This window comes from Pseudomonas sp. EU05-FHT14B02 (assembly GCF_058791055.1).
This window is the reverse complement of sequence record NZ_JBYTDD010000009.1, coordinates 1-115,343: the sequence shown is the minus strand read 5'-3', so window position 1 is coordinate 115,343 and position 115,343 is coordinate 1. Positions and strand designations below refer to the sequence as shown.

Genomic DNA, 115,343 nt, shown 5'->3' with positions numbered 1-115,343 from the left:
ACATTCATGGCCTCTTCTACAGCTTCCACGTAGGTCGAGAGCCCCCATTCGCGGTGACGCACATCCGGGTTGCGCCAGCTGATCATGAAGGTTTGCAGGCCGTTTTTCAGCGCGTACTGGACGAAGCTGTTGTGGGGGCTAAGGTCGAAAATGTAGTACTTGTTGATTTGTGGCGGCACCACCAGCAGGGGCTTGGAATACTGCTTTTCGCTCATCGGTTTGTACTGGATCAACTCCAGCAGTTCGTTGCGAAATACCACGGCTCCGGTGGAGGTGGCGACAGTCTTGCCAACCTCGAATGCTTGCTTGGTGACTTGCCGGGGCAGGCCGTCGTTGTGCAGCAGATCGTCCACCAAATGGCTGATGCCACGCACCAGGCTGTTACCGCCGGAATTGAAGAGCTCCTTGACCGCCAGTGGATTGAGCAGGGTGTTGGAGGGTGATACGGCGTCGTTGAGCAAGGTGAACGCAAAGTGGGCACGGGCGCGGTCGTCCGGGCTCATGTCGCTCTCGTCGATCCAGCTCTTGACCTGTTTCTGCCAGCTAAGGTAGGCCTGCAAGCTGCGCCGATAAAACGGGTTGAGGCTCCATGCCGGATCGGTGAAGCGAGCGTCCTGCGGGTTGGTCGGGTGCAGGGTTTCGCCCAGCAGCACACGACCAAGCTGGCCGCCGAGTTTGAGGGCATGTCGGGCACTGTGCACCGGATTGCGCAAGCCATGGGCGGCCACACTACGCAGGGTCGATAACAGATCCCGACCGCGCAGGCCGGTAATCGCACTCTGTGCATTGATGAACGCGGCGGGAGTCGGTAAGGAATCCCTCGCTGGTTTCTCGCGCATGAGTCAACACTCCTTCGTCTTCAGGCTAAAAACAAACACACCGAACCAGAACACCATAGACGCTGTAACGGGTTGTTGCGCGGCGTGGCGTCCTGCCGGCCGCTGACGCAGCGGTTTAGCTGCCCAATGGCGCCGGACGCGGATGCATCACCGCGCGCTGGCGCTCCTCCTCCAGAAATTTCATGATGATCGGGGCCACCGCTTCGGCCCGGGTAATCAGGAACAAATGCCCGTCATCGATGATGTGCAACTGGGCGTTGGGGATCCGCCAGGCCAGCAAGCGCATGTTGACCAACGGGATCAGCGGGTCATCGTCGCCGGCCAGTACCAGGGTCGGCTGGCGGATCTTGTGCAACCAGTGGATGCTGGTCCAGCCGAGGCCGGCGAACAGCTGCCAGTAGTATCCGAGCTTGCCCGCTGAACGCACCTTGGCCGCATGGCTCGCGGCCAGCGTCGGGTCGCGACGGAAAGCGCCGCCGTAGATCATCGGCGCAATGCGGATCACGTGGGACGGTTGGATGTAGCGTCGCGGGCTGGCCATCATCCACAGCACTTTCGGCTTGCCCGGTACCATCACCGCACCCGCTGCCGTTGCCGCCAGCACGAGTTTCTTGCAGCGCTCCGGATAGTCGTAGGCGAACTGTTGAGCCAGGGCGCCCCCCCAGGACACGCCGATGACGTTGACCTGTCCGTAGTCGAGATAGTCGAGCATCCGCGCTGTGAGCTTCGCAAGGCTCGGAAAACGATACGGCCGGTTTGGTGTCGACGAACCGCCGACGCCGGGTACGTCGAAGGCGATGACTTCCAGGTCCGGGTCCAGTGCCGCGATGAACGGGAACACCAGCTCCAGGTTGGCGCCGATGCCGTTGAAAATCAGCAGGGGCGTCAAGTGAGGCTTGCCGGGGCGTACCGCCGTGCGGAGCGTCTGGCCATCCAGATCGACGGTACGGAATATGAAGGGTTGCGGCATGCTTCTGGCCCTGTGGGTCGCTATTTCGAATTCGTCCTCGATCCCCTGTAGGAGCGGGCTTGCTCGCGAAAAACGTGCGGGCAACGCGCTATCCAGATTGCACGCGTTATCGTTAACGCCCTTCGCGAGCGAGCTCGCTCCTACAGGGATAGCGAGGTGTGTCAGTTACCGCTCATGCACATAGGTGCCTGGCGCGGCTTCACCCGCGGGATAGGCCTTGTTGCCCAGTTTTGCCGGTGCTTTTTTCAGGTTTCCCGAACGCTGTGCCTGCCATGCCTGCCAGTGCAGCCACCAGGAGTCGGCGTGCTTGGTCGACTCTTCCTGCCAGTCATCGGCATTGACGGGCATTTCAGTGCTGGTCATGTAGCGCGATTTCGGATTGCCCGGCGGGTTCAGAATGCTCTGGATGTGTCCGCTGCTGGACAATACGAATTCAACGTTGCCGCCGAACAGTTGCGCCGACTTGTAGCAGGAGCGCCACGGGGTAATGTGGTCGCTGGTGCCGGCCAGCGAGAAGATGTCGGCGGTGACTTTCTTCAGGTCGATCGGCGTACCGCACACTTCCAGTGCATCGGCACGGGTCAACGGGTTACTTTTGAACATTTCGATCAGGTCGCCATGGAACGCGGCGGGCAACCGGGTGGTGTCGTTGTTCCAGAACAGAATGTCGAATACCGGCGGTTCGTTGCCCAACAGGTAGTTGTTGACCCAGTAGTTCCAGATCAGGTCGTTGGGGCGCATCCAGGCGAAGACTTTCGCCATGTCACGGCCTTCGAGTACACCGGCCTGGTACGACTGGCGCTTGGCGGCTTCCAGGGTTTGCTCGTCGACGAACAGGGCCACGTCGCTGTCCAGGGTGGTGTCGAGCACGCTGACCAGCAGGGTCAGGGCGTTGACTTTGTTCTCGCCGATTGCCGCGTAGTGACCCAGCAGCGCGGTGCAGGTGATGCCGCCGGAGCAGGCACCGAGCATGTTTACGTCTTTGCTGCCGGTGATGGCGGTGACCACATCAACCGCTTCCTTGAGCGCTTCGATGTAGGTCGACAGGCCCCACTCGCGCTGCTCCTTGGTCGGGTTGCGCCAACTGACGATGAAGGTCTGCACATTGTTGCGCAGGCAGAATCGCGCCAGGCTCTTTTCCGGGCTCAGGTCGAAAACGTAGAACTTGTTGATCTGTGGCGGTACCACCAGCAGTGGGCGTTCATGCACCTGCTCGGTGATCGGCTTGTACTGGATCAGTTCCAGCACGTCGTTGCGAAAGACCACCGCGCCCTCGGTCACGCCAAGGGTCTTGCCGACCTCGAATGCGCCCATGTTGACCTGGCTCGGCATGCCGCCGTTATGTACCAGGTCCTTGGCCAAGTGCGAGAGGCCATCGAGCAGGCTCTTGCCACCGGTTTCGAAGAAGCGTTTGACCGCCGCCGGGTTGGCCGCCGTGTTGGTCGGGGCGAAGGCCTCGGTCATGAGGTTGATCACGAAGTGCCCGCGGCTGACGTCCTTGGCCGGCAGGTTGCTGTCGTCGATCCAGTCGTGGAGTTCCTTGCGCCACGCCAGGTAGGTTTGCAGATAACGTTTGTAGAGCGGGTTCTGGCTCCAGGCCGGATCCGCGAAACGACGGTCATCGCTTGTCGGTAGCAGCTCGGATTTGCCGAGCAGCACGTTCTTGAGTTCCAGGCCGAAATGAGCGACATGCTTGGCGCTGTGAATCGGTTGCTTGATGGCCTGCCTGAGCACCATTCGAGCAGAAGCCAGTAGATCCTTTCCACGCAGTCCAACGACAGGATTCAGCCCCAAGGTGTTTTCCGAGGCTTGACTCTTCAAGTCATCGTTATTCTTGTTACTCATCTACGACGCTCCATTGTCCTGAGACGAGTACCGGGTCCTGCTGTGTAGTCACACAGCCAATGCCAGGTACTACTGCTCGGGGTGACCGTTAATACTGCATCGCTGCTCTTTTAATGCAGAGAGCACTGCAGGGAACTTGCCAGTTCCATTGGTTACCCGAGTTTAATTTTTTTCGCAAGCAGGCCAATCGGCGGCCCTGAAGCGGAGCATTCAAACAGATGAAATTAGAAAATGCCCTCTAATGAGCAAGAGGCTCGGATTAGAGCATCAGCCTGACGACGGATTCGTTCGGGTCGCGGGTTTTTCCGGCGGTTTTTAGCTCGGCCAGATAATCTTCCCAGAGTTCGTCATAACGTCGCCCCAGCTCGTACAGATATTCCCAGGTGAACAAGCCGCTGTCGTGGCCGTCATCGAAGGTCAATTTCAGTGCGTACTGGCCGGCGGGTTCTACCTTGGTCAGGCCTACATTGATCTTGCCAAATTGCAGGATGGGGTTGCCGTGGCCCTGGACCTCGGCGGAAGGAGAGTGCACGCGCAAGAACTCGGCGGGCAGGGTGTGCTCCTCGCCGGACGCGTATTTGAGCGTCAGGGTTTTCGAGGCTTTGTGCAGCTTGATGTCGGTGGGGATCATGGCCAGATGTCCGTCTTGTGCAGAACCTTGTGGGAGCGAGCTTGCTCGCGATAGCGGTATCAGATTCAACATCTATGTCGAATGAGATGGCCTCATCGCGAGCAAGCTCGCTCCCACAGGATCTCTATCGCTGTAAGTATGGCTTACAGGATATAACGGGACAGGTCTTCGTTCTGTGCCAATTCACCCAGGTGGCTGTTGACGTAGTCGGCGTCGATCTGGATCACCTTGTCGTCATGGGCACTGGCCAGGTCGCCGGCGCTGAACGACACCTCTTCGAGCAGGCGCTCGAGCAGGGTGTGCAGGCGACGGGCACCGATGTTTTCGGTTTTCTCGTTGACCTGCCAGGCGATCTCCGCGATGCGCTTGATGCCGCTCGGCTGGAACTCGATACCCAGGCCTTCGGTTTTCAGCAGAGCGCAGTATTGCTCGGTGAGCGAGGCGTGAGGCTCGCTGAGGATGCGTTCGAAATCCTCAGGGGTCAGGGCCTTGAGTTCGACACGGATCGGCAGGCGGCCTTGCAGCTCGGGCACCAGGTCGCTCGGCTTGCTCAGGTGGAACGCACCCGAAGCAATGAACAGGATGTGGTCGGTCTTGACCATGCCCAACTTGGTGTTGACGGTGCAGCCTTCGATCAGCGGTAGCAGGTCGCGCTGCACGCCTTCGCGGGACACATCGACGCCTCCGGAATTGCCACGCTTGGCGACCTTGTCGATTTCGTCGATGAACACGATGCCGTGCTGCTCGACCGCTTCCAGGGCCTTGGCCTTCAACTCTTCATCGTTGACCAGGCGACCGGCTTCTTCGTCGCGCACCAGCTTGAGCGCTTCCTTGACCTTGAGCTTGCGGGCTTTCTTCTTGCCCTTGCCCATGTTGGCAAACAGGCTTTGCAACTGGTTGGTCATTTCTTCCATGCCCGGTGGCGCGGAGATATCGACGCCGGTCATTTCGGCGACCTCGATTTCGATCTCCTTGTCATCCAGCTGACCTTCACGCAGGCGCTTGCGGAACAGCTGGCGGGTGTTGGAATCGGCAGTCGGGGCATCGTCGTTGCTGAAACCCATGCGCGCCGGTGGCAGCAATGCATCGAGGATGCGCTCTTCGGCGGCGTCTTCGGCGCGGTGGCGAACCTTGACGATTTCCTGTTCGCGCAGCAGCTTGATCGCCGCATCGGCCAGGTCACGAATGATCGATTCGACGTCGCGGCCGACATAGCCAACTTCAGTGAACTTGGTCGCTTCGACCTTGATGAACGGCGCATTGGCCAGTTTGGCCAGGCGACGGGCGATCTCGGTTTTACCGACACCGGTCGGGCCAATCATCAGGATGTTCTTTGGCGTTACTTCAACGCGCAGCTCTTCAGGCAGCTGCATGCGGCGCCAGCGGTTGCGCAGGGCAATGGCGACGGCGCGCTTGGCATCGTCCTGGCCGATGATGTGGCGGTTGAGTTCGTGGACGATTTCACGGGGAGTCATGGACATAATATTCAGTGGACCTCAAGCAAGAATGAGCCGTGGTGCGATGGCTGCACGGGCTTACTCGGCGCAGTCCTGCTCCTCAATGGTCTGGGTGTGGTTGGTGAATACACAGATGTCGCCGGCGATACCGAGGGCGGTTTCGACGATTTCCCGGGCTGACAGGTCGGTCTTTTTCAGCAGCGCGCTGGCCGCGGCCTGGGCGTAGGCGCCACCGGAACCCATGGCGATCAGGCCGTCTTCGGGCTCAACCACATCGCCGTTGCCGGTGATGATCAGGGAGGCGTCCTTGTTGGCGACCGCGAGCATGGCTTCAAGACGGCTCAGGGAACGGTCGGTGCGCCATTCTTTGGCGAGTTCGACGGCTGCGCGCACCAAGTGACCCTGGTGTTTTTCAAGCTGGCCTTCGAAACGTTCGAAGAGGGTAAAGGCGTCGGCGGTGGCACCGGCAAAACCGGCGATGACCTGACCGTGGTACAGGCGGCGAACTTTTTTCGCGTTGCCTTTCATCACGGTATTACCAAGGGAAACCTGGCCGTCGCCGCCCATGACGACTTTGCCGTGGCGGCGAACTGAAACGATGGTGGTCAAGGGAAGAGTCTCCACGCAGCGGGGCGAAAATGCCTTATGCCCATCCATATGGGGGTGCTGGAGTGGATTTCAACCGCGCAGTGGAAGAGGGGACGGGCGGCGTGTGCCAAAGGGAATATGTGGCGTTGGATATGATGCCATCGCGAGCAGGCTCGCTCCTGCAGGGTTAGCGTAAATCCTGTGGGAGCGAACTTGCTCGCGATGAGCGATGACGCGGTGGTTCTGAAAGGATCAGCGACTCTGGCGTTGTTGTAACAACAAATTGCTGAAGCCTGCGCCCGCCAATTGTTTCTGCGCGGTGGTCAGTTGCTCGCGGTTGCTGAACGGCCCGACCAGAACCCGATACCAGGTTTCGTCTTTCACCGTGCCGGACTCAACCGCCACGGCCTGGCCCAGCAGGATGATCTGCGCTCGCACCTTGTCCGCATCAGTCTCTTTGCGGAACGAGCCAGCCTGCAGGAAAAACTTCGTCACAGGCGCAGCCTTGACCGGTGGTGCAGGAGGCGGAGTAATCCCGGCCAAGGCAGCCTGGGCCCGTGCGGTGTCGATCTTCGCCGCTTCGGCCGGGGTGACCGGCGTGGTCGGGATGGCCGGCACTTGCGGCGTCGGCAGGGTTTTTTCCGGCACGGCATCCGGCGGCACGATGACTTCCGATTCCGGCAACAAGGTGTAGAAGTCGTACTTCGGCTTCACCGGTTGCGTCGGGCTCGGCGGGGTCTTGTTGGCCTCGGCGATCTTGCTGGCTTTCTGCTGTTGCTGTTGCTCGACCTTTTCACGCTTGACCGTGTCGCTGCCCTTGCCCGGCTCCAGTTTCATCAAGAACACAAGGAACGCACCGACCGTGAGGCCGATGACCATCCACAACCAACCCGGAATCGGTTGCTTTGCAGGAGCTTGGTAACGGCTGGCGCCACGCTTGGGTGCAGGTTTTTTCTTGGCAGCCAACTTACATACGCTCCAGAGTTTCCAGGCCCAAGAGTTCCAGGCCTTGCTTGAGGGTGCGTCCGGTCAGCGCGGCGAGGCGCAGGCGGCTCTGCATTTGTGCCGGGGTATCGGCGGCGAGGATCGGGCAGTTCTCGTAGAAGCTGGAGAACAGGCCGGCGACGTCGTACAGGTAAGTGCAAAGGATGTGCGGAGTGCCTTTTTCGGACACGTTGTTCAGGATTTCACCGAACTGCGCAAGCTTCGCCGCCAGTTCATGTTCGTGCGCCGCTTCCAGAACGATCTGGCCTTCGACTTCGCTGAAGTCCTTGCCGAGCTTGCGGAACACACCGGCCACGCGGGTGTAGGCGTACAGCAGGTACGGCGCGGTGTTGCCTTCGAAGTTGAGCATCAGGTCGAAGTTGAAACTGTAGTCGCTGGTGCGGTGCTTGGACAGGTCGGCGTATTTCACCGCGCCGATGCCCACGACCTTGGCGATATTGCGCAACTCGGCTTCGGCCAGTTCCGGGTTCTTGTCCTTGACCAGGGTGTAGGCGCGTTCCTGGGCTTCGGTCAGTAGGTCGATCAGCTTCACGGTACCGCCATCACGGGTTTTGAACGGACGACCGTCTGCGCCGTTCATGGTGCCGAAGCCCATGTGTTCCATTTCCATCGGATGGGTCACGAAACCGGCCTTGCGTGCCACGGCGAACACTTGCTGGAAGTGCAGGGCCTGACGCTGGTCGACGAAGTACAGCGCGCGATCGGCCTTGAGTTTGCCGCTGCGGTAGCGCACGGCCGCCAAGTCAGTGGTGGCGTACAGATAGCCGCCGTCAGCCTTGACGATGATCACCGGCAGCGGGTCGCCGTCGGCGTTCTTGAACTCGTCGAGGAACACGCACTGGGCGCCGTTGCTTTCGACCAGCATGCCCGCGGCCTTGAGGTCGTTGACCACGTTGATCAGGTCGTCGTTGTAGGCACTTTCGCCCATCACGTCGGCCATGGTCAGTTTGACGTTGAGCAGTTCGTAGATTTTCTGGCAGTGGGACAGCGAGATGTCCTTGAACTTGGTCCACAGGGCCAGGCAATCGGCGTCGCCGGCCTGCAACTTGACCACCAGGCCACGGGCACGGTCGGCGAACTCTTCGGATTCGTCGAAGCGTTGCTTGGCGGCGCGGTAGAAGTTCTCCAGGTCCGACAGTTCGTCGCTGGTGATCGGGTTTTCCTGCAGGTAAGCCATCAGCATGCCGAACTGGGTGCCCCAGTCGCCGACGTGGTTCTGACGGATCACGGTGTCGCCGAGGAACTCCAGCACGCGGGCCACGCCGTCGCCGATGATGGTCGAGCGCAGGTGACCGACGTGCATCTCCTTGGCCAGGTTCGGCGCCGACAGATCGACCACGGTGCGCTGCACCGGGCCGGCCTTGCGCACGCCGATGTGGGTGTCGGCCAGGGCCGCGTCCAGGCGTGCGGCCAGGGCGTCGGTGTTCTGGAAGAAGTTCAGGAAGCCAGGGCCGGCGATTTCGGTCTTGGCGACATTTTCGTCAGCCGGCAGGGCGGCGATGATTTTTTCCGCCAGGTCGCGGGGCTTCATGCCAGCGGGCTTGGCCAGCATCATGGCGATGTTGCTGGCGAAATCGCCGTTCTTCTTGTCGCGGGAGTTTTCCACCTGGATCGCCGGCGACAGGCCTTCAGGCAACACACCTTCGTTGACGAGTTGGGTGATGGCTTGTTGGATCAGCTGGCGAATGGTGTCTTTCATGGTCTTCTCTTTCGACCGCAGGCGCGGCGGCGCATCATGCGCTGGTGGAAAAACTGGGCATTATCCGTTGCGAAGACGGCCTTGCCAACCTTAGCAGGCAGGATGTGGATGTGTGGTGACAATTAGGACCCCATCGCGAGCAAGCTCGCTCCCGCAGGTTTTGAGGTGGATACAAATTGTAGTTCCCCCCGAGAACCCCTGTGGGAGCGTGCTTACTCGCGATGGCAATCCCCAAATTAATACAAATCGACCGGATCAACATCCAAAGACCAACGCACCGCTCGCCCGCTCGGCATCTGCTCCAGCACCAGCAACCAACTGGCCAGCAATCGATGCAAGGGTGCTCGCGCCGTGGCCTGTACCAACAGCTGTGCACGATAACGCCCGGCCCGGCGCTCCATCGGTGCCGGGACCGGTCCCAATAACTCGATCCCGGTCAGATTCTGCTCGGCCAGCAAACGCTCCGCCTCGCTGCAAGCCTCATCCAGGAAGCCTTCGGCCTGACCCGGTTTATGCGCCTCGGCCCGCAGCAGCGCCAGGTGCGCAAACGGCGGCAGACCGGCTGCGCGGCGTTCGCTCAAGGCCTGTTCGGCAAAGGCGAAATAGCCTTGCTCGGTCAATTGCACCAGCAGCGGATGGTCGGCCAGGTGCGTCTGGATAATCACCTTGCCCGGCTCTTCGGCGCGACCTGCGCGGCCGGCGACCTGCACGATCAATTGAGCCATGCGCTCGCTGGCGCGGAAGTCACCGGAGAACAGGCCGCCGTCGGCGTCGAGGATCGACACCAGCGTCACCCGAGGAAAGTGGTGACCTTTGGCAAGCATCTGCGTGCCGATCAGGATGCACGGCTGGCCTTTTTGAATGGTCGCGAACAACTGGTTCATCGCATCCTTGCGCGATGTGCTGTCGCGGTCGACCCGCAGCACCGGATAGTCCGGGAACAGAATGGCCAGGCGCTCCTCGGCCCGTTCGGTGCCGGCGCCAACGGGGCGCAGATCGACCTTGTTGCACTTCGGGCACTGGCGCGGCACGCGTTCGACGTAGCCGCAATGGTGGCAGCGCAACTCGCCGTAACGCTGATGCACGGTCATTCGCGCGTCACAGCGCTGGCACTCGGACATCCAGCCACAGTCATGACACAGCAGGGTCGGGGCGAAGCCGCGGCGGTTGAGGAACACCAGGACTTGCTGTCCGGCGGCCAGAGTCTGGCCGATGGCTTGTTGCATCGGCCCGGAAATGCCACTGTCCAGCGGGCGGCTTTTCACGTCCAGACGCAGGAAGCGCGGCTGTTTGGCGCCGCCGGCCCGTTCGTTCAAGCGCAGTAGCCCGTAGCGGCCGGTGTAGGCGTTGTGCAGGCTTTCCAGCGAAGGGGTGGCGGAGCCGAGGACAATCGGGATGTTTTCCTGTCGCGCCCGCACCAATGCCAGATCACGGGCGTGGTAGCGCAAACCTTCCTGCTGTTTATAGGAGCCGTCGTGTTCTTCGTCGATGATGATCAGGCCGGGGTTCTTCATCGGTGTGAACAGGGCCGAACGGGTGCCGATAATGATGTCGGCCTCACCGTCCCGCGCGGCCAGCCAGGCCTCGAGGCGTTCGCGGTCATTGACCGCCGAATGGATCAGCGCGATACGGGCATTGAAACGCTGTTCGAAGCGCGCCAGGGTCTGCGGGCCGAGGTTGATTTCCGGGATCAGCACCAGCGCCTGCTTGCCGGCCTCGAGGGTTTCACGGATCAACTGCAGATAGACTTCGGTCTTGCCGCTGCCGGTGACGCCGGCCAGCAGGAACGCGTGATAACTGTCGAAGCCAGCGCGAATCGCCTCATAGGCGGCGCGCTGCTCCGGGTTCAGGGGGAGCTCCGGTTGCGCCAGCCAGTGTTCGTGGCGTCCGCTCGGGGCGTGCCGGCGGATCTCGACCTGCACCAGGTCCTTGGCCAGCAGCAAATCCAGGCTGTCCTTGCTCAGCATCAGTTTGCTCAGCAATTGATGGGCGACGCCATGGGGATGTTGGGCCAGCGTGGCCAGGGCTTCACGCTGGCGCGGGGCGCGGGCGATGCGCGGATCGTCGAGGCTGGCCCCCGGCGCGGCGGACCAGAAGCGTTCCTGGCGTGCTTCGGCTAATTCACCCTGGCGCAGCAAAACCGGCAGCGCCCAGCTCAAGGTGTCGCCGAGGCTGTGCTGGTAATACTGGGACGTCCACAGGCACAGCTTGAACAGCGCGGGCGGCAGCGGTGGCGTAGCGTCGAGCAGGGCCAGGGCCGGCTTGAGTTTCTCGGCCGGCACTTCGCTGGTGTTGGTGACTTCCACCAGAATACCGATCATCTCCCGTCGGCCGAACGGTACCCGCAGGCGCATGCCGGGGTGCAACTGGGCGCGCAGGACGCCGGCCGGAGCGCGGTAGTCGAACAGGCGGCGCAGCGGCGAAGGCAGGGCGAGGCGCAAAATGGCGTCGGGCACGCGGGGGATCTCGATCGGCGGAAGATAAAAGCGGGGTCGTATGTCCCCTGTGGGAGCGAGGTTGCTCGCGATAGCGTCGTGTCAGGCAACACATATGCTGACTGACGCGCCCTCATCGCGAGCAAGCTCGCTCCCACAGGGATCGCGCATTGGGGCGGGAGCCTAGCAGACGGTCGGTCTCAGGGACAGCTTGCGTGATTGGCATTGTCTGGTAGAATCCGCGGCCTAATTACGTGCGGTATTCAACAATAGTGTTGGGTGGCGGCACGCTAGCCTGAGGAAGACACCATGAAAGCTGATATCCATCCAGAATACCCAGCAGTTGCTGTTACCTGCAGCTGCGGCAACAAGTTCGAAACCCGTTCGACCTTCGGCAAAGCCCTGGCGATCGACGTTTGCAACGAATGCCACCCGTTCTACACCGGTAAGCAGAAGACTCTGGACACTGGCGGCCGCGTACAGCGCTTCGCCGACCGTTTCGGTGCTTTCGGCGCGAAAAAGGCCTAAGGCCAATCAACTTGGGAAGCCGTTGCGGTTTTTCCATGCTGATGAAGAAGGCGTCCCTCGCGGGCGCCTTTTTTATGTCCGCGATTTGGCTATCCGGCGCCCAGGCGTTTTGCCCGGCACCCGGCGGCCTGGCGCCCGTCGCGGTGCAGCGGGTGGTGGACGGCGACACCCTGCGCCTGAGCGATGGCCGCAGTGTGCGCATGATCGGCTTGAATACGCCGGAGCTGGGCAAGAATGGCCGTTCCGACGAACCGTTCGCCGTGGTCGCGCGCAAGCGACTCGAAGCCTTGGTAGCGGCTAGCGACGGTCAGGTTGGTTTGCTGCCTGGCAAAGAAGGCAAGGACCATTACGGCCGCACCCTGGCTCATGTCTACGGTGCCGATGGCGCCAACCTCGAAGCGCAAATGCTCGCCGAAGGCCTGGGTTTTCAGGTGGCCGTGGCGCCGAATGTCGATCTGGTTGTCTGTCAGCAAGCTGCCGAAACCAGCGCTCGACAGGCCGGGCTCGGTGTATGGCGCCAGTCGCCTGTACTGAAGGCGGAGCAGATCAGCACTTCCGGGTTCGCCGTGCTCAGTGGTCGTGTGAGCAAGGTTCAACGCAATCGCGGCGGGGTTTGGATCGAGTTACAGGATTCGGTTGTATTGCGCGTTGCACCCAATCTGCTGGGGCGGTTTGATGCGGGCTTGCTGGAAAGGCTCGAAGGCAAGCAGATCGAGGCGCGCGGTTGGGTGCTGGATCGTTCGCGACGTGGCGGACTGAAGGAAGGTCAGGCACGCTGGATGTTGCCCTTGACCGACCCGGCGATGTTTCAAGTCGTGCAGTGATAAAAAATTGTAGACATTTTTTGCGCTGATTGTGAACAGTCTAGCCCTTGTGTGCCGTGGCTCTTGGCCCAAAGTCGTAGGGCCGGGCGCTTGACAGGGGTGACCAGTCAGTCTTGTGGGGACTTTGCGAGGCGCGTATCCTCGCTGACCAGTCTGTCCAACAGTAAAAAGCGGAATGCCAAAATGTCTGATCTGAAAACTGCCGCTCTCGAATATCACGCCAATCCTCGTCCAGGGAAGCTGAGTGTCGAGCTCACCAAGGCCACTGCTACCGCTCGCGACCTGTCGCTGGCCTACAGCCCGGGCGTAGCCGAACCAGTACGCGAGATCGCCCGCGATCCTGAACTGGCCTACAAGTACACCGGCAAAGGCAACCTGGTTGCAGTCATTTCCGATGGCACCGCGATTCTCGGTCTGGGTAACCTCGGCCCATTGGCTTCCAAGCCAGTGATGGAAGGCAAGGGCGTACTGTTCAAGCGCTTCGCCGGCATTGACGTTTTCGACATCGAAGTCGACTCCGAAAGCCCGCAAGCCTTCATCGACACCGTCAAGCGCATCTCCATCACCTTCGGTGGCATCAACCTGGAAGACATCAAGGCACCAGAGTGCTTTGAAATCGAGCGCGCTCTGATCGAGCAGTGCGATATTCCGGTATTCCACGATGACCAGCACGGCACCGCTATCGTGACCGCCGCCGGCATGATCAACGCCCTGGAAATCGCTGGCAAAACCCTGCCGGAAGCCAAGATCGTCTGCCTGGGTGCTGGCGCTGCCGCCATTTCCTGCATGAAGTTGCTGGTGAGCATGGGCGCCAACATCGAAAACATCTACATGGTCGACCGCACCGGCGTGATCCACTCCGGCCGTGACGACCTGAACCAGTACAAGGCTGTGTTCGCTCACGCGACCGACAAGCGCACGCTGGCTGACGCCCTGCAAGGCGCTGATGTGTTCGTTGGTCTGTCCGGCCCGAACCTGCTGAGTGCTGAAGGCCTGCTGTCGATGGCGCCTAACCCGATCGTGTTCGCCTGCTCGAACCCTGATCCGGAAATCTCCCCAGAGCTGGCGCACGCTACCCGTAGCGACGTGATCATGGCCACCGGTCGTTCCGACTACCCGAACCAGGTCAACAACGTACTGGGCTTCCCGTTCATCTTCCGTGGTGCCTTGGACGTTCGCGCCAAGCGCATCAACGAAGAAATGAAAGTGGCTGCGGCCAACGCCCTGCGTGAACTGGCCAAGCTGCCGGTGCCTCAGGAAGTGTGCGACGCCTACGGCGGCATCAAGCTGGAATTCGGTCGTGAGTACATCATTCCGAAGCCAATGGATGCCCGTCTGATCACCCTGATCTCCGATGCCGTGGCCAAAGCTGCCATCGAAACCGGCGTGGCGACCCTGCCGTATCCGAAGAACTACCCGCTCAAAAGCGTGGATGACGTGTTCAACGGCTAAGCCGTTGTAGCGCTTCAACGAAAGCCCCGGCTTGTGAAAGTCGGGGCTTTTTTGTGCCTGAAGGTTTTGTGGGGTTTCTGATGGCCTGTTCGCGAGCAAGCCCGCTCCCACATTGGAATGCGCACCCCTGTGGGAGCGAGCTTGCTCGCGATGGCGATATGACAGGAAGCCCGGATGCAAAAAAGCCCCGCCTTCTACAGAAGAGCGGGGCTTTATGTTGGTCCTGCAATCAGAACAAATCGATCGGCGCCGCTTCATCCGCCGGCAGCGGGCTGCCAGGTGCCAGACCGTTGCCCAGCTCGTTCCCGGACGGTGGCGTATCTTCGACCTTGAACAGTTCAAAGTAGGCCCCCGGGGTGCCCGGGCTGGCTGCGCGACCGCTGATCGGATCGACTCGCAGGCTGAGGATGCCTTCGGGCTCCGGTTGAGTATGCGGTGGTTTGCCTTTGAGCGCGGCGCCCATGTAGTTCATCCAGATCGGCAGCGCGACGGTGCCGCCGAATTCCTTGCGACCCAGGCTTTCCGGTTGATCGAAGCCGGTCCACACGGTCGTCACGTAATCGGCGTTGTAGCCGGAGAACCAGGCGTCCTTGGATTCGTTGGTCGTTCCTGTCTTGCCGGCAATGTCAGGGCGGCCCAGGGCGAGCGCGCGGCGACCGGTGCCGAGTTTGATCACATCCTCAAGCATGCTGTTGAGGATGTACGTGGTGCGCCCATCAACGATGCGTTCGGCCACGGCGGGTGCTTGTGGTGTCGGCGTAGTGCCCGGTGCCTCGCCCGGCGTTGCGTTGACCGTGAAGGCTTGGGCGGCCGGCACGGCAATGCCATCGCTGGCAGCGCCGCCCTGAGGCACGCTCGGCGGGTTGGCGACGAACAGCGTGTCGCCGTTGCGGCTTTCGATCTTGTCGATGATGTACGGGGTGATCTTGTAGCCGCCGTTGGCGAAGGCGCTCCAGCCGGTGGCGATTTCCATTGGCGTCAGGGTCGCGGTGCCCAGCGCCAGGGACAGGTTGGGTGGCAAGTCCTGTTTGTTGAAGCCGAAGCGCGTGATGTAGTCGATGGTCTTGCCAACGCCCATCGCTTGCAGCAAGCGGATCGACACCAGGTTGCGCGACTTGTACAGCGCTTCACGCAGGCGAATCGGGCCGAGGAAGGTGTTGGTGTCGTTCTTCGGGCGCCAGACTTTGTCCAGGTACTCGTCGACGAACACGATCGGTGCGTCGTTCACCAGGCTGGAGGCGGTGTAGCCGCTATCCAGTGCGGCGGCGTAGACGAACGGTTTGAAGCTCGAGCCCGGCTGGCGCTTGGCCTGCAATGCGCGGTTGTAGTTGCTCTGTTCGAAGGCGAAGCCGCCCACCAGCGAACGAATGGCGCCGTTCTGTGGGTCCAGGGACACCAGAGCGCCTTGGGCCTGCGGGATCTGGCTGAACTTCAGCGAATTGTCCGGCTGACGCTGCACACGAATCAGGTCACCGACCTGGGCCACGTCCGAGGGTTGTTTCGGGTTGGCGCCCATGCTGTTGGTGTTCAGGAACGGCCGGGCCCACTTCATGGTGTCCCAGTTCACGTGTTCCTGGCCGGTGCGGGTCAGCACCTGCAAGCCGGTTTTGTCGACCTGGGTCACGATGGCCGGTTCCAGGCCGCTGATAATGCGTTGTTTGGTCAGCTCGGTTGCCCAGGCCTCGCGGGTCTTGCCCGGCAGCCGCGACTCTGGCCCGCGATAGCCGTGACGCTGGTCGTAGGTCATCAGGCCTTCGTGGACCGCGGTGTTGGCCAGCTCCTGGAGGTCGCTCGGTACCGTGGTCGTGACGCGGAAGCCTTCGGTATACGCATCGCTACCGTAACGCCCGACCATTTCGGCACGGGCCATTTCGGCGATGTACGGGGCGTTCACTTCCGGGGTCGGCACGTGATAGCTGGCGTTCAGTGGCTCGTTGACTGCAGCGGTGTAGTCGGCCTCGCTGATTTTTCCGAGCTTGTACATGCGCCCCAGGATCCAGTCGCGACGCTCCTTGCTGCGCGCCGGGTTGGCCAGTGGGTTGAAGCGCGACGGCGCCTTGGGCAGGCCGGCGATCATCGCCATCTGCGCCAGGCTGACATCGCGGATCGATTTGCCGTAATAGACCTGCGCCGCCGCCTCGATGCCGTAGGCACGGTTACCCAGATAGATCTTGTTGACGTACAGCTCGAGGATCTCGTCCTTGGTCAACTGGCGTTCGATCTGCAGGGCCAGCAGGATCTCGGTGGTCTTGCGTGAAAAGCTGCGTTCGCTGGTCAGGAAGAAGTTCTTCGCCACCTGCATGGTGATCGTGCTGCCGCCGGACTGGATGTGTCCGCTTTTGACCAGTTGGGTCGCGGCACGCATCAGGCTGCTCGGATCGACGCCGTAGTGGTTGGCGAAATTGTCGTCTTCAGCACTTAGTAACGCATTGATGAAATTGGGGGGAATGTCGGCGAAACGGATCGGTGTACGGCGCATTTCGCCAAATTCTGCGATCAACTTGTTATCGCTGCTGTAGACCCGCAAAGGGATCTGCAACTGGATGCTTCTCAGTGCCTCCACGGACGGTAGTCCGGGACTAAGGTAAAGGTACGCCCCGCTCAGACCCAGAAGGAGTCCGCAGAAAACCGCGACGATGGACCAACCGAAAAACTTCAGCAGACGAATCAAGGCTTTTGGATATCCAGGGTAAAAAATGAATTGGGCAACAGGGTTCAGGCTAAACGAGAACGACCCGCGCTTGAGCAAAAGCGGAAAAAAACGCTGGGCATTATAAGCATTTTTCTGATCGGGAGCGTGGCTGGCGCTGCTGTCAAGACGGGTGGATTGAACGCAATGGACATTGCAGAGTCCGTAACTCACGGAAAGTCATAGGGAATTGGTAGTGCCAGGACTCTTCAACAAAAAATCCAATACGCTGCTGGGAATCGACATCAGTTCCACCTCGGTGAAACTTCTTGAGTTGAGCCGTCAGGGTGAGCGCTACCGGGTCGAGGCCTATGCGGTCGAGCCATTGCCGGTCGGTGCGGTGATCGAAAAGAATATCGCCGAGCTCGAAGGTGTGGGGCTGGCTATCACTCGCGCGCTGGCCAAGGCCAGAACCGCCCTCAAGAACGTGGCCGTGGCCGTAGCGGGCTCAGCGGTGATCACCAAGACCATCGAGATGGATGCCGGTCTTTGCGAAGACGAAATGGAAAGCCAGCTGAAAATCGAGGCTGACCAGTACATTCCTTATCCTCTTGACGAAGTCGCGATCGACTTTGAAGTCCAGGGCGCCTCCGGGCGTAATCCCGATCGCGTCAACGTGCTGCTCGCCGCTTGTCGCAAGGAAAACGTCGAAGTTCGCGAGGCCGCCCTGGCCCTGGCGGGGCTGACCGCCCGCGTGGTCGATGTCGAGGCCTACGCGCTGGAGCGTTCATTCGAACTTCTGGCCGGTCAGCTCGCGGTTTCCGAGAAACCTTTGACGGTCGCAGTTGTGGACATCGGAGCCACCATGACCACCCTGAGCGTGCTGCACAACGGGCGGATTATCTACACCCGCGAACAACTGTTCGGCGGTCGCCAACTGACCGAGGAAATCCAGCGTCGCTACGGCCTGACGCTGGAGCAGGCGGGGCTGGCGCAAAAGAAGGGCGGTTTACCGGATGACTACACCGCTGAGGTCTTGCAGCCATTTCGAGAGGCGCTGGTGCAGCAGGTGTCGCGCTCGTTGCACTTCTTCCTTGCTTCCGGCCAGTACAGCGCCGTCGACCATGTCCTGCTGGCCGGCGGTACGGCGTCGATCCCGGGGCTGGACCGTTTGATCGAGCAGCAATTGGGCATGCCGACCCAGGTCGCGAACCCGTTTTGCGAAATGACTCTGGGCAGCAAGGTCAATGGCGCTGCCTTGGCGAGTGATGCCCCGGCGTTGATGATCGCCTGCGGTCTGGCTCTCAGGAGCTTCGACTGATGGCACGGATCAACCTTTTACCCTGGCGCGAGGAGCGACGTGAAATCCGCCGCAAGCGCTTCCTGCTGGTCCTGGTGGCGGCAATGGTGGGCGCGATGGGGGCGGTGCTGGTTGCGAACCAGGTCATTAGCGGTGCCATCGACCGGCAAGTCGCCCGTAACGATTACATCGGCAAGCAAGTCGCCGTGGTCGATGAGCGAATCAGCCAGATCAATGATCTCAAGGCGCGCCGTCAGCAATTGGTCGAGCGCATGGGTGTCATCCAGGGCCTGCAAGGCAATCGCCAAATCAGCGGGCGAATATTTGACCAGTTGGCGCGAGCCCTGCCCGACGGCGTGTATTTCACCGAAGTGAAAATGACCGCAAAGACCTTGTCCATCACCGGTGCCGCACAATCCAACAACCGCGTTTCAGAATTGATGCGCAACCTCGAGGCATCAGACTGGTTCGAAGCGCCGAGCCTGAGCGAAGTCAAGGCCACGGCTGCCGGCCAGTTGGAGCAGGCAAACGTCTTCCAGTTGACCGTCCGCCAGACTCAACCCGCAACACCGGAGGGGGGCAAATGAGTCTGTCCGAATGGTTTGAAGGGGTGCGCAAGATCGACATCAATGATCTGGATACCAGCAACATGGGTTCCTGGCCGCCGGCGATCAAGTGTCTGGTGGCCGCCTTGCTCGTGTTTCTGGTGCTGGCTTTTGGCTATAACTTTTCCACCCACGACCTTGTGAGCCAGCTCGATCTCAAGCGTGAGGAAGAGTTGACACTCAAGGAGCAGTTCGCCAGCAAGGCCCGCATGGCGGCAAACCTGGATCTCTATACCCGGCAGTTGAAAGAGATGGGGAACACCTTCGTCGTGCTGTTGCGGCAATTGCCCAGCGATACCGAAGTGCCCGGCTTGCTCGAAGACATCACGCGTACGGGCCTCGGCAGTGGCCTGGAGTTCGAAGAGATCAAGTTACTGCCGGAGGTGGCCCAGCCGTTCTACATCGAACTGCCGATCCAGATCACGGTCATCGGGGAATACCACGACCTGGCCACCTTCGTCAGTGGTGTGGCCGGGTTGCCGCGAATCGTTACCTTGCACGATTTCGATCTGGCTCCTGTCAGCCCTGAGGGTGGTCCGAAACTGCGCTTGACCATCCTCGCCAAGACCTACCGCTACAACGACAAGGGACAGCATCAATGAGCCTGGTACGTTGTTTTTCGGTGGTGGTGTTGCTGTCTGTCCTGTCTGGTTGTGGCGGGGGCGATGACTACACCGATCTGGACGCGTACATGAACGAAATGCGTCTGCACGGGCCGGGGAAGATTGAACCAACGCCAGTATTCCAGTCTTACCCTGCATTCACTTACAACGCGGCGAATATGCGCAGCCCGTTTTCGCCGCAGATCAGCACTGATCTGGCGGCCTGGCGGCGGGGTTCGGGTAACGTCAAGCCCGACCCGGATCGGGTTAAACAATACCTCGAAGGCTTCAACATCGAGCAGTTTGAAATGGTCGGCACCCTTTCCAATGCAACGGGTTCCTATGCCCTGCTGCGCGGGGCGGGTGGGGTGCACCGGCTGAAAGTCGGCGATTATCTGGGGCGTAACCACGGACGGATCGTTGCGATCAGTGGCTCTCAAGTCGATGTGGTTGAAATTGTCCCCGATGGTCAGGGTGCGTGGCTGGAGCGTCCCCGGATCATCCCTTTGAAAGAGCACTCATAGTGGAACTCCAATAATGAACAGGATTCTTTCCACCGTCGGCCTTTCGCTATGGATAGCGTTGTTGTCGCCGATGGTACAAGCGGCCAATCTCAAGGCGCTGGATGTGGCAGCGCTGCCGGGTGACCGTGTCGAGTTGAAGTTGTCGTTCGATGCGCCACCCCCGGTGCCCCGCGGCTACACGACGGATACGCCAGCCCGGATTGCCCTGGATTTGCCGGGTGTCGCCAGTCAACTGGCGAGCAAGACTCACGATCTGGGCAGTGGAAATGCCCGAAGTGCGACGGTGGTGGAAGCCCGGGACCGTACGCGATTGATCATCAACCTGACCCAGCCGGCCCCGTACGACTCGCGAATAGAAGGTAACAATCTGCTGGTTGTTGTCGGGCAGGGAGTCAAACCGTCGATATCCAGGCCGGCGGCGGTAGCAACGCCGGTTCCGGCACGAGCTGTCGCGACGGCGGGCAAGGCCATTCGGGGTGTGGATTTCCAGCGGGGGACCCAGGGCGAAGGCAACGTGGTGATCGACTTGTCGGATCCATCGATTGCGCCCGACATACAAGAGCGCGAAGGCAGGATCATCGTCGGATTTGCCAAGACCTTATTGCCCGAGCGATTGCGCGTGCGTCTGGACGTGAAGGATTTCGCCACGCCCGTGCAGTTCGTCAATGCCAGCGCGAGCGGCGATCGAGCCACCATCAGCATTGAACCCGGCGGCACGTTCGATTACTCGACCTATCAGACCGACAATAAGCTCACGGTCAGCGTTCGCCCGGCGACGTTCGACGAACTGCAAAAACGCAATGCCGGGCAACAGGCCTACAGCGGCGAGAAGCTATCGCTGAACTTCCAGGACATCGATGTGCGCTCGGTGCTGCAACTGATCGCCGATTTCACCAACCTCAACTTGGTGGCCAGCGACACGGTCCAGGGGGGAATTACCCTGCGTCTGCAGAACGTGCCGTGGGATCAGGCGCTGGATCTGGTGCTGAAAACCAAGGGGCTGGACAAGCGCAAGGTCGGCAATGTCCTGCTGGTTGCGCCGGCCGATGAAATTGCTGCCCGTGAGCGTCAGGAGCTCGAATCGCAGAAGCAGATTGCCGATCTGGCGCCGTTGCGTCGGGAGCTGTTGCAGGTCAACTACGCCAAGGCGGCGGATATCGCCAAGCTCTTCCAGTCGGTGACCAGTGCCGAAGCGAAACCCGACGAACGGGGATCAATCACCGTTGATGAACGCACCAATAACATCATTGCCTACCAGACCCAGGACCGGCTGGATGAGCTGCGCAGGATCGTCACGCAGTTGGATATCCCTGTGCGTCAGGTGATGATCGAGGCGCGCATTGTCGAAGCCAACGTCGACTATGACAAAAGCCTCGGGGTGCGTTGGGGTGGTTCGATACAGAACAAGGGCAACTGGAACACCTCCGGCGTCAGCAATGGACTCAATGGGTCATCGACCATTGGCACGCCCGGCAGTACCAGCACCAACTCACCGTTCGTCGACATGGGCGTAGCCAACAACACCTCGGGAATCGGTATCGCCTTCATCACCGATAACGTCTTGCTGGACCTGGAGCTGACGGCCATGGAGAAAACCGGCAACGGGGAAATCGTCTCGCAGCCCAAGGTGGTCACGTCCGACAAGGAAACCGCCAAAATTCTCAAGGGCACGGAAATTCCCTATCAGGAAGCCAGTTCCAGCGGCGCGACTTCGGTGTCGTTCAAGGAGGCGTCGCTGTCGCTGGAAGTGACGCCGCAGATCACGCCCGACAACCGGATCATCATGGAAGTCAAGGTTACCAAGGACGAGCCGGACTACCTGAACAAGGTTCAGGATGTACCCCCCATCAAGAAAAACGAAGTCAACGCCAAGGTCCTGGTCAACGATGGCGAGACCATCGTCATTGGTGGTGTTTTCTCAAATACTCAGAGCAAGGTTGTAGATAAGGTGCCATTTCTTGGCGATGTGCCGTATCTTGGCCGCCTTTTCCGGCGTGACGTGGTTTCGGAGAAAAAATCCGAGCTGTTGGTATTCCTCACTCCGCGTATCATGAATAATCGGGCGATTGCTGTGAGTCATTGATTCTGTGCGAAATTTGATTCTTGTTGGACCGATGGGTGCTGGAAAAAGCACCATCGGCCGGTTGCTGGCCAAAGAGCTGCGCCTGCCATTCAAAGATTCCGATAAGGAAATTGAATTGCGCACGGGCGCCAATATCCCTTGGATCTTCGATAAGGAAGGCGAACCGGGTTTTCGTGATCGCGAACAGGCAATGATTGCCGAGCTGTGCGATTGCGACGGTGTGGTGCTGGCGACAGGCGGGGGCGCGGTCATGCGCGAAGCCAATCGTCGGGCACTGCATGCCGGTGGGCGGGTGGTTTATCTGCATGCGTCAGTCGAGCAGCAGGTCGGCCGCACGTCCCGCGACCGCAATCGGCCATTGTTGCGCACCGCCGATCCGGCCAAGACCCTGCGGGATCTGCTGGCGATCCGCGATCCGCTTTATCGGGAAATTGCCGACCTGGTGGTCGAAACCGATGAGCGGCCGCCACGAATGGTCGTACTCGACATTCTAGAGCGTCTGCAGCAGTTGCCACCCCGTTAAAGCACCGCGCGAAATGCGCTATCCTCGGCGTCCCGCCATGGCCGTTCGAGGTTGTGGCGGATGGCTACCGAACGGCGTCACACCAGCAGAGGCCGTGGATATTCGTTAACTCAAGGCAGTACGCCTGATTCCATCTTCACTGTGGGGACACATGCAGACACTCAAGGTCGATCTAGGCGAGCGCAGCTACCCGATTCATATTGGCGAAGGTTTGTTGGATCAGCCCGAGCTGCTGGCCCCGCACATTCGCGGACGGCAAGTAGCGATCATCTCCAACGAGACTGTTGCGCCGCTCTATCTCGAGCGTCTGACCCGCAGCCTGGCGCAGTTCTCGGTGATTTCCGTGGTACTGCCCGACGGCGAAGCCTTCAAGACCTGGGAAACCCTGCAACTGATTTTCGACGGTCTGCTGACCGCCCGGCATGACCGCCGCACCACGGTGATCGCCCTTGGCGGCGGTGTGATCGGTGACATGGCCGGCTTTGCCGCCGCCTGCTACCAGCGCGGCGTCGATTTCATCCAGGTTCCGACCACGCTGCTGTCGCAGGTCGACTCCTCGGTGGGCGGCAAGACAGGGATCAACCATCCGCTGGGCAAGAACATGGTCGGCGCCTTCTATCAGCCGAACGTGGTGCTGATCGATACCGCCAGCCTCAATACCCTGCCGGCGCGCGAACTGTCCGCCGGGCTGGCCGAAGTCATCAAGTACGGGCTGATCTGTGATGAGCCGTTCCTGACCTGGCTCGAAGACAACGTCGACCGCCTGCGCAATCTGGACCAGCAAGCCCTGACCTATGCCATCGAGCGTTCCTGTGCGGCCAAGGCGGCGGTGGTCGGTGCTGATGAGAAAGAGACGGGCGTTCGTGCCACCCTGAACCTGGGCCATACGTTTGGTCACGCCATCGAAACCCACATGGGCTATGGTGTATGGCTTCATGGTGAGGCCGTGGCTGCTGGCACCGTAATGGCGCTGGAAATGTCCGCGCGCCTCGGCTGGATCAGTGAACAGGAGCGTGATCGCGGCATTCGTCTGTTCCAGCGTGCGGGGCTGCCGGTCGTTCCGCCGGAAGAAATGACAGAAGCCGATTTCCTCGAACATATGTCCATTGACAAAAAAGTGATCGACGGTCGTTTACGCCTGGTGCTGCTGCGCCACATGGGTGAAGCGGTGGTGACCGACGATTATCCGAAAGAGGTTCTACAGGCCACGCTGGGGGCAGACTACCGCGCCCTGGCTCAGCTTAAAGGTTAATAAGAACACGATGACTAGTTTGCATGCCGACGAGGCCTTCCTCGGCCATTACCAGTTGAGTCATGACCCTTTTGCTCCACGGGTGCCTGGCTTCAAATTTTTCCCGGCCCAGCGCAAACCCGTGCTGGGACAGCTGCATCACCTGGCCCGTTACAGTCAGTTGCTGCTGGTGGTCACCGGCCCCGAGGGCAGTGGCAAGACCCTGTTGCGTCAGGCTCTGGTCGCCAGCACCAACAAGCAATCGGTACAAAGCGTGGTGGTTTCTGCCCGCGGCGCCGGCGATGCGGCCGGGGTATTGCGTCAGGTGGCCCAGGCGTTGAACGTCGGCCAGGCTGATGCCGACGCTATTCTGGCTCAGGTGGTGCAGCTTGCACTGACCGGGCAAGAAGTCTATCTGCTGGTCGATGACGCCGAACAACTCGACGAGTCCGCCCTTGAAGCCCTGATGGTCCTGGCTGCTGGTGCGCCTGAAGGCCGTCCGCATGTGTTCCTGTTCGGTGAGACCTCGCTGATTGCTCAGCTTGAGGCTTTGCATCTCGAGGAAGAGCGTTTCCACGTCATCGAGTTGCAGCCTTACACCGAAGATGAAACCCGCGAATATCTGGAGCAGCGGCTCGAAGGCGCTGGTCGCGGTATCGAACTTTTCACCGCGGATCAGATCTCTGATATTCACGAAAGCTCCGAAGGTTGGCCTGGCAGCATCAATCAGGTCGCCCGCGATGCAATGATCGAAGCCATGATCGCCAGCCGCTCAGCGGTCAAGCGTCCAAAAATGGGGTTCAATATGCCGAAGAAACACGTGTTGGCGATTTCCGCCGTGGTCGTGGTCGCGGTAGCTGCCGCCTGGTTGATTCCAGGTCGCAACAAGGCACCGACCACCGGTGCGCCGGCCAATGAACAGGCGCAACTGCCGCTTGGCCAGGGTCAGCCAACAGCGAATGGCGGCGCTCCGGCCGTAGAATTCGCTGGCAACACGCAGCCGATGCCATTGCCGTTGGTCGGTAACTCGCAACCGGTGATGCGCGGTCCGCTGGCTGAAGCGGCAGGTGGCATTACAGAAGGTGACGACGGCGTGCCTGTTGAAGGCTCCAGCGCCACTCCGCCGACCGTGACCACCACTGCGCCGCCTGTGGGCGTTCCTGCCGGCCCTGCGCCGACACCAGCGGCCAAGCCGACGCCTGCACCGACTCAGGTCGCCACCGCCAAGCCAGCGCCTGCTCCAGTGGCCAAGCCAGCACCAGCCAAGCCAGCCGTTGCCGCGGCGGCCAAGCCTGCCGAGAAACCGGCTCCGACGGCCAAGGCTGCTGGCGGCACCTGGTATGCCGGTCAGGCACCGGGTAACTACGTGGTGCAAATCCTCGGCACCAGCTCCGAAACTGCCGCACAAAGCTTCGTCAAGGAGCAGGGTGGCGAGTACCGTTATTTCAAGAAAGTCCTCAATGGCAAGCCGCTCTACGTGATCACCTACGGCAACTTCGCCAATCGTGATGCAGCCGTTTCCGCCATCAAGGCCTTGCCAGCGAAGGTTCAGGCTGGTAAACCTTGGCCTCGCACTGTCGCCAGCGTCCAACAGGAACTGGCAACAACTCGCTGAAGATTCGGCGGCCTTACCCAGGCCGCCTCTCCAAGCACCTCAAAATTTCTACAAGTGCGCGCAGCCTTCCGGGCTGCGTGCCTTGTGGTGTCTGCGTCACAGTAGTCTTTGAGTCGTTGCGGTCAGAATTAAAAAAAGTTTTGACTAGCACAGCAGATCGCTTTAAACCTTTCACAAATGCGACATAGATTTGCGACATTTCGTCGTCAAATTTGTGAGCCTCTGTGTCGGTGTGTACAATGACCTCCCTTTTGCCCCCGCAAAGCTGGCGTACGTTCGGCGCGGTTGGTAAGTGGTTGAATTGAAAAGAAATTTGCTTCGCGAGAAGCAGCCTGGTGAGAAAGTGTCTATGAAAGCAGGTCTGTACCAACCAGATGAATTCAAGGATAACTGCGGTTTCGGCCTGATTGCCCATATGCAGGGCGAGCCCAGTCATACCCTTTTGCAAACGGCCATCGAGGCCCTGACCTGCATGACCCACCGCGGTGGGATTAATGCCGACGGCAAGACCGGTGACGGTTGCGGTCTGCTGATTCAAAAGCCGGACGTGTTCCTGCGAGCCATCGCCCAGGAAACCTTCGGCGTCGAAATGCCCAAGCAATACGCTGTGGGCATGGTTTTCTTCAACCAGGACCCGGTCAAAGCCGAAGCCGCTCGCGAGAACATGAATCGCGAGATCCTGGCCGCCGGCCTGCAGCTGGTCGGCTGGCGCAAAGTGCCGATCGACACCAGTGTCCTCGGCCGCCTGGCCCTTGAGCGCCTGCCGCAGATCGAGCAAGTGTTCATCGGCGGTGAAGGCCTGAGCGATCAGGACATGGCCGTCAAGCTGTTCACCTCCCGTCGTCGCTCGTCCGTGGCCAACGCCGCCGACGTGGATCACTACGTGTGCAGCTTTTCGCACAAGACCATCATATACAAAGGCCTGATGATGCCGGCGGACTTGACCGCCTTCTATCCGGACCTGAGCGATGAGCGCCTGCAAACCTCGATTTGCGTGTTCCACCAGCGCTTCTCCACCAACACCCTGCCGAAATGGCCGCTGGCCCAACCGTTCCGCTTCCTGGCGCACAACGGCGAGATCAACACCATTACCGGCAACCGCAACTGGGCCGTGGCCCGTCGCACCAAGTTCACCAACGATCTGATGGACCTGGAAGAGCTCGGCCCGCTGGTCAACCGCGTTGGTTCCGACTCCTCGAGCATGGACAACATGCTGGAGCTGATGGTCACCGGTGGCATCGACCTGTTCCGTGGCGTGCGGATGATCATTCCGCCTGCGTGGCAGAACGTCGAGACCATGGACCCGGATCTGCGTGCGTTCTACGAATACAACTCGATGCACATGGAACCGTGGGACGGTCCGGCCGGCGTGGTCATGACCGACGGTCGTTACGCGGTGTGCCTGCTCGACCGTAACGGTCTGCGTCCGGCGCGTTGGGTCACCACCAAGAACGGTTTCATCACCCTGGCCTCGGAAATCGGTGTCTGGAACTACCAGCCTGAAGACGTGATCGCCAAGGGTCGTGTGGGCCCGGGCCAGATCTTTGCCGTGGACACCGAAACCGGTCAGATCCTCGACACCGATGCGATCGACAACCGCCTGAAGTCCCGTCACCCGTACAAGCAATGGCTGCGCAAGAATGCCCTGCGCATCCAGGCGACCATGGAAGACAACGACCACGGTTCGGCGTTCTACGACGTCGATCAGCTCAAGCAATACATGAAGATGTACCAGGTCACGTTCGAGGAGCGCGACCAGGTGCTGCGTCCGCTCGGCGAGCAGGGCTACGAAGCCGTGGGCTCGATGGGCGACGATACGCCGATGGCCGTGCTGTCCCAGCGCGTGCGCACGCCGTACGACTATTTCCGCCAGCAGTTCGCGCAGGTCACCAACCCGCCGATCGACCCGCTGCGCGAAGCCATCGTCATGTCGCTGGAAATCTGCCTCGGTGCCGAGCGCAACATCTTCCAGGAGTCGCCGGAACACGCTTCGCGCGTGATCCTCAGCTCGCCGGTCATTTCCCCGGCCAAGTGGCGCTCGCTGATGAACCTCGATCGTCCGGGCTTCGAGCGCGCGATCATCGACCTCAACTACGACGAAAGCGTCGGCCTGGAAGCGGCGATCCGCAACGTGGCCGATCAGGCTGAAGAAGCCGTGCGCGCCGGTCGTACCCAGGTCGTGCTGAGTGACCGTCACATCGCCCCGGGCAAGTTGCCGATCCACGCTTCCCTGGCCACCGGTGCGGTGCACCACCGTCTGACCGAAAAAGGCCTGCGTTGCGATTCCAACATCCTGGTGGAAACTGCGACCGCTCGCGATCCACACCACTTCGCCGTGTTGATCGGTTTCGGCGCCTCTGCCGTTTATCCGTTCCTGGCCTACGAAGTGCTGGGCGACCTGATCCGTACCGGTGAAGTGCTGGGCGACCTCTACGAGGTGTTCAAGAACTACCGTAAAGGCATCACCAAGGGTCTGCTCAAGATCCTGTCGAAGATGGGCATCTCGACCATCACCTCCTATCGCGGAGCACAACTGTTCGAAGCGATCGGCCTGTCCGAGGAAGTCTGCAACCTGAGCTTCAAGGGTGTGCCGAGCCGCATCAAGGGTGCGCGTTTCGTCGACATCGAAGCCGAGCAGAAAGCCCTGGCCACCGAAGCCTGGAGCCCGCGCAAGCCGATCCAGCAGGGTGGTTTGCTGAAGTTCGTCCACGGTGGCGAGTACCACGCCTACAACCCCGACGTGGTCAACACCCTGCAAGCCGCCGTGCAGCAGGGCGACTACAGCAAGTTCAAGGAATACACCTCGCTGGTGGATAACCGTCCGGTGTCGATGATCCGTGACCTGCTCAAGGTCAAGACCCTCGATACCCCTCTGGACATGAGCGAAATCGAGCCGCTGGAATCGGTGCTCAAGCGCTTCGACTCCGCCGGTATCTCACTGGGCGCCCTGTCGCCTGAAGCTCACGAAGCCCTGGCCGAAGCCATGAACCGCCTCGGTGCGCGTTCCAACTCCGGCGAAGGCGGCGAAGACCCGGCGCGCTACGGCACCATCAAGAGCTCGAAAATCAAGCAGGTTGCAACCGGCCGTTTCGGTGTAACCCCGGAATACCTGGTCAACGCTGAAGTACTGCAGATCAAGGTTGCCCAAGGCGCCAAGCCAGGCGAGGGCGGTCAACTGCCAGGCGGCAAGGTCAACGGCCTGATCGCCAAGCTGCGTTATGCAGTGCCGGGCGTGACCCTGATTTCGCCGCCGCCGCACCACGACATCTACTCGATCGAAGACTTGTCGCAGCTGATTTTCGACCTGAAACAAGTCAACCCGCAGGCGCTGGTCTCGGTGAAGCTTGTAGCGGAAGCGGGCGTCGGCACCATCGCCGCCGGCGTGGCCAAGGCCTACGCGGACTTGATCACCATTTCCGGCTACGACGGCGGTACCGGTGCATCGCCGCTGACCTCGATCAAATACGCGGGCGCTCCGTGGGAACTCGGCCTGGCCGAAACCCACCAGACCCTGCGCGGCAACGACCTGCGCGGCAAAGTGCGGGTGCAGACCGACGGCGGCCTGAAAACCGGCCTCGACGTGATCAAGGCGGCAATCCTCGGCGCTGAAAGCTTCGGCTTCGGCACTGCGCCAATGATCGCCCTGGGCTGCAAATACCTGCGCATCTGCCACCTGAACAACTGCGCCACCGGCGTCGCGACCCAGAACGAGAAGCTGCGCAAGGATCACTACATCGGTACCGTCGACATGGTGGTGAATTTCTTCACCTACGTCGCCGAAGAAACCCGTGAGTGGCTGGCCAAGCTGGGTGTGCGCTCCCTCGAAGAGCTGATCGGCCGTACCGATCTGCTGGAAGTCCTCGAAGGCCAGACCGCCAAGCAGCATCACCTGGACCTGACCCCGTTGCTGGGCAGCGACCACGTGCCGGCGGACAAACCGCAGTTCTGTGGCGTTGAACGCAACCCGCCATTCGACAAGGGCCTGCTGGCCGAGAAAATGGTCGACATGGCCACCTCGGCGATCAACGACCTGAGCGGCGCTGAATTCGACCTGGATATCTGCAACTGCGACCGTTCCATCGGCGCACGGATCTCCGGCGAAATCGCGCGCAAGCACGGCAACCAGGGCATGGCCAACGCGCCGGTCACGTTCCGCTTCAAAGGCACGGCCGGGCAGAGCTTCGGCGTGTGGAACGCCGGCGGCCTGCACATGTACCTCGAAGGCGATGCCAACGACTACGTCGGCAAGGGCATGACCGGCGGCAAGCTGGTGATCGTTCCGCCGAAGGGCAGTGTCTACCGCACCCAGGACAGTGCCATCATCGGCAACACCTGCCTGTACGGTGCCACTGGCGGCAAGCTGTTTGCCGCCGGCACCGCGGGCGAGCGTTTCGCCGTGCGTAACTCCGGTGCCCACACCGTCGTGGAAGGCACTGGCGATCACTGCTGCGAGTACATGACCGGTGGTTTCGTCTGCGTACTGGGCAAGACCGGTTACAACTTCGGCTCTGGCATGACCGGCGGTTTCGCCTACGTGCTCGACCAGGACAACACCTTCGTTGACCGGGTCAACCACGAACTGGTGGAAATCCAGCGGATCAGCGGCGAGGCGATGGAAGCCTACCGTAGCCACCTGCAGCGCGTGCTGAACGAGTACGTCGAGGAAACCGACAGCGAGTGGGGTCGTGAACTCGCCGAGAACCTCGATGATTACGTGCGTCGTTTCTGGCTGGTCAAGCCCAAGGCTGCCAACCTGAAGTCGTTGCTTTCCAGCACCCGTGCCAACCCGCAGTGATATGCGCCTGAAGAGTTTGATGAGGTTTTAAAATGGCTGAACGTCTGAATAATGACTTCCAGTTCATCGAGGTCGGGCGCAAGGATCCGAAGAAGAAACTGTTGCGTCAACGCAAGAAAGAGTTCGTGGAAATCTACGAACCCTTCAAACCCCAGCAGTCGGCCGACCAGGCCCACCGCTGCCTGGGTTGCGGTAACCCGTATTGCGAATGGAAGTGCCCGGTGCACAACTTCATTCCCAACTGGCTGAAACTGGTGGCCGAGGGCAACATCCTCCAGGCCGCCGAGCTGTCGCACCAGACCAACACCCTGCCGGAAGTCTGCGGCCGGGTGTGCCCGCAGGACCGTCTGTGCGAAGGTGCCTGCACCCTCAACGACGGCTTCGGCGCGGTGACCATCGGTTCGGTGGAGAAGTACATCACCGACACCGCGTTCGCCATGGGCTGGCGCCCGGACATGTCCAAGGTCAAGCCGACCGGCAAGCGTGTCGCGATTATCGGTGCGGGCCCGGCGGGCCTGGGTTGTGCCGACGTGCTGGTGCGCGGTGGCGTGACCCCGGTGGTGTTCGACAAGAACCCGGAAATCGGCGGTCTGCTGACCTTCGGTATCCCCGAGTTCAAGCTGGAAAAGACCGTGCTGAGCAATCGTCGCGAAGTCTTCAGCGGCATGGGCATCGAGTTCCGCCTCAACACCGAGGTGGGCAAGGACGTGACCATGGAGCAACTGCTCGAAGAATACGATGCCGTATTCATGGGCATGGGCACCTACACCTACATGAAGGGCGGTTTTGCCGGTGAAGACCTGCCGGGCGTGTACGACGCACTGGACTTCCTGATCGCCAACGTCAACCGCAACCTTGGCTTTGAAAAGTCGCCGGAAGATTTCGTCGACATGAAAGGCAAGAAGGTCGTGGTACTCGGCGGCGGCGACACGGCGATGGACTGCAACCGTACTTCGATTCGTCAGGGTGCCAAGTCGGTGACCTGCGCCTATCGTCGTGACGAAGCGAACATGCCGGGCTCGCGCAAAGAGGTGAAGAACGCCAAGGAAGAAGGCGTGAAGTTCCTCTACAACCGCCAGCCGATCGCCATTGTCGGTGAAGACAAGGTCGAAGGCGTGAAGGTGGTCGAGACCCGTCTCGGCGAGCCGGATGCCCGTGGCCGTCGCAGCCCCGAGCCGATCCCGGGCTCCGAAGAGATCATCCCGGCCGACGCCGTGGTTATCGCCTTCGGTTTCCGTCCGAGCCCGGCGCCGTGGTTCGAACAGTTCGAAATCCAGACCGACAGCCAGGGCCGCGTGGTGGCGCCTGAGCAAGGTCAGTACAAGCACCAGACCAGCAACCCGAAAATCTTCGCCGGTGGCGACATGGTTCGCGGTTCTGACCTGGTAGTGACGGCGATCTTCGAAGGCCGCAATGCGGCTGAAGGGATCCTGGATTACCTGGGCGTCTAAAACCCGATTTCAATTTGAAATGGGATCAAATGTGGGAGCGAGCTTGCTCGCGATAGCGGTGGATCAGTCAGCAGAGATGTTGAATGTGAAGTCCTCATCGCGAGCAAGCTCGCTCCCACAGTTGTTTCGTGGTGTAACGAATACCGCGTTTACATTGCGACAAATTGACCCGATAGACAAAAGGCTGACCTGCAACCGTGCCTTTTGCGCCCGGCTCTGAGAAAATGCCCTCACTTTTTTTCCGGATGCCGACATGACTGCCCTGAAGAACGACCGTTTCCTGCGCGCCCTGCTCAAGCAACCCGTAGACGTCACCCCCGTGTGGATGATGCGTCAGGCCGGTCGCTACCTGCCTGAATACCGCGCCAGCCGTGCCAAGGCCGGTGATTTCATGAGCTTGTGCATGAACCCGGCGTTCGCTTGCGAAGTCACGATGCAGCCGCTCGACCGCTATCCACAACTGGACGCGGCGATCCTCTTCTCCGATATCCTGACCATTCCCGATGCCATGGGCCAGGGCCTGTACTTCGAAACAGGCGAAGGTCCGCGCTTCAAGAAAGTCGTCAGCACCCTGGCTGACATCGAGGCCCTGCCGATTCCTGATCCGCACAAAGACCTGGGCTATGTGATGGATGCGGTCAGCACCATCCGCCGCGAACTGAACGGCCGTGTGCCGCTGATCGGCTTCTCCGGCAGCCCATGGACACTGGCCACCTACATGGTCGAAGGCGGTTCGTCGAAAGACTACCGCAAGACTAAAACCATGCTCTACGACAATCCGCAAGCCCTGCACCTGCTGCTGGACAAGCTCGCGCAGACGGTCACCAGCTACCTCAACGGCCAGATCATGGCCGGTGCGCAAGCGGTGCAGATCTTCGACAGCTGGGGCGGCGCCCTCTCGGCGGCGGCGTACCAGGAGTTCTCCCTGGCCTACATGAAGAAAATCGTCAGCGGCTTGATCCGCGAGCACGAAGGCCGCAAGGTGCCGGTGATCCTGTTCACCAAGAGCGGCGGTCTGTGGCTGGAAAGCATCGCCGACGCCGGGGCTGATGCACTAGGCCTGGACTGGACCTGCGACATCGGCAGCGCCCGCGCCCGTGTCGGCGACAAGGTCGCCCTGCAAGGCAACATGGACCCGACCGTGCTCTACGCCAAGCCGGAAGCGATTCGCGCGGAAGTCGGGCGCATCCTGGCAAGCTACGGCAAAGGCAGCGGCCACGTGTTCAACCTCGGCCATGGCATCACGCCGGAAGTCGATCCGGAACATGCTGGCGCGTTCCTGCGCGCGGTACATGAACTGTCGGCGCAGTATCACGAATAGCGATTGCCCGTTTCGACAAAGCCTGTCCCGCCTCGTGCCGGACAGGTTTTTTTGTGCCGTTCAAAAGCTCAATCGATAAAGCATCACTTGTTGTAAGAATGTTTTTCTTTCTTTGTCGGATCGAGGAATGGAGAGACTGTTCCTGCCTCGTGCGGTGATTACTCCTACATAGAATTTGCTTCCATCCCCGTAAGGTTCCAGGCCCTTGTCCGGCGTATCGCCGAACAATCACGAAGCGAACAGGGGCGCCCACAAGACGCCCTGTTTTCGATAAGCAGTCTGGAATACATCATGAAAATCAAGTTTGAAAAGAGAAGTGCATTAACCGCCTGCACTTCATCGATGATCCTGTTATCGGCAATGCTGGCCTCTCAAACCGTTTCCGCCCATGGCTATCTGGAAGTGCCGCCTTCGCGCGCGCTGGCTTGCCAGAAAGGCTTGAACACCAACTGCGGTGGCGCCCAGTACGAGCCGCAGAGTGTTGGTGAAACCTTCAAAGGCTTTCCGGCCGGCGTCGGCGGTGCTCCCTTGCAGGGACCGGTCGATGGCAAGATCGCCAGTGGTGGTCACTCGCTGTTCTCTGCCATGGATGCGCAGTCCGCCACCCGTTGGCACCTGACGGAAATCAAGGACCGCAACATCGATTTCCAATGGCGTTACACCGCGGTTCACCCAGCCTCCAAGCACGAGTATTTCATTACCCGTAACGGCTGGAACCCGAATGAGTCGCTCAAGCGCGCCACCTTTGAAAGCACGCCGTTCTGCACCATCGATGGCGGCAATCAGCGTCCCGAGTCCAGTGACAAGCACAACTGCACCCTACCGGCAGACAAGTCCGGCCATCACGTCGTCCTGGCCATCTGGACCGTCGGTGACACCGATGCAGCGTTTTACAACGCGGCAGACGTGAACATTCTGGCTGAACCGGATCTGCCGGGCGGCTGGTCCTCGGTGGGCAGCATTGCACCATCAGCCGCGTTGCTGGTGGGTGACAAGGTCAAGGCCCGCGCGTTCTCCGCCAATGGCGAGAGCCCGGACTACAGCGTCGAAATCAGCATCGACAACGCTGAAGAAGGGGCGCCGCAAAACTGGTCGTTCAAGCTGGCAGAAAAAATCAACCAGACCCACACCCTCGTTCGCGCCGGTATCCGTGACGAGAGCGGCAATGTCGAGCCTGTCAAAGGCGCCAACAGCCTTTACGCACAAAAAGAAAGCGGGGTAGTCCGCTACGAAGTGCAACTGGACATGAAAGACGACGCCGCTGCGCGCATGTCGGTGGCCTCGCAGCAAGCCGAATACGTCCTGGATAAAGGCCGGGCCAAGGTCGAGTTCAGCATGACCTCGAACCGTCCGATGAACGTCGAAGCGACCTTGCTCGACCAGAACAACAAGCCGGTAGGCACCACGTCGGCACAAGTGGCCAGCGGCTCCACCTGGCTGTCCATGGATGTACGCAGCAACCCGGGTGCGCACACCCTGACCCTGGTCGGCACCACCCTGGATGGCCGCACCACCCGTCAGGACACCCAGACCACCCAACTGACTGGTGAAGGCGCCGGCGTCGAATACGATTTCGTGTTCCCTGAAGGCCTCAGCGACTACACCGCCGGTACCAAAGTTCTGCAACCGAAGACCAACGAAGTCTTTGAGTGCAAGCCATTCCCCGAGTCGGGTTACTGCAAGCAGTACAGCCCCAGTGCCAACGGTTTTGAACCAGGTGTAGGTGCTCACTGGCACATGGCGTGGAACAAGTTGTAAGTCCCTCTTGTAGCACTTCAGGCGGTCGGTAGCTGATCGCCTGAAGCTTTATTCTTCTGACTTTGATCGAGTTGAAAATGACTGTTTCGGGTTATTCCAGACAGCGCGTGCTGCTGCATTGGTTGTCTGCCGCGGTGATCCTGTGGACCTTGCTGTCTGGTTTTCTTGTGGCCGGTTTCGAGGTGTCAGCGCATATCAAAGAGTCGGTTGCGTTCTTCAATGTTTCGCTGACGACAGTGTTCATACCGTTTTACCTGTGGCGCCTGTTTCTGTTTTTCACTCATACCCGTTTTTCGGGCATGAAGTCGTTGTCGCTTGTCGAAGTGCTCGCATTGTTTGCCCACGCATTGATTTACCTCTTCGTCGGTGCCGTTCTGGTGACCGGCGTGTTGATGATGGATCGCCCGATCGATGTATTCGGGGTGATCGAGATCGGTCAGCCGTTAAGCGATCCACAACTGATCGCTCTGTTCGTCACGGTTCACACCTGGGTATGTGTGGTGCTGTCGCTGCTGCTGGTCGCGCACATCGGCGCCGTCATCGTGCATGAGGCCTGCAACCACCGGGTGCTGCAACGGATGTCTTTGCGCCTGTGTGGCAAGCCTGGGTCCGGGCGACTTGAGTGAGGCCATGGTGATGTTTTCGCGCGAACGCTTGGCCGGACTTGCATTGCCTTTGAGCAAGGTGAGCCTGCTGGTTGTGCCGCTGGCCTATGGGGCGTTCCTGGGCTGGCAGGAGTGGCGCTATCGCGAACAGTTGGTGCTGCCAGCACCGGTCGAAACCTCGCGAACCGCTCCCGCACCCCGTCAAGCGCTCGACGCAACGGCGGTTGCAACGGTGCTCGGTCTGACGACGGGTGCCGAATTGCTGCCGAGCGCGGAACCACTGACCTTGGAGGCAAGCTTCGTCGTCACTCACGGCTTGTCCCGGGTGTTGTTGGCAGACTCGCAAGGCGCGCGCATCTACCAGGTCGGCGAGCGCTTGCCCGGTGGCAGTATCTTGCGCCGCGTTGAGCCCGATCACGCGGTGTTGTGGAGCAAGGGCCGAGAGGAATTGTTGACGCTCCAGCCTCCCGTCACGGGTTTCCTGCAACGGCTCGCCCCCCACGGCAAGCCGCAAGTGCCGAACGTTTCTCCGCGTTTTTTTAGCCCGCTTGCCGGGCCGACAGAGTGATCAACTTCATGAATAGCTTTCTCGGTGCACAAGCACTGCGGCCGGTGCTTTTTTTCGTCGCCATGGCGCTAACGCTTTCCCACGGCACACTTCAGGCCGAGGAAGAAAAATGGCAACTGGCGATGAACAACGCAGAGTTGCGCGACATCGTCGAAGAGATCTCCAACATTCTCGGGACCACCGTGGTGCTGGACCCCAAAGTCTCCGGTCGAATCACCGTCATGTCCCGGCAGGCCCTTGATCGTGAAGGGGTGCGCCGGCTGTTCTATTCGGTGCTCGATGCCCATAACTTCACAGTGATCGATGAGGGCGACCGGATTCTCATCACCCCGGTTGCCGAGGCCAGGACCCGGGCCGGTCAGGGCACGGTAAAAACCACCACGGCGTCGCAGTTCGTGACCGAAGTCATCGGCTTGAACACCGGTAGCGCCACCGATATTGCCGGGTTGGTGCGGCCATTGGTCTCTGCCAATGGTTATGTTGGCCCCTCGGTGTCGGCCAACGCGTTGGTGCTGACCGATACGGCTGCCAATGTTAAGCGCATCGCCCGGGTGATCCGTGAGCTGGATTCCGGTCAGAACAACCTGCACGCGGTGGTTCAGCTCAAGCATGCCCAGGCGGGCGATGTCGCGCCGGTAATCGAGGCCACCATGGGCAAGCGCAATGCCGAGTCCGCCATACAGGTGCTGGCTGATACCAGGACCAATCGCCTGATTTTCATTGGCCCGTCGGTCGTCCGCCAGCGCTTGATCGAGCTGGCCCGAGGTCTCGATACGCCGGCCACCACGACCCTCGACAATGCCCGGGTGATTCGTCTGCGTCACAGCGATGCCAAGCAGTTGGCCGAGATTCTGGAGTCGATGGGGCAGGGCAGAAAGCAGACTTCCGCCGTCGGCAGCGCCAAGGACACGTCCGGCGGTGCAAGCTTCATGATCAAGGCCGACGAAAGCCAGAACGCGCTGGTGCTGATCGCCGAACCCGCGCAGGTGCGGACCATCGAAAACATCGTGCGTCAGCTGGACCAGCCACGGGCCCAGGTGTTGATCCATGCCGCCATCGTCGAAATCTCCGGCGACATCGCCGAGGCCGTCGGCGTGCAGTGGAACCTCAACACGGGTGACGCCAAGGGCTTCATCAACTTTCCCGGCACCGACATTCCGATCATCGGCGGGCTGAAGTTCGACGAGAAAAGATCGGCGCCGGAAGGGGCGATCCTGCAACTGGGCGGCGACCGCTTCGGTGCGCTGGTTTCGGCCCTGGCCAGCAACACTCACAGCAACCTGCTGTCCACGCCAAGCCTGTTGACCCTGGACAATCAGGAAGCCGAAATCATCGTCGGCCAGAACGTGCCGTTCAAGACCGGCTCCTATGCCACCAACAGCAACGGCGCGGAGAATCCGTTCACCACCGTCGAGCGCAAGGACGTCGGCATCAGTCTGAAGATCAAGCCTTACATCAACGAAGGCTCGACGTTACGCCTGGAGGTCGAGCAGGAGGTGTCGGACATCGCGCCTTCGGTGTCGGGCATTGATTCCTCGGACCTGATCACCAACAAGCGAGCGCTCAAGAGCACCATCCTCGCCGACGATGGCGAAATCATCGTGATCGGCGGTCTGATCAGGGACAGCGTGCGTACCCAGAAAAGCGGCGTGCCGCTGTTGCGGGACATTCCCTACCTCGGCGCGATCTTCCGCTGGAGCCGCGACACCCAGACCAAAAGCAACCTGATGGTGTTCTTGCGCCCGACCATCGTGCGCAGCAAGGAAGACCTGTCCCAGGTCAGCCAGCAGCGTTACAACGCGCTGCGTGACTTGAGCAAATCAGGGGCGGGGGACAACAACTCGTTGTTGCTGCCATCCGAGGCGCGCGGGTTGTTCGAACCGGCCACCGACGCCCCAATGTTCGATTTGCGCGGCAAGGCGCAGTGAATCCATGAGCGAACTCTGCGAGCAATTGCCCTTCGGCTTCGCCCGGCGTTTTGGTGTGTTGCTGGAGCATGACGGCGACGACCTGCGCCTTGCCCTGCGTAGTGATGCGCCGCTCACCGCATTGGCGGAAGCGCGCCGGGTGTGCGGACGGGCGTTGCCGTTTCAAATCGTCGGGGCCGATGAGTACGCCTCGCGCCTGGCGGCGGCCTATCGCGAGGGGCGCAGTGCGGTGGAGCAAGTTGCCCAAGGGCTGGACGAAGAACTGGACTTGCTCAGCCTGGTCGATCAGGTCCCGCAAACCGCCGACCTGTTGGAGCAACAAGGCGACGCGCCGATCATTCGCCTGATCAACGCGTTGCTCGGTGAAGCGGTGCGAGAGCACGCCTCGGATGTGCACCTGGAAACCTTCGAGCAGTACCTGTCGGTGCGGATGCGGGTGGATGGCCAACTGCGTGAAATGCTCAGGCCCAAGCGCGAGCTGGCGACACTGCTGGTGTCGCGGATCAAGGTCATGGCGCGCCTGGACATCGCGGAAAAACGCTTACCCCAGGATGGGCGAATGGCCTTGCGCCTGGCCGGGCATGAAGTCGATGTGCGGGTCTCGACGCTGCCTTCGGCCCACGGCGAACGGGTGGTGCTGCGTTTGCTCGACAAGCAGGCCGGGCGCCTGGACCTGCACCGGCTGGGCATGCCGGACGATATCCTCGCGGCCCTGCGCCATCTGTTGGGCAAGCCCCACGGTATTGTGCTGGTGACCGGGCCGACAGGTTCCGGCAAGACCACCAGCCTGTACGCCGCCCTGAGCAGCCTGAACGACCAGACCCGCAACATCCTCACGGTCGAAGACCCGATCGAATACCACCTGCCGGGTGTCGGCCAGATGCCGGTCAATCCGAAGGTCGACATGACCTTCGCCCGGGGCCTGCGGGCGATTTTGCGCCAGGACCCGGACGTGGTGATGGTTGGCGAAATCCGTGACCGCGAAACCGCCGAAATCGCTGTCCAGGCGTCCTTGACCGGGCATCTGGTGCTCTCGACCTTGCACACCAACAGCGCGGCCGGCGCGGTCACGCGACTGGTAGACATGGGCGTCGATGGCTATCTGCTGGCGTCCTCGCTGGTGGGCGTTCTGGCCCAGCGTCTGTTGCGGACCTTGTGCCCCCATTGCAAGGTTTCGTACCTCGCCGATGCGGCGGCCTGCCAGCGTCTTGGGCTCGACACGAGCACGCCGCACACCCTGTTCAAGGCCTCGGGCTGTGAACAGTGCCAGCACGGTTATCGCGGACGCATCGGGATTTATGAACTGATCAGCGTGACACCCGCCGTCTCGGCGCTGATCCATCAGGGCGCCAGCGAGCAAATCCTCGTCGACGAAACGCGCAAGGTCTCGCGCAGCCTGTTCCAGGACGGGCGCCAGCGGGTGCTGGAAGGATTGACCAGCCTCGATGAGTTGCTGCGTGTGACCCAGGAGAACTGACCGGTGCCGACCTTCGACTACCGCGCCCGCGATGCCCAGGGACGATCCTGCAAGGGACGGCTGGAGGCCGATGGGCCCCGCCATGGGCGACAGTTGTTGCGTGAACGTGGTTTGTGGCCGCGTGTCTTGACCGAGGTCAGGGGCGGCGGTGCGGGTCAGCAGTCGCGAGGTGGACGCCTGAGTGCTGCTGATCTGGCGTTGTTGACGTTGCAGCTGTCAACGCTGGTTCAGGCCGGACTGCCCCTGGAGGAAGCACTCGATGCGGTGGCGAAGCAGAGCTCGAAGCGCAAGGTCGCGAGCTTGCTCTGGGCGGTCAGGAGCCGGGTGATGGAAGGCCACGCACTGGCCTCGGCACTGGGACAGTTTCCCAGGGCCTTCCCCGAGTTGTTCCGCGCCACCGTGGCCGCCGGGGAACGCTCGGGGCATCTGGGCCATGTGCTGGAGCAACTGGCGGTCTACACCCAGGCCCGCCAGGCCTCGCGGCAAAAGATCCAGATGGCCCTGGTGTACCCGTTGATCCTGATGTTGGCCAGCTTGGCAATCGTCGGTTTTCTGCTTGGTTATGTGGTACCGGATGTGGTGAAGATCTTCGTCGACAGCGGCCAGACGTTGCCTTGGTTGACCCAGGCACTGATCGGCGTGAGCAACGGTCTGCGCAACCATTTCCTGTTGTTGATGAGCGTGCTGGCGACGCTGTTCGGCCTGTGGCGCTGGAGCTGGCAGCAGCCGCAGTGGCGCCTGCGCTGGCATCGTTGGGTGCTCAATGCGCCAGTCCTCGGTGAAGTGCTGCGTGCCATGGAAGCCGCACGATTTGCCAGCACCCTGGCAATCCTCGGCAAAAGTGCCGTGCCCTTGGTGGATGCCCTGGAAATTGCCGCAGCGGTCATCGGCAACCTGACCATCCGCTCGCGGATGGTCGATGTCGCCCGCTCGGTCCGCGAAGGCGCAACGCTCACCCGTGGCCTGGAGCTGAGCGGTGACATCCCGCCGATGATGCTGCACATGATCGCCAGCGGCGAACGTGCCGGCGAACTTGACCGCATGTTGGCCAGGGCCGCCGAACAACAGGAAAACAGCCTCGCCGCGCGCATTGCGCTGGTGGTGGGCCTCTTCGAGCCGGCCATGTTGGTGTTGATGGGCGGCGTCGTGCTGCTGATCGTCATGGCCATCCTGCTCCCGATTCTCAGCCTCAACCAATTGGTGAATTGATCCATGCAACCTGTCCGCAAAAACCTTTCCCGCGCGCAACGCGGTTTTACCCTGATCGAAATCATGGTGGTGGTAGTCATCATCGGCGTGCTGGGGGCTATCGTGGTGCCACAGTTCATGAGTCGCCCCGATCAGGCCAAGGTCACTGCCGCCAGAATCGATATTCAGGCCATCGGCACAGCCCTGGAAATGTATCGCCTCGACAACGCCCATTACCCATCGACCCAGCAAGGCCTGGAAGCGCTGGTCAAGCGTCCCTCCGGACTGCCCGTGGCGCGTGGCTGGAACCCTCAGGGCTACCTCAAGAGCATGCCGGTCGACCCGTGGAACACGCCTTATCAGTACCTCAACCCGGGTGTGCGGTCGGTAGACGGCACTTACGACCTGTATTCCCTGGGCGCCGATGGCGTAGCGGGCGGCGAAGGGTTTGCAGCCGAAATCGGCAATTGGGGCCATTGATCCGTGGGTTACCGCTGTCGGGGGTTTACGTTATTGGAGCTGATGATCGTGATTGTCGTGGTTGGCGTCTTGCTGGGCATGGTGAGCTTTGTCGGTGGGGGCAGTCCCGCACGCGCGGTCAGGCAGGAAGCCGAGGCGATGGTTCAGGTGATTCATCAGTTGCGTGAGCGTGCGGTGTTCGAAGGCCAGGAATATGGCCTGCGGCTGAGTGCCGATGGCTACCGGCTGATGCATCTGGGTGTTCGTGGGTGGGAGCCGGTGAAGGAACTGACTGACTGGCCCCTGAGCGTGCGAGTACGTTTGCAGCAGGACGGCTATGCGGTAGGGCTGGACGCTGAAGAAGGACCGCCGCAGTTGCTGTTGCTCAGCAACGATGAAACCAGTGCCTTCACGCTGACATTCGAGTCCGGCAACAGGACCTGGTTGAGTCTGTCCGGCGATGGCATCGGCGAGGTGGCGATCGATGGCTAGCCGGTCATCCTTGTCGTCCATGGGCGGCTTCACGCTGCTGGAAATCATGGTGGCCCTGGCGGTCTTCGCGACACTGGCGGCAGCCGTGCTGTCGGCCAGTCAATATGCGGTGAAGCAGCGCAACGCCGTCGAGACACGGCTGTTCGCGGCGTGGCTGGCGGATAACCGGTTGAACGAGCTACGCCTGCAATCCGGCCTGACGGCCGGCCAGCAACAACAGGTCGTGTCCATGGATCAGCGCGACTGGGTGCTGCAACAGCACATCAGCGTCACCCGCGATCTGCGTTTACTCCAGGTCGACATTCAGGTCAGCCCGGCGAACAGTGTGCACGCGTTGTATCGTGCCAGCGGCTGGATACCCGCGAGCCATGAGTAGGCAGCGTGGGTTCACCTTGCTGGAGCTGGTCATCGCCATGGCCATCTTCGCCGTGCTGGGGCTGGCCAGTTGGGGCTTGTTCGATAGCGTGCTGCGAGTGCAACAGGGCACGGCGGCCCACGAGCGAGAGCTGAGGAACCTGCAACGAGCGATGGCGGTGATAGAGCGGGATCTGCTGCACGTCACTGCTCAGCCGATGGTGCTCGCACCGCCGCTTTTTCAGTTCCAGCGCAGTCACTGGCGCAATCCTCTGGACCAACCGCGCAGTGAGCGCCAGATACTGACCTATCGACTCGAAGGCAACGTGCTGTGGCGCGAAAGCCAGGGCGAAGGTACGGAGTTCGTGCAACGGCAAAGACTGCTCGAAGGTGTTCGTGAGTTGCGCTGGCGTCTGTTCGAAAGCCAGTCCGGCTGGGTCGCTCATTGGTCGGCCGGGCAGGATACGAACGCGCTCATGGCGCTGGAGGTGCAAGTCTCGGTCGGGCGCTTCAAATCGATTCGTCGGGTGTTGCCGATGCCGGGTGCATTGCCATGAACGGGCGCCAACGCGGCATTGCGTTGATCAGTGTATTGCTGGTCATGAGCCTGGCGCTGCTGATCACCGGCGGCTTGTTGCGCAGCCATCACCTTTCGCTGCAAAGCAGTGGGCAACAGTTGCTGCAGATGCAGCTGCGGCAGCTCGCATCGGACGGGGAAACCTGGGCGTTGTTGCTGTTGCGCGACGCGTTACAGGACGCGGAAAAACCCGTCGAGCGGTTTCAAGGCTGGACGGCCATGGCGCCAGGTTTCGACGTTGAAGATGCGCAGATCCGAATCGATATCGATGACCTCGCCGGGCGCTTCAATCTCAATGCGTTGTTACGGCAGGGACAGGTGGATCAGGTCACCCTCAACCGTTGGGCGCGCCTGCTCGAACTGCTCGAACTGCCTCCTCTGAAACTGAGCCAGGTGGGACCGCTGGGGGAACTGAGCCAACTGCGCTTGCTGCCTGGCATTGACGCTCGCCTGCTGCAGCGGCTGGAACCCTGGGTGGCACTGCTGCCCACCGACACCGCCTTGAACATCAACACCGCACCGGCGCTGCTGTTGAGAACACTCGGCGAAGTGGACGCCGCGACCGCCGATGCGCTGGCGCGTCAGGCGGCAACCACGCCCTGGGCGAGCGTCCAGACGTTTACCCAGGACCCGTTGCTCTCCGGGCAGGGCCTGAGCAATCACGGGCTTGGTACCCAAAGCCGCTGGTATCGGATAAGGGTGCAGGTGACCCGGGACGGGCGCGAACTGCACCTGGCCACGGATGTCGGGCACGACCCCAAGGCTCGACAACTGACGGTGCTGCAACGACGTTTTCTTCCCATGAGTAGCCACGAGAGACCGCGATGAACACTTGGCTTTACCTGACCGCCGAGGGGCAGGACGCGCCATCCAGCCTCTGGCCCTGCGTCCTGTGGTCGCCAACCTGTCAACGGCAGCCGATGCCACTGAATCAGGCGGCCTCGGCATTGCAGGGGCAGGTGGTTGATGTGCTGCTGCCCATGGAACTGTGCAGTTGGGTTCGCAGCGAGCCATGGCCTTCGCGACGCAGACCCGAAGCCCAAGCCATGGCCTACGCCGTGGAAGATCAACTGAGTGAAGCGCTGGAAGTTGTGCATCTAAGCGTTGGCGCTCGTGATCGTGACGGCTGCTACCCGGTCATGGTCATTGGCCGCGAACGGTTGGCCGCTGTGCTCGACTTGCTGCGCGAAGCAGGTATTGAGGTGCGCGGGGTGTTCGTCGATGCCGATGTGTTGTCCGGCGATCAGCCGTGCGGCGCATGGTGGTTCGGGCGCTGGTTGTTGGGTGCAGGCCTGTCGGCGCGCCTGGCGATGTCGCAAGACGACCTGACGCTGCTCACTCCGTCATTGCCCAACGACATGCAATGGCTGGATGAACGTGAGTCCCCCGCCGTCATCGACCAATGCCTGACTCAGCGCCCGACCCGGGCTATCAACCTGCTGCAAGGCGCATTCGCCCCACAGGGCAAGCGTCTGCCCTGGCGTGCCGGCGGGTGGGCGCTGTTGATGCTGGCGCTGTTGACCTGGGGTGCCAGCGAAACGAGGATCCGCTTCCTCGACAGCGAAGCCAACCGCCTCGCAATCCAGAATGAACGGCGATTCAAGGCGCTCTACCCTGAACAGAGCCGTATCGTCGACATGGCCGCGCAACTCAAGGCCCTGCAAAGCCAGCCTGTAGAATCGCAAAACACCCGCATTGCCGGGCTGGTCCGGTTGATTGAGCAGGTGATTGGCGCCAGCCCGGTCGAGGTCCAGCGCATCGAGTTTCGAGCAGGCGAAGGCTGGAAAATCCAGCTGACCGCCAGCGGCTTTACCGAGCTGGAGCAGTTGCGGGAACGCGGGCGACAACAAGGCACGCCCGTCCGGCTCGACAGCGCGAATAAAGCCGCTGACCGGGTGCAAGCCACCCTCACCGTGGAGGACGAGGCATGAAGCAGGCATGGCGGCGCATTTCCGTGCGCGAACAGCGTCTGTTGCAGGTATCGGGGGCTTTTTTGTTGGCGGTTGTGGCTTTCAGCCTGATCTGGCAACCGACCCGGCAGCGGCTGGAAACAGTCGAGCGACAGCATCAACAGCAGACGGTGCTGGCCGCGCAACTGCAACGGGCGTTACCGCGCAGCCATGTCCCCGTCGACACTGATCAACCGCTGTCACTGCGTATCAGCGAAAGCGCCACGGCGGCGGGGCTGGAAATCCGTCAGATGGAGAGTGAAAGCGATCTGCTGCGCGTGACCCTCAATGGCAACGCGCAACCCTTGATGCAGTGGCTCGATGGGATCGAGCGCGATGGCGTCGCGCTACAAACCCTGACCCTGGAAAAACGCGACGATGCCTTGGAAGCGCGGCTGGTGCTCAGGTAGTTGCACTGCCGATCAATGAAAAACACCCGGCTTATGCTGGGCGTTTCTCATTGTGCAGATTTTCAGAGTCCAATGAGCTGTTCGGCATAGCGGGCGATCACGTGATCGAAAGCTTTTTGCTCAAGGATACTGTTAGAGCGAATTGCAGCAACGAGGCGGGCCAGGTCCTCCTCACTGGCCTGTGTGATGAAATCGTCATCGAATACGCTACGGATTGTGCTCTGTCTGCGATTGTTGAGGTAGGCAATATCGAGTGCCAGCACTTCAATCATTTTCGTTGCCGGCAGATCGTCCCACTCGGTTGCTTGAATTTCGCCGGTCTGTAGATAACGGAAACGGTGCTCGCAATGCTCATCCATCGGTGAGATATGCTGCGCTTCGTCAAACCAGTTGCCTTTGCGGTGACCACAGTGCAATGGATTGCCAGGTGTTGTCTCTCGCAGACAGGAGGCGTGGAGATTGTGGTACTCCAATGCCAACTCTTCATAGTGCTCTTGAGGCCTGAAGTGTTCGATATGGCTGCTGGCAGCATCTATCTCTCTACCGCAGTAGCAACAGAAGAAGCCTTGTTCTTGCAACAAACTGTCGTGTAAATCACGCTTTTGCGGGTTTTGCAGTGTTGGATAAGTGGGGCTCCACTCTTCGTTTGCCGAGCTTTTCCATCTTGTAAATGAAGCGGGTTCAATTCCTTTGAGCACTCGTTTCATTTACCGAGGATCTCCTTGCGCCTGATCAGCGCCTCTGCTCCAGCGAACTCCGGAAGATCAGGGGCTCTTAACTTCAGTGCCTTGAGCTGCGCCTTGGCTTTCTTCAGGTCGTTGTCTTCCAGTGTTGAAAACAGCTCCGAGAGCAATTTTTCAATTTCGGGTTCGCGTTGGGTTACCCCCATCACTTCTTCCAGCACGCTGCTGGAGTCCAGGCCGTAGGTGACCCGTGGGTGGGACGGATTGCCGTTGTGCAGAATGATGACTTCTTCGGGTTGGAGACTGCCGATGATTTGAGGGGAATGGCTGGCGGCGATGAATTGGACTTTCGGGAAAGCTTGTTTCAGCGCAGGCACGATGTTGCGTTGCCAGGCTGGGTGAAGATGGATGTCCAATTCATCGATGATGACTACGCCTGAAGTGTTTTTCAGGACGTCCTTGCCCATGTGAGGGTTGAGGATACACATGCGGCGGGCGATGTCTGAAATCAGAGCAATTAAACCGCGCTGACCGTCACTCAGATCACTGAACGGGGTAGGGTTCTTGCCTTCGATGTTCACTAAAATGCTTCGTAACGGCAGGTCGTAATAGATTCCAGTCGAGTCGGGTAGCGCGCATTTCAGTGCATCATTAATCCAGCTCAACTCATCATCAAAGATCGACATGATGCTGGAGGAGCGATGCACCGACTGCAATTGCTCTAGTGTTTTACCGATTATCCAGCTTTCAAAGTCTTGAATATCCGAAGCAGAATCATGCCAATTTTTATATCCATCGAGTCTCGATAATTTCTGGGTAGCCGAGAATTCAGCAGAAACATTCGTTGTCGACCATCTACGATTGCTTCGGTAAAACGCCAGCAAAGGTAAATCAATGTTTTTGCTTTGACTCAACCCAGCTGCGCTTTCCGTCACTGCATTTACAAGAGCCGAGTCTGGAAAGGCTGCTTCGTCTACACGTAGTTTAATTTTTAACCAGGATCTGTCGCCAAAGACATCACCGTTTGCCTCGATCACTATTGGATATTGGCGTTCGAATCGAATTCGGCCACTGTAGTTATCGATAACAAATCGAGCATCGTTTTCGTTCAGCGAGCCACTGTAAACGGCCATTGTGGCCATGAAGTCTTCGAAACTGGCTGCAACCGCTTGCAACAATGAAGTCTTCCCGCTCCCATTAACCCCCACCACCAGATTGAAACCCGGCTGAAAGTCGAAAGTGGCATCTTCGTAGCAACGAAAATTCTGAATGTGGAGACGATCCAGGCGCATTCTGGCTTCCCTTTACCAAGACTGACGAATGCCGTCAGTGTACCTTGGCTCGCGATTACCGCTAGGGTGCAGTTGTGGCTAAACCTGCACTGTACCCGGCAGCGGCGGTAACTTCGCCAGCTTCAACGCGATCAGCAGCGCAATCACCAGCAGCGTGCCGATGAACAACCCGATCCCGTTCCAGCCGCCCAGGTGCCAGAACACGCCACCCACCGTACCGGCGATGCTTCCCCCGGCGTAGTAGCTGAACAGGTACAAGGACGATGCTTGCCCCTTGGCCCTGGTGGCGCGGCGGCCGATCCAGCTGCTGGCCACCGAGTGGGCGCCGAAGAAGCCGAAGGTAAAGATCAGCATGCCGATGATCACCAGCGGCAATGGCGTAAACATCGTCAGGGCGAGACCACCGATCATCAGCGCGATGGTGCTCCAGAGCACTTTGCGGCGGCCGAGTTTGTCGGCCAGTGAGCCGATTTTCGCCGAGCTGTAGATGCCCGACAGGTACACCACCGACAGCAACCCGACGAAGGCCTGTTCCATGTGGTACGGCGCGGCCAGCAGGCGGTAGCCGATGTAGTTGAACAGCGTGACGAACGCGCCCATCAGCACAAAGGCTTCTAGAAACAGTAGCGGCAGGCCAGCGTCGCGAAAGTGCATGGTGAAACCGTCGAGCAGGCTGCGCGGGTGCAGCGAGCGGGCGCGGAAGTTGCGCGATTCGGGGAGGATTTTCCAGAACACCGCCGCGGCAATCAGCGCCAGGCCACCGATCACCAGCATCGCCGTGTGCCAGCTGACGAAGTCGATCAATACGCCGGTGATCAAGCGTCCGCTCATCCCGCCAATCGCGTTGCCACCGATGTACAAACCCATGGCAAGGCCGATGTGCTGTGGGTGGATCTCTTCGCTCAGGTAGGTCATGGCGACCGCCGCCAGACCGCTCAACGACAATCCGATCAGCGCACGCATCAGCAGCACACCGTGCCAGCTCGGCATCATCGCACTGGCCATGGTGCACAGCGCAGCGGCGAACAGTGCTGCCACCATCACCGGTTTACGTCCGATACGGTCGGAAATCGGGCCAGTGATCAGCAGGCCGATGGCAAGCATGCCGGTGGCGATAGACAGGATCAGGCTGCTTTGCGCCGCGTTGATGGAATACTCGTCGGACAGCAGCGGCATCATCGGCTGCACGCAGTAGAGCAGGGCGAAAGTCGCAAAACCGCCGCAGAACAACGCCAGCACCGTGCGCATGAAGGCCGGGGTGCCTTTTTCGATGTAGATCTCCGCCAGCTCAGCGGCGATAGCGTCCGGCACTGAAGGTGAAACTTCATGGGCGAGTGGGGCGACAGCAGTTTTCACGTTGGACCTCGGAGGGCGCAGCCGGTCAGGCAGTGAAAAAAGCATATAGCTGGCTAATGATTCAATCCAATATATTGTTCGACCTGTTTGATAGCTTTTACGACCTAATGGGGTTTCCATGGAATTGCGTCATCTGCGCTACTTCATCGCCGTCGCCGAAGAACTGCATTTCGGCCGCGCCGCACAAGTGCTGGGTATCTCCCAGCCACCGCTGAGCCAGCAAATTCAGGCGCTGGAACAGGAAGTCGGCGCCCGGTTGTTCGAGCGTACCAATCGTCGGGTCGAGCTGAGCGAGGCCGGTCGGCTGTTCCTTCAAGAGGCACGGCTGGTGCTGGCGCAGGTCGACAAAGCGGCAGATGTCGCGCGACGGGCGCAACTGGGCGAGTTGGGTGAGCTGAAAATCGGCTTCACCTCGTCGGCGCCGTTCAACTCGACCATTCCTCAAGCGATCTTCTCTTTCCGCCAGCGCTTCCCGGCGGTGCATCTGAACCTGCGGGAAATGAGCAGCACCCAGGTGGCCGATGCGCTGGTGGACGAGTCGATTGAAGTCGGGATCATGCGCCCACTCGGGCTGCCGGACTGCCTCAGCGTAGTCGAGCTGATGCGCGAGCCGCTGGTCGCGGTGCTCAGTTCCAAGCACCCGTTGGTGGAGGGCAGTGAGGAGGGCTTGTTCCTGTCAGCCCTGGCGCTTGAGCCCTTTGTGTTTTTTCCGCGCAGCTACGGCAGTGGCCTGTATGCGCAGCTGCTCAGCCTGGCCCGGGACTCCGGCTTCAGCCCGCACTTCGCCCAGGAGGCCGGCGAGGCGATGACCATTATCGGGCTGGTGGCAGCGGGGTTGGGTGTGTCGGTGCTGCCGGCGTCTTATCAGCGGATGCGCATTGATGGCGTGGTCTATCGACCGCTGCTGGATCCGGCGGCGGTGTCGGCGGTGTGGCTGGTGCAGCGCAAGGATCAGAAGTCGCCGATGGCGAGGGCGTTTGTGGAGTTGTTGACTAGGAAGGTTGAGCCGTTAGAGGCGTGACTGCTGCGCCGTCCCTGTAGGAGCGAGCTTGCTCGCGATAGACCAACGGACGCAGCGTGTACCCAGGAACCCCGCGTCATCGTTATCGACCATCGCGAGCAGGCTCGCTCCTACAGGTCAGAGTTTTCGCTGCTGCTTGTGGGACATTTCTGAACTATCCCGGACAGGCTACAGCGCCTTGCGGCGCGGCCTACAACTACTCCAGAATCCGCCGGCTTGTGCGCTTCGAGGGCCATCGCTAACTTGATTCGCGTCACTGATGGTCAGTGATCGGGTTTAGCAGCCCGTGTCCATGATGAAGCGCATTTGCGCTCCTGATAGGCAGGTATGCCCATACCTGCCCTTGACGGTGGCTGTGCGCAGGGCGCCTTCGGGCGCGCCGGCTTCGTCGTGGCCCGGTCTGCTAACCTGCGTACAGCTGCCACCCTTTTGATCCGTCGTGATTCGGTGTGGCCGCCACTTTCAGGACGCTGAATCATGACCAATATGCCAAAGTCACCGGACACCGACCCGGACGCGCCACGCCAACCCGGCACGATCTTCCTCATCGCCCCCGATATCGACAACCACACCCTGCTGGAATACGCCTGCGTGTCGCTGGCGTCAGCCAATGCTATGGCCAGTGACTTCGCCAGAGACCTGAAGGGATCGCAGGGCCACACTCTGTTGGGGATTCAGCAGTCGATCATGTTGGGGGAGCTGGCGGTGAATCGGGTGTTGGATAACCTTGATCCACCGTGACCGTCCGGGGCGGCGAGACCACTTGTAGGAGCGAGCCTGCTCGCGATGGACGTCAACGATAATGCGGGCAGCCTGAATGAACGCGTTGCCCGGACGTTTTTCGCGAGCAGGCTCGCTCCTACAGGGGGAATATTTCAGGTTACGGCCAGCGTTTGAAAATCAGCGATGTATTCACTCCGCCAAACGCAAAGTTGTTGTTCATCACGTACTGGTTGCTCATCTGCCGAAACTCGCCGCGCAGGTAATCGAGCTTGCCGCAGTGCGGGTCGACTTCGTCGAGGTTGAAGGTGTGGGCGTAGAGGTCGCGGTTCATCATTTCGATGCTGAACCAGGACTCCAGCGCACCGCAGGCGCCTAGGGTGTGGCCGAGGAAGCTCTTTTGCGAACTGATCGGCATGTGTTCGCCGAACAGGCTGCTGGTGGCCAGGGTTTCGGCGATGTCGCCCTGTTCGGTGGCGGTGCCGTGGCCGTTGACGTAGCCGATGTCCGAAGGTTCCAGCCCGGCGTCCTCCAGGGCCAATTCCATGGCCCGGCGCATGGTGATTTGTTCGGGACGGGTGGTGTGCTGGCCGTCGGCGTTGCTGCCGAAACCGACGACTTCGGCATGGATGCGAGCGCCACGGGCCAAGGCGTGTTCCAGTTCCTCGAGCACCAGCATACCGCCGCCTTCGCCAATCACCAGGCCATCGCGTGCAGTGTCGTAAGGGCGCGGGCTGCGTTGTGGGGTGTCGTTTTTCAGGCTGGTGGCGTAGAGCGCGTCGAAGACCATGGCTTCGGTCGGGCACAGTTCTTCGGCACCGCCGGCGAGCATCAGCGGCAGGCGCCCGAACTTGATCGCCTCGTAGGCATAGCCGATGCCCTGGCTGCCGCTGGTGCAGGCGCTGGACGTCGGGATCAAGCGACCGGTGAGGCCGAAGAAGATGCTGATATTGGCCGCGGTGGTGTGCGGCATCATCCGCACGTAGGAATTGGCGTTCAGGCCTTCGGCCACTGAGTTGAGCAGCATGTTGCCGAACGCCTTGATCTCGTCGGTGCTGCCGGTGGAGGAGCCGCAGGCGACGCCCATGCGCCCGTCCTTGATCGATTCGTCGCCCAGCAGGCCGGCATCGGCCAGCGCCATCTCCGCCGCACCCACGGCAAGCCGCGAAACCCGGCCCATGCTGCGCAGTTGCTTGCGGGTCCAGTGGCTCGGCACCTGGAAGTCATCGATGGGGCCAGCCAGGCGTGTGTTGAGTTCGGTAAAACGATCCCACTCGTCCATCCGGCGGATGCCGCTGCGGTTGGCCGCGAAATTACCGGCGATGGTGTCCCAGTCGCTGCCCAGTGAGGTGATACCGGCCATGCCGGTGACGACGACGCGCTTCATCAGCACAGGCCTCCGTTGACGGCCAGAACCTGCCGGGTGATGTACGAGGCTTCCGCCGACATCAGGAAATTCACAGCGCCGGCCACCTCTTCAGGGGTGCCCATGCGTTGTGCGGGGATCATTTTCATCAGTTCTTCCACCGGCACGTTTTCGTCGAGCATGGCTGTGTCGATCAGGCCGGGTGCGACACAGTTAACGGTGATTTTGCGCTTGCCCAACTCAATCGCCAATGCCTTGGCCGCGCCGATCAAGCCGGCCTTGGAGGCACTGTAGTTGACCTGGCCACGGTTGCCGATCAGTCCCGACACCGAGGTGATGCAGACAATCCGCCCGGCGGCGCGACGACGGATCATCGGCATCATCACCGGGTGCAGCACGTTGTAGAAACCGTCGAGATTGGTGCGCATCACCACATCCCAATCCTCCTCGCTAAGGGCGGGAAAGGCACCGTCGCGGGTCAGGCCGGCATTGAGTACCACACCGTAATAGGCGCCATGGGTTTCCACGTCGGCTTCGAGAATTTCCTTGCAGCGGGCGCGGTCGGCCACGTCGAACTGCAGGATGCGCGCACGACGGCCCAAGGCCTCGACTTCGGCCTTGACGGCTTCGGCGTCGGCCAGGCCGCTGCGGCAATGCAACACGATGTCGTGCCCGGCCTGGGCCAGGCGCAAGGCGATGGCGCGGCCGATGCCACGGCTGGAACCGGTGACCAGTACGGATTCAGTCATCACTGGACTCCTTCGGGTTCATGGAGATATTGAGCGGCCTGGGGTGGGCGGAACACATTCAGACGGGCGGTAACGTGAATGCCGGGGGCGTTGATGTGGCATTCGAACACGCCCATGCCGTTATCGTCTTCCAGGGAGCGAATACCGTGGATGGTCAACTCGGTGCCGGCCGGAAAACTTTCGACGTTGCATTCGAATTTTCGGCTGCCGAGCAGGAAGCCCAATTCCACCTCATCACCGCGCTGGCGCGCATGGCAACCGGCGAAGGCGGCCACGCTCTGGGCCATCAGTTCGATGCCGACCCAGGCCGGCAGGCTGCCGTCGGGGAGATTGAACAGGCCATCGGGTTTGACGGTCAGGCGCGTGTGAATCTGCTCTTCATCGAACGCCAGGATCTGATCGATAAGAATCATGTCACCCGCGTGGGGCAGCAGTTCGGCGATCGGCCAGTCAATCATGGGGCGTCTCCGATAATCAGGCTGACGTTGTTGCCACCGAAGGCAAAGGAATTGCTCATCAGGTAGCGGGGTGCAATGGACGTCAGGCGAGTGGTCGGGGTCACCCATTGCAGCGGCGGCAATTCGGGATCGGGCTGTCCGTCCCAGACGTGGGGCGGCAGGGCATGCTCGCGATTGTCCGGGCTCAGGCTCAACCAGCAGAACGCCGCCTCCAGCGCCCCGGCGGCACCGAGGGTGTGACCGGTCATGGGTTTGCTCGACGAACAGGGTACGCCAGCCGGGAACAGGGTCGCCACGGCCTGGCTTTCCATGGCGTCGTTGTGCTGGGTGGCGGTGCCGTGCAGGTTCAAATAAGCGATCTGCTCCGGTTGCAGGTTGGCGCGGCCCAAGGCTTTTTGCATTGCTTGCAGGGCGCCACGGCCGCTCGGCTCCGGGGCGGAGATGTGATGGGCATCGGAACTTGCGCCGCTGCCGAGCAAGGCAATCGCCTGGCTGTCGGCTGCACGTCTGGTCATCAGGAACAACACTGCCGCTTCGCCAATGTTGATGCCATTGCGGTTCACCGAAAACGGATTGCAGCGTTGTTCCGAGACCGCTTCGAGCGCCGAGAAACCGTTGAGTGTCAGCTTGCACAAGGTGTCGACACCGCCACACAGCACCGCGTCGCACATGCCCAGGTCCAACAGGCGCTGGGCGCTCATCAAGGCCCGCGCGCTGGAGGTGCAGGCCGTGGAAATGACATAGGTCGGCCCGCTCAATTGCAGCCACTCGGCGAGGAAGTTCGCCGGCGCCCCGAGTTCCTGTTGCTGATAGTCGTACTCGGCAGGGAACTGCTTTTCACGCAGGTACTGCGCCAGGCCCTGGCTGGCCTCGTCGATACCCGAGGTGCTGGTGCCCAGGACGACACCGATGCGGTCGCGACCGTAGGTCTGGATCGCGCTGTCGATGTCCGCGCGAATTTGCAGCGTGGCCTCCAGCAACAACTGATTGTTGCGACTGTGATGGCGCGACATGTCGGCCGGAATGCTTGCCAGTTTGCCCAGGACCGCACCGACCGGCAGCGTGCGTTGCGGCACCCACCCGGTTTGTTCGCGCATGCCGCCGCAGTCGCCGGCAAACAGGTTGCGGGCAACTTCCTGCTTGTCGCGGCCCAACGCGCAGACCACTCCGAGGGCATTGAGGTAAGCCGTCATGGCGTTTCACCGCTCAGGGGCGTGACCTGATAGCTCGGACCGTGCGGTAGCTTCAATTCAAAATTCTGCGGTTGTGCGTAGCGAATGTCCCAGCGCTCGGGCAGGGACCGTTGTCTGCCGTACTGCCAGGCACCGGGATAGTTGGCCGCCAGTTCTTCTTGCGGCGTCAGCGCAAATAGCAGCGCCGCGAACAGTTCCCGGGCTTGCGGATTGGGCGGCAGGAAACCATCGGACTCCCAGGTTTTATCGATCAATTTCTGGCGGGCCTGGGGAATGCCCAACAGGTCCATCATCGACCAGCGAATACCCGTCTCTTCACGCTGGATCACCAGCACCCAGTCCTGGCGGTCGTCGGGCTGCAAGAGCTGGATGTGCAGTTGCAGCGGCAACGGCAGATCCGGATTGTGCTCGGGCAGCGGCGCCCGGCCGGCGCAGGCGCTCAAAAGCAGGGCTACGGCAAGCAACAGACATCGCATAACACCGGTTACCCCTGTGGGAGCGAGCTCGCTCCCACAGGTTTGGTGTTTCAAGCGGTTGGCAATGAACATCACACAGTTCCTTCAAAAGGTTTGCGCGCCACCACATTGACCAGGGTTTCTTCCCGTTGGCCAAAGGGTTTTGGCTTGCACAAACCCAAGTATTCGAGCAGTCCGAAATCCTTGGCGCGACTCCACCACAGATACGGATAAGACACGTTTTGCGCGGTAAATTCGAAGCCCTGCTGGCGAATCATTTGCAGGTACTGCGCAGCGCTTTTCTGCACGTGCATGGGGTGGCGAAACAACCAACGGATCACCCAAGTATCAATGTAAGCCTCAGTGGATTCGGCGAACAGCAGATAACCGCCGGGTTTGAGTACGCGGTAGAACTCGGCCAGTGCCTCTTCCTGTTCCACCAGATGATGGAAGGTCTGGTGACAGAACAGCAGATCGATACTGGCTTCCGGCAGGTTCAGGCTGGCGCAGTCGCCGCCGATCAACTCCACTTCCATGCCCTGGCGGGCCGCTTCTTCGCGGCTCTGGATCAGGCTTTGTGGATCAGCATCGACGCCAATCAGACGACCGGGCGCAAAGGCTTGGCGCAGCAGCGGGAATGACTTGCCCTGGCCGCAACCGGCATCCAGCAGCACCGGGTTGACAGGCAGCGCTTCGCTGAACAGGTTGTGCAAGTCGTTGATCGCCAACCGCAGCACATAGTGTTGCCAGATCTGGCTGCGCAGGAACCACAAACCGAAACGGGTTTCTTCGACGTAGTTGTCGCTCAAGTAGTTCATGACGCATCCCTTGCACAGAACTCCGAAATCGCCTTCAACCGGCGCCTGGCTTCGCTGACGAACGGATTGCGTCGGTCCCAGGCATATCCGGCAAGAATGGAGCTGATCATTCCGCGGATTTCCGGTGAACTGCTCTCATGGAAAATCACGTCCTGGAATGTCCCCGCGTACCAGCCTTCGACATAGCAGCGGAACGTGTCGACGCCGCGCTTGAGCGGTTCGGCGAACTCGGTTTGCCAGTCGACGGCTTCGCCTTGCAGCTGACGGTGCAATACCCCGGCCGCCATGCTCGCCGAACGCATGGCGATGGTCACGCCGGAGGAAAACACCGGGTCGAGGAATTCCGCGGCATTGCCCAGCAGCGCGAAGCCCGGGCCGTGCAGGGTTTTGACGTTGGCCGAGTAACCGCCGATGGTTCGGGCCGCGGTGTCCCACTGCGCATTTTGCAACACGCGGGCCAGGCTTGGCGTCTCGGCGATAAAGCCGCGCAGGCACTCGTCCAGATTGTCGCTGCGGCCTGCGAAACGCTCCTCTGCGGCGACCACGCCGACCGAACAGCGCCCGTTGCTGAACGGGATGGTCCAGAACCACACGTCGCGCTGGGTCGGATGAGTGGTCACCAGGATCTTGCTGCGGTCGAAGGCCGGGAGGTCGATACGGTCTTCGACGTGAGTGAACACGGCCTGACGCACCGGGAAGTTCGACGGCGCCTCGAGGTCGAGCAAGCGCGGCAGCACGCGGCCGTATCCACTGGCATCGAGCAGGAAATCTGCCTCCACGCGGTACTCGCTACCGTCTTCGCGGCGTACGCCGAGCTGCGGTTTTCCCGGGGCGATGTCGACGCTGACGATGGTTTCGCCATAGCGGATCTCCACGCCTTGCAGCGCGGCCTGATCGGCCAGCAGCTTATCGAAATCGGCGCGCTGAACCTGAAACGTCGTCGATTTGCCGTGGCTGAACGTTTCGCCGAAATCGAAGGCGCTGTAGCGCTCGCCCCAGGCAAACGCGGCACCGGTTTTCAGCTGGAAGCCGGCGGCGTTGACGGCGTCGAGCATGCCCGCTTCTTCGACGAAATCCAGGCAATGGGACAACAGGCTTTCACCGATGGAAAACCGTGGAAAATGCTGCCGCTCGATCACCAGCACATCGTGTCCCTTGCGCTTGAGCAATGCCGCGGCGATGGCGCCGGAAGGACCGGCGCCGATGATCACGACCTGGCGGCATTCCATCTCAATGGTTGGCATGGGGGCTCCTTGCGGGGACAGCGGCTTTCAGGGGGATACGATGCATGCCGGTCAGGGCTGGCAGCAGTGTAGCGATCAGGCCCATCAGCATCAGGGCAAAGTACAGCGGCGGGCTGATGAGTTGCTGTTGCAGCAGCAGGTTGAGAAAAACGATCTCGCTCAAGCCACGGATGTTCAGCAGCACACTTTCCCGCCAGCGGCTGGCACCCTGGAACGAGGCCCCGGCCCAGCCGAGGCCGAGCCAGTTGCCCAGCAGTTTGCTCAGCATCGGCAACAGCAGCAGGGCGACCAGTTGCATCCAGCCGAGGCTGTCCATCGCGCTGTGCACGTTGATCTGCACGATGCCGAACGTGAGGATCAGCGGGATGGCGATGTACGTCTGCAAGCGGCTCATCCACATGGCCGGCAACGGCAGGACCAGTGGGGCTTTCAGCGCGGCCATGATCAATACATAGCCGATGCCGAAAATCAGCGCATTGAGCTTGAAGTGTTCGGCGACGACCAGCAGGGCGAAAAAGCTCAGGCTGTAGAGCCACGTCTGGCGCAGGCCCAGCAGCCGCAGCAGCACCGGGAGGCACGCGCCGGCCAGGGGCAGCAACAGGCTGCTCAGGTGCAGGCTGCCCTGGGCGATACCGAACAGGGTCCAGCAGGTGAGGTCGATGAGGATCGCGGTTTGCACCAGTCGCCGGGTGGCGGTGGGCGGGTAATCGATGTGCCGCAGGTACAGGTACAACACCGGAATCGCGGTGATGGCGAACAACAGGCCGACGGCCAGCGAGCTGATCCACGGTTGCGGCGGCAACCACCAGACGGCCGTGGCCAGGCCGCAGGCAAACGGAATGCAAAAGCTGGGCAGGGCGATTTTCAGGCTTTGGCGATCCAGTTGCAGGTCGATCACATCGCTGAGGATGTAGCCCAGCAACAGGGCAAAGCTCAGGCTGTAGAGGTTCTTCAGCCAGCCCGGCGACACCAGCTGCGCACCGCTCAATTGCCATTGGGGCTCGATCCAGAAATACATCAACAGCGGCAAGCCGAGGGTCGCCAGCAACAACTGGCTGACGATGGGAATCAGGCCGAAATGCCGGCCGACACGGGTCGCCAAGGCAAACAACACCAGTGCCATCGCCCAGAACAGAACGACCATCATGTTGCCCGCTCCACGGCCGTGGGCTGATGCACCTGGCGACCAGCCCACGGTGCGAGCAGGAAGCTGAAGATCAGGCCCAGGCTCACCGACAGTCCGAAGTTGCTCACCGCCGGGGTGCTCGATACCGCCAGCAGGCCGAACGACAGCCAGGTGGTCAACGCCGCCAGTAGGGTGCCCAGCAGGCTCACGGCTGCGCCGCCGACCTGTTCGCGCATCAGGATCGCGTAGTCGACGCTGATCGCTGTCACCAGCAGCAGGCCGAACAGGCTGAACAGGGTCAACGGCTGCCCCAGCCAGCCGAGGCTGGCCAGGCTGCACAACGCCGCCAGCAGGGGCAGGGACACGATGCGCAACGCACCGCCGAGGCCGAATGGCAGGATCAGCACCAGCACGATCAACACGCAGGAGGCGAGTTTCAGTTCCGCGGCACTGATTTGAGTGGCCGCGAAGACGTTGTTCAGCTCACCCAGTCGATCCACCAGTGTCACGCCGGGTAGATCCTCGCCCTGGAGCCGCAGTAGGGCCGTGTTGTTGATGCCTTGCAGGCTGACCATTGCCGCCACGCCGTCTTCGGTCGGCCCCAGCCACAGGGCCCGGTAGGGTTCTGCCAACGGGCCGCTGAGCGCTGCTTCGATGTCCACGGTCGGCAATGCCTGAAGCTTCGTCAGCTCGGCTTGCAGCGCCTCGACCGGTACGCCGATTTCGAGCAAGGGTTGCCAGAACGAAGACAGTTTGCTCAACGCTGCGCGTACCTGTTGCTGTTCGTTCGGCGGGCTGACCAGTTGATTGAGCGACAGATAACCCTGGAGCTTTTCCAGGCCTGTCAATTGATCCAGTCGTTCTCTCAGAGCGGTCTGGCGTTCGAGCAGTTGCTGCTGATTGGCGGCGCGTATCAGGAAGAACTGGCTGGTGGGTTGATAGCCGGTGATTCGGGCAATGGCCTGGGCTTCGTCGGTCAATTGTTGCGGTGCGCTGATCCACTGGCGGATGTCGTTTTTGCTGCTCAGCTGCAACAGGCCGCCCACGCAAAAGGCGACCAGCAGCGCCAGCAAGACTGGCGTTTTCAGCTGTTTGAGCAGCGCTTCACGACACCCCAGCAAAAACTCGCAAACGCGCAATGGCCAGTGCGCCGGGCGCAGGTCTACGCCCTTGAGCAATGCGGGCAGCAGGCACACGGCGGACAAATAGGCGCCGAGCAACCCTGCGGCAGAGAACGCGGCAATCTGGGTCAGCGCCGGGAAGGGTGTCCAGGCCAGGGCCAGGTAACCGATGCCGCTGGTGATCAGGCTCAGGGTCAAGCCGGGCAGGGTCAGGCGCAGGGCTGGCCAGCTGCGCCAGGGTTTCAGGCTCCAGCTCTTGGACAGGTAATGCAGGGGGTAGTCGACCGCGACACCAATCAGGCTCGAACCCAGCACCAGGGTCATCACGTGCATATGGCCGAACAACGCCACGCAGGCCACCGCACCGAAGAGCATGCCCACCAGCACCGGCACGAAGGCCAGCAAAACGCGCCAGCGCCGGAAGGCCAACAGCAGCAGCAACAAAATCCCCACGGTGGCACCGCCGCCGACCCAGGTCATCTCCCGGGCGGCCTGCTGCTGCCCACTGGCTGCGTACAACAGGCCGCTGGCGGCGAGCAGTTGCACGTCGTGCCGGGCGGCTTCTTCGCGGCTGTGCTTGAGCAGGTCGGCCACTTGCAGCGGCAGGTTCATGTCGAAGGCGTTGCCGGTGGTGCGCGCGCGCAGCAGCACCCAGCTCTTGCCATCGGCATCGGCGACCAGGGCGCCGCTGCCGATGTCCAGTTGCACCGAACCACGTTGCGGCTGGCTGTTCTGGATGCGCCCGGTCAGGCCCAGCCAGTCGTCCTGGCTCGGTACCAGGCTGTAACCGTTGAACGGGTCGAACAACGCCTGCACCCGCTGCTGGATAAAGGTGTCGGGGTGCTCGATCAGAAGTTGTCGGTCCGCCGCCTGGAGCATCGCCAGGCGACCTTGCAGCAACTGCGTGCGCAGCGCCGGCAAGTCGGCTTGCAGGGTCCACTGGACCTTTTCGAACAAGCCGCTGGCCTGCCATTGCTCGCCGAGTGTCTGCGCCATGGCGACGGCCTGCTGGCGATCGCTGTGGCCGACCAGCACCAGCATTTCGCGGTTCAGCGGTTCTTGCATGCGTTGTTCGGCGCGCAGTTCCAGGGCATCGGGCGTTGTGCCGGGCACCAGATCCATCAGGTTGGCCGACAGCGGCGCGCCGTCACGCCATTGCCAGCCGGCGAGCGCCAGTACTGCCAGCAGCAGGATCAGAAACAGCCGTGGCAACCACCGTTCACTCGGCAAAGTCATGCTGCTCCGCGTCGCTCAACGGTTGGGTGCTGGTGCTGTCCTGCATGCGCAACAACGTGCTGTCGCCCTGGGTCTCGAGCAGTTCGATGCTGTGTACCAGTTCCGCGCCGGTAATGTTGATCTGGTTGAACACCTGCTTGAGCAGCATCGAGCGTGGCAGCAGCGTGAGCTTCCAGTTCTGCGCGTCGCCGCTCAGGGACAGCTCGAAATCCCGTTGCAGGCCACTGCTATCGCCTTGCAGCACAGCGAGGAACAAACGGTTCTGCTCGGCACCGGCGCTTTTGCCCGGCAGCATTTGCCAAACACTGCCGTCACGTCGGGCAATGCCTTTGGCGGTGATGCGGTAGTCCTGTTGCAAGGGCGTTTTCAACAGCCATAACAGGCCGTGGTTTTTTGCCAGCACGAACGTGCCCTTGCTGGTCAGCGGCTGGGGCAGGGCGCGCAGGTGTTTTTCCTGGATGAAATTGCCGTGGATCACCTCGGGTCTGGCCAGTTGATCGCTGAGCTGTTGCAGATCGAAGGCATGGGCCAGTCCAGGAATACCCAGTAGCACGCAGAACACTGTAGGAGCGAGCTTGCTCGCGAAAAACCTGAGAGCGCCACGGGGTGTCAGATACCCGGCGTTATCGTTAACGACCATCGCGAGCAGGCTCGCTCCTACAGGGGAACGGGGATGGCAGAACATCATGGCAAGGCCTTCTCGACAGCATCGGTAAAGACCTTCGGCGAGGCCAGTTGCATCTCGCGGCTGGCAATGTCGACGGCGACCTGCACCGACATGGCCCGGGTCAGACGCTCACCGGTTTGCAGGTCGCTGATCAGGTAGTTGATCTTCAAGCGGTTCTCCCACTCCACCAGGTTGGCGCGCACGTTGAGCTTCTGACCGAACACCGCGCCGCGCACGTAGCGCAATTGCAGGTCGATCACCGGCCACGCATAGCCGGATTCGTTCATCGCCGTGTAGTTGTGGCCGATCTTGTCCAGCAGCGCACAGCGGGCGACTTCCAGGTATTTGACGTAATGGCCGTGCCAGACAACGTGCATGCTGTCGACGTCAAAGAACGGTACGACGATTTCCGTGTCGGTGTAGAGAAATCCCTTGCTACGCATGCAGCCTCCAGTGTTGTTCGGCGATGCGTTGCAGGCACAGGCGCAATTCGCCTTCCAGTGCGCGGTCTTCGATGACCGGTGGGAAGTCCTTGGCCAAGGCTTCATGCATGGTGGCCAACGCGGGTGGCAGGGGGCGTGCATCTTCGGCCTGGCCGCGCAGCCAGACGCCCTGATTGGCCGCCAGCAGTGTAGCGGCCGCCACCTGTTCGGTGAGTTCCAGCACGCGGATCGCATCCCGGGCGGCGATGGTGCCCATGCTCACTTTGTCCTGGTTGTGGCATTCGGTGGAGCGCGAGAAGACGCTGGCCGGCATGGTGTTCTTCAGCGCTTCGGCGGTCCAGGCGCTGGTGCCGATTTGCACCGCCTTGAAGCCGTGGTTGAGCATGGCGCGGTCGGCCGTGGCGCCCGACAGGTTGCTCGGCAAGCCATGGTTGTAGCGCTCGTCCACCAGCAGCGCGAGTTGCCGATCCAGCAGGTCGGCGACGTTGGCCACGAGGTTTTTCAGGCTGTCCATGGCGAACGCGATGTGCCCGCCGTAGAAGTGCCCACCGTGCAGCACGCGCTCGGCCTCGGCGTCGATGATCGGGTTGTCGTTGGCGCTGTTGAGCTCGATCTCGATGAACGAGCGCAGCCAGTTCAGGCTGTCTGCCAGTACGCCCAGCACATGGGGCGCGCAGCGCAGGGAATAACGGTCTTGCAGGCGATGCAGTGGCGCGGTCGGCGCGTCGATGGCCAGGTCTTTGCGCAACCACGCGGCGACCTGCATCTGCCCTGGGTGTGGCTTGGTCGCGAACAGGCGCTCGTCGAAGTGCTCCGGGTTGCCTTGCAGGGCGACCACGTTCAGCGCGGTGATGCGCGTGGCCAGATGCAGCAGGTAATCGGCGCGGGCGTACGCCAGGCAGGCCAGACCGGTCATCACCGCGGTGCCGTTCATCAGCGCCAGGGCTTCTTTTGGACGCAAAACCAGTGGCTGCCAGCCGAGTTCGCGGTGCACATCGGCAGCCTGCCGGCGCTCGCCGCGGAACATCACCTCGCGTTCGCCGGACAGCGTGGCGGCAACGTACGAAAGCGGCGTCAGGTCACCACTGGCGCCCACCGAACCTTCCTCCGGAATCAGCGGCAGGATGTCGTGTTCAAGGAACGCCTGCAGGCGCTCCAGCAGCTCCACGCGCACCCCGGAAACACCGTGGCACAATGACTGCAAGCGCGCCGCCAGTACCGCGCGGGTGGCTTGGGCGTCGAGCAGTTTGCCCAGACCGCAGCCGTGGAAGGTGTACAGGTGACGGGGCAGCGCCTCGACGTGATGCAGCGGCACCGCGACCACGCAGGAATCGCCATAGCCGGTGGTTACGCCGTAGATCACGCCTTCCTTGTCCAGCAGAGAGTCCAGAAAACGCGCGCCCTTGGCGATGCGCTCGCGGTAGGCAGGGTCGCTTTGCAACAGCGTCGGCACCTTGCGGTTGGCCAGTGCCAGCACATCTTCAATGCGCAAAGGGCGTTCGCCGAAGGTTACCGGCTCAAGCGTTGGCGTCGTCATCGGTCTTCCAGAAAGGGTAAAAGTTGAACCATTGTTGGGGCGCTTCGAGGCAATAGTGACCCAAGCGTTCGGCGTAGCGGGAGGCCCACTGATGAATGACCTGTTCGCGGTCGCTGCGCTTCCAGGTGATTGCCTCAGCGAAGGGTTCAATGGTCAGTCGATAGTCGCCGTCGGGCTTTTTCAGGCACAGCAGCAGGTTGACCGGGCATTTCAGCAGGCCGGCCAGCAGCCACGGGCCCTGGGGGAACCTGGCCGGATGACCGAGGAAGTCCACGCTCACGCAGCGCCCGCCATGCAGCGGCACGCGGTCGCCGGCGATTGCCAGCCACTCGCCGCGCTCCAGGCGTTCGCTCAGTTGCAGCATGATCCCGGGGTCCAGTTCGCTGACCTGGATCAGGCGCAAATTGGTCGCCCCGGCTTCGCCCAGCAAACGGTTGAACTGTTCGGCGTGCTTGGTATGTACCAGCACGTTCATCGTGACCTTTTCGCCGAGCTCCGCCAGTGCGCGGCAGACTTCCAGATTGCCCAGGTGCGCGCCCACCAGCATCTGCCCGCGGGCGCCGCGCAACTGGTCGCGCAGCAGCGCCGGGTCGACGATTTCGATCTGTTCGATGCTCAGCTTGCCGTTCCAGACGTCGAGTTTGTCGAGCATGGAATCGGCGAAAGCCATGAACTGGCCGAACACTCGCCAGTGGCTCGGGCGCAATTCGCTGCGACCGCTCCAGTCGGCCAGGTGTTGCTGGTATTGCCAGGCGCTGTGTCGGGCGCTGCGGCCGAACAGGAAAAAGTACAACACGATGCCGTACAACACTGGGCTCAGTACTCGACGGCCCAACACTTTGGCACCGAACGCGGTGAGCTTCATCAGCCAGAAACTGCCCCGTTCTTCGCGGTCGGCCCAATGCTGCTTGTCTGAACTCATGCCCGCCACCGTCGCCAGAGGATCACTGGCGCGCGCAGCAACATGCCGAAGAACAGCCGCGTGTGCATGCAGGAAATCAGCACGTTGTCGTGGATCATCCGGAAATGCGAAACGCCGTCCAGCGGGTAATGGACTTTGGTTTGCAGCCATTGCATCGGCTGATTGCGCCAGGCCAGGCGCACCAGAATGTCCGAGTCGAAGTCCATGCGCTTGCCGATTTTCGCTGACTCGATCACCGCCAGGACCGGCGGCAATGGGTAAACCCGGAAACCGCACATGGAGTCGCGAATCTGCAATGACAGGGTGTTGATCCAGACCATGACGTGAGTCAGGTAGCGCGCATACAAACGGCCTTTCGGCACGCTGGCGTCATATTGCGGATAGCCGCAAATCACCGCCTGTGGGTGGCGGCGTGATTGTTCGATGAAGCGTCTGACGTCCTGCAAATCGTGCTGGCCATCGGCATCCACCTGCAAGGCATGGCTGAAACCCAGGCGCGAAGCTTCGCGCAAACCGGTCATGACCGCGCCACCCTTGCCCTGGTTTTCGGCCAGGCGGATCAGATAAACCATTTCACGCTGGGCCAGGCGATCCAGCACCCGGGCGCAGGACGGGCTGCTGGCATCGTCCACCAGAATGCACGGCAGGTTGCTGGCGATCAGGGCATCGACCACCGTGGTGATGGCGCTTTCGTGGTTGTACACGGGGACGACGGCGCAGGGGCTATGCATGCTCCGCCTCCAGCAAGATCCGCCCGCTTGAACAGGTGGCGGTTTCGTTGCGATAGGCGAAATACAATTTGCCGCGCGCCGGGTCGTAGCGCAGGTGCAGCTGGATTTCGTCGCCCGGGCGCACCAGTTGCTGGAACTTCAAGACTTCCATGCCGGCGAATTTTTTCGGCAGGTTCATCAGTTGCCGGCCCAGGCTCAGCGCCCAGTCCACCTGCACCACGCCAGGCAACACCGGCGCCTTGGGGAAATGACCGCTGAAATAGGCCAGGTCCGGTGGCACGGCCAGTTGCAGGCTCCACTCGCCATTGCTTTCGACTTGCTCCAGCACCTCGGGCGCTTTGGGGCGCGGCGCCAACAGCAGGGCGTCGACGTCGGCCTGGGGCCGTTTGCCCTGAGCGTTCAGTGGCAGTTGTCGTAGCAGGCGCCAGCGTCTTGGCAGGGCCAGGGCTTCGCAGTGTTGGCTCAGGTGCTGGCGCAATTGCTCGGTAAGGCTGCGTCGACCGTTATTGCGCAGCACATGCAAACCGGCCTCGCTCAGCACCAGCAACGCCCCGAGGGAGGCGCGTTTTTCCTGAACGACGCCGAGTCGAGCTTCGACGACCCATTCATGGGCCATCAGCGCCTGTTCCAGCATCGGCAGCGAGATGCGTTTTTCTTCCAGTTTGACGATCCGGTCCAGTCGTCCGAGCAATTCGAAACGACCATCGGCAGCGATGCGCGCTGAATCGGCAGTTTGTTCGACATGGCCGTCAGGCAAGTAGGGCGAAGCGATCAACAGCGCCCCATCACTGTCTTGAGTCAGCGTGACATTGGCAAACGGCCGCCAGAGTTCATCGCCCTGACGCCAGGCAATGCCGCCGGTTTCCGAGCTGCCGAAGATTTCCGTTGGCCATTGCCCCAGACGCTCATGCAGGCTCTGTGCGGCCTCGACCGGCAATGCGCCGCCGGAGGAAAACACCCGGCGTACGGCGCTCAAGGCCGGCCAGTCGAGGTTGTCGCCCATGCGCTTGAGCAGCGCCGGGCTGGCCACCCAGGTGAAGGCCGGGTATTCGCGGCTGGCGCGTTGCAGGTCTTCCGGAAAGGCTAACTGCCGACGCAGGAACGGGCGCCCGGCGCACAGTGGCCAAAGCACCCGAAACAGCAGGCCGTAGATGTGCTGGGTGGCGACGCTGCCAATGATGCACGCCGGGCCCAGGTCCGCGCCCCACAGCTGTTCCAGGGCTTCGACTTCATTGGCCAGTTGGCGCAGGTTTTTTTCGATGCGCTTGGGTTCGCCGCTGGAGCCGGATGTGCACAGGCTGAGTCGGCAGTTATCCAGGTCCAGCGCGGCAGCACTAAGCGGCGGCTGTTGGAGGTCGCCAAGGTGCGCATCGTCGGGCTGATCGCTCAGCCACAGATCAACATCACCTGACCAGCGTTGGCGGGTCTGCGGTTGCAGGTCGGACGGCAGCAGCACACTGACCCCGGCACGCCAGGCGCCGAACAGGGCAATCGCCAGGTCGGCGGCATCCTCAAGGTGCACGGCCATCTGCCGGACACCCCGGGCTTGCAGGCCGGCGGCCAGGCGCAGCGCCTGTTCGCACAGTCGGGCGTGATCCAGTGCCGGAGCAGTGGTTACGGCGCGCTCCGGCTGAGCCTTGAGCAGCAGGTGCTCAAGTTTTATCCAATTCATGGGTGGCCTCGTACCCTTATTCGTATGAGCCATTCAATGGCAAACATCAGGCCTATCAATCCGTAGGAAATCAGACCGGTGTACAACGTCCACCAGCTCAGCGGCGCCCAGAGGGTCAGGGCGGCGGCACACAAACCGTTGCAAAGAAAAAAAACGCTCCAGGCGATGGTCACCTGACGGGTATAGCGAATGCCCTCGGCCGGCAATTGCGGCTCGCGTACCCGGGCCAGGCGTTCAACGATCGGAGGGCCGAATGTCAGGCTCGATCCGAACAGCACCAACATGAAGCTGCTGATCAACACCGGATACCAACGCAATAGCGCCGGGCTGTCGAACAGTGCCAGCAACAGGCAGAACACAATGGCCACCGTGGCCATCCACAGGCTGCCAGGCCGTCGTTTGCCGGTCAGCGCCCGGGCCAGCCACAGCCCGCCCAGCAGCAGCCCGAACTGCCACGGGGCGAAATGCTCCATGCCGAAATACACCGCAAAGGGATACAAAAGGCCTGCCAGCAGCAGGCCGAGGCCAATCAGTCGATTCATGCGGCGGGTTGAACCAGACGGTAGACCGCCTCGACCACGTCACTGACGGTACGCACCGATTTGAATTCTTCGGCGGCGATTTTCTTGCCGGTCTGACGTTTGATGTGATCGATCAGGTCGACCGCGTCGATGCTGTCGATTTCCAGGTCCTGATACAGGTTGGATTCCAGGCTCACACGCTCAGGGTCCAGCTCGAAAAGCTCGACCAAGGCATCGCGCAGGGTATTGAAAATGTCGTCACGAGTTTGCATGGTCCGGTCTCAAGCTGCCTGTTTTGCGGTGACGAACGCCGCAAGGCTCGCCACGTTACTGAAGTGGTTACGTGTGTCCTTGGCATCGGCGTCAATTTTGATGCCGTACTTTTTCTGGATGGCCAGGCCCAGTTCCAGGGCGTCCACCGAGTCCAGGCCCAGGCCTTCGCCGAACAGCGTCTGCTCGTTGCCGATGTCTTCGGCGCTGATGTCTTCGAGGCCCAGGGCGTCGATGATCAGTTCTTTGATTTCCAGCACCAGGCTAGGGGTGTTCAGATCGCTCATCTTCGGCGAGCTCCTTGATGAAGTAAGAATGCAAATAATCGTTGAGCTTGCGCGAGGCCTGCGGAGCCGGCCCCTGCGTGGCGAAGGTCTTTGGGTCTATATCGGCCCCGACCCGGAAACTGAAGTGCACGCGCCGCTTGGGGATGCGATACCAGGGTTCGGCTTTGGTCAATGTGGTCGGGCTGACCTTGATAATGACCGGGGTGAGGATTTTCGCACCACGCAGGGCGATTGCCGCGCCGCCCCGATGAAAGGCCGGCGGCTGGCCGGGCTGGGTGCGCGTACCTTCCGGGAAAATGATCAGGGTCTGACCGTCTTTCAGCGCGTCGGCAGCCGCGTCGAGCATGTCCATGCTGCCGTCGTTGCTGATGTATTCGGTGCAACCGAGCGGCCCGCGGGTGAAAGGGTTTTTCCAGAGGCTTTGCTTGACCACGCAGTTGGCGTGACGCACCAGACCGATCAGAAACACCACGTCGATCAGCGATGGGTGATTGGCAATGATCATTTGCCCGGGACGACCGAGTTTTTCCGCACCCTCAATGTTATAGGTCAGTACTCCGGTACGGGCCATGAAACGCACAAAAATCCAGAAACAGCGGCTGACCGTTTGTCGGGCCCGCAGACGATGGGTCTGGGCGTCGCCCGGCAGGCAGTTCAGCACAGGGAAAATCACCAGGCGCAGGCACAGCCCGCCCAGCCCGAACAGGGCGAAGCTCGCGGCGGTGGCCAGCAAACGCCAGTAATAGGCGTCGCGGCTTTTCTCGGTCACGGGTTGCGTTGCCAGGTCCATACACGATTTTTCCAGGCATGTTGGCAGGTGGTTTGCTGGCCGAGCAGCGCGCACAGCAGATTCAGCGCGTGAGGCCAACGGGTTTTGGACAACGCATCCGAGGGGCTGTTCAGGGACAACTGCCAGTCGGTACCGGGTGTGATCAGCAAGCCGACGGCATAAGGGAACGGCACGTCGTCGATCCAGGTCGAGTAAACCTCGGGTGGCTTCTCTTCGGTGACCACCAGCAATACCGCGCGAGCGCCTTCAGCCAGCAGCGCGGCAGCTTCAAGCATGCCGTGTTCCAGGCCATCGCCTGCGGCGGCCAGGGCGGTCATTTCGCTGGTTTCACCTCGCATGATCGACCACAAGCCGATGATCGCGTTATGCACCGACAAGCTGAACCGGGTCGGCGACAGCGGCTGGTCGGCGGCCAGATCACTGAGAATATCGACGGTGCGGGGCGTTTCGCCGTGACGGGAAACAAAGACCAATGGCAGATCCTGCCGACCTTCGGCCAAAGGCCAGCCGACACTGAATGCCATGCGCGCCAGACGGCTGAGCCGTCGACGCTGCATGGCCGGCAGAAAGGAAACGTCGGGAGCGGCATCGCTGTCCGGCAGCACGACCGGTTGTCGGCACCAGGCCTGCCAATCGGACACGCTATCAAGCCCCGGGGCCCAGGCGCGCCATTGGGCGATGTTGAAGTTGATCACAGACATTCATCCCACCCTCACGGGCTTACTTGACGCGGGGGAGTGGCCGAGGGCCGAGATTTACCCTGCGTGGCGTTTGGCGCCGAGTGGCGCGCATTATCCCGGTGCCGGGAACGTGTAGCAAATGCTGGTTACATTTTGCTCAGAAGATGAAGCGGCAGGTTCGCAAAAATTGAATGATTGGCAACTATTCACAGAATTATTACCCCGTCTGTCGGTTCTGGCGTCGAACCGCCGGGGCGCTCAGGGCTTTTCATGCAAGAGAAGGCAACTGACTGTGTAGTCCTTGCAGTGGTGAGGTAGCGTAGCCATACCGTGGACCACTACACTCGGTCATTCTTTGATACACGGAGGTTTTGACATGCGGCGCGTGGTGTTCAATCAGAAAGGTGGCGTTGGAAAATCCAGCATTGCCTGCAATCTGGCGGCAGTCAGTGCCAGCGAGGGTTTTCGCACCCTGTTGGTGGACCTCGATGCCCAAGCCAACTCCACTCAGTACCTGACGGGGCTCACCGGTAACGATATCCCGATGGGCATCGCCGATTTCTTCAAGCAGACGCTGTCTTCCGGGCCGTTCTCCAAAAAGAATCAGGTCGACATCTACGAAACCCCGTTCGATAACCTCCATGTCATTACCGCCACCGCCGAGCTGGCGGACTTGCAGCCAAAGCTTGAAGCCAAGCACAAGATCAACAAGCTGCGTAAGTTGCTTGAAGAACTGAGCGAAGACTACGACCGGATTTACCTCGATACCCCGCCAGCGCTGAATTTCTATGCGGTTTCAGCGTTGATTGCCGCCGATCGTGTGCTGATTCCCTTCGATTGCGACAGTTTTTCACGCCAGGCACTGTACGGCCTGATGGCGGAAATCGAAGAGTTGAAGGACGACCATAACGAAGGCCTGGAAGTCGAAGGCATCGTTGTAAACCAGTTCCAGGCCCGCGCCAGCCTGCCCCAGCAAATTCTCGATGAGCTGATTGCCGAAGGCCTGCCGGTGCTGCCGGTGTACCTGGCCAGCTCGGTACGCATGCGTGAATCCCATCAGGCTAATACGCCGCTGATCCATCTCGACCCGCGGCACAAGCTGACCCAGCAGTTTGTCGAGCTGCACAATCTGCTGGAAAACGCCTGATTCTGGCTGATAACACAGAACCCCTGTGGGAGTGGGTTTGCTCGCGAAAACGGTGTATCGGGCGACCTCTCTTTTGAATGTCAGCCCGCCTTCGCGAGCAAGCTCGCTCCCACAGGGTTCCGTGTTGTTTCAGATGCCTTGGCTACGCAACCAGCTCATCAATTGCTGTAACGGGAACGCCCCGCTCTGCCGGGCGACTTCCCGGCCGTTCTTGAACAGGATGAGGCTCGGAATCGAGCGAATCCCCAACTGCGCCGACAGCTGCTGGTTCGCCTCGCTGTCCAGCTTGGCCAGGCGACACTTGCCCGTCAGTTGCCCGGCTGCCTGCTCGAACACCGGTGCGAACGACTTGCACGGCCCGCACCAGTCCGCCCACACATCCACCAGCAGCGGCAGATCGCCCTTGATCTGGCTGGCGTAGTCGCCTTGCTTCAATTCAAACGGTTTGCTCAACAGGACTTCGGCCTTGCAGCGCCCGCATTTCGGATGGTCGTTTAGGCGCTCGGCCGGGATGCGGTTGAGGCCGTTGCAGTGAGGGCAGGGGATGAGGAGTGGGTCGGTCATGACAAATCGTCCAATCGAAAGCGAATGATCCATATCTGGAGACATGACTCCAGATTTTCAATTGTGCAGTGCCTCACGACGAACAACTGATCTCCAGATGCTTGCCCCATTCCGGCGGCCGCTCGGCGTAGCTTTCCATCCCCGGTTGTTCCTCGAACGGATTGCTCAGCACCGCGTGCAGTCGACGAACTTCCGAGTAGTCGCCGTTCTGCGCTGCCTCGATGGCCTTTTGCGCCAGGTAGTTGCGCAGGATGTACAGCGGGTTGACCGCGTGCATCCGCTGGCGGCGCTGCTCTTGATCAAGTGCGCCTTCACGGGCTACCCGGGCGATATAGCGCTCTCCCCAGGCGTCAAAGCCCTTGAGGTCGACGAAGTCATCACGCAAGCGGGTGATGGCCTGTTCCGGCGTTTGATCACCCAAACGGCGGAAAAACAGGCTGTAGTCGACGCCGCTGTTTTGCATCAGTTGTAGCAGGTTCTCCAGCAGTTTCTGGTCATCATCCTCGGCGGTGGTCAGGCCGAGGCGGCGGCGCATCAGGTCCAGGTAATGGGCCTGGAACAGTGGCAGGTACAGGCCGAGGGTTTCGCGCAAGGCTTCGACGCTGATGAACGGCGTCAGGGCCTGGGCAAGGGCGCTGAGGTTCCACTGGCCAATCGGCACCTGGTTGCTGAAGGAGTAACGACCCTGGTCGTCTGAGTGATTGCAGATGAAGTTGGCGTCGAAGTCATCGAGGAACGCGAATGGGCCGAAATCGAAGGTGATGCCCAGGATCGACATGTTGTCGGTGTTCATCACCCCGTGGCAGAAGCCATAGGCCTGCCATTTGGCGATCAGTTCGGCGTTGCGCTCCACCACTTCGCGGAACATCGCCAGGTACGGCTCCGGTTGTTCCAGGCACTGCGGGAAGTGCATGGCCAGTACGTGATCACCCAGTACTTTCTGCTGCTCGGGGCGCTTGGTGTAGTAGAAATATTCGAAGTGGCCGAAGCGTACATGGCTTGGCGCCAGACGCAGGACCATGGCTGCGCGTTCCTGCTTTTCGCGCCACACCGGGGTATCGGAGCCGATTACGCACAGGGCGCGGGTGGTCGGGATATTCAGTGCGTTCAGGGCTTCGGAGGCGAGGAATTCGCGGATCGACGAGCGCAGTACCGCCCGGCCATCGCCCATGCGTGAAAACGGCGTCTGACCGGCGCCCTTGAGGTGCAGGTCCCAGTGTTCGCCGGCCTCGTTGTACACCTCGCCGAGCAACAGGCCACGACCGTCGCCCAGTTGCGGGTTGTAGGAACCGAACTGATGCCCGGAATAGACCATCGCCCTTGGAATTGCGTCGGCCCAGAGCTTGTGGCCGCTGAACAGTTCGGCGAACTCCGGGGTTTCGGCCACGGCCGGGTCGAGGTCCAGCAGCGCCATGGCGGCGGGGCTGGCCACGACCAGGCGTGGATTATCGATGGGCTCGGGCAGCACATGGGCGGAAAACGCATCGCCCAGGCGGTCGAAGCGGTTATCGAAGGTGAGTTCGTCGAGGGCTTTCAAGGGCCGGCTCCAGCAGAATGTCCGAGCATTCTGCTGGGGAAAGGCCGGTTAGTCGAGTTTGGCGGCGGGCGGTTCTTGCGCGGGTCTGCCGTCGACGATCGGCACGATGGTTTTCGCTTCCGGCTCGATCGGCACCATCTTGTATTCCTGGCCGTGCAGGTTCTTGAGGTAGACCTCCATCTGCCGGAACGAGATGTTGATGTGCTGCTTCTTGAACTCGCGGTTGATGAAGCGGTTGACCTCGTCGAGCACCGGGTTGCGGTCGCCGAGGTCGCGCACGTGCATGCGCAACTCGTGGTCGAGGGTGCTTTCGCCGAAATTCAGGAAGTACACGTGGGGCTCCGGGTCTTTCAGCACGCGCGGGTTTTCGCGTGCGGCCTTGAGCAACAGCTCTTTCACCAGGTCCAGGTCCGAGCCGTAGTCGACGCCGAGCTTGAGGGTCACCCGGGTGATGGTGTCGGTCAGCGACCAGTTGATCAGTTGCCCGGTAATGAACGTCTTGTTCGGGACAATGATGTCCTTGCGATCGAAGTCGGTGATGGTCGTGGCGCGGATGCGGATCTTGCTCACGGTGCCCGACAGGTTGCCGATGGTGATGGTGTCACCGATCCGCACCGGACGTTCGAACAGGATCATGATGCCGGAAATGAAGTTGGCGAAGATCTCCTGCATGCCGAAACCGAGGCCGACTGACAACGCCGCCACCAGCCATTGCAACTTGTCCCAGCTTACGCCGAGGGTCGACAGCGTCGAGACGAAACCGACGCCGGCGATCACGTAGGACAGCAACGTGGTGGTCGCGTAGGCGCTGCCCTGGGCAAGATTGAGCTTCGACAGCACGAACACTTCGAGCAAGCCCGGCAGGTTTCGCGCCAGGGCGAAGGTGATGCCGATGATGATCAGTGCGCCGAGCATGTCGCCGATGCTGATCGGCACCATGCTCATGTTGGCGCCGGTGCCGCTGGTGTATTCGTAGAGGGTGACGTTGTCCAGATACGAGAACACCGTGATCAGGTCGGCCCAGACCCAATACAGTGCCGCCATGAAGCCACCGAGCAGCGCCAGGCGGATCAGTCGCAGGGACTGTTCGTTGACCTTCTCGATGTCCATCGTCGGTTCTTCGATCACGGCTTCACCATCGCCGGCCTCTTTGGCGGCCAGCCGCTTGGCCAGGGCGCGCTGGTAGGCCAGGCGCCGGGCCGCCACACTGAGGCCGCGCACGAAGGTGGCTTCGATCACCAGCCAGAACATCAGCAGGTACAGGGTGTTGATCAAACGGTCGCTGAGTTTCAGCGCGGTGTAGTAGTAGCCGAAGCACACTGCCACGAACAACGCGATGGGCAGGGCGGTGAACAGGATTCCCACCAGTTTGCGGAACAACGAAGCGTTTTCGTGGGTCGGGCTGCTGATGAGCAGGCGACTGAGCAGCAAGGTCATCAAGGCGTAGCAGATCAGCACCACCGGCATGCCGAGCACGTCATCGGCCAGTGCCGCCGGTTGCAGTTCGGCAACGGCAACTACGGTCACCAGTGCCATGACCACGATGCCGAGGCGGCGGATCCATCTGCGCAGGAATTCCACCTGGGGCTTTTCCCAGCGGAAATGCAGTTCTGCCACGCCACCCGGCGCGAGGATCCGGTACGCGGTGTAGAACACCAGCCAGGCCCCGGCCATTTGCAGCAGCGCCGCACCCATATTGGCGTTTTGCCCACGGGCGTCGATTTGCAGGGCCAGCCCGCACAATGCGAGGCCCAGTGAAACCGGCATCGCCAGGAGAATGTTGATCAGAATTGCCTGCGGCGTATGCCACTGGCTATCGCGTTTGAAGTGACCGATGTCCTGGTGAACCTTGTTCAGTCGCGCGTATAGACTCTTGCGCCGCCACAGCAGTGCGCCAATCAGCAAGGCCAGTGGCAGGAACAGCAGCGGACGCTGGGTCAGGCCGTCGGTCAGTTCGCTCAGGCTTGAAAGTACCGGCAGTGTATCGAGTTGCCGCTGGAGACGGTCCGGAACACTATGGATCCACTCCAGGTCCAGCGGCTTGTTGCTGGGAATCCAGAACATCTGTTCATCGAGGGTCGCCCGCAGGCTTTGCGCGGTGCTGAGCAATTGCTTCTGGTTCAGTTGCAGGGTAATGGATTCATTGAGCACCGCGCTCAGTTCGCGGTTCAGTCGCTCCAGCAGGTCGGCGCGGGTGGTGGCCAGTTCCATCAGGCTTTTGCGCAGCTGCGCTGTGACTTGCTCGGGGGGTTGGGTCGACAGCAGGTTTTCGACGTAGGTGGTCGGATTGCTCAGCAATTCCCGTTGCTGGCTGACTTCGAACTGATAAAGGCGAATGTCGGCGATCTGGTCGGCCAGGTTGCGGTCGAGCCGCAGGCGCGGCAGCGCCTGTTTCTGTTTGTAGAGAATCTTCGAGAGCAGCAGGCTGCCTTTGAGCACGTTGATTTGCTCGTCCAGGGCCGCATCGCTCTGGGTCAGGCTATCCAGCTGCTGCTTGGTCTGCAGGTTCTGCTGGGTGACTTCGTTGAGGCGGTCGGTGCTTTTGAGCAGGTAGTCCGAGAGCTTCAGGTTGGCCGCGCTTTCGGTGGCCAAAAGGCTGCTGCCGCCGGCCTTCTGCGCTTCGATGGATTGCTGGGTGACCGTTTCCTGGGACAGCGCCAGACGCTTCTGGTTGATCAGGGTTTGCAGTTCCTGGATTTCCTTATCCAGGCGGTCGGATCGCTCCGACAACAGGTCATGCTGGCTGTTGCCGAGGTCTTGCAATTGGGTATTGCCGGCCAGTTCCTGGCGTCGCAGCGGGATCAGGGCATTCAGCGCCGCCAACTCGGCATTGAGCTGGTCGCGCTGCTCGGCGCTCAGGGTCTTGCCGGCGTCCTTGCCGCTCTTGAGGATGGTGTTGATCTGCTGAATGCGCGTCTGGCTGCTGGATATCTCTGCCTGGGCGCGCTCGGGGCGGGTCTGGGCGGTGATGATCAGGCTGTTGGCATCGGCCAGGGCCTTTTGCAGGTCGCTTTGCTGGGTGGAACGCTCGGTGAGCAATTGTTCAAGCTGCTGGATCGGTTCCTTGGCGAAACGCTGCGCCACCGGCACCACGGTACTGGCCTTGAGGCGGGTCAGTTCACGCTGGTTTTCGATGGTCTGTTTGGGCGCATTGCTCAATTGCTGCTTGAGCGCGACCAGCTTCTGCTCGTAGTCACGCTTGTTGTTGAGCTGGCTCAGCGTGCCTTGCAGGATCGATTGCAGGGCCTTCAGATCGGCTTCCGGCAGTTTGCGGTCGGCGATCTTGTCCAGGCTCGCTTGCACGGCTTCGCTGGAAGGCGGTTCGGCCGCTTGCGCCGCTTGCGATAAACCAAGGGTGCTGACAGAGAGACTCAAGCCCAGCAGGGCGACGGCGAAGATGGAGCGCAGATTAGGCATAAAGACCGGTCAAGCAAGTGATAGTGGAAGCAGTTTAGAGGAAGAGTCCGGGACCCGGGCGACTTCCTTCGGGGAATCTGACGCCCACTTTACCGATCTTGTTCCCGTCCATGACGGCCACGGTCCAGATGGTGTTGTTCCATTCCACCTGGTCACCCACCACAGGCGCACCGCCAACCTTCTGGGCAATGAATTGACCCAGGGACATGTCCGGATCGATGCCTTCGACCTTCAGGCCGTAAAGGGCCGCAACCGCAGCCAGCTGGGCGTCTCCTTCGAGTACGAAGTCGCCGAAGAAACGCAGATCGAGGCCCCGTTGTGGCGCCTGGCTGAAGAGTTTTCCGAGGGCCGGCAGGTTGTGTTCATGGCCGATAACACACAACAAATCATCGACTTCCAGCACCGTACTACCCGACGGATGGAGCAATTGCTGGCCACGAAACAGGGCGGCGATACGGGTGCCTTCGGGCATATTCAGCTCGCGAAGGGGCGAACCGATGCACCATTTTTCCGCGCCCAGGCGATAGACGAACAGTTCCCACTCGCTGGTGACGTGCACTTCCAGGGCCGAGCGGGAGATAGGTGCAGGCTCCGGGGGCACCGTCACCTTCAGCAGCTTGGCGACCCACGGCAGGCTCGTGCCCTGAACCAGCAGCGACACCAGCACGATAAAGAACGCAAGGTTGAAGTAGAGCTGAGCGTTGGGCAGGCCGGCCATCAGCGGGAACACCGCAAGAATGATCGGGACCGCACCGCGCAAGCCGACCCAGGAAATGAATGCCTTCTCGCGACCATGGAATGCCTTGAACGGCAACAGGCCAACTATCACCGACAGTGGCCGGGCAAACAGAATCATCCACAGCGCCAGTGCCAGTGCCGGCAAGGCGATAGGCAGCAGGTCGTGGGGCGTCACCAGCAGCCCCAGCACCAGGAACATGCCGATCTGCGCCAGCCAGGCCATGCCGTCTAGCATGTGCAGGATGCCGTGGCGGCTGCGCACCGGACGGTTGCCGATCACCAGGCCGCAGATGTATACCGCCAGGAAGCCACTGCCGTGCAGGGCGTTGGTCAGCGCAAACACCACCAGGCCGCCGGCAATCACCAGGATCGGATACAGGCCGGTGGCCAGGTTGATGCGATTGACCAGTTGCAGCATCAGCCAGCCACCGCCCAGGCCAATGACGCCACCGATACCGAACTCGCGGATCAGGTGGGTCAGCAAACTCCAGTGCAGGCCGGTTTGGCCGCTGGCGAGCATGTCGATCAGAGTGACGGTGAGAAACACTGCCATCGGGTCGTTGCTGCCGGATTCGATCTCGAGGCTTGCGGTTACCCGTTCGTTCAGGCCCTTGCCGCCCAGTAGCGAGAACACCGCGGCGGCGTCGGTAGAACCGACGATGGCGCCGATCAACAGGCCTTGAATCAGGTTCAAGTCGAACAGCCAGGCGGCCGCCATGCCGGTCAGCCCGGTGGTAATCAACACCCCGACCGTCGCCAGCGACAGCGCCGGCCATAACGCCACGCGGAAACTCGACACCCGGGTGCGCAGGCCGCCGTCGAGCAGGATCACCGCCAACGCGAGGTTGCCCACCAGATAAGCCGTGGGGTAGTTATCAAAAAGAATGCCGGCGCCATCGACACCGGCCGCCATGCCGACGGCCAGGATGATCACCAGAATCGGGATGCCGAGACGGGACGAAAGTGAGCTCACCAGAATGCTCGCACCTACCAGCAACGCGCCGATCAAGAACAGGCTGTTGATGGTCGTCGCATTCAAAGGCAGTACTCCAGAAAGCTGAAAGGCGGGCGCAAACTGACCATGCAGTCTGCGTGCCAGCGATTCTAACCTGTTGAAATGTGATGCTGTCAAAAAGCTTTGCAGGAGCGAGCCTGCTCACGATGGACGTCAACGATAACGCGTACTGTCTGGATCAACGCGTTGTCCTTGATGCCTTCGCGAGCAAGCTCGCCCCTACAGGTGGGCGGTACTGGTGGATTACAGGCTAAACCGCCCAACCAGGGTGTTCAGGTCTACCGCCAGGCGCGACAGTTCATTGCTCGCCGCACTCGTCTGATTCGCCCCGGTGGCCGACTGCACCGACAGGTCGCGGATGTTAACCAGGTTGCGATCCACTTCACGGGCCACCTGTGCCTGTTCTTCAGCGGCGCTGGCGATCACCAGGTTGCGCTCGTTGATTTCGACGATGGCGCTGTTGATGGTGTCTAGCGACATCCCGGCGCCGCGGGCGATGTTCAGGGTCGATTCGGCACGTTCGGTGCTGTTGCGCATCGAATCCACCGCGTGCTCGGTGCCGCTTTGGATGCTGCCGATCATGCGTTCGATCTCGCTGGTCGACTGCTGGGTGCGGTGAGCCAAGGCACGTACCTCGTCGGCGACCACCGCGAAACCACGACCGGCCTCACCGGCGCGCGCGGCCTCGATGGCGGCGTTCAGGGCCAGCAGGTTGGTCTGGTCGGCCAGGCCACGGATCACATCCAGCACCTTGCCGATGTCGCGGGACTCGTTGGCCAGGTCGCCGATCAGGGTCGCGGTGCTCTGCACGTCGGCGCTCATGCGTTCGATGGCGCTGACGGTTTCCTGCACCAGGTCACGGCCGTCACCGGCAGATGTGGTGGCGTTCTTCGAGGCTTCGGACGTGCTGACCGCGTTGCGCGCGACCTCTTCCACGGCGCTGGTCATTTCGTTGACTGCGGTGGCAGCCTGTTCGATTTCGTTGTTCTGCCGGGTCAGGCCGCGGGCGCTTTCGTCGGTGACGCTGTTGAGTTCTTCGGCAGCGGATGCAAGTTGCGTGGCCGAGCCGGAAATACGCTGCAGTGTGTCGCGCAGTTTTTCCTGCATCTTCGACATGGCCAGCAGCAAACGGCCGGCTTCATCCTGGCCGTCAACGGTGATCGGGCGCGTCAGGTTGCCTTCGGCAATCTGTTCGGCGGCGCCCAGGGCATTGGCGATCGGTTGGGTGATGCTGTTGGTCAGCAACCAGGCGAGCAGCAGCGTCAAGGCGGTGGCGATCACCAACAGTGTGATTACCAGGTTGAACGCCGAATCGTATTGATCCGCCGACTGCTGGTTGGTGTCGTGGCTCTGCTGGGTGTTGATCTCCAGCAGGCGGTTCAACACGGTGTTGACCGCTTCGGAGTTGTTGAGCAAATCGGTGTTGAGCAGGCTGCGCAATTCATCGACCTGATTGTTGCGCGACAGGGTCTTCATCCGGTCTTCGATCTGGCGGTATTGACCCAGCAGCTGTACGTATTGATCGTAGGTTGCGCGTTCCTGTGGGCTGGCAATCAGCTTTTCGTAGGTTGCCTGAGCGGTGCGGATCTGCTGGTTGCGCGTCTCCAGCAGTTCCATGGTTTTCTGCTGCACATCAGGCTCGCGGTTCACCAGCAAGCGATAGGACAGCACGCGCAGGCGCAAGGTGAGCTGGGTGAAGTCGTCCAGGCTCTTGATGCTCGGCACACTGTTGTTGGTGATGTTCTCGGCGGCACCGCGGATCTTGCTCATCTGATTCAAGGCAAACACCCCCAGAACCATCATCAAGCCGCCGATCAGGGCAAAGCTGAGGAACGCCCGAGGGGCGATATTCATATTACGAAGGGACATGGCGTTCACCGGGAAAGAGCGCATCCGTGCGGGGCTGAGGCTGCTATATGGATGACTTATCGGTCGCCGGACTGAAGTCTTGAGTCCGACGTGTTTCAGCCGGTTGCACCTTATGGCGACGAAGTGCAGGAACCAGATTGGCCAATCGCAGTCTTTAAAACTCGCGAGGAAGGTCGCCCGTCAGCAAAATCAAGGCTTTGCGCCTGTATAACCCTGGCATCCAGGGTGACTTTTCTTTATCGTACGCGCCCTTTGAAAAAGCCCGGAAAATCAAAATGTTGGAAGCATCCCTAAGCCAATTGGAACAACTGGTCAGTGACCTGGTGCAACAGAACCAGACTTTGCTCGGCACCAACCAGACCCTGACCGCAGAACTGGCCCAGGCCAAGGATGAAAACGAAAGCCTGCAACTGAGCCTGATGGAGCAGGAAGAGAAGCAAGGCGCCACGGCGGCTCGCATCCAGGCACTTGTTGAGCGCGTCAGCGCAGGCCCTGTCAGCGCATGAGTTACAACGCCGCAGGGGTAAAAGTCGTCTCGATCCTGGGGGAGGACTATTCGATCAAGGCACCGGCTGGGGAAGAACAGACCCTGCTGGACGCCGCGATGATGTTGAAGGCAGCCCTGGCCGAAACCAAGAGGAAGTACCCGACGCTGATCGGTGACCGCCTGCTGGTCCTGGCCGCGATGAATCTGTGTTCCCAGCAGATCGAAATGCAGAAGCAGCACAAGCAGGAACTCGACCGTTACCAAGAGCAAGTCAGCGCCACGGTTGAGACGATTACCAGGACTATTGGGCAAGGCTGATTGGATGAGTTGGTCTTCAAAACATTCAATCGTGGGATGACCAAAGTTGGCGTTCTCTATCAATTATAATAGTGAAGCGGGAGGTGTCTTACTTCCCGCTTTTATATATAGGCGTTTTTGAGTATTAAAGTTGTTGGTATATAAGTCCAACTGAATACAGTTGCGTCGTGGAGTTTAGCTTGAATACCTTGCCTTTTACTTTGTAGCTTAAGCCAGACAGAATAAGGTTGTCTCCGGATGCTGCATATGGTGCCAATGTTTGGGCGGTCTCAGTTAAAAGTTCGAGCTCAGTTGCTGTTGTGGAAACTCTTAAGTCCCATTGGTTTTCGCGGGCTATAAAGGTTTTGTGAGCCACGGGAGTTGAATTTCCCGGTGCCGTGTAATAAATATCTCCAGGGCGACAAAGCTTCATCACTTCTGACCAATATAGCCACGGCCAAACCGTGGGTTCAAAACTAGTGCTGTTTTCAGGCGATGAAGGAGGAATCTCTTCTTCTGTGAGGTCGTTTGGCGTCGCTTCGGCGGATGGGTCCAAGTATGCGTTTAAGGCCCGCAATTTAACGCTGGTGAAATAAAGACCGTTATGATCTCGATAACCAGCAGATTTGTAGGAGATGTAGAACATGCCGTTTGGGGTTGAGACAGTATCATCTTTTCTCATGAAGTGCCTTGAAGTGGCACCCGCGGGTGTTGACAGTACGTGTGAGTCGAATTCGCGTGTTAGGAATAATTTGGTTTGTATGTGCATTATTTCATTCGGGGACGGATGTTCAACTGCTGAAAAAACTTTGGAGGCCACAAGGAAGCCTCCCCTTCCATCAAGCTCGAAGCGGTCCCCAACATCGGCAAGTTGGACTGCATAGAGCTCTGGAACATTCTCTGCGAAAAAGGTTTCAGTCATAGTGGTCATGGTATTTTTCCTACTGTATGTGCTAGTTCTTCAAGTGTTAATGCGTTAACGCCTGCATGTCGTGGTGTTGAGTACTTCACGGGGTACAGGTTGCGCCGAAGAAAAACATCTGTAACCTGTCACAATTATCAGTGAAACGTTTCAGCTTTCCTTTCCGAAAATTATCTCGGGCTTCCTTTGCCAAATTAGCAGCCGCTCAGTTTGGTACCGCAGAGCCAAACCCTGCTGGACGCCGCGATGATGTTGAAGGCAGCCCTGGCCGAAACCAAAAGGAAGTACCCGACGCTGATCGGTGACCGACTGCTGGTGCTGGCGGCGATGAATCTGTGCTCCCAGCAGATCGAAATGCAGAAGCAGCACAAGCTCGACCTTGACCGTTACCAAGAGCAAGTCAGCGCCACGGTTGAAGTGATTTCCAAGACGATCAATCAGGCCTGATCGGCTTTGCGCACAATCAAAGAATAGATTGTCGGTTTGTTTGTATACAATCGGCACGGCTGTTGCAGTGTTTCAGCCTCTTATTCTTTGGGGGTGCTCCATGCAGTTCTGGCGACGCAGTATTCAATGGCAGTTGATCCTGAGCATGGGCACCGCCCTGCTGGTCAGTATCCTGATCGTGGTTGGCATTTATACCCTGGTGGTCAACCGCCTCGCCCAGAGCTATCTGGTCGAACAAGCGTTGCCGTCGAGCATCGAAGCGATGCGCAACGACATCGAGCGGATCCTCGTTCAACCCCTTACCGCCGCCAAGGACATCGCCAGCAACAGCATGGTGCGCGACTGGCTGGCCGGGGGTGAGGACAGCGCCAGGACCGCCAGCTTCGCGCAGTATCTGGAAGGCATTCGCGCCGAGCACAAAGCCTTTACCGCGCTGATCATCGGCACCGCGTCCAGCCATTACATTACCGAAAAAGGCCTGGACCGCACCCTCAGTCGTTCCAATCCCAAGGACGCCTGGTTCTACTCGTTCCTCGACAGCAACCAGCCGCGCACCCTCAATATCGACAACGACACGGCCACCGGAGAATTGGCGCTGTTCATCGACCTCAAAGTCGAGCAGGCCGGTAAAGTCGTGGGCGTTGCCGGGCTTGGCCTGAGCATGAAAGAGCTGTCGGAGCTGATCCACAACTTCAGCTTCGGTGAGCGCGGCAAGGTCTATCTCGTGCGTTCCGACGGTTTGATCCAGGTTCATCCCGAGGCGCAATTCAGCGGTAAGCGTACCTTGGTCGAGCAGATTGGCGAGTCAGCTGCGCAAGCGGTCATGGGTCAAAAAACTGCCACCAACAGCAGCTTCCAGCGTGATGGCGAAGACTTTCTCGCGTTGAGTCTGCCTTTGCGCGATCTCGGGTGGACGCTGGTGGCCGAAGTGCCGCAATCGCAGATCTACGCCGAAGCCCGACGCGCCATGTGGATGAGCAGCGGTATCGGCCTGGCGGTGGCGATTGTGTGTCTGTTGCTGGTGGTGCTGCTGGCCCGTGGGTTGGTGCGGCCGATTCGTCAGGTAACAGCGGCACTGGTTGCCATCGGTAGCGGTGGTGGAGATTTGACCCACCGGTTAGATTCCAGTCGCGCCGATGAGCTGGGCGATCTGGCGCGCGGCTTCAATCGCTTTCTCGACAGCCAGCGCGACATGATTGGTGAAGTGCTGACCACCAGTGAGCGACTGCGCACCGCTGTCGGCCAGGTTGCACGGGTGGTGGATAACACCGCTGAGCGCTCCGGCCGCCAACAGGAAATGACCGACATGGTGGCAACCGCTGTCCATGAAATGGGCCTGACCGTTCAGGAAATCGCCCATAACGCTGGCAATGCGGCGCTCGCATCACAAACGGCTCGGGATGAGGCAATGCAGGCACGGGAAGTGGTGGGTGGCTCGATCCGCCATATCGAAAGCATGTCTGACGAAATCGGTGTCGCAGCCACAGCGGTGGGTGAACTGGCCCATCAAGTAGCGTCGATCGACCAGGTGCTGGCGGTGATTCGGGGGATTTCCGAGCAGACCAACCTGCTGGCGCTCAACGCCGCTATCGAAGCGGCGCGAGCCGGGGACATGGGGCGCGGGTTTGCCGTGGTGGCCGATGAAGTGCGGACTTTGGCGCGGCGTACGCAGGCGTCTACCGATGAAATCCAGCAGATGATCGGCAGTCTCAAACAGGGGGCGGAGAATGCGGTTTCGTCGATGCATTCCGGGCAAGCGGCCACGGGTACCGGTGTGGAGTCGAGCCAGAGGACTGGCGCGTCGTTGACGGCGATTACCGGTCAGGTGGAGCGCATCAGCGACATGAACCATCAGGTGGCGACGGCGACGGAAGAGCAATCGGCGGTGACCGAGGAGATCAACCGGAACGTACAGGGGATTTCTGACCTGGCGCGGGCGACGGCGGGGGAGGTCAGGGCCTGTCGGGATGATTGCCAGACGTTGCAGCGGTTGGCGGATGATTTGGCGCGGCAGATGGGTGGGTTCAAGCTGAGCTGATGTATTGATAGTGCTGACACCATCGCGAGCAAGCTCGCTCCCACAGGGTTTGTGTGTTGAACACAAGATTTGTGGCCAACAGGGATTCCTGTGGAAGCGAGCTTGCTCGCGATTGGTTTTCAGCTACACCACAAAGGTTGGATCAGAACCACTCATCCTGCATGCCCAGGCACACATCATCCCGAGCCTCAAGAATTGCCAACTCATGATGGCAACCCGGCACTTCCCACGTCAGGAAGTAGCGCGCCGCCTGCAGCTTGCCTTTATAGAAACTGACATCCGCCGCATTCCCTTTCACCAGGCCTTCTTCTGCGCGGATCGCCTGTTCCAGCCAGCGCCAGCCGATCACCGTGTGACCAAACACTTTCAGGTACAGCGCCGAGTTCGCCAGGCTGCTGTTGACCTTGCCTTGGGCCAGATCAGTCAGTAGGCCGATGGTCACGGTTTGCAAGCGGGTAACCAGTTTTTCCAGCGGCTCGCGCAGCGGCGTCAATGAATCAAACGCCTGTGCTCGCTTGCCAGTGTCGGCGATCAGGCGGATCAGTTGCTTGAGCCCCGCGCCACCGTTCTGCGCCAGTTTGCGGCCCAGCAGGTCCAGCGACTGAATGCCGTGGGTGCCTTCGTGGATCGGGTTCAGGCGGTTGTCGCGGTAGTACTGCTCCACCGGGTATTCGCGGGTGTAGCCGTGGCCACCGAGGATCTGGATCGCCAGTTCGTTGGCCTTCAGGCAGAACTCCGATGGCCAGGATTTGACGATCGGTGTCAGTAAATCCAGCAGTTCATGGGCCTGTTTGCGTTCGGCTTCGGTCGCAAGCGTGGTGGTGTCATCGAACAGTCGCGCCGCATAAAGACCCAAGTCAAACGAACCTTCGACGTAAGCCTTTTGCGTCAACAGCATGCGTTTCACGTCGGCATGCTGAATGATCGCCACCGGTGCAGTGTTCGGGTCCTTGCTGTCTGGCACGCGGCCCTGCGGACGCTCGCGGGCGTATTCCAGCGAGTAGAGATAGCCGGCGTAGCCAAGCATCACCGCGCCCATGCCGACGCCGATCCGCGCCTCGTTCATCATCTGGAACATGTAGCTCAAGCCATGGTGCGGCTTGCCCACCAGATAGCCGACACAATCGCCGTTATCGCCGAAATTCAGTGCGGTGGAGGTGGTGCCGCGCCAGCCCATCTTGTGGAACAGCCCGGCCAGCAACACGTCGTTGCGTTGGCCGAGGCTGCCATCGTCGTTGACCAGGAACTTGGGCACGATAAACAGCGAAATGCCCTTCACCCCGACCGGTGCGTCCGGCAGCTTGGCCAGCACCATGTGCACGATGTTTTCCGACAGCGGATGATCGCCACCAGAGATGAAAATCTTGTTGCCCTTGAGGCGATAGGTGCCGTCAGATGCAGGTTCTGCGCGTGTACGAATATCCGACAGCGACGAACCCGCGTGGGGTTCGGTCAGGGCCATGGTGCCGAAGAAGCGGCCATCGATCATCGGTTGCAGAAAGCGGCGCTTCTGCTCTTCAGTGCCGAAGCTCTCGATCAGGTTCGCCGCGCCCATGGTCAGGAACGGGTACGACGTCGAAGCAGCATTGGCCGATTGAAAGTGCGCGAAGCAGGCCTGGGACAGCAGCGTAGGAAGCTGCATGCCGCCAGCGTCGAAACTGCGCGCGGCGTTGAGGAAACCGGCTTCGAGGAAGGCATCTACCGCCGGTTTCACTTCCGGAATCAGAATCGCCTGCCCGTTCTCGTAGCGTGGCTCGTTCTCGTCGCCCTTGCGGTTGTGCGGGGCGAAGAACTTCTCGGCGATGCTGCGGGCGGTGCCAATGGCGGCATCGAAGGTTTCGCGGTTGTGCTCGGCGAAGCGCTCACGCTGGGTCAGGCCCTCGGCATCAAGGACTTCATACAGCTCGAAAGCCAGATTACGGGAACTGAGCAACGTCTCGGACATGGCGGCCTACCTTTTATTGGAGTGGACCGAGTCTAGGCTTGTGAATTTATGCTGAATAGCATGATTGATGAGCGTGATGGTGGGGCAGAGCAGAGCCTTAGCAGGCACTACAAAACAACTGTGGGAGCGAGCAAGCTCGCTCCCACAGGGGTATTGCATACCGGGCGGCCATTGCGGCAGCCCGGCTTATCGGTTTTAGCCGATCGTCATCAGGCTGGCATTACCACCTGCCGCAGCGGTGTTGACGCTCAACGCACGCTCGATCACCAGGCGCTCCAACGCAATGTTGGTTTCACCCTGCGACAGACCCTGCACACCTACGATGGCGCCAGCACGCTTGGCAATCTGCTGGCACACCGCACGCAACTGGTCGGAATGGCCGTGATGCAGAACCGCATCAAACACCACTTCGTCCTTGTTCCAGTCGGAAACCAGCTTGATGCGCGCCTGAATGTCCTTCGGCAGGCGTGCGAACAAGGCCTTGGTCATGTCAGCTTCCGGCCATACCGCCGAACCGCCGACAGCCAATACCGCCGCCAGTTGCGTCAGCAGATCACCTTCGACTTCCGCCAGGCACAGCACGTGTTCCCGTGGCAGGATCGCATAGCTGTTGCGTTCGCCGGTCGGGCCGGCCAGGAGGCGGGTGATACCGCTTTGCGATTGTGCGGCGAACTGCACGCACAGGGTGCTCAGGTCGGCGAACTTGTGGTTGTCGGCCCAGGCTTTCAAGGCGGTCAGCGGCTTGCTCATGGCGTCGCGCAGACGAAGGTCCGGTGCTGCGGCAGCATCGCCGCGAGCGAAGGATTGTTCGATCGCATCCGCAGGGCGGGTCGACAGCAGGCGGTACAGGTACAGCGGGCCGCCGGCTTTCGGGCCGGTACCCGACAGGCCTTCGCCGCCGAATGGCTGCACGCCTACTACTGCGCCAACAATGTTGCGGTTGACGTAGACGTTACCGGCGTTGACGTTGTCGATCACCTTGGCAATGGTCTCGTCGATGCGGGTGTGCACGCCCAGGGTCAGGCCGTAGCCGGAAGCGTTGATCTGACCGATCAGTTGATCGATGTCCTTGCGCTTGTAGCGAACCACGTGCAACACCGGGCCGAAGATCTCCCGTTGCAGTTCATCGAAGCTTTCCAGTTCGATCAGTGTCGGCATCACGAAGGTGCCGCGTTTGACTTCTTCGGCGTCGGCGATGGCCACCTGGTACACGCTGCGACCTTTGTCGCGCATGGCCTGGATGTGCTTCTCGATGCCAGCCTTGGCTTCGGCGTCGATCACCGGGCCGATGTCCACGGACAGACGCTCAGGGTTGCCGAGACGGCTTTCAGCCATCGCGCCCTTGAGCATTTCGATGACGCGGTCGGCGGAATCTTCCTGCAGGCACAGTACGCGCAGGGCTGAGCAACGCTGACCGGCGCTGTCGAAGGCCGAAGACACCACGTCGATCACCACCTGTTCGGTCAGTGCCGAGGAGTCGACGATCATCGCGTTCTGGCCACCGGTTTCGGCGATCAGCGGAATCGGGCGACCCTGGCTGTCCAGACGACCGGCGATGTTGCGTTGCAGCAAGCGCGCGACTTCGGTGGAGCCGGTGAACATCACGCCCTTGACGCGATCGTCGCCGACCAGGCCGGCGCCGACGGTTTCGCCACGGCCCGGCAGCAGTTGCAGCACGCCTTCCGGGATGCCGGCTTCGAGCATCAGGCGCACGGCCTGAGCGGCGACCAGCGGCGTTTGTTCCGCAGGCTTGGCTAATACCGGGTTACCGGCGGCCAGTGCAGCAGCCACTTGGCCACTGAAGATCGCCAGCGGGAAGTTCCACGGGCTGATGCATACGACTGGGCCCAACGGACGGTGAGCGTCATTGGTGAAATCGTTGCGTGCCTGCACCGCGTAATAACGCAGGAAATCCACGGCTTCACGCACTTCGGCGATGGCGTTGGCGAAAGTCTTGCCGGCTTCGCGGGCCAGCAGGCCCATCAGCGGCTGGATCTCGGCTTCCATCAGATCGGCGGCACGCTCCAGGATCGCGGCGCGCTCGGCGGGCGGTGTGGCCTGCCAGATTGGTGCAGCGTTGAGGGCGCACTGGATCGCGTTGTCGACATCTTCGACGGTCGCTTCCTGCACATGGCCGACCACGTCACGCAGATCGGACGGGTTCAAGACCGGTGCCGGGGCTTCGCTGCTGGAAGCGCAACCGAGCATCGGCGCCGCTTTCCAGTGGTTGTGTGCGGTTGCGAGCAGCGCGCAGGACAGGGATGCCAAACGATGTTCGTTGGCCATGTCGATGCCGCTGGAGTTGGCGCGCTCGGAGCCATACAGGTCACGCGGCAGCGGAATGCGCGGGTGCGGCAGGCCGAACCCCCCTTCCACGGTCGCCATTTGCTCGATGCTGGCTACCGGATCGGCCACCAGTTCCTGGATCGAAATCGACTGGTCGGCAATACGGTTGACAAACGAAGTGTTCGCGCCGTTTTCCAGCAGGCGACGCACCAGGTAGGCCAGCAGGGTTTCGTGGGTGCCGACTGGGGCGTACACGCGGCACGGACGGTTCAGCTTGCCTTCGGAAACTTTGCCTACAACCTGTTCGTACAGCGGTTCACCCATGCCGTGCAGGCACTGGAACTCGTACTGGCCCGGGTAATAGTTCTGACCGGCGATGTGATAAATGGCCGACAGGGTGTGGGCGTTGTGCGTGGCGAACTGCGGGTAGATGACTTCCGGTACCGACAGCAGCTTGCGGGCGCAAGCGATATAGGACACGTCGGTGTACACCTTGCGGGTGTAGACCGGGTAGCCTTCCAGGCCTTCGACCTGGGCGCGCTTGATTTCGCTGTCCCAGTACGCGCCTTTTACCAGGCGGATCATCAGGCGATGACGGCTGCGGCGAGCGAGGTCGATCACGTAGTCGATCACGTACGGGCAACGCTTCTGGTAAGCCTGGATCACGAAACCAATGCCGTTCCAGCCAGTCAGTTGCGGCTCGAAGCACAGGCGCTCGAGCAGATCCAGTGACAGCTCCAGGCGATCGGCCTCTTCGGCGTCGATGTTCAGGCCGATGTCATATTGCTTGGCCAGCAGGGTCAGCGACAGCAGGCGCGGGTACAGCTCGTCCATCACACGCTCGTACTGGGCGCGGCTGTAACGCGGGTGCAGGGCGGACAGCTTGATCGAGATGCCCGGGCCTTCATAAATCCCGCGACCGTGGGAGGCTTTGCCGATCGAGTGGATGGCTTGTTCGTACGAGGCCAGGTACTTCTGTGCGTCGTGCTCGGTGAGTGCAGCTTCACCCAGCATGTCGTAGGAATAGCGGAAACCTTTGGTTTCGAACTTGCTGGCGTTGGCCAGGGCTTCGGCGATGGTTTCGCCGGTCACGAACTGCTCGCCCATCAGGCGCATGGCCATGTCGACGCCCTTGCGGATCATCGGCTCGCCGCTCTTGCCGATAATGCGGCTCAGGGACGACGTCAAACCAGCCTCGTTGTGGGTCGACACCAGTTTGCCGGTCAGCAGCAGGCCCCAGGTGGCGGCGTTGACGAACAGCGACGGGCTGTTGCCCAGGTGCGGCTGCCAGTTGCCGGTGCTGATCTTGTCGCGAATCAGGGCGTCGCGGGTGCCTTTGTCCGGGATGCGCAGCAGCGCTTCGGCCAGGCACATCAGCGCCACGCCTTCCTGGGACGACAGGGAGAACTCCTGCAACAGGCCCTGGACGATGCCGGCACGGCCGCCAGCGCTCTTCTGGTTGCGCAGTTTTTCAGCAATCGAGGCGGCGAGTTTGTTGGTGGCTTCGGCCATCGGTGCCGGCAGGCGAGCCTGCTCGATCAGCATCGGCACGACTTCCGGCTCAGGGCGACGGTAGGCGGCGGTGATCGACGCGCGCAGTACCGATTGCGGCAGGATGCTTTCGGCGAATTCAAGGAAGCACTGGTGGGCGTGATCCAGAGGCGCGTCGACGGAGTCGTCGGAATCCTTGGTCGAACCGTTCAGCTCGGACAGGGTTGCACCACCCTCGAGTTTTTCCAGGTAATTGAAGATTGCCTGCTTGATCAGCCAGTGCGGCGTGCGATCAATCGAGGTCGCGGCGGCCTTGAGGCGTTCGCGGGTCGGGTCGTCAAGTTTGACCCCAAGGGTGGTGGTAGCCATGTTTTTATCCTCATGTTTGCCACGACTGCGTGGCATCAGCTGGCGGCAAGATTAGCCGCGCGACTGTTGAGGTGCAACCGGGTGCAACCCTTTTTTTGTCGGAATATTACGCAGCTCGTCAGGAAATAAATTCTGGTACGGCAGTGCTGCCTTTGCTTGGTGCTTTTTAGGGTGGTTGGCCCGAGTTCTTGCTCCGAAAAGGAGCAAAAAACCGGGTTTGAAATTTATTTCCGACTGGGTGCAACTTATTCTCAAGAAACTGGTTGCACCTTATTTGCTTTGTTGAATAGCATTCGCGCCCAAGGTGCAACCCGGTCGAAACCCGGATGCTCCGGCTGATGGCTTTCCTGGGGAAACATCAGTCATAAATGCGCGGGAATCCGGATCGTCTGTCAAACGTATGCGTTTGCGAGCGGTTCACCAGCCGCAGCTACATAAAAACAAAGCCAGGGCGTAACTTAATGAGCGTAAGCAATCCAACCCTGATCACGTTCGTGATCTACATCGCAGCAATGGTGCTGATCGGCTTGATGGCCTATCGCTCCACCAACAACCTTTCCGACTACATTCTGGGCGGTCGTAGCCTGGGCAGCGTCGTGACCGCACTGTCCGCCGGTGCCTCCGACATGAGCGGCTGGTTGTTGATGGGCTTGCCCGGCGCGATCTACATGTCCGGTCTGTCCGAAAGCTGGATCGCCATCGGTCTGATCGTCGGCGCCTACCTGAACTGGCTGTTCGTCGCCGGCCGTCTGCGTGTGCAGACCGAGCACAACGGTGATGCACTGACCCTGCCGGACTACTTCGCCAGCCGTTTCGAAGACAAAAGCGGCCTGCTGCGGATTATCTCCGCGGTCGTGATCCTGGTGTTCTTCACCATCTACTGCGCTTCCGGCATCGTGGCCGGCGCCCGTCTGTTCGAAAGCACCTTCGGCATGTCCTACGAGACGGCGCTGTGGGCCGGTGCTGCGGCGACGATTGCCTACACCTTTATCGGTGGTTTCCTGGCCGTGAGCTGGACCGATACCGTACAAGCCACCCTGATGATCTTCGCGTTGATCCTGACGCCGGTTATCGTGTTGCTGGCCACTGGCGGCGTCGACACCACCTTCCTGGCCATCGAAGCGCAAGATCCAAGCAACTTCGACATGCTCAAGGGCACCACTTTCATCGGCATCATCTCGCTGATGGGCTGGGGTCTGGGCTACTTCGGCCAGCCGCATATCCTGGCGCGTTTCATGGCTGCCGATTCGGTTAAATCGATCGCCAACGCCCGTCGCATTTCCATGACCTGGATGATCCTGTGCCTGGGCGGCACCGTGGCAGTCGGCTTCTTCGGTATCGCCTACTTCTCGGCGCACCCGGACGTGGCTGGCGCAGTCACCGAGAACCACGAGCGTGTGTTCATCGAACTGGCCAAGATCCTGTTCAACCCATGGATCGCGGGTATCCTGCTGTCGGCCATTCTGGCTGCCGTCATGAGCACCCTGAGCTGCCAGTTGCTGGTGTGCTCGAGCGCCCTGACCGAAGACTTCTACAAGACCTTCCTGCGTAAGTCCGCTTCGCAGCTGGAACTGGTGTGGGTCGGCCGTGCCATGGTGTTGTTGGTTGCCCTGGTGGCGATCGCCCTGGCGTCCAACCCGGAAAACCGTGTACTGGGTCTGGTGAGCTACGCCTGGGCCGGTTTCGGTGCCGCATTCGGTCCGGTCGTGCTGATCTCCGTGATCTGGAAAGACATGACCCGCAACGGCGCACTGGCCGGTATCCTGGTCGGCGCGATCACCGTGATCGTCTGGAAACACTTCGAACTGCTGGGCCTGTACGAAATCATCCCTGGTTTCATCTTCGCCAGCCTGGCGATCTTCTTCGTCAGCAAAATGGGCACGCCGACTGCTGGCATGTTCCAGCGTTTTGCTGCTGCTGAGGCGGACTATCGTTTGAACAAGTGATGAGTGATGGGTTGAACTCTGCCCACCTCTGATAAAAAAAACGGCTCGCAGCCTTAGGGTGCGAGCCGTTTTTTCTTGCAAGCCAAGTAAGAACAACAAGTATTGGTCCTCCAACATCCGTGGTCCTTTTCAGTATTGGTCGTGAGACATTTCCTGATTTTTTCGGCCATCTTGAGTTTCCTCTCCGTCCACGTACTTTGCGTCAGCCCACTCATTCCGAGTCGGTGTTACCTATCGTTAACAGTGGCGCGCTTTCCATGAATGGGGCGTCGGTAGAGAGGGAAATCAGCAATGGCAAAGGGATACTTCATTCGTGAGGGTGACAAGACCACCTGCGGTGGCAAAGTTCTGGAAGCCGATACCCACATCATGATGTTTGGCTTCGCGCACGCGCGTGATGGGGACCGGGTTTCCTGCGGAAAAGACAATAAAACCTACGTGATCACTGGCGGTGTTTCATACATCAAAAGCAACGGCAGGATGGTGGCGGGATCGCTGGATAGCTTCAGTAGTTGCCCTTGCAAAGCCGGGCTTATCCCTTCGCAGTCCACGGCGAAGTACGAGTCCAAACGCAGCGCGGAACCACACACCATGCGGGCCGCCACTGCGCAGGCCGCGCCCGCCGCTGCCACCGCTCCGGTAACGTCACGATCATCCAGCTACGCGCCTGCACCAAGCTCTCCCATGCCGATGCGTGACAACAGTGCACAGGCTGTAGAGCCCGGCTTTTACATCGTTCCCAAGAGCACCACCCGCGAACAGCTCGAGGCCTCGTTGTTCACCTTGCGCGACCCGTCGGTGATGGGCAAATTCAAGCTGCTCAATCCCAACCTGCGCGACGTCAAAGCCGGCTCGATGATCGTGCTGAGCGACCCGAACAACTACCAGTGCACCCGTGAAGAAGCCCTGCTCATGGACGTGGCGGCCAAGACCAACCAGGTGCTTGAAACGCTCAGCCCGGAGGAGGCGGATTTTATGGTGCAGCACCGTGATGCCATCCAGACCTTCCTGGGCCATGGCTCGACCGCAATCGGCGTGGGCGCGAGTATTCTCAAAAACAATCTGGATAACGTAAGCGACACCCTGAAAAAAATCGAAGCGTTGCATCAGAATTCATTTCTGCGCGATGGCCACCTGAGCTCACCGACGTTTCTGGCAGAGCGTCAAAAACTGCTCGCTCAACTCGATATCCACCTGACAAGCCTGACGCGCAAGGGTATCGGTTTCCCCGACCACTCCAATTTGAATCGTGCAATGTTCCTCTCGCCTCCCAGCCTGGTTCATCGCTGGACGGATGCTGGCGGCGTAGGGCAGATGCCAGGTTACGCGACTCATCTTGATGGGGTGGCCAAGGCTTCCAAATACCTCAAGTACGGTAGCTGGGTCGGCTCGGCTATTGGTGGCGGGGCGTCGGCCATGAAGGTGCAGGATGTGTGCACGGCGGGAAATCCCGAGGCCTGCAGGCGAGTTAAATTTACTGAGGCGGGGAGTTTCGCCGGTGGCATCGCAGGAGGCGCAATAATAGGTACAGCCTTAACCGCTAATACAGTTGGTGGGATTTGCCTCGCGGTCGGCGCGACCACGGCAGGAGTCGGAACCTTAGTATGTGGCGTGGTGGTGGTCACAGCGGGATCGTTAGTAGGCGGCGCAGTGGGTAGCGGGCTTGGTGAGTTATTTGGCGACATCGTTTACGAGATGAATTAATGACACCTGCAAAATTGATTTTCGGCATTTTCGGTGGCGTGGTTCTGCTGATGATATTCATTTGGATGGGGTTAGCACTTTACTTGTCCTACACCAAGATAGACGTGATGCTAAAACATCTGAAAAACAGTACTGCAGTCATGGCTTTATCTCGCTATCGACATCTCGGTGCATGGGGCCACTTACATTTGATTGCGGGAATCGCAGCACTTGTCGCGTTCCCTGATCGCCATATTAGAAATGGCACTCTAAGTGCTAGCGACCTAAACAGTCTTCCTGGTTCACTTAAGCGCCAGCTTGTCATTTGGCGCTGGGGAGTACTGATTCTGTGTGGATTGCTTTTGTTATTAGGTGGCGTTGGTACAGCGACTGACTGGATATAATTAAAGTTCACTTGAAGATCAGATCGACTTAAAAATCTTCCCCCCCAACAAAAAATGGGCACCCAACCAGGTTGGCGTACCCATTCTTTATGCCACTTTCTCGTCAGGCGGGTTAGGAGGATGCGTTACGGAATAACACTATCCTCCAACGACTTACCCAGTTTGAGCGCAACAGTCTCAAATCTCTTTGGTGGATTGGGGTTGCTGCGAATTTTTCCGGGCAAGGTCCTAGGACGTTTCCTTCAAAACCTAGCGGTTTTCATGAAGTGGTGCGATGCGATTTCCGTCGATAATCTTTGGCGGTCACTGACAATTCAGTGGTGGGGTGTAGGAACCCGTTAAGACCAGAAACGCTTTGACGTCGACACCTGATTTGCGGCCACTAACGTGCGCCCGTAAGATCTGTTGCGGCGGCTGTGCGCGGGCACGCTTCGGCGTGGTCGAGTTCTCTGGTCTCGATATTCCTACCCCGCGTATGGCTGCCACCCAAGCCTGTAGGAAGGCCGATGGTAGCCCTCACTTCTACCAGAGGTTTAAAAAATGAAAACGATTCACCCCGACCCACCCTACGTAAAGCCAATCCCCCATCCCGACAACCGCTTCATGGCATTGACCAGCAACTGCACCGATATGCCCACCCTGTTCGTCGACACCCACGCGCCACTCGACATCCTCACCGACGCCGCCAACTACAGACTCCGCGCAGTAACCCAAGTGCTTGAGAACCTGTCCATGCGCGGTTCGATCGAGTGCGGGTCCTTCATCCTCAGCGATTTCGCCTTGCTCTGCGCAATTACGTTGCGCGATGGCTGCGATGTGCTGGATGTGGTTGGGCGGCGGTTGCGGGCACGGCCTTCGGGGTAGCGCCAGGCGGCTTTTGTGGCGAGGGGGCTTGCCCCCGTTGGGTTGCGCAGCAACCCTGAGTTCAGCGACCCGGTGTTATCAGGCACACCGCAGTACTTGGGGTTGGCGACTGCTTTGCAGTCGAACGGGGGCAAGCCCCCTCGCCACAGGGCTGTGTAATGCCTCACCGGCCGCTTGGCTGCCAACCCCTGACTTGCCGGCCGGTAAAAGGTAAACTTCCCGGCCTTCGCAGGAGCAGCCATGAATTATCGTCACGCCTTCCATGCCGGCAATCACGCCGACGTGTTCAAACACCTGACCTTGACCCGCCTCATCGCCCTGATGTCGCGCAAGGAGCAGCCGTTTGCCTATCTCGATACCCACGCCGGCATCGGTCTGTATGACCTTCAGGGTGATCAGGCCAATCGTACCGGTGAGTACCTGGAAGGCATTGCGCGTTTGTGGGAGCAGCCGGATCTGCCGATCCTGACCGCCGATTACATGCAGGTGCTGCACGAGATGAACCCGGATGGCCAGTTGCGCTATTACCCGGGGTCGCCGGAGTTGGCGCGGCGCCTGACCCGTCCGCAGGATCGTGTGTTGCTCAACGAGAAGCACCCGGAAGATGGCGTGCTGCTCAAGGACAACATGGCCGGTGATCGCCGGGTCAAGGTTCACCTGGGTGAAGGCTGGCACGTGTCCCGGGCCTTGCTGCCCGTGCCGGAGAAACGTGCGGTGATGTTGATCGATCCGCCGTTCGAGAAGCTCGACGAGATGCAGCGCTGTGCCACGTCGTTGAAGGAAGCGATTGGCCGGATGCGTCAGACCGTGGCGGCAATCTGGTACCCGGTGAAGGACCAGCGCGCGCTGCGCCGCTTCTATCAGGACTTGGCCGGTACCGGTGCGCCGAAGTTGTTGCGGGTGGAGTTGCTGGTGCATCCGCTGGATACGCCGAACAGCCTGAACGGTTCCGGCCTGGCGATTGCCAATCCGCCGTGGGGGCTGGAGGAAGAGTTGCGTGAGCTTCTGCCGTGGTTGTCCGAGAAGCTTGGGCAGACCCAGGGTGGGTGGCGGATGGATTGGTTGATTGCCGAGAGTTGATCTGTAGGAGCGAGTTGCTCGCGAAGGTCGTGAACGTTAACGCGTAAACCGGATGCCCAGGGGCGCTCTTTGGTTTTTCGCGAGCGGGCTCGCTCCTACAGTCAGTTGTCAGATCGGGCAGGTCACGCCTGTGCCGCCGATTCCGCAATAGCCTTCCGGATTTTTGGCCAGGTATTGCTGGTGATACGCCTCGGCAAAATAGACGGTCGGGGCCTGTTCGATCTCGGTGCTGATTTCACCGAGGCCGGCCTTGGACAGTTCAGCCTGGTACGCTGCTTTGCTCTTGAGCGCGGCGCCTAGTTGTTCAGGCGAAGTGGCGTAGATCACCGAGCGGTACTGGGTGCCGATGTCGTTGCCCTGGCGCATGCCCTGAGTCGGGTTGTGCAGTTCCCAGAACATCGCCAGCAGCTCCTGGTAGCTGACTTTCGCCTTGTCGTACACCACCAGCACCACTTCGGCATGGCCGGTCAGGCCAGAGCAGACTTCTTCGTACGTAGGGTTTGGCGTGAAGCCACCGGCGTAACCAACTACCGTGCTGACCACGCCTTCACGCTGCCAGAAGCGGCGTTCCGCCCCCCAGAAACAGCCCAGGCCGAAGATCGCGAATTCGACGTCCTCGAAGAATGGACCCAACAGCGGGGTGTCTTTGAAGACAAAGTGCTTCTCGGGCAGCTTCATCGGAGTTTCACGGCCAGGCAGAGCTTGTTCTTTAGTAGGGAGCACGTTTTTGTTCACCAGGATTTCCGAGCGCAGAACCATGATCAGTCCTCTCAGTCAGGATAATTAGACAGACAAGCAGTTTGCCCGAGAGTTGGATCGCTGTCAGGCGATTGGGCCGCGCGGGTAGCGCTTGAGCTTTTCGATCAGCTCGTTGCCCGGGATCGGACGGTCGAACAGGTAGCCCTGGCCGACGTCGCAGCGGTGGCGGCGCAGGAACGACAACTGTTCGGCGGTTTCGATGCCTTCAGCCACGACCTTGAGTTTCAGGTTGTGGGCCATGGCGATCACCGCGGAGGTGATTTCCATGTCGTCCTGGTTGTCCGGGATTTCGTGGATGAAGCTTCGATCGATCTTAATGATGTCGATGGGGAATTTTTTCAAGTAACTGAGCGACGAGTAACCGGTGCCGAAGTCGTCCATGGCCAGGGTCAGGCCCAGGCGCTTGAGCTGGTCGAGCTGTAAGTGGGTGTCTTCGGTAGCCTCCAGCAGCAGGCCTTCGGTCAGCTCCAGCTCCAGCAAATGCGCCGGCAGGGCTTCTTCCTTGAGGATGTTGGCAATGGAGGCCACCAGGTCCGGGTCGGAAAACTGCTTGGGCGACAGGTTGATCGCCACTTGCAGGTTGCCCAGGCCGGCGGCGGTCAGCGCTTTGCTCATGCGGCAGGCCTGGCGGGCGATCCACTTGCCGATCGGAATGATCAGCCCGGTTTCCTCGGCGACGCTGATGAACTGGTCCGGGCGGATCATGCCCTTTTCCGGGTGATCCCAGCGCAGCAGGGCTTCCATCCCCAGCAGGCGACCGCTGCGCAGGCACAGCTTGGGCTGGTAGAACACGTCGAGTTCGTTTTGGGTCAGGGCGCGGCGCAGGTTGTTTTCGACGAACAGCTTGTAGCTGGCCTCGGCGTTCAGCGCTTCGGTGAACACCTGCACCTGATGTTTGCCGTTGGCCTTGGCCTTGTGCAGTGCCAGCCCGGCATTGCGCATCAGGGTTTGCGGGTCGCGTCCGTGCAATGGTGCACAGGCCAGGCCCACGGAGCCGGTGACGCTGATCAACTGGTTGTCGACGAACATCGGTTTGTCGAGGGTCGCCAGCAACTGGTTGGCCACTTGCTGGCCCGTCGTGAGGTCGCTGTTATCCAGCAACACGGCGAATTCGTTACTGGCGAATCGCGCCAGGCTGCCGCTCGGGATCAAGCTGTTGCGCAGGCGCCGGGCCAGGCTGATCAGCAGTTTGTCGCCGGTCTGGTGGCCGAGGCTGTCGTTGATCCGCTTGAAGTTGTCGATGTCCACCAGCAACAGGCTGATCGGCGCGTCGCTGTCCCGGGCGAAGCGTTCATCGAGGTTGCGGATGAACGCCGGACGGTTGCCGAGATTGGTCAGGTTGTCGGTGTAGGCCAGGCGCTCAATACGTTGTTGGGCGAGCTTGGTCTGGGTGATGTCTTCGTAGATGCCGATGTAGTGGGTCAGCTCGCGGTTGTCGCCGTAAACCTTGGAGATCGACAATTGGCCCCAGTAGGGTTCGAGGTTTTTCCGGCGGCTCTTGAATTCACCTTGCCAGCTGTTGCTCTTGGCCAGCGCCGAAGGTGCATCGAACAGCAGTTCGCTGAGGTTCTCCAGGGCTGGTAGTTCTGACAGCCGCTGACCGTGCACTTCTTCGGTGGAGTATTGGGTGATCGCGGTGAAGCTCGGGTTGACGTATTCCACAACGCCATCGCAGTTGACCAGCAAAAAGGCGTTGGCACTTTGTTCGACTGCGCGCTGGAACAGGTGCAGGGCGCTGGTGGCGGTTCGCCGGTTGTGGTTGCTGATGACCTGGGCAAACTGGTCTGCCAGTTCTCCGGCGAACGCGATTTCATCCGACTGCCAGGCGCGGGTTGCCCCGGTTTGCTCCAGGCACAAAACGCCGACCACCTGGCCATCGACGCGGATACTGGCGTCGAGCATTGCGTTGACGTCCCGCGGGCGCAGGCTTTCGGCCATCTCCCGGGTGCGTGGGTCGCGCATGGCGTTATGGGCGTCGATGGCGCGGCCGGTGTGCAGGGCGTCGAGGTAATCGGGGAAAAGACTGACGTCGATCGGTTGCGGCAGCAGGTATTCCTGATTCGTGCGGTGATAGGCCGAGATCGGCACCAGCATCGAGCCTTCGAGGTGCCACAGGCTGGCACTGTCGATTTCGTAGATGTCGCAGGCACTGCGGGTGATCAGCTCGGCGGCTTCGCGCAAGGAGTTGTTGCTGCTGTAGCGTTGACGGGTGAGCAGCAGGATCAGATCCTGCTGGGCCCGCACCCGCTCCAGATGCAGCAGTTGCTCCTGCTGGGTGCGCTGATTGAGTTCCAGGGCGATTTGCAGGCGCGAGTTCTGGGTTTCAAGGTCCATGGCCGGTTGCAGCGGGTCATCCTCGAACAGGCCGTCGATGACCAGCAGGTAGCCGCGCAACAGGTGTCGATTGTGTTGTTTGTAGGCTTCGCCCAGCTCCAGCAGAGTCAGGGAGCCAGCGGCGGTGTGCAGGGTATAGCGGATCAGGTAGTGCGGGCTTTCAGTCAGCTGTTGCTGGACTGCATCGTGCAGTTGATAGCGCGCTAGCGGCTCCATCAGGCTGGCGTAGGGCGAGCCCACCAGCGCACACAGTTCCACGGCTGGCACGCCGAACTGGCGTTCACAATTGGGATCGAGAAACAGCAGCGCCCAGCTGGGTTCATTAAGCCGTTCGAAACGCAGCATGCCGAGCCGCGAGGGCACAGGCAACTGCGTCACTACCTCGGCCACCATACGGCTGGCGGCATCGGGTTGGCTTTTCATGGAGGGAAACTCGCTTCGAATATGCTGAACGCGTTGGGCTCTCGCCCTCTTTACTGTTGCCTGCGGCAAGGTTGCATCATTGCGACACCGACTGACAAGAGAGATGAAGGCCAAGTGCTATAAGAATATGTCGGCAGACGACGGCTTTTCTTCAGTCGGTGGCAAAAAGTATTGCCAGTCGCCGAAAAATCGCAGTTTTGCAAGTATTGCCAGTGACTGCGATCTGTTTTCGAGTCAGCGAATCGGGATGCCAACGGACTGCAAATGCTTGCCCTCCCGGTCGTGGAAATTCACCTGAAGCTGCCCGGCATCGACGATCAGGTGTGCAAAATTATCCTGGCTAATCACCTTGCTGGTCAGTTCATGTCGATAGTCGCCTGCGGCGGTGCGGACCAGAGGGTGATCAAGGACGAATGTGGCGGTCGTGGCATAGGGCAGCATTTTGCTGTTGCACAGCGGTGACGAGACGATGGTGTGGACTTCGAAGTCCGCATCCTCGCTGTGACTCAGCCGACTGGTCAGCGAGCCGTGGACATCGCCGGAAATGAAGAAGACATTCTTGATACGGTGTGTGCGAATGGTCTCAAGCAATCGTAGCCGTTGTTCTGGAAAGGCCTGCCAAGCGTCATCATCCGTGCGCTTGCGGTCAGGGTAGAACATGACGCTGGTGACCACGAGTTTGACCCGCGCCGGGCTGTGGATCAGCCAGTCGGACAAGACTTGTTCCTGGGCTGCGTCGAGAATGCGTCGGTCAGTGGCCGACAGATTGCGTCGGGTCCGACTGTCGGTAACAAACCATTCGATATCACCTTCAGTAAATTGATACCAGTATTTGTCCAGTCGTTTATTTGTCAGTCCATCATCAGTTAGTGCATGGGCGGGACTATGACTGGCCTGATACAACTCATAGGCCCTGATTGCGTTTGCATATAAGTGCTCGTCGGACTTGTTCTTGTTGGCGGGCCAGTTATCCTCTATTTCATGGTCGTCAAGGATCATGTAAGTGGGCAGATTGGACATTAATCTGGTGATATTTTTCTGCGAAAACGCCACGCGATATTTATGGAGGATTTCCTTGAGTTCCCGATCAGGGGCAATAATGTTCAAGTCATCGACATAAATTTGGTCGCCCGTCATCACCAGCGCGCTGACGGGAGGGCTGGCTTGCTCCACCAAGCGTGAAATCGAAGCAAAGACTCTGTCGCCCAAGTGAGGGGCGGATGCTATGCCCGCGGTCATGCGCAGGTATCGGCAAGAGCCGACAATGTAGGCCCTTGGCAGGTTGACCTGGCTGGAGCGGGTACGCAAGTGATAAACCTGCCGTGACCATTGCAGCGGCAGTTCTTTCACCGTGTCGACGGTGTGCGCCGGGCTGGTCAGGCTGAACCACCCGGCTTGATATTCATAGTCGGAGTCGGCGGACAGGTTGTTCAGCACGATAACTTCGCACATGTCGTGCTCGGGTTCGAGTTTCGCAAAGTTACCTTTTGACCAGTGATCTTCGCCTTGTCGCCTATAACGAATGCCAGCAAATGCCAAGATGTCTTTATTGTGTTCGCCGCGTAAAAAAATACGGGCGTGATTAGTTGTGGTGTGGCCAATAATCGGGCCGACAGTTGGTTTGAACATGTTTGAGTCCATTCGGCTGCTTATGAATTAGTCAGATGGTTGTTTCGAATGTAATAAGTAATCTTCCAGCCAAGACTAGTTATTTGGCCCGAAAAAATATCTGGCAGAAACGGACTCGAGTTGTGGGCGGTATCAGCCACAAATGTAGGAAGACGTTTTAAGTAATAACTTCAGGCAAAAAAAGCCCCGCCAAATTGGCGGGGTTGAGGTACGAGCGTGGCGCTCGGAAACGTGGAACGCAACCGGCCCTCCGGAGAAGGAGGGCCGGTCGGTGTTACAGGAGCATGGTGCGGATGTCGCCCAGCAGATCGCTCAGACGCTTGGTGAAGCGTGCAGCAGCGGCGCCGTTGATCACGCGGTGATCGTAGGACAGCGACAGCGGCAGCATCAGTTTCGGCTGGAAGGCTTTGCCGTCCCAGACTGGCTGAATGGTTGCCTTGGAAACACCGAGGATCGCCACTTCCGGCGCGTTGACGATCGGCGTGAAGCCGGTGCCGCCAATGTGGCCGAGGCTGGAAATGGTGAAGCAGGCGCCTTGCATCTCGTCCGACGAGAGCTTCTTGGTCCGGGCTTTTTCAGCCAGGGAAGCAGCCTCGGCGGCCAATTGCAGCAGGCTCTTCTGGTCGACGTTCTTGATGACCGGTACCAGCAGGCCATCCGGGGTGTCGACGGCGAAGCCGATGTTCACGTATTTCTTGCGAATGATCGCTTTGCCGCTTGGCGCCAGCGAGCTGTTGAAGTCCGGCAGTTCCTTGAGCAGGTGCGCGCAGGTCTTGAGCAGCAACGGCAGGATGGTCAGCTTGACGCCGGCCTTCTCTGCAACGGCTTTCTGGGCAACACGGAACGCTTCGAGCTCGGTGATATCCGCCGAGTCGAATTGCGTCACGTGCGGTACGTTCAGCCAGCTGCGATGCAGGTTGGCGGCGCCGACCTGCATCAAGCGGGTCATCGGCACTTCTTCGATTTCACCGAAGCGGCTGAAGTCCACGACCGGAATCGGCGGGATGCCCGCGCCACCGGTTGCGCCAGCAGCAGCGGCCGGTGCTTCCTTGGCCTTCTGCATCATGGCTTTGACGTAAACCTGCACGTCTTCCTTCAGGATGCGACCGTGCGGGCCGCTGGCGCCAACGGCGCTCAGCTCGACGCCGAATTCGCGGGCCAGTTGACGCACGGCAGGGCCGGCGTGAACTTTGGCGCCAGGCTTGGCTGGAGCAGCAACCGGGGCAGCAGCAGGAGCAGCGGCAGCCGGAGCAGCAGCTGGAGCCGGAGCGCTTGGAGCAGCAGCGGCAGGTGCGGTCGCAGCAACAGGTGCAGCAGGAGCGGCGCCTTTGACTTTCAGCTTGAGGATCAGGTCGCCGGTACCGACTTCGTCATCGAGCTTGATTGAAACGCTTTCCACCACGCCAGCGGCTGGCGACGGGATTTCCATGCTTGCCTTGTCGGATTCCAGGGTGATCAGCGACTGGTCGGCCACAACGGTGTCGCCGGCCTTGACCAGGACTTCGATGATCTTGGCCTTGCCCGCCGAACCGATGTCCGGAACATGGATGTCCTGAACGCTGTCGGCCACTGGAGCGGCCGGGGCGGCGGCAGCAGCAGGTGCAGCGGCGGGTGCCGGAGCGGCAGCCTGGGCCGGAGCAGCAGCCGGTGCAGCAGCACCCGCCACTTCCAGGTCCAGGATCAGGTCGCCAGTGCCGACTTCGTCGTTGAGCTTGACGCTGATGGCCTTGACCACGCCAGCGGCAGGCGACGGGATTTCCATGCTCGCCTTGTCGGATTCCAGGGTGATCAGCGACTGATCAGCCGCGACGGTGTCGCCGACCTTGACCTGGATCTCGATGATCTGAGCCTTGCCCGACGAGCCGATGTCCGGCACGTGCACTTGCTGAACGCTGGCAGCAGCCGGTGCGGCAGCAGGCGCCGCCGGCGCAGGTGCGGCGGCCGGTTTGGCTTCAGCTTTGGCAGCTGGCGCAGCAGCCGCAGGGGCTGGAGCAGCGGCACCTTCGACTTCCAGCTCCAGCAGTTCGTCGCCTTCTTTCAGGCGATCGCCCAGTTTCACTTTCAGGCTCTTGATGATACCGGCCTTCGGCGCAGGCACTTCCATGCTCGCCTTGTCCGACTCAAGTGTCAGGATGCTCTGGTCGGCTTCGATACGGTCGCCGACCTTCACAAACAATTCAATTACTTCACCTTCACCGCTGCCGATGTCAGGTACGCGAATGAGTTCGCTCACAGAATCTCTCCTCAGCAGTCCAGTGGGTTGCGTTTTTCCGGGTCGATCCCGAACTTGGCGATGGCTTCAGCCACCACTTTAGGTTCGATATCGCCACGATCAGCCAGTGCTTCCAGGGCTGCCAACACCACGAAATGACGGTCAACTTCGAAGAAATGACGCAGTTTCTTGCGGCTGTCGCTGCGGCCGAAACCGTCGGTGCCCAGGACTTTGAATTCCTTGGACGGTACCCACTGACGGATCTGCTCGGCGAACAGTTTCATGTAGTCGGTAGAGGCAATGACCGGACCTTGACGGCCGTTCAGGCACTCTTCCACATAGCTCAGCTTAGGCTTCTGGCCAGGGTGCAGACGGTTGGTGCGCTCAACGGCCAGGCCGTCACGACGCAGTTCGTTGAAGCTGGTAACGCTCCACACGTCGGCGCCGACGTTGAACTGTTCACGCAGGATCTTCGCTGCTTCACGGACTTCACGCAGGATGGTGCCGGAGCCCATCAGCTGAACGTGGTGCGCCGCTTCGCGGTTGTCTTCCTCGAGCAGGTACATGCCTTTCTTGATGCCTTCTTCGGCACCGGCCGGCATGGCTGGCTGCTGGTACGACTCGTTCATCACGGTGATGTAGTAGAAGACGTCCTGTTGCTCTTCGGTCATCTTCTTCATGCCGTCCTGAATGATCACCGCCAGCTCGTAGCCGTAGGTTGGATCGTAGGTGCGGCAGTTCGGGATGGTCGCGGCCAGCAGGTGGCTGTGACCGTCTTCGTGTTGCAGGCCTTCACCGTTCAGGGTGGTACGGCCGGCGGTGCCGCCGATCAGGAAGCCACGGGTGCGGCTGTCGCCAGCGGCCCAGGCCAGGTCGCCGATACGCTGGAAGCCGAACATCGAGTAGAAGATGTAGAACGGCAGCATCGGCTGGTTGTGGCTGGAGTACGAAGTACCGGCAGCGATGAAGGAGCTCATGGCGCCCGCTTCGTTGATGCCTTCTTCGAGGATCTGGCCCTTCTGGTCTTCCTTGTAGAACATCACCTGGTCTTTATCGACTGGCTCATAGAGCTGGCCGACGGAGGAGTAGATGCCCAGCTGACGGAACATGCCTTCCATACCGAAGGTACGGGCTTCGTCCGGGATGATCGGTACGATGCGTGGACCGATTTCCTTGTCCTTGACCAGTTGCGCGAGGATCCGCACGAAGGCCATGGTGGTGGAGATTTCGCGGTCGCCCGAGCCGTCCAGGATCGCCTTGAGGGTTTCCAGTGGCGGGGTCGGGATGTTGAAGCTCTTGGCGCGACGCTGAGGTACGAAGCCGCCCAGTGCGGTACGGCGCTCGCTCAGGTAACGGGCTTCGGCGCTGCCTTCTTCCGGTTTGAAGAATGGCAGGTTTTCCAGTTCATCGTCCTTGACCGGGATGTCGAAGCGGTCGCGGAACAACTTCAGGCTGTCGACGTCGACTTTCTTGGTGTTGTGCGCAGTGTTCTTCGCTTCGCCGGCACCGGTGCCATAACCCTTGATGGTCTTGGCCAGGATGACGGTCGGTTGTTCTTTGTGGTTGACCGCTTCGTGGTACGCCGCGTAGACCTTGTACGGGTCGTGGCCGCCACGGTTGAGTTTCCAGATCTCGTCGTCGGACAGATCTTCGACCATCGCCTTGAGTTCTGGCGTGTTGAAGAAGTGTTCACGTACGAACGCGCCGTCTTTGGCTTTGTAGTTCTGGTACTCGCCGTCGATGACTTCGTCCATGCGGCGTTGCAGGATGCCGTCGACGTCCTTGGCCAGCAGTGGGTCCCAGAAACGGCCCCAGATGACTTTGGTCACGTTCCACTGAGCACCGCGGAACACGCCTTCGAGTTCCTGAATGATCTTGCCGTTGCCGCGAACCGGGCCGTCGAGGCGCTGCAGGTTGCAGTTGATGACGAAGATCAGGTTGTCCAGCTTCTCGCGGCCGGCCAGGGAGATAGCGCCCAGGGATTCCGGCTCGTCGCACTCGCCATCGCCCAGGAAGCACCAGACTTTCTGTTTGCCTGGCTGGATGAAACCACGGTGTTCCAGGTACTTCATGAAGCGTGCCTGGTAGATCGCCTGGATCGGGCCCAGACCCATGGATACGGTCGGGAACTGCCAGAAGTCAGGCATCAGCCAAGGGTGCGGGTAGGACGACAGGCCCTGACCGTCGACCTCCTGGCGGAAGTTGTTCATCTGGTCTTCGGTGATGCGGCCTTCCATGAATGCGCGGGCGTAAACGCCTGGCGAGGTGTGGCCCTGGAAGTAGATCAGGTCGCCGCCGTGTTCTTCGGTCGGGGCCTGGAAGAAGTAGTTGAAGCCGATGTCATACAGGGTCGCACTGGAGGCGAAGCTGGAGATGTGACCGCCGAGGTCAGAATCCTTCAGGTTCGTACGCATTACCATGGCCATCGCGTTCCAGCGTACCAGCGAGCGAATGCGGCGTTCCATGAACAGGTCGCCAGGCATGCGTGCTTCGTGGGTTACCGGGATGGTGTTGCGGTAAGGCGTGGTGATGGCGTAAGGCAACTGCGAACCGCTGCGGGTCGCCAGTTCACCCATACGGGTCATCAAATAGTGAGCACGGTCTTCGCCTTCTTTGTCGAGAACCGATTCCAGGGCGTCCAGCCATTCCTGGGTTTCGACGGGATCGAGGTCTTGCATGGCTTGCTCCAGGGCGGAAAGGCTACCAGAATCGGTTGCCTGAGTTAGCGACTGGCCTTGTGGGCAGACGTTATGAATTCTTGGATTGCCGACAGGTTGTTCCGGCGGCGTGTAGTTTTACTACAAATCATCCGGCATTTCAGCCCGTCTAATGTATATACGAGTAGTAAAACTACAGAAGAGCGGCTTGTGGCCCCCGGCTGCGTTGTGAGAATAATCGTTAAGGTTGGTCTTTTTCCAACTACAAAAGGTAAAAGCTTGATGCTGGCTGCCAAAATAAAAGAAATTTCAGCTATTTCTAACTTTTGTTCGACACTCCCTCAGGTAGTGGGTTTTCGAAAACCACTACATGCAGCCCGCTGCACGCCGATCAAGGATAGACCATGAGCCTCCCCTCGCTTGCCGAACTGCCCGCCATTCTCCTGCCGTTTGTCACCCGTGCCGAGCAGTCGTTCCGCGCTGCCGTCGCCGCTCTGGACGATGACCACGGGCTGTCTGCCTGGACGCCGGAGCGTTGGGCGCAATTTGCCCGCGTCACCGCCGCCAGCGATTTCGTGATTGAACAGTGTGTTCGTGACCCTTTGATGTTGCTGGGGCTGGTGCAGTCCGGCGAATTGGACCGCGGCTTCGCTCCCGGTGAGTTGTGCGGGCAGATCGCTGCCGCCGCGAACGTGGCCGAGACCGATGATCAGCTTGGCCGCGCCTTGCGCCGCCAGCGTGCACGCCATCAGGTGCGGATCATCTGGCGCGACCTGACCCGCCAGGCCGATTTGATCCAGACCTGCCGCGACCTTTCGGACATGGCCGATGCCAGCATCGATCAGGCCTATCAATGGTTGTACGTGCGGCATTGCCAGCAGTTCGGCGTGCCGACCGGGCGGCGCAGCGGCGAGCCGCAGCAGATGGTCATTCTCGGCATGGGCAAGCTCGGTGCCGTGGAGCTGAACCTGTCATCGGACATCGACCTGATTTTTGCCTATCCCGAGGGTGGCGAAACAGTTGGCGTCAAACGCCCGCTGGATAACCAGGAGTTCTTCATCCGTCTGGGCCAGCGGCTGATCAAGGCCCTGGACCCGATGACCGTCGACGGCTTTGTATTTCGCGTCGACATGCGTTTGCGTCCCTACGGTTCGGCGGGCGCGCTGGTGCTGAGCTTCAACGCGCTGGAGCAGTATTACCAGGACCAGGGGCGCGACTGGGAACGCTACGCGATGATCAAGTCGCGGGTGGTGGCCGGGGATCAAGTAGCCGGCGCGCAACTGCAAGAGATGCTGCGGCCATTCGTTTACCGGCGTTACCTGGACTTCTCGGCCATTGAAGCGCTGCGCACCATGAAGCAGCTGATCCAGCAGGAAGTGCGGCGCAAGGGCATGGCCGACAACATCAAGCTCGGTTCCGGCGGTATTCGCGAAGTCGAGTTTATTGCCCAGGCGTTCCAGTTGATCCACGGCGGCCGCGATCTGAGCTTGCAGCAGCGCCCACTATTAAAGGTGCTGAGCACGCTGGAAGGTCAGGGTTATCTGCCTCCGAACGTGATCAGCGAGCTGCGTGAAGGTTACGAATTCCTGCGTTACACCGAACACGCGATTCAGGCGATTGCCGATCGCCAGACGCAAATGTTGCCCGATGGAGAGCAGGATCAGGCGCGCATTGCCTTTATGCTGGGCTTCGCGAACTGGACGGCGTTCCACGAACAACTGATGTATTGGCGCGGCCGAGTGGCCTGGCACTTCGGGCAGGTGATCGCCGATCCCGATGAGGAGCAGGGCGCCGAAAGCGAAGTGGTGGTCGGCGGTGAGTGGTTGCCGCTGTGGGAAGAGGCTCAGGATGATGAGGCCGCCTGCCGTCAACTTGAAGAGGGTGGTTTCAAGGATGCCCCAAAAGCCTTGAAAGCCTTGGCTGGCTTGCGCGGCAGCCCGCAATTGAGGGCGATGCAGCGTCTGGGTCGCGAACGTCTCGATGCTTTTATTCCGCGTTTGCTGGCACAGGCCGTGGAACATGACAATCCGGATCTGGTACTGGAACGGGTGTTGCCGCTGGTCGAAGCCGTGGCCCGTCGTTCCGCGTACCTGGTGCTGTTGACCGAGAACCCCAGTGCGTTGCGGCGTTTGCTGACGCTGTGCGCGGCGAGCCCGTGGATTGCCGAGCAAATCACCCGCTTCCCGCTGCTGCTCGATGAGTTGCTCAACGAAGGCCGGCTGTTCAAACCGCCATTGGCGCCAGAACTGGCGGCAGAGTTGCGCGAGCGCCTGACACGGATTCCCGAGGACGACCTCGAACAGCAAATGGAAGCTCTGCGCCATTTCAAGCTGGCGCACCGCTTGCGAGTGGCCGCCTCGGAAATCGCCGGCAGCCTGCCGCTGATGAAAGTCAGCGATTACCTGACCTGGCTCGCCGAGGCGATCCTGGAGCAAGTGCTGGCACTGGCCTGGCGGCAAACCGTGGCCAAGTACGGCACGCCGCTGCGCACGGATGGCACCTTGTGCGATCCCGGCTTCATCATTGTCGGTTATGGGAAAGTCGGCGGCCTGGAACTCGGGCATGGTTCGGACCTGGACCTGGTGTTCATCCACGATGGCGATCCGCAGGCTGAAACCGATGGCATCAAACCCATTGATGGCGCGCAATTTTTCACCCGATTGGGGCAGCGGATCATTCACTTGCTGACAGCGCAGACCAACTCCGGGCAGTTGTATGAAGTGGACATGCGTCTGCGACCGTCCGGGGCGTCGGGCTTGCTGGTGAGTTCCCTGGGCGCGTTTGCCCGCTATCAGGAAAATGAGGCCTGGACCTGGGAGCATCAGGCATTGGTGCGCGCGCGGGTGTTGGTGGGCAGTCAGGATGTCGGCCAGGCCTTCGAGAAAGTCCGTGCCACGATATTGGGCAAAACACGTGATCTGCCGACCCTGCGCCAGGAAGTCAGCGAGATGCGCGCCAAGATGCGCGATAACCTCGGCAGCAAGAGCACCGCGGCCGGCACCGGGACAAATGCCTTCGAAGCCACGGCGCCGTTCGATATCAAGCAGGACGCCGGAGGTATCGTCGATATTGAATTTATGGTGCAATACGCGGCCCTGGCGTGGTCCGAAACACACCCGCCATTGCTGCGCTGGACGGACAACATCCGCATTCTGGAAGAGCTGGAGCATGAAGGGCTGATGCCCGTCGAAGATGCCAGCCTGTTGCGTGAAGCGTATAAAGCGTATCGTTCCGCCGCCCACCGGCAGGCCTTGCAGAAGGACCCCGGGGTGATTCCTGGCGATCAGTTCGCGGACGAACGGCGGCAGGTCATGCGGATCTGGTGTGAGCTGGGGCTAAGCTGAAACGGGATATTTGATACGCCAATATTCCCTGTAGGAGCGAGCTTGCTCGCGATGGTCGTTAACGATAACGCGGCGAGCCTGACACCCTGAGGGGTTTCAGGTTCATCGTCGGATCGCCGCCCGGAGCAAGCTCGCTCCTACAGTAGATTTGCGTTGTTCTGTAGAATTTTCGAGGCGGGGAGGCGTAGGCCTCCCCGGTTCGTTTATGGAAACCACATGAAAATTCTGATCGTTGGGCCCAGTTGGGTCGGTGACATGGTGATGGCGCAGACACTTTTCCAGTGTCTGAAACAACGCCACCCGCAATGCGAAATCGACGTGCTGGCCCCCGAGTGGAGCCGGCCGATTCTTGAGCGCATGCCCGAAGTTCGCCAGGCCTTGAGCTTTCCGCTCGGTCACGGTGTCCTGGAACTGGCAACGCGTCGGCGCATCGGCAAATCCCTGGCAGGCCAGTACGACCAGGCGATCCTGTTACCCAACTCCCTGAAATCGGCGCTGGTGCCGTTCTTTGCCAGCATCCCGAAGCGCACCGGCTGGCGTGGCGAGTTTCGCTATGGCCTGCTTAATGACGTGCGCACGCTAGACAAGGATCGTTATCCGCTGATGATCGAGCGGTTCATGGCCCTGGCTTACGAGCCGGGCGTTGAGTTGCCAAAGCCGTATCCACGTCCGAGCCTGCAGATCGACCCGGTTACACGCGAAGCGGCGCTTGCCAAGTTCGGCCTGACCCTCGATCGCCCGGTGTTGGCCCTATGCCCCGGCGCCGAGTTTGGTGAGTCCAAGCGTTGGCCGTCCGAGCATTACGCCAAGGTTGCCGAAACGAAGATCCGCGAAGGCTGGCAAGTCTGGCTGTTCGGTTCGAAAAACGACCACGCCGTGGGCGAAGACATCCGCGCGCGGCTGATTCCCGGCCTGCGTGAAGAATCGGTCAACCTCAGCGGCGACACCTCGCTGGCCGAAGCCATCGACCTGATGTCCTGCGCCGATGCGGTGGTGTCCAACGACTCCGGCCTGATGCACGTTGCCGCCGCCCTGAATCGCCCATTGGTGGCAGTCTACGGCTCGACGTCGCCAGGTTTCACGCCACCGTTGGCCGAGCACGTCGAAGTCGTTCGCCTGGGCATCGAATGCAGCCCATGCTTCGACCGCACCTGCCGTTTCGGCCATTACAACTGCTTGCGCCAACTCATGCCGCAAGCGGTGAACGAAGCCCTGCAGCGGTTGCAAGGCACTCCGGTCGAGGTCAAATAGCTTGCGGGTTCTGTTGATCAAGACTTCTTCGCTGGGCGACGTCATTCATGCGTTGCCGGCGTTGACCGACGCGGCGCGGGCGATCCCCGGCATCAAATTCGACTGGGTGGTGGAAGAAGGCTTTGCCGAGATCCCGACCTGGCATCCAGCGGTGGGCAAGGTGATTCCGGTGGCGATACGTCGCTGGCGCAAGAACATCTGGCAGACCATCAAGAGCGGTGAGTGGAAGCGCTTCAAGCAAAGCGTTCGCGCCACGAAATATGACTTGGTGATCGACGCCCAGGGCTTGCTGAAAAGCGCCTGGCTGACCCGTTATGTCAAGGCGCCGGTGGCCGGCCTCGATAAAAGCTCGGCGCGCGAGCCCATCGCTGCGCGTTTTTACGATCGACGCCTGGCCGTTGCCCGCGGGCAGCACGCGGTGGAGCGAGTGCGTCAGTTGTTCGCCATCGCGTTGGGCTATGACTTGCCCAAAGGCCTGGGTGACTACGGTCTGAATATCGAGCGCCTGGTGGAATTGCCGCGCAAGAATCCGTACGTGGTATTTCTGCACGGCACCACCTGGGACACCAAGCACTGGCCCGAAGCGTACTGGCGTGAGCTGACCGAGCGGGTCGGCTACCTGGGCGTAGGGGTGAAACTGCCGTGGGGCAATGCACTGGAGAAGGCCCGGGCCGAGCGCATCGCAGCCGGTTTCAAACACGCCGAGGTGTTACCCAAACTGAACCTGGCCGGTGTCGGCAAGGTACTGGCGGGCGCGCAAGCCTGCGTGGCGGTGGACACCGGCCTGGGCCATCTGGCCGCTGCGCTGGATGTACCGACGCTGTCGCTGTTCGGCCCGACCAATCCGGGTCTGACCGGCGCCTATGGCAAGGTGCAGATTCACCTGGCCAGCGACTTCCCTTGTGCGCCGTGCCTGCAAAAGAAATGCACTTATCAACCGACGGCTGAAGATGCCCGTCAGTTTGACCTGAAGCGCGAGTGGCCGTTGTGCTTCACGCGTCTGAATCCCGAGCGTGTCGCGAGCCGACTGAGCACGTTGTTAATGGCTGAGGAGCTGCGCTGATGCAATTGGCATTTGTCTTGTACAAGTATTTTCCATTTGGCGGCTTGCAGCGCGATTTCATGCGAATCGCCCTGGAGTGCCAGAAGCGCGGCCATCAGATTCGCGTCTACACGCTGATTTGGGAAGGTGACGTACCGCCGGGTTTCGAAGTGTTGGTGGCGCCGGTCAAGGCGTTCTTCAACCATCGGCGCAACGAAAAGCTCAGCGAATGGATGGACGCGGACCTGGCCAAGCGCCCGGTCGACCGCCTGATCGGCTTTAACAAGATGCCGGGCCTGGACGTCTACTACGCCGCCGACGGCTGTTTCGAAGACAAGGCGCAGAACCTGCGTAACTCGCTGTATCGCCGTTGGGGCCGCTATCGGCACTTCGCCGAATACGAGCGGGCGGTGTTTGCCAAAGAGGCGAAAACCGAAGTGCTGATGATTTCCGAGGTCCAGCAACCGCTGTTCATCAAGCATTACGACACGCCGCTGGAGCGCTTTCACCTGCTGCCACCGGGTATCGCCCAGGATCGTCGTCGGCCGGCCGATGCGGATGAAATTCGTGCCGGGTTCCGCGCTGAATTCAATCTCAAGGACGATGAACTGCTGCTGGTGCAGATCGGCTCCGGGTTCAAGACCAAGGGCGTCGATCGCAGCCTCAAGGCGTTGGCGGCATTGCCCGCTGATCTCAAGAAGCGCACCCGGCTGTTTGTAATTGGCCAGGATGACCCCAAGTTATTCCAGATGCAGAGCGCAACCTTGGGGCTGGGCGACAACGTCACGTTCCTCAAAGGGCGCAGTGACATTCCGCGATTCCTGTTGGGTGCCGATCTGTTGATCCACCCGGCGTACAACGAAAATACCGGCACCGTGCTGCTCGAAGCCCTGGTGGCCGGCTTGCCGGTGCTGGTGAGCGCGGTGTGCGGTTACGCCCATTACATCGCCGAGGCCGATGCTGGCCTGGTGCTGGACGAACCGTTCGATCAGGCACAGCTGACGCAGTACCTGACCGGCATGTTGAACGACGCTCAAGCAAGGGCGGCCTGGAGCCGCAACGGTCTGGCCTTCGCCGAAACGGCCGACCTCTACAGCATGCCGCAGCACGCGGCGGATGTGATTCTGGCGGAGCACGCTTAAATGAAGTTGATGCTGGCTGAACCGTTCAAGAGCCTCTGGGCCGGACGCGACCCGTTCGCCGAAGTCGAGGGGCTCAAGGGCGAGGTGTACCGCGAGCTGGAAGCACGCCGGACATTACGCACGGAAGTCGACGGCAACGGGTTTTTCGTGAAAATCCACCGTGGCATCGGCTGGGGCGAAATATTCAAGAACCTGCTGACGGCCAAGCTTCCTGTACTGGGTGCCGGTCAGGAGTGGAAGGCGATTCAGCGTCTGCAGGAAGTCGGCGTGCCGACCATGACCGCCGTCGCGTATGGCGAGAAAGGCCGTAACCCGGCCGATCAACATTCGTTCATCGTCACCGAAGAGCTGGCGCCGACGGTCAGCCTGGAAGATTTCAGCATCAACTGGACCCGGCAGCCACCGGAGCCAAAACTCAAGCGCGCACTGATCGCCGAAGTCGCGCGCATGACCGGCATGATGCACCGCGCCGGGGTCAACCACCGCGACTGCTACATCTGCCATTTCCTGCTGCACACCGACAAACCGGTGACCGCCGACGACTTCAAGCTTTCGGTGATCGACCTGCACCGTGCCCAGACCCGTCCGGCGATCACCTTGCGCTGGCGCAACAAGGACCTGGCTGCTCTGTACTTTTCCGCACTGGACATCGGCCTGACCCGCCGCGACAAGCTGCGTTTCCTCAAAGGCTATTTCCAGCAACCGCTACGACAGATCCTGTGTGAGGAGGCAGCTTTGCTGGCATGGCTCGACGGCAAGGCCAACAAGCTCTACGAGCGTAAACAGCGATACGGGGATGCGCTCTGATGTCGGGTTGGAAACTGGAGCCGGCCTACAGCGAGCTGGCCGATGACTTCGGCAGCCTCGAGGCTGTGTTTGCGCTGCAAGGCGAGCGTTTGACCCGTGACGTGCTCTCGGAGGTCATCCGTGTCGAGCGCAATGGCGTCAACTATTACGTCAAACGGTATGTGGGCGCCGGCAAAGGCTTGCGGCGTTACCTGGGCAAGCCTCGGGTGAAGATGGAATGGCAGAACCTCAAGCGCTTTGCCAAGTGGGGTATCCCCACTGCCGAAGTGGTGGCCTGGGGGCTGGAGCGGCGCGGTGTGGCCTACGCTCGCGGCGCGATGATTACCCGAGAGCTGCCGGACACCGAGGACTTGTCGGCACTGGCCGAACGTCGAGATCCGAAGCTGTCGGACCGCGCCTGGGTCGATACCGTCAGTCGTCAGCTGGCCCAATACACCCGGACCATGCACGACCACCGCTTCACCCATAATGATTTGAAGTGGCGCAACCTGCTGATCGACGATCAGGCTCGACTGTTTTTGATCGATTGCCCCAACGGCGATTTCTGGCGCGGTTTCTGGCTCAAGTACCGTATTACCAAGGATCTGGCGTGCCTGGACAAGGTCGCCAAATATCAATTGTCGGCTACACAGCGCCTGCGCTTTTACCTGCAATACCGCAACCGGACCCGGCTCAACGCTGCGGACAAAAAACGTATCCGGCATGTGGTGAGATTTTTCGAGGGACGCGAATGACTGATTTTCTGGCCGCTGAAGACCGTGCGCTGCTTGAACGCCATGGCCTCGGCACGTTCGAGGCGCTCTGGACCAAACAGCTCGATGCGGTGGACGAACCCAACACCGTTGGCGGCGGCTGGAGCAGTGTGTTTCGGCTGGATCTGGAAGGTCATGGCTTCTACCTCAAGCGTCAAAGCAACTACTTGACCCGCACCTTGCGCGCACCGTTCGGCGAGCCGAGTTTCGCTCGCGAGTTTCGCAACATCTCCCGTTACCGGAAGATGGGCATTCCGGCGCTCGAAGCGGTGTTCTACGGGGAGCGCAAGGTCAATGGCGAGGTTCGTGCGATCCTGCTGACCCGTGCGCTGGACGGTTGGGACGACCTCGACTCGCTGTTGCAGCGCTGGACTCAATTGAGCCCTGAGCAGCACTCGGAAATCCTCAAGGCCAGTGGCGAACTGGCCCGGCAGCTGCACGCCGCACGCCAGGTGCATGGGTGCTTCTATCCCAAGCACATTTTCATGCGCGCCACCGGCAACGGCTATCAGGCTCAATTGATCGACCTGGAAAAGACCCGGCCGCTGCTGTACGGGCAGCGTGACCGAATCAAGGACCTGGAGCCGCTGACGCGCCGTGCGCCCGAGTGGGGCGAGTCGCAACTGCGGCAATTGCTGGCCGCCTATCTGGATCAGCCGCAGGACAGCTCGCTGATCGATAGCTGGCTGCAGCGATTGACTGCGCGGCGCAGCCAAAAGAGGCCGCGCTGATGCGTTTATCAGAACTGAAGACCGCAGGCCGCAATCCCGTTTTGCCGCTGAGCGTTTCGCTGGCCGACGCCGCCGGCCCCGCCGAGCTGCAACTGCTGAGCCTGTTGCGGGTGTTGCCGGGGCAGCGTTATGTCGGTGCCGGCGTCTGGCGTGGCCGGCCGGTGTTGGCCAAGTTGCTGGTTGGCAGCAAGGCTGCACGGCATTTTCAGCGTGAGCTCGATGGCGTGCGCCTGCTCTCTGCCCAGGGGCTGACCACGCCGCAGCTGTTGGCCGATGGCCTGAAGGACGGCGAAGGTGGCTGGCTGCTGTTTGATTTCCTTGAGCATGCCGAAAGCCTGGGTGACACCTGGAAACAGGTGGAGCAGCAGCCCGTACTGTCCGATGGGCAAGGGGCGGTACTGGCCGAGGCGTTGGGCGCGATCGGCCAGATGCATCGCAAGGGCCTGTGGCAGGAAGACCTGCACCTGGACAATTTGCTGCGTCAGGGCGGTCGCCTGTACCTGATCGATGGCGCAGGTATCTGCTGCGAGACAGCTGGTCAGCCGCTGTCCCGGCAGAAGGTTCTGGAAAACCTCGGGGTGTTCTTCGCCCAGTTGCCGAAGTCGATTGAACCCTTCATTGAAGAGTTGCTGGTGTATTACCTGCTTAGCAACGGCGAGCACGCCTTGCCCATGGAGGCGTTGCAGAAGCAGATCGACAAGGTCCGTAGTTGGCGCCTCAAGGACTTCCTGATCAAGGTCGGCCGCGAGTGCACGCTATTCAGCGTCCAGCGTGGAGCCTTCGGGTTGCGGGCGATTCGCCGCGAGGAAGTTCCGTCGATGGTGCCTGTGCTGGAGCAGGCCGATGCCTTGCTCGATCAAGGGCTCCTGTACAAGACCGGCGGTGCGGCGAGCGTCGGCAAGGTCGAGGTGGATGGCCGCACGCTGGTGATCAAGCGCTACAACATCAAGGGTTTTGCCCACTGGCTCAAGCGCTTCTGGCGCCCGAGCCGGGCCTGGCATTCATGGCGTGAAGGCAACCGCCTGGCGTTCCTCGGGATTGCCACGCCCAAGCCGCTGGCCTTGCTGGAAAAGCGTTTCCTGTGGCTGCGTAGCCGGGCTTACCTGGTCACCGAGTACCTGCCGGGTCCGGACATCATCGAGCGTTTTGCGCCGTATGTGGAGCGTGGTGATCCACCGGAAGCCGAGCTGGTGGCACTGGATCATCTGTTCGCCGAGTTGATTCGTCTACGCATCAGTCATGGCGACTTCAAGGGGCATAACCTGTTCTGGCAGCAGGATCGCTGGGCGTTGATCGACCTCGATTCGATGCGCCAGCACGGCTCCCTCGGTAGCTTCTCCCCGGCGTATGCAAGGGATCGCGCGCGGTTCATGCGCAATTGGCCTGAAGGCAGTGCCCTTTATCAGGTCATCGATCAGCGGTTGCCCAAGGACATCTCCAGCGCTGCTTAAACCGCTATCGCGAGCAAGCTCGCTCCCACACTGAATCTTTGTCAGACACATATTTTGTGTGCGGCCGAGAACCACTAATGAAATGGCTCCCCCCTCACACCCTGTGATCATTCTCTAAGCTTTCACAGGGTGTCTTTCGGAGGCTATTGCCATGAACAACGTTGCCATTGTCGCTATCGATCTAGGGA

At 60.5% G+C, this 115,343-nt stretch carries 91 protein-coding genes and 4 pseudogenes (1 of these 95 running past the window's edge); 48 read left to right on the top strand and 47 right to left on the bottom strand.

Features of this window, described 5'->3' with window-relative positions:
• The 9 genes from phaC (AC3WTM_RS11095) to AC3WTM_RS11055 all read right to left on the bottom strand — a co-directional run.
• A protein-coding gene (phaC, locus tag AC3WTM_RS11095; protein ID WP_102672215.1) for a class II poly(R)-hydroxyalkanoic acid synthase crosses the window boundary here: on the bottom strand, positions 1-839 show its beginning. It extends 844 nt beyond the left edge of the window; the window shows 839 of its 1,683 coding nt (coding positions 1-839); it begins with the start codon at positions 837-839; its stop codon lies off the left edge, out of view.
• Between the two features lie 115 nt (positions 840-954).
• On the bottom strand, positions 955-1,809 hold the full coding sequence (gene phaZ / locus AC3WTM_RS11090; RefSeq protein ID WP_057712363.1) for a poly(3-hydroxyalkanoate) depolymerase: 855 nt from the start codon (positions 1,807-1,809) through the stop codon (positions 955-957).
• Between the two features lie 165 nt (positions 1,810-1,974).
• A complete protein-coding gene (gene phaC / locus AC3WTM_RS11085; protein WP_102672216.1) occupies positions 1,975-3,654 on the bottom strand; it encodes a class II poly(R)-hydroxyalkanoic acid synthase in 1,680 nt (559 codons plus the stop codon).
• 259 nt (positions 3,655-3,913) lie between these two features.
• Complete coding sequence (locus AC3WTM_RS11080; RefSeq protein WP_173677900.1) at positions 3,914-4,285, bottom strand: gamma-butyrobetaine hydroxylase family protein; 372 nt, start codon at positions 4,283-4,285, stop codon at positions 3,914-3,916.
• A 143-nt stretch (positions 4,286-4,428) separates the two neighbouring features.
• The gene (gene hslU / locus AC3WTM_RS11075; RefSeq protein ID WP_102672217.1) at positions 4,429-5,766 is read right to left on the bottom strand and encodes an ATP-dependent protease ATPase subunit HslU; all 1,338 of its coding nucleotides are present in this window, start codon (positions 5,764-5,766) and stop codon (positions 4,429-4,431) included.
• A gap of 54 nt (positions 5,767-5,820) precedes the next feature.
• A complete protein-coding gene (gene hslV / locus AC3WTM_RS11070) occupies positions 5,821-6,351 on the bottom strand; it encodes an ATP-dependent protease subunit HslV (RefSeq protein ID WP_007975582.1) in 531 nt (176 codons plus the stop codon).
• 231 nt (positions 6,352-6,582) lie between these two features.
• Positions 6,583-7,296 (bottom strand): SPOR domain-containing protein, encoded by a 714-nt coding sequence (locus AC3WTM_RS11065; protein WP_057712359.1) that lies wholly within the window; start codon positions 7,294-7,296, stop codon positions 6,583-6,585.
• Position 7,297: 1 nt separating this feature from the next.
• Positions 7,298-9,034 carry an arginine--tRNA ligase gene (gene argS, locus AC3WTM_RS11060; protein ID WP_102672218.1) on the bottom strand — a complete coding sequence of 579 codons (1,737 nt, stop codon included), beginning with the start codon at positions 9,032-9,034 and terminating at the stop codon, positions 7,298-7,300.
• Between the two features lie 236 nt (positions 9,035-9,270).
• Positions 9,271-11,490, bottom strand: coding sequence for a primosomal protein N' (locus AC3WTM_RS11055; RefSeq protein WP_102672219.1), 2,220 nt, complete (start codon positions 11,488-11,490; stop codon positions 9,271-9,273).
• Between the two features lie 288 nt (positions 11,491-11,778).
• Between AC3WTM_RS11055 and rpmE the strand changes: the two genes are divergently transcribed.
• From rpmE to AC3WTM_RS11040, 3 genes are all read left to right on the top strand, one after another.
• The gene (gene rpmE, locus AC3WTM_RS11050; RefSeq protein ID WP_008047849.1) at positions 11,779-11,997 is read left to right on the top strand and encodes a 50S ribosomal protein L31; all 219 of its coding nucleotides are present in this window, start codon (positions 11,779-11,781) and stop codon (positions 11,995-11,997) included.
• A gap of 35 nt (positions 11,998-12,032) precedes the next feature.
• Positions 12,033-12,821 (top strand): thermonuclease family protein, encoded by a 789-nt coding sequence (locus AC3WTM_RS11045; RefSeq protein WP_102672220.1) that lies wholly within the window; start codon positions 12,033-12,035, stop codon positions 12,819-12,821.
• Between the two features lie 183 nt (positions 12,822-13,004).
• On the top strand, positions 13,005-14,273 hold the full coding sequence (locus AC3WTM_RS11040) for a malic enzyme-like NAD(P)-binding protein (RefSeq protein ID WP_008047852.1): 1,269 nt from the start codon (positions 13,005-13,007) through the stop codon (positions 14,271-14,273).
• Positions 14,274-14,502: 229 nt separating this feature from the next.
• On the opposite strand, the gene AC3WTM_RS11035 is transcribed toward AC3WTM_RS11040, so the two are convergent.
• Positions 14,503-16,941 carry a penicillin-binding protein 1A gene (locus AC3WTM_RS11035; RefSeq protein WP_371918581.1) on the bottom strand — a complete coding sequence of 813 codons (2,439 nt, stop codon included), beginning with the start codon at positions 16,939-16,941 and terminating at the stop codon, positions 14,503-14,505.
• 217 nt (positions 16,942-17,158) lie between these two features.
• On the opposite strand from AC3WTM_RS11035, the gene AC3WTM_RS11030 reads away from it, so the two are divergent.
• From AC3WTM_RS11030 to AC3WTM_RS10915, 24 genes are all read left to right on the top strand, one after another.
• On the top strand, positions 17,159-18,223 hold the full coding sequence (locus AC3WTM_RS11030; protein ID WP_102671162.1) for a pilus assembly protein PilM: 1,065 nt from the start codon (positions 17,159-17,161) through the stop codon (positions 18,221-18,223).
• Entirely contained in the window at positions 18,223-18,789 is a 567-nt protein-coding gene (locus AC3WTM_RS11025; protein WP_102671161.1) for a PilN domain-containing protein, read from the top strand. The genes AC3WTM_RS11030 and AC3WTM_RS11025 overlap by 1 nt, the downstream gene beginning before the upstream one ends.
• The gene (locus AC3WTM_RS11020) at positions 18,786-19,409 is read left to right on the top strand and encodes a type IV pilus inner membrane component PilO (RefSeq protein WP_102671160.1); all 624 of its coding nucleotides are present in this window, start codon (positions 18,786-18,788) and stop codon (positions 19,407-19,409) included. Before AC3WTM_RS11025 ends, AC3WTM_RS11020 begins: the two co-directional genes overlap by 4 nt.
• Positions 19,406-19,933: a pilus assembly protein PilP gene (locus tag AC3WTM_RS11015; RefSeq protein WP_102671159.1), complete on the top strand. Its 528-nt coding sequence runs from the start codon at positions 19,406-19,408 to the stop codon at positions 19,931-19,933. Before AC3WTM_RS11020 ends, AC3WTM_RS11015 begins: the two co-directional genes overlap by 4 nt.
• Positions 19,934-19,946: 13 nt before the next feature.
• A complete protein-coding gene (locus AC3WTM_RS11010; protein WP_102671158.1) occupies positions 19,947-22,016 on the top strand; it encodes a type IV pilus secretin PilQ in 2,070 nt (689 codons plus the stop codon).
• 4 nt (positions 22,017-22,020) lie between these two features.
• On the top strand, positions 22,021-22,539 hold the full coding sequence (gene aroK / locus AC3WTM_RS11005) for a shikimate kinase AroK (RefSeq protein WP_057712350.1): 519 nt from the start codon (positions 22,021-22,023) through the stop codon (positions 22,537-22,539).
• 151 nt (positions 22,540-22,690) lie between these two features.
• Positions 22,691-23,791, top strand: a complete 1,101-nt coding sequence (aroB, locus tag AC3WTM_RS11000) for a 3-dehydroquinate synthase (protein WP_057712349.1) — start codon at positions 22,691-22,693, stop codon at positions 23,789-23,791.
• Between the two features lie 10 nt (positions 23,792-23,801).
• Entirely contained in the window at positions 23,802-25,385 is a 1,584-nt protein-coding gene (locus AC3WTM_RS10995; protein WP_102671157.1) for an AAA family ATPase, read from the top strand.
• Between the two features lie 349 nt (positions 25,386-25,734).
• The gene (gltB, locus tag AC3WTM_RS10990) at positions 25,735-30,180 is read left to right on the top strand and encodes a glutamate synthase large subunit (protein WP_102671156.1); all 4,446 of its coding nucleotides are present in this window, start codon (positions 25,735-25,737) and stop codon (positions 30,178-30,180) included.
• A 32-nt stretch (positions 30,181-30,212) separates the two neighbouring features.
• Positions 30,213-31,631: an FAD-dependent oxidoreductase gene (locus AC3WTM_RS10985; RefSeq protein WP_007997363.1), complete on the top strand. Its 1,419-nt coding sequence runs from the start codon at positions 30,213-30,215 to the stop codon at positions 31,629-31,631.
• A 253-nt stretch (positions 31,632-31,884) separates the two neighbouring features.
• On the top strand, positions 31,885-32,952 hold the full coding sequence (hemE, locus tag AC3WTM_RS10980) for a uroporphyrinogen decarboxylase (protein ID WP_057712346.1): 1,068 nt from the start codon (positions 31,885-31,887) through the stop codon (positions 32,950-32,952).
• Between the two features lie 291 nt (positions 32,953-33,243).
• Positions 33,244-34,710 (top strand): N-acetylglucosamine-binding protein GbpA, encoded by a 1,467-nt coding sequence (gene gbpA, locus AC3WTM_RS10975; protein WP_102671155.1) that lies wholly within the window; start codon positions 33,244-33,246, stop codon positions 34,708-34,710.
• 77 nt (positions 34,711-34,787) lie between these two features.
• A complete protein-coding gene (locus tag AC3WTM_RS10970; RefSeq protein ID WP_057712344.1) occupies positions 34,788-35,336 on the top strand; it encodes a cytochrome b in 549 nt (182 codons plus the stop codon).
• Between the two features lie 4 nt (positions 35,337-35,340).
• Positions 35,341-35,883: a hypothetical protein gene (locus tag AC3WTM_RS10965; protein WP_102671154.1), complete on the top strand. Its 543-nt coding sequence runs from the start codon at positions 35,341-35,343 to the stop codon at positions 35,881-35,883.
• Positions 35,884-35,891: 8 nt separating this feature from the next.
• Positions 35,892-37,811, top strand: coding sequence for a type II secretion system secretin GspD (gene gspD, locus AC3WTM_RS10960; protein WP_102671153.1), 1,920 nt, complete (start codon positions 35,892-35,894; stop codon positions 37,809-37,811).
• Between the two features lie 4 nt (positions 37,812-37,815).
• Positions 37,816-39,288, top strand: coding sequence for a type II secretion system ATPase GspE (gene gspE / locus AC3WTM_RS10955; protein ID WP_102671152.1), 1,473 nt, complete (start codon positions 37,816-37,818; stop codon positions 39,286-39,288).
• Between the two features lie 3 nt (positions 39,289-39,291).
• Positions 39,292-40,497 (top strand): type II secretion system inner membrane protein GspF, encoded by a 1,206-nt coding sequence (gene gspF / locus AC3WTM_RS10950; protein ID WP_102671151.1) that lies wholly within the window; start codon positions 39,292-39,294, stop codon positions 40,495-40,497.
• A 3-nt stretch (positions 40,498-40,500) separates the two neighbouring features.
• On the top strand, positions 40,501-40,956 hold the full coding sequence (gspG, locus tag AC3WTM_RS10945) for a type II secretion system major pseudopilin GspG (RefSeq protein WP_102671150.1): 456 nt from the start codon (positions 40,501-40,503) through the stop codon (positions 40,954-40,956).
• A gap of 3 nt (positions 40,957-40,959) precedes the next feature.
• Positions 40,960-41,427, top strand: coding sequence for a type II secretion system minor pseudopilin GspH (gene gspH / locus AC3WTM_RS10940; RefSeq protein WP_102671149.1), 468 nt, complete (start codon positions 40,960-40,962; stop codon positions 41,425-41,427).
• Positions 41,420-41,803, top strand: a complete 384-nt coding sequence (gspI, locus tag AC3WTM_RS10935) for a type II secretion system minor pseudopilin GspI (RefSeq protein WP_102671148.1) — start codon at positions 41,420-41,422, stop codon at positions 41,801-41,803. The genes gspH and gspI overlap by 8 nt, the downstream gene beginning before the upstream one ends.
• On the top strand, positions 41,796-42,338 hold the full coding sequence (locus AC3WTM_RS10930) for a type II secretion system protein GspJ (protein ID WP_102671147.1): 543 nt from the start codon (positions 41,796-41,798) through the stop codon (positions 42,336-42,338). Before gspI ends, AC3WTM_RS10930 begins: the two co-directional genes overlap by 8 nt.
• Positions 42,335-43,186 (top strand): type II secretion system protein GspK, encoded by an 852-nt coding sequence (locus AC3WTM_RS10925; protein WP_102671146.1) that lies wholly within the window; start codon positions 42,335-42,337, stop codon positions 43,184-43,186. The genes AC3WTM_RS10930 and AC3WTM_RS10925 overlap by 4 nt, the downstream gene beginning before the upstream one ends.
• Positions 43,183-44,289 carry a type II secretion system protein GspL gene (gene gspL / locus AC3WTM_RS10920; protein WP_102671145.1) on the top strand — a complete coding sequence of 369 codons (1,107 nt, stop codon included), beginning with the start codon at positions 43,183-43,185 and terminating at the stop codon, positions 44,287-44,289. The genes AC3WTM_RS10925 and gspL overlap by 4 nt, the downstream gene beginning before the upstream one ends.
• Positions 44,286-44,717: a type II secretion system protein M gene (locus AC3WTM_RS10915; protein ID WP_102671144.1), complete on the top strand. Its 432-nt coding sequence runs from the start codon at positions 44,286-44,288 to the stop codon at positions 44,715-44,717. Before gspL ends, AC3WTM_RS10915 begins: the two co-directional genes overlap by 4 nt.
• 62 nt (positions 44,718-44,779) lie before the next feature.
• Here the strand turns inward: AC3WTM_RS10915 and AC3WTM_RS10910 are convergent, their stop codons facing one another.
• The 3 genes from AC3WTM_RS10910 to AC3WTM_RS10900 form a co-directional block, all read right to left on the bottom strand.
• Positions 44,780-45,424, bottom strand: coding sequence for a retron system putative HNH endonuclease (locus tag AC3WTM_RS10910; RefSeq protein WP_102671143.1), 645 nt, complete (start codon positions 45,422-45,424; stop codon positions 44,780-44,782).
• Entirely contained in the window at positions 45,421-46,692 is a 1,272-nt protein-coding gene (locus AC3WTM_RS10905) for an AAA family ATPase (protein WP_102671142.1), read from the bottom strand. Before AC3WTM_RS10905 ends, AC3WTM_RS10910 begins: the two co-directional genes overlap by 4 nt.
• Positions 46,693-46,770: 78 nt before the next feature.
• Positions 46,771-48,048, bottom strand: coding sequence for an MFS transporter (locus AC3WTM_RS10900; protein WP_173677899.1), 1,278 nt, complete (start codon positions 48,046-48,048; stop codon positions 46,771-46,773).
• Positions 48,049-48,166: 118 nt separating this feature from the next.
• Here AC3WTM_RS10900 and AC3WTM_RS10895 point away from each other — a divergent pair, with 118 nt between their 5' ends.
• Both AC3WTM_RS10895 and AC3WTM_RS10890 read left to right on the top strand, forming a co-directional pair.
• Entirely contained in the window at positions 48,167-49,069 is a 903-nt protein-coding gene (locus AC3WTM_RS10895) for a LysR family transcriptional regulator (protein ID WP_102671140.1), read from the top strand.
• A gap of 477 nt (positions 49,070-49,546) precedes the next feature.
• Positions 49,547-49,810: a DUF6124 family protein gene (locus AC3WTM_RS10890; protein ID WP_102671139.1), complete on the top strand. Its 264-nt coding sequence runs from the start codon at positions 49,547-49,549 to the stop codon at positions 49,808-49,810.
• Positions 49,811-49,949: 139 nt separating this feature from the next.
• Here the strand turns inward: AC3WTM_RS10890 and AC3WTM_RS10885 are convergent, their stop codons facing one another.
• Genes AC3WTM_RS10885 through AC3WTM_RS10790 form a run of 20 tightly spaced genes read right to left on the bottom strand, consistent with a single transcriptional unit; the run spans position 49,950 to position 68,096 of the window.
• Complete coding sequence (locus AC3WTM_RS10885; RefSeq protein WP_102671138.1) at positions 49,950-51,176, bottom strand: beta-ketoacyl-ACP synthase; 1,227 nt, start codon at positions 51,174-51,176, stop codon at positions 49,950-49,952.
• A complete protein-coding gene (gene fabG, locus AC3WTM_RS10880; RefSeq protein ID WP_102671137.1) occupies positions 51,176-51,904 on the bottom strand; it encodes a 3-oxoacyl-ACP reductase FabG in 729 nt (242 codons plus the stop codon). Before fabG ends, AC3WTM_RS10885 begins: the two co-directional genes overlap by 1 nt.
• Complete coding sequence (locus AC3WTM_RS10875) at positions 51,904-52,362, bottom strand: hotdog family protein (RefSeq protein WP_057712326.1); 459 nt, start codon at positions 52,360-52,362, stop codon at positions 51,904-51,906. The genes fabG and AC3WTM_RS10875 overlap by 1 nt, the downstream gene beginning before the upstream one ends.
• Positions 52,359-53,555, bottom strand: a complete 1,197-nt coding sequence (locus AC3WTM_RS10870) for a beta-ketoacyl-[acyl-carrier-protein] synthase family protein (protein WP_102671136.1) — start codon at positions 53,553-53,555, stop codon at positions 52,359-52,361. The genes AC3WTM_RS10875 and AC3WTM_RS10870 overlap by 4 nt, the downstream gene beginning before the upstream one ends.
• Complete coding sequence (locus AC3WTM_RS10865; RefSeq protein ID WP_102671135.1) at positions 53,552-54,103, bottom strand: hypothetical protein; 552 nt, start codon at positions 54,101-54,103, stop codon at positions 53,552-53,554. The genes AC3WTM_RS10870 and AC3WTM_RS10865 overlap by 4 nt, the downstream gene beginning before the upstream one ends.
• Positions 54,103-54,828, bottom strand: coding sequence for a class I SAM-dependent methyltransferase (locus AC3WTM_RS10860; RefSeq protein ID WP_102671134.1), 726 nt, complete (start codon positions 54,826-54,828; stop codon positions 54,103-54,105). The genes AC3WTM_RS10865 and AC3WTM_RS10860 overlap by 1 nt, the downstream gene beginning before the upstream one ends.
• Complete coding sequence (locus AC3WTM_RS10855) at positions 54,825-56,072, bottom strand: NAD(P)/FAD-dependent oxidoreductase (RefSeq protein ID WP_102671133.1); 1,248 nt, start codon at positions 56,070-56,072, stop codon at positions 54,825-54,827. The genes AC3WTM_RS10860 and AC3WTM_RS10855 overlap by 4 nt, the downstream gene beginning before the upstream one ends.
• Positions 56,059-57,219 (bottom strand): sodium:proton antiporter, encoded by a 1,161-nt coding sequence (locus AC3WTM_RS10850; RefSeq protein ID WP_102671132.1) that lies wholly within the window; start codon positions 57,217-57,219, stop codon positions 56,059-56,061. Before AC3WTM_RS10850 ends, AC3WTM_RS10855 begins: the two co-directional genes overlap by 14 nt.
• A complete protein-coding gene (locus AC3WTM_RS10845; RefSeq protein WP_102671131.1) occupies positions 57,216-59,555 on the bottom strand; it encodes an MMPL family transporter in 2,340 nt (779 codons plus the stop codon). Before AC3WTM_RS10845 ends, AC3WTM_RS10850 begins: the two co-directional genes overlap by 4 nt.
• On the bottom strand, positions 59,539-60,243 hold the full coding sequence (locus tag AC3WTM_RS10840; protein WP_102671130.1) for an outer membrane lipoprotein carrier protein LolA: 705 nt from the start codon (positions 60,241-60,243) through the stop codon (positions 59,539-59,541). The genes AC3WTM_RS10845 and AC3WTM_RS10840 overlap by 17 nt, the downstream gene beginning before the upstream one ends.
• On the bottom strand, positions 60,240-60,665 hold the full coding sequence (locus AC3WTM_RS10835; RefSeq protein ID WP_057712319.1) for an acyl-CoA thioesterase: 426 nt from the start codon (positions 60,663-60,665) through the stop codon (positions 60,240-60,242). The genes AC3WTM_RS10840 and AC3WTM_RS10835 overlap by 4 nt, the downstream gene beginning before the upstream one ends.
• The gene (locus AC3WTM_RS10830) at positions 60,658-62,202 is read right to left on the bottom strand and encodes an HAL/PAL/TAL family ammonia-lyase (RefSeq protein WP_102671129.1); all 1,545 of its coding nucleotides are present in this window, start codon (positions 62,200-62,202) and stop codon (positions 60,658-60,660) included. The genes AC3WTM_RS10835 and AC3WTM_RS10830 overlap by 8 nt, the downstream gene beginning before the upstream one ends.
• Positions 62,183-63,124 carry a lysophospholipid acyltransferase family protein gene (locus tag AC3WTM_RS10825; RefSeq protein ID WP_102671128.1) on the bottom strand — a complete coding sequence of 314 codons (942 nt, stop codon included), beginning with the start codon at positions 63,122-63,124 and terminating at the stop codon, positions 62,183-62,185. Before AC3WTM_RS10825 ends, AC3WTM_RS10830 begins: the two co-directional genes overlap by 20 nt.
• Positions 63,121-63,855, bottom strand: coding sequence for a glycosyltransferase family 2 protein (locus AC3WTM_RS10820; RefSeq protein ID WP_102671127.1), 735 nt, complete (start codon positions 63,853-63,855; stop codon positions 63,121-63,123). The genes AC3WTM_RS10825 and AC3WTM_RS10820 overlap by 4 nt, the downstream gene beginning before the upstream one ends.
• Positions 63,848-65,527, bottom strand: a complete 1,680-nt coding sequence (locus tag AC3WTM_RS10815) for an acyl-CoA synthetase family protein (protein ID WP_102671126.1) — start codon at positions 65,525-65,527, stop codon at positions 63,848-63,850. The genes AC3WTM_RS10820 and AC3WTM_RS10815 overlap by 8 nt, the downstream gene beginning before the upstream one ends.
• Positions 65,524-66,069 (bottom strand): COG4648 family protein, encoded by a 546-nt coding sequence (locus AC3WTM_RS10810; protein ID WP_090452738.1) that lies wholly within the window; start codon positions 66,067-66,069, stop codon positions 65,524-65,526. The genes AC3WTM_RS10815 and AC3WTM_RS10810 overlap by 4 nt, the downstream gene beginning before the upstream one ends.
• Positions 66,066-66,320: an acyl carrier protein gene (locus AC3WTM_RS10805; RefSeq protein WP_007992314.1), complete on the bottom strand. Its 255-nt coding sequence runs from the start codon at positions 66,318-66,320 to the stop codon at positions 66,066-66,068. Before AC3WTM_RS10805 ends, AC3WTM_RS10810 begins: the two co-directional genes overlap by 4 nt.
• 9 nt (positions 66,321-66,329) lie before the next feature.
• Positions 66,330-66,605, bottom strand: coding sequence for a phosphopantetheine-binding protein (locus tag AC3WTM_RS10800; protein WP_102671125.1), 276 nt, complete (start codon positions 66,603-66,605; stop codon positions 66,330-66,332).
• The gene (locus AC3WTM_RS10795; protein WP_102671124.1) at positions 66,583-67,395 is read right to left on the bottom strand and encodes a lysophospholipid acyltransferase family protein; all 813 of its coding nucleotides are present in this window, start codon (positions 67,393-67,395) and stop codon (positions 66,583-66,585) included. The genes AC3WTM_RS10800 and AC3WTM_RS10795 overlap by 23 nt, the downstream gene beginning before the upstream one ends.
• On the bottom strand, positions 67,371-68,096 hold the full coding sequence (locus AC3WTM_RS10790; protein ID WP_102671123.1) for a beta-ketoacyl synthase chain length factor: 726 nt from the start codon (positions 68,094-68,096) through the stop codon (positions 67,371-67,373). The genes AC3WTM_RS10795 and AC3WTM_RS10790 overlap by 25 nt, the downstream gene beginning before the upstream one ends.
• Positions 68,097-68,451: 355 nt before the next feature.
• On the opposite strand from AC3WTM_RS10790, the gene AC3WTM_RS10785 reads away from it, so the two are divergent.
• Positions 68,452-69,222, top strand: a complete 771-nt coding sequence (locus AC3WTM_RS10785; RefSeq protein WP_008016979.1) for a ParA family protein — start codon at positions 68,452-68,454, stop codon at positions 69,220-69,222.
• A gap of 129 nt (positions 69,223-69,351) precedes the next feature.
• On the opposite strand, the gene trxC is transcribed toward AC3WTM_RS10785, so the two are convergent.
• From trxC to AC3WTM_RS10755, 6 genes and pseudogenes are all read right to left on the bottom strand, one after another.
• Positions 69,352-69,786, bottom strand: a complete 435-nt coding sequence (trxC, locus tag AC3WTM_RS10780) for a thioredoxin TrxC (RefSeq protein ID WP_102671166.1) — start codon at positions 69,784-69,786, stop codon at positions 69,352-69,354.
• Between the two features lie 73 nt (positions 69,787-69,859).
• On the bottom strand, positions 69,860-71,323 hold the full coding sequence (gene selO, locus AC3WTM_RS10775) for a protein adenylyltransferase SelO (RefSeq protein ID WP_102671122.1): 1,464 nt from the start codon (positions 71,321-71,323) through the stop codon (positions 69,860-69,862).
• Between the two features lie 48 nt (positions 71,324-71,371).
• The gene (mscK, locus tag AC3WTM_RS10770) at positions 71,372-74,740 is read right to left on the bottom strand and encodes a mechanosensitive channel MscK (RefSeq protein ID WP_102671121.1); all 3,369 of its coding nucleotides are present in this window, start codon (positions 74,738-74,740) and stop codon (positions 71,372-71,374) included.
• 34 nt (positions 74,741-74,774) lie between these two features.
• Positions 74,775-76,517 (bottom strand): potassium/proton antiporter, encoded by a 1,743-nt coding sequence (locus AC3WTM_RS10765; protein ID WP_102671120.1) that lies wholly within the window; start codon positions 76,515-76,517, stop codon positions 74,775-74,777.
• A 219-nt stretch (positions 76,518-76,736) separates the two neighbouring features.
• A pseudogene (locus AC3WTM_RS10760) lies at positions 76,737-77,336 on the bottom strand (methyl-accepting chemotaxis protein); the annotation flags it as partial.
• A gap of 303 nt (positions 77,337-77,639) precedes the next feature.
• Positions 77,640-78,296 (bottom strand): annotated as a pseudogene (locus tag AC3WTM_RS10755) (MCP four helix bundle domain-containing protein); the annotation flags it as partial.
• 341 nt (positions 78,297-78,637) lie between these two features.
• Here AC3WTM_RS10755 and AC3WTM_RS10750 point away from each other — a divergent pair.
• Positions 78,638-78,868 (top strand): hypothetical protein, encoded by a 231-nt coding sequence (locus tag AC3WTM_RS10750; RefSeq protein ID WP_007971835.1) that lies wholly within the window; start codon positions 78,638-78,640, stop codon positions 78,866-78,868.
• Positions 78,865-79,167 (top strand): cell division protein ZapA, encoded by a 303-nt coding sequence (locus AC3WTM_RS10745; RefSeq protein WP_102671118.1) that lies wholly within the window; start codon positions 78,865-78,867, stop codon positions 79,165-79,167. The genes AC3WTM_RS10750 and AC3WTM_RS10745 overlap by 4 nt, the downstream gene beginning before the upstream one ends.
• Before the next feature lie 124 nt (positions 79,168-79,291).
• On the opposite strand, the gene AC3WTM_RS10740 is transcribed toward AC3WTM_RS10745, so the two are convergent.
• Positions 79,292-80,077, bottom strand: coding sequence for a hypothetical protein (locus tag AC3WTM_RS10740; protein ID WP_102671117.1), 786 nt, complete (start codon positions 80,075-80,077; stop codon positions 79,292-79,294).
• Positions 80,078-80,287: 210 nt separating this feature from the next.
• Here AC3WTM_RS10740 and zapA point away from each other — a divergent pair.
• The 3 genes and pseudogenes from zapA to AC3WTM_RS10725 form a co-directional block, all read left to right on the top strand.
• Positions 80,288-80,515: pseudogene (gene zapA / locus AC3WTM_RS10735) on the top strand (cell division protein ZapA); the annotation flags it as partial.
• Between the two features lie 100 nt (positions 80,516-80,615).
• A pseudogene (locus tag AC3WTM_RS10730) lies at positions 80,616-81,689 on the top strand (HAMP domain-containing protein); the annotation flags it as partial.
• A gap of 18 nt (positions 81,690-81,707) precedes the next feature.
• A complete protein-coding gene (locus tag AC3WTM_RS10725) occupies positions 81,708-82,553 on the top strand; it encodes a methyl-accepting chemotaxis protein (RefSeq protein ID WP_371918690.1) in 846 nt (281 codons plus the stop codon).
• Between the two features lie 142 nt (positions 82,554-82,695).
• On the opposite strand, the gene AC3WTM_RS10720 is transcribed toward AC3WTM_RS10725, so the two are convergent.
• Both AC3WTM_RS10720 and putA read right to left on the bottom strand, forming a co-directional pair.
• Entirely contained in the window at positions 82,696-84,498 is a 1,803-nt protein-coding gene (locus AC3WTM_RS10720) for an acyl-CoA dehydrogenase (protein ID WP_102671115.1), read from the bottom strand.
• 195 nt (positions 84,499-84,693) lie between these two features.
• The gene (gene putA / locus AC3WTM_RS10715; protein WP_102671114.1) at positions 84,694-88,644 is read right to left on the bottom strand and encodes a trifunctional transcriptional regulator/proline dehydrogenase/L-glutamate gamma-semialdehyde dehydrogenase; all 3,951 of its coding nucleotides are present in this window, start codon (positions 88,642-88,644) and stop codon (positions 84,694-84,696) included.
• A 461-nt stretch (positions 88,645-89,105) separates the two neighbouring features.
• Between putA and putP the strand changes: the two genes are divergently transcribed.
• The 5 genes from putP to AC3WTM_RS10690 all read left to right on the top strand — a co-directional run bounded on the left by putP (position 89,106) and on the right by AC3WTM_RS10690 (position 94,621).
• Positions 89,106-90,590 (top strand): sodium/proline symporter PutP, encoded by a 1,485-nt coding sequence (putP, locus tag AC3WTM_RS10710; RefSeq protein WP_102671113.1) that lies wholly within the window; start codon positions 89,106-89,108, stop codon positions 90,588-90,590.
• A 291-nt stretch (positions 90,591-90,881) separates the two neighbouring features.
• Complete coding sequence (locus AC3WTM_RS10705) at positions 90,882-92,294, top strand: PAAR domain-containing protein (RefSeq protein ID WP_102671112.1); 1,413 nt, start codon at positions 90,882-90,884, stop codon at positions 92,292-92,294.
• A complete protein-coding gene (locus AC3WTM_RS10700) occupies positions 92,294-92,677 on the top strand; it encodes a hypothetical protein (RefSeq protein WP_102671111.1) in 384 nt (127 codons plus the stop codon). Before AC3WTM_RS10705 ends, AC3WTM_RS10700 begins: the two co-directional genes overlap by 1 nt.
• Before the next feature lie 540 nt (positions 92,678-93,217).
• Positions 93,218-93,541, top strand: a complete 324-nt coding sequence (locus AC3WTM_RS10695; RefSeq protein ID WP_102671110.1) for a hypothetical protein — start codon at positions 93,218-93,220, stop codon at positions 93,539-93,541.
• A 240-nt stretch (positions 93,542-93,781) separates the two neighbouring features.
• The gene (locus AC3WTM_RS10690) at positions 93,782-94,621 is read left to right on the top strand and encodes a 23S rRNA (adenine(2030)-N(6))-methyltransferase RlmJ (RefSeq protein WP_102671109.1); all 840 of its coding nucleotides are present in this window, start codon (positions 93,782-93,784) and stop codon (positions 94,619-94,621) included.
• Between the two features lie 108 nt (positions 94,622-94,729).
• Here AC3WTM_RS10690 and msrA read toward each other — a convergent pair whose 3' ends face one another.
• The 5 genes from msrA to aceE all read right to left on the bottom strand — a co-directional run bounded on the left by msrA (position 94,730) and on the right by aceE (position 104,656).
• Positions 94,730-95,380, bottom strand: a complete 651-nt coding sequence (gene msrA / locus AC3WTM_RS10685; protein ID WP_102671108.1) for a peptide-methionine (S)-S-oxide reductase MsrA — start codon at positions 95,378-95,380, stop codon at positions 94,730-94,732.
• A 63-nt stretch (positions 95,381-95,443) separates the two neighbouring features.
• Positions 95,444-98,137, bottom strand: a complete 2,694-nt coding sequence (locus tag AC3WTM_RS10680; RefSeq protein WP_102671107.1) for a putative bifunctional diguanylate cyclase/phosphodiesterase — start codon at positions 98,135-98,137, stop codon at positions 95,444-95,446.
• A 234-nt stretch (positions 98,138-98,371) separates the two neighbouring features.
• On the bottom strand, positions 98,372-99,766 hold the full coding sequence (locus AC3WTM_RS10675) for an alkaline phosphatase D family protein (protein WP_102671106.1): 1,395 nt from the start codon (positions 99,764-99,766) through the stop codon (positions 98,372-98,374).
• Positions 99,767-100,040: 274 nt separating this feature from the next.
• Positions 100,041-101,999: a dihydrolipoyllysine-residue acetyltransferase gene (gene aceF, locus AC3WTM_RS10670; RefSeq protein ID WP_102671105.1), complete on the bottom strand. Its 1,959-nt coding sequence runs from the start codon at positions 101,997-101,999 to the stop codon at positions 100,041-100,043.
• An 11-nt stretch (positions 102,000-102,010) separates the two neighbouring features.
• Complete coding sequence (gene aceE / locus AC3WTM_RS10665) at positions 102,011-104,656, bottom strand: pyruvate dehydrogenase (acetyl-transferring), homodimeric type (RefSeq protein ID WP_057712293.1); 2,646 nt, start codon at positions 104,654-104,656, stop codon at positions 102,011-102,013.
• A 383-nt stretch (positions 104,657-105,039) separates the two neighbouring features.
• Between aceE and glnE the strand changes: the two genes are divergently transcribed.
• From glnE to AC3WTM_RS10625, 8 genes are all read left to right on the top strand, one after another.
• Positions 105,040-107,979 (top strand): bifunctional [glutamate--ammonia ligase]-adenylyl-L-tyrosine phosphorylase/[glutamate--ammonia-ligase] adenylyltransferase, encoded by a 2,940-nt coding sequence (gene glnE, locus AC3WTM_RS10660; RefSeq protein ID WP_102671104.1) that lies wholly within the window; start codon positions 105,040-105,042, stop codon positions 107,977-107,979.
• Positions 107,980-108,195: 216 nt separating this feature from the next.
• Positions 108,196-109,230, top strand: coding sequence for a lipopolysaccharide heptosyltransferase II (gene waaF / locus AC3WTM_RS10655; protein WP_102671103.1), 1,035 nt, complete (start codon positions 108,196-108,198; stop codon positions 109,228-109,230).
• A gap of 1 nt (position 109,231) precedes the next feature.
• Entirely contained in the window at positions 109,232-110,293 is a 1,062-nt protein-coding gene (waaC, locus tag AC3WTM_RS10650) for a lipopolysaccharide heptosyltransferase I (RefSeq protein ID WP_057712290.1), read from the top strand.
• On the top strand, positions 110,293-111,414 hold the full coding sequence (locus AC3WTM_RS10645; protein ID WP_102671102.1) for a glycosyltransferase family 4 protein: 1,122 nt from the start codon (positions 110,293-110,295) through the stop codon (positions 111,412-111,414). Before waaC ends, AC3WTM_RS10645 begins: the two co-directional genes overlap by 1 nt.
• Positions 111,415-112,221, top strand: a complete 807-nt coding sequence (gene rfaP, locus AC3WTM_RS10640; protein ID WP_102671101.1) for a lipopolysaccharide core heptose(I) kinase RfaP — start codon at positions 111,415-111,417, stop codon at positions 112,219-112,221.
• Entirely contained in the window at positions 112,221-112,955 is a 735-nt protein-coding gene (locus AC3WTM_RS10635; RefSeq protein WP_102671100.1) for a lipopolysaccharide kinase InaA family protein, read from the top strand. The genes rfaP and AC3WTM_RS10635 overlap by 1 nt, the downstream gene beginning before the upstream one ends.
• Complete coding sequence (locus tag AC3WTM_RS10630; protein WP_057712286.1) at positions 112,952-113,704, top strand: lipopolysaccharide kinase InaA family protein; 753 nt, start codon at positions 112,952-112,954, stop codon at positions 113,702-113,704. The genes AC3WTM_RS10635 and AC3WTM_RS10630 overlap by 4 nt, the downstream gene beginning before the upstream one ends.
• Entirely contained in the window at positions 113,704-115,155 is a 1,452-nt protein-coding gene (locus tag AC3WTM_RS10625) for a lipopolysaccharide kinase InaA family protein (RefSeq protein ID WP_102671099.1), read from the top strand. The genes AC3WTM_RS10630 and AC3WTM_RS10625 overlap by 1 nt, the downstream gene beginning before the upstream one ends.
• Positions 115,156-115,343 lie beyond the last annotated feature (188 nt).

Excerpts from the sequence above, each read along its gene's own strand:
- phaZ (WP_057712363.1), bottom strand. The coding sequence starts at position 1,809 with ATGCCGCAACCCTTCATATTCCGTACCGTCGATCTGGATGGCCAGACG.
- phaC (WP_102672216.1), bottom strand. The coding sequence starts at position 3,654 with ATGAGTAACAAGAATAACGATGACTTGAAGAGTCAAGCCTCGGAAAAC.
- AC3WTM_RS11080 (WP_173677900.1), bottom strand. The coding sequence starts at position 4,285 with ATGATCCCCACCGACATCAAGCTGCACAAAGCCTCGAAAACCCTGACG.
- hslU (WP_102672217.1), bottom strand. The coding sequence starts at position 5,766 with ATGTCCATGACTCCCCGTGAAATCGTCCACGAACTCAACCGCCACATC.
- argS (WP_102672218.1), bottom strand. The coding sequence starts at position 9,034 with ATGAAAGACACCATTCGCCAGCTGATCCAACAAGCCATCACCCAACTC.
- rpmE (WP_008047849.1), top strand. The coding sequence starts at position 11,779 with ATGAAAGCTGATATCCATCCAGAATACCCAGCAGTTGCTGTTACCTGC.
- AC3WTM_RS11045 (WP_102672220.1), top strand. The coding sequence starts at position 12,033 with ATGCTGATGAAGAAGGCGTCCCTCGCGGGCGCCTTTTTTATGTCCGCG.
- AC3WTM_RS11040 (WP_008047852.1), top strand. The coding sequence starts at position 13,005 with ATGTCTGATCTGAAAACTGCCGCTCTCGAATATCACGCCAATCCTCGT.
- AC3WTM_RS11025 (WP_102671161.1), top strand. The coding sequence starts at position 18,223 with ATGGCACGGATCAACCTTTTACCCTGGCGCGAGGAGCGACGTGAAATC.
- AC3WTM_RS11020 (WP_102671160.1), top strand. The coding sequence starts at position 18,786 with ATGAGTCTGTCCGAATGGTTTGAAGGGGTGCGCAAGATCGACATCAAT.
- AC3WTM_RS11015 (WP_102671159.1), top strand. The coding sequence starts at position 19,406 with ATGAGCCTGGTACGTTGTTTTTCGGTGGTGGTGTTGCTGTCTGTCCTG.
- AC3WTM_RS11010 (WP_102671158.1), top strand. The coding sequence starts at position 19,947 with ATGAACAGGATTCTTTCCACCGTCGGCCTTTCGCTATGGATAGCGTTG.
- aroB (WP_057712349.1), top strand. The coding sequence starts at position 22,691 with ATGCAGACACTCAAGGTCGATCTAGGCGAGCGCAGCTACCCGATTCAT.
- AC3WTM_RS10995 (WP_102671157.1), top strand. The coding sequence starts at position 23,802 with ATGACTAGTTTGCATGCCGACGAGGCCTTCCTCGGCCATTACCAGTTG.
- gltB (WP_102671156.1), top strand. The coding sequence starts at position 25,735 with ATGAAAGCAGGTCTGTACCAACCAGATGAATTCAAGGATAACTGCGGT.
- AC3WTM_RS10985 (WP_007997363.1), top strand. The coding sequence starts at position 30,213 with ATGGCTGAACGTCTGAATAATGACTTCCAGTTCATCGAGGTCGGGCGC.
- hemE (WP_057712346.1), top strand. The coding sequence starts at position 31,885 with ATGACTGCCCTGAAGAACGACCGTTTCCTGCGCGCCCTGCTCAAGCAA.
- gbpA (WP_102671155.1), top strand. The coding sequence starts at position 33,244 with ATGAAAATCAAGTTTGAAAAGAGAAGTGCATTAACCGCCTGCACTTCA.
- AC3WTM_RS10970 (WP_057712344.1), top strand. The coding sequence starts at position 34,788 with ATGACTGTTTCGGGTTATTCCAGACAGCGCGTGCTGCTGCATTGGTTG.
- AC3WTM_RS10965 (WP_102671154.1), top strand. The coding sequence starts at position 35,341 with ATGGTGATGTTTTCGCGCGAACGCTTGGCCGGACTTGCATTGCCTTTG.
- gspD (WP_102671153.1), top strand. The coding sequence starts at position 35,892 with ATGAATAGCTTTCTCGGTGCACAAGCACTGCGGCCGGTGCTTTTTTTC.
- gspE (WP_102671152.1), top strand. The coding sequence starts at position 37,816 with ATGAGCGAACTCTGCGAGCAATTGCCCTTCGGCTTCGCCCGGCGTTTT.
- gspG (WP_102671150.1), top strand. The coding sequence starts at position 40,501 with ATGCAACCTGTCCGCAAAAACCTTTCCCGCGCGCAACGCGGTTTTACC.
- gspI (WP_102671148.1), top strand. The coding sequence starts at position 41,420 with ATGGCTAGCCGGTCATCCTTGTCGTCCATGGGCGGCTTCACGCTGCTG.
- AC3WTM_RS10930 (WP_102671147.1), top strand. The coding sequence starts at position 41,796 with ATGAGTAGGCAGCGTGGGTTCACCTTGCTGGAGCTGGTCATCGCCATG.
- AC3WTM_RS10925 (WP_102671146.1), top strand. The coding sequence starts at position 42,335 with ATGAACGGGCGCCAACGCGGCATTGCGTTGATCAGTGTATTGCTGGTC.
- gspL (WP_102671145.1), top strand. The coding sequence starts at position 43,183 with ATGAACACTTGGCTTTACCTGACCGCCGAGGGGCAGGACGCGCCATCC.
- AC3WTM_RS10915 (WP_102671144.1), top strand. The coding sequence starts at position 44,286 with ATGAAGCAGGCATGGCGGCGCATTTCCGTGCGCGAACAGCGTCTGTTG.
- AC3WTM_RS10910 (WP_102671143.1), bottom strand. The coding sequence starts at position 45,424 with ATGAAACGAGTGCTCAAAGGAATTGAACCCGCTTCATTTACAAGATGG.
- AC3WTM_RS10905 (WP_102671142.1), bottom strand. The coding sequence starts at position 46,692 with ATGCGCCTGGATCGTCTCCACATTCAGAATTTTCGTTGCTACGAAGAT.
- AC3WTM_RS10895 (WP_102671140.1), top strand. The coding sequence starts at position 48,167 with ATGGAATTGCGTCATCTGCGCTACTTCATCGCCGTCGCCGAAGAACTG.
- AC3WTM_RS10890 (WP_102671139.1), top strand. The coding sequence starts at position 49,547 with ATGACCAATATGCCAAAGTCACCGGACACCGACCCGGACGCGCCACGC.
- AC3WTM_RS10885 (WP_102671138.1), bottom strand. The coding sequence starts at position 51,176 with ATGAAGCGCGTCGTCGTCACCGGCATGGCCGGTATCACCTCACTGGGC.
- fabG (WP_102671137.1), bottom strand. The coding sequence starts at position 51,904 with ATGACTGAATCCGTACTGGTCACCGGTTCCAGCCGTGGCATCGGCCGC.
- AC3WTM_RS10875 (WP_057712326.1), bottom strand. The coding sequence starts at position 52,362 with ATGATTGACTGGCCGATCGCCGAACTGCTGCCCCACGCGGGTGACATG.
- AC3WTM_RS10870 (WP_102671136.1), bottom strand. The coding sequence starts at position 53,555 with ATGACGGCTTACCTCAATGCCCTCGGAGTGGTCTGCGCGTTGGGCCGC.
- AC3WTM_RS10865 (WP_102671135.1), bottom strand. The coding sequence starts at position 54,103 with ATGTTCATTGCCAACCGCTTGAAACACCAAACCTGTGGGAGCGAGCTC.
- AC3WTM_RS10860 (WP_102671134.1), bottom strand. The coding sequence starts at position 54,828 with ATGAACTACTTGAGCGACAACTACGTCGAAGAAACCCGTTTCGGTTTG.
- AC3WTM_RS10855 (WP_102671133.1), bottom strand. The coding sequence starts at position 56,072 with ATGCCAACCATTGAGATGGAATGCCGCCAGGTCGTGATCATCGGCGCC.
- AC3WTM_RS10850 (WP_102671132.1), bottom strand. The coding sequence starts at position 57,219 with ATGATGGTCGTTCTGTTCTGGGCGATGGCACTGGTGTTGTTTGCCTTG.
- AC3WTM_RS10845 (WP_102671131.1), bottom strand. The coding sequence starts at position 59,555 with ATGACTTTGCCGAGTGAACGGTGGTTGCCACGGCTGTTTCTGATCCTG.
- AC3WTM_RS10840 (WP_102671130.1), bottom strand. The coding sequence starts at position 60,243 with ATGATGTTCTGCCATCCCCGTTCCCCTGTAGGAGCGAGCCTGCTCGCG.
- AC3WTM_RS10835 (WP_057712319.1), bottom strand. The coding sequence starts at position 60,665 with ATGCGTAGCAAGGGATTTCTCTACACCGACACGGAAATCGTCGTACCG.
- AC3WTM_RS10830 (WP_102671129.1), bottom strand. The coding sequence starts at position 62,202 with ATGACGACGCCAACGCTTGAGCCGGTAACCTTCGGCGAACGCCCTTTG.
- AC3WTM_RS10825 (WP_102671128.1), bottom strand. The coding sequence starts at position 63,124 with ATGAGTTCAGACAAGCAGCATTGGGCCGACCGCGAAGAACGGGGCAGT.
- AC3WTM_RS10820 (WP_102671127.1), bottom strand. The coding sequence starts at position 63,855 with ATGCATAGCCCCTGCGCCGTCGTCCCCGTGTACAACCACGAAAGCGCC.
- AC3WTM_RS10815 (WP_102671126.1), bottom strand. The coding sequence starts at position 65,527 with ATGAATTGGATAAAACTTGAGCACCTGCTGCTCAAGGCTCAGCCGGAG.
- AC3WTM_RS10810 (WP_090452738.1), bottom strand. The coding sequence starts at position 66,069 with ATGAATCGACTGATTGGCCTCGGCCTGCTGCTGGCAGGCCTTTTGTAT.
- AC3WTM_RS10805 (WP_007992314.1), bottom strand. The coding sequence starts at position 66,320 with ATGCAAACTCGTGACGACATTTTCAATACCCTGCGCGATGCCTTGGTC.
- AC3WTM_RS10800 (WP_102671125.1), bottom strand. The coding sequence starts at position 66,605 with ATGAGCGATCTGAACACCCCTAGCCTGGTGCTGGAAATCAAAGAACTG.
- AC3WTM_RS10795 (WP_102671124.1), bottom strand. The coding sequence starts at position 67,395 with ATGGACCTGGCAACGCAACCCGTGACCGAGAAAAGCCGCGACGCCTAT.
- AC3WTM_RS10790 (WP_102671123.1), bottom strand. The coding sequence starts at position 68,096 with ATGTCTGTGATCAACTTCAACATCGCCCAATGGCGCGCCTGGGCCCCG.
- AC3WTM_RS10785 (WP_008016979.1), top strand. The coding sequence starts at position 68,452 with ATGCGGCGCGTGGTGTTCAATCAGAAAGGTGGCGTTGGAAAATCCAGC.
- trxC (WP_102671166.1), bottom strand. The coding sequence starts at position 69,786 with ATGACCGACCCACTCCTCATCCCCTGCCCTCACTGCAACGGCCTCAAC.
- mscK (WP_102671121.1), bottom strand. The coding sequence starts at position 74,740 with ATGCCTAATCTGCGCTCCATCTTCGCCGTCGCCCTGCTGGGCTTGAGT.
- AC3WTM_RS10750 (WP_007971835.1), top strand. The coding sequence starts at position 78,638 with ATGTTGGAAGCATCCCTAAGCCAATTGGAACAACTGGTCAGTGACCTG.
- AC3WTM_RS10745 (WP_102671118.1), top strand. The coding sequence starts at position 78,865 with ATGAGTTACAACGCCGCAGGGGTAAAAGTCGTCTCGATCCTGGGGGAG.
- AC3WTM_RS10740 (WP_102671117.1), bottom strand. The coding sequence starts at position 80,077 with ATGACCACTATGACTGAAACCTTTTTCGCAGAGAATGTTCCAGAGCTC.
- AC3WTM_RS10725 (WP_371918690.1), top strand. The coding sequence starts at position 81,708 with ATGATTGGTGAAGTGCTGACCACCAGTGAGCGACTGCGCACCGCTGTC.
- AC3WTM_RS10720 (WP_102671115.1), bottom strand. The coding sequence starts at position 84,498 with ATGTCCGAGACGTTGCTCAGTTCCCGTAATCTGGCTTTCGAGCTGTAT.
- putA (WP_102671114.1), bottom strand. The coding sequence starts at position 88,644 with ATGGCTACCACCACCCTTGGGGTCAAACTTGACGACCCGACCCGCGAA.
- putP (WP_102671113.1), top strand. The coding sequence starts at position 89,106 with ATGAGCGTAAGCAATCCAACCCTGATCACGTTCGTGATCTACATCGCA.
- AC3WTM_RS10705 (WP_102671112.1), top strand. The coding sequence starts at position 90,882 with ATGGCAAAGGGATACTTCATTCGTGAGGGTGACAAGACCACCTGCGGT.
- AC3WTM_RS10700 (WP_102671111.1), top strand. The coding sequence starts at position 92,294 with ATGACACCTGCAAAATTGATTTTCGGCATTTTCGGTGGCGTGGTTCTG.
- AC3WTM_RS10695 (WP_102671110.1), top strand. The coding sequence starts at position 93,218 with ATGAAAACGATTCACCCCGACCCACCCTACGTAAAGCCAATCCCCCAT.
- AC3WTM_RS10690 (WP_102671109.1), top strand. The coding sequence starts at position 93,782 with ATGAATTATCGTCACGCCTTCCATGCCGGCAATCACGCCGACGTGTTC.
- msrA (WP_102671108.1), bottom strand. The coding sequence starts at position 95,380 with ATGGTTCTGCGCTCGGAAATCCTGGTGAACAAAAACGTGCTCCCTACT.
- AC3WTM_RS10680 (WP_102671107.1), bottom strand. The coding sequence starts at position 98,137 with ATGAAAAGCCAACCCGATGCCGCCAGCCGTATGGTGGCCGAGGTAGTG.
- AC3WTM_RS10675 (WP_102671106.1), bottom strand. The coding sequence starts at position 99,766 with ATGTTCAAACCAACTGTCGGCCCGATTATTGGCCACACCACAACTAAT.
- aceE (WP_057712293.1), bottom strand. The coding sequence starts at position 104,656 with ATGCAAGACCTCGATCCCGTCGAAACCCAGGAATGGCTGGACGCCCTG.
- glnE (WP_102671104.1), top strand. The coding sequence starts at position 105,040 with ATGAGCCTCCCCTCGCTTGCCGAACTGCCCGCCATTCTCCTGCCGTTT.
- waaF (WP_102671103.1), top strand. The coding sequence starts at position 108,196 with ATGAAAATTCTGATCGTTGGGCCCAGTTGGGTCGGTGACATGGTGATG.
- AC3WTM_RS10645 (WP_102671102.1), top strand. The coding sequence starts at position 110,293 with ATGCAATTGGCATTTGTCTTGTACAAGTATTTTCCATTTGGCGGCTTG.
- rfaP (WP_102671101.1), top strand. The coding sequence starts at position 111,415 with ATGAAGTTGATGCTGGCTGAACCGTTCAAGAGCCTCTGGGCCGGACGC.
- AC3WTM_RS10635 (WP_102671100.1), top strand. The coding sequence starts at position 112,221 with ATGTCGGGTTGGAAACTGGAGCCGGCCTACAGCGAGCTGGCCGATGAC.
- AC3WTM_RS10630 (WP_057712286.1), top strand. The coding sequence starts at position 112,952 with ATGACTGATTTTCTGGCCGCTGAAGACCGTGCGCTGCTTGAACGCCAT.
- AC3WTM_RS10625 (WP_102671099.1), top strand. The coding sequence starts at position 113,704 with ATGCGTTTATCAGAACTGAAGACCGCAGGCCGCAATCCCGTTTTGCCG.